Genomic DNA, 112,397 nt, shown 5'->3' with positions numbered 1-112,397 from the left:
GCTCCCGACTCGGGCACCGCGACGTCTTCGCCTGACTCGGGGTCGACGAGGCGTGCTTCCGTGTTCGGAACGAGGGGACCGATGCTCGAACGGTCGATGTCGGTGCGTGTCTCGGAGGTGAGGTTCACCGCGGGACTGGTCTCGGTCATGCCGTATCCCTGGGTGACGATGCAGCCCAGCCGGTCGGCCACCGCCGAGGCCAACGCTCCGTCCAGAGGGGCGGCACCGGAGAAGACGACCTTCACCGAGGAGAGGTCGTACTGGTCGATGATCGGGTGCTTCGCGAGGGCCACGGCGATCGGCGGCGCGACGAATACCCAGGTGGTGCGGTGCTCGGCGATGATGCGCAGGAACTCGGGAAGGTCGAACTTCGGCATCGTGACGAGTCCGGCGCGCTGTCGCAGTGCGAAGTTCAGCAGCACCGTCATGCCGTAGATGTGGAAGAAGGGCAGGACGGCGAGCACCCGGTCGCTCGCATCGACGCCGAGCACCGGGCCGCACTGCGACACGTTGGCGACCAGGTTGCGGTGCGTGAGCATCACGCCTTTCGGGCGTCCGGTCGTTCCCGAGGAGTAGGGGAGCACGGCGAGGTGGGTGGACGGGTCGAAGGACACGTCCGGTGCCGGGTGCCCTTCGCCGAGGAGCGCAGCGAGCGAGGGGTGTCCCTCCGCGCCGTCGAGCACGATCACATGATCGGCGTCGAAGCCGAGCTTCTCGGCAGCGGCCTGAGCTCCGGGGAGGAGCGGGGAGACGGTCACGAGCCAGGTCGCGCCGGCATCTGTGAGCTGATTCGCGATCTCCTCCGCGGTGTAGAGGGAGTTGATCGTGGTGGCCGTCGCCCCGGCGCGGAGGATGCCGTGGAACACGGTGGCGAACGCCGGGACGTTCGGGCAGAGGATCCCGACCGTCGTCCCCACACCCACTCCGCGAGCCGCGAGAGCGCCCGCGAACAGATCGATCTGCCCGACGAGTTGACGATAGGTGGTGGTCGCGCCGCTCATGCCGTCGACGAGAGCGACGGTGTCGAGTTCGGCGTTGGTGAGGTCGCCGAAGAGGAACTGGTGGATGGAGACCTCGGGGATCTCCACATCGGGATAGGTACTGCGAACCATGAGATCTCCTTCGATCCGGGCAGGCTGACGACGTCGTCGAATGCGATCCAGTGTCGCACACAATGGCACTGCGTCCCAGGGGAAGCGGTGCACCCGCGAGTCAGACGGCGGCGCGATACCGGGTGCTCGGGCGGCCCTTGGTCGAGTAGTCCAGGGAGCGCGTCGCGCTGCCGGACGCGGCGAGGTGCTCGAGGTAGCGGCGGGCGCTGACGCGCGAGATGTCGAGGTCTTCGCCGATCTCGGTCGCCGACGCATCGGGGCGGGCGACGAGGGCGGCGGAGACACGGTCGAGCGTCTCAGCGCTGAGGCCCTTGGGCAGGCCGAGCCGCTGCCGGAAGGCGATGATGGCATCCGCCGCCTCCACCCGGCGGACCACGTCGTGCAGTTCGGTGTGGTCGCGCAGCAGGAGCGTCGCACCGATCCCTCCGGTGTCCGCATCGCTTCCGGTGCTCCGGGCGACGAGCACGTGCGACCCCACGATCACCGGGCGTCCGGCGGACTCGCCCTCTCGGAGCACGGTCGTGAGCTCCTCGCCCAGCGCGTCGGCGGCGGGCTCGCCGTCGAGGTCAGCCGCATCTCGGCCCAGGAAACGGGCGGCGGCGTCGTTCACGAGCGTGATCCGTCCGCCGTCGTCCACCGTGATGACCCCTTCGCTCAGACCGTGCAGCGTCGTCTCCTGGTTCTTGACGAGGGCGGCGATCTGATGCGGCTCGAGACGGTAGATGCGCCGACGGATGATCGAAGTCACCCACGCCGATCCGAACACCCCGAGCACTGCGGCGGCCAGCATGGCGGAGATCAGCCACACGAGGTTGGACGAGAACTCCTCGCTGAGCTCCGACTCGAGGATGCCGACGGACGCGGTCCCGATCACATCGCCGTCGTCGTCGCGGATGGGCACCTTCACCCGCCAGGAGGTGCCCAGCGTGCCGGTCTGCGTGCCGACGTAGATCTCGCCCGAGAGCGGGATCGACGGGTCGGTGGAGACCTTCTCTCCGATGCGGTCGGGGTTCGGGTGGGAGTAGCGGATGCCGTCCTCATTGGCGACGACGACGTAGGCGAGATCGGACGCCTCGCGGATGACCTCGGCGATGGGCTGGATCGCGGCGGACGGCTCGACATCGTCGAAGGCCGCGTGCACCGTGGGGAGCGCGGCGATCGACTGCGCGACGGCCTGCATCCGATCCTTGTACGCCTCACGCAGCGCCTGCTCCTGGAATGCACCGGCCACGATGCCGGTCGCCAGGGTCACCAGGAACACGATCAGCGCTTGCAGCACGAGCAACTGCACGCGGAGCGTCATCTTCGAGGCCACGTGCTCATTCTGGCCTCTCCACGAGTGGGGCGCGAGCGGGGTCGGGAGCCGCTCGCGACCAATAGTTCCGAAACTCCGACCAATGGTTTCCGAAGCTGGAGCACGGGCACTCCGACCTTCATGGTGGATCCACAGCATCACGAACGCTCAAGGAGGAGCGCACATGAAGAACGCACGCATCGGAACGTGGACCGCGCTGGCCGCGGTGGCCGCACTCACACTCACCTCGTGCGCCGGAGGCAGCGCAGCGACCGACGACGGGGGAGGGGACGCCGAGGTCGCCGCGATCACCGACGTCTCGATCGTCGTGCCGGCGGACCCGGGCGGTGGATGGGATCAGACCGGACGTGCCCTGTCGCAGGTGCTCACCCAGGACGACCTCGTGACCTCCGCTCCCGTGACCAACGTCGGCGGCGCGGGCGGCACGGTCGGTCTCGCGCAACTCGCGAACGAGAAGGACCCGAACACGCTGATGGTGATGGGCCTGGTCATGGTCGGCGCGGTCGAGACCAACGCCTCGGCGGTGCGGATCGAGGACACCACCCCGATCGCCCGACTCACCGACGAACCGCTCGTCGTGGTGGTGCCGGCGGACTCGAAGTACGACACCCTGGAAGACCTCGTGGAGGACATCGTCGACAACGGCCAGTCCGTCACGATCACGGGCGGCTCCGCGGGCGGCGCCGACCACATCCTCGCCGGACTCATGCTCGAGGAGGCCGGGCTCGACGGCGCCGAGATCGCGGAGAAACTCAACTACACCCCGAATTCCGGCGGCGGGGAGGCTGTTCCGCTGCTCATCGGCGGCAAGGTCGCTGCGGGCATCTCGGGGGTGGGCGAGTTCGCCCAGCACGTAGAGAGCGGCGCGCTCAAGGCCTTGGCGGTGTCGAGCGACGAGCCGGTGTCGCAGCTTCCCGACGTGCCGACCATCACCGAAGAGGGCTATGACGTGGTGCTCACCAACTGGCGCGGGGTGATCGCCCCCGGCGGCATCTCCGACGGCGAGAAGGACGAGCTCGTGCGGGTGATCACCGAACTGCACGAGTCCGAAGCCTGGACGGAGCAGCTCGAGACCAAGGGGTGGACCGACGCGTTCCTGGTGGGCGAGGAGTTCGACGAGTTCCTCACGGGGAACATCGACGAGGTCACCGCGACGCTGAAGAACATCGGTCTGGTGCAGTGACATGACGGTCCCCGCATCGTCGGGGACCGGGGAGCAGGGGGTGCGGGTCGACCACGGCGGTCGGCCCGCACGCCGCTCTCCCTCCGTCCCCGTCGGCGAACTCGTGTTCGCCGGAATCATGGTCGCGCTCGGTGTCTTCGCCGTCGTCGGCATCTTCCTGATCCATGTCCCCGTCGGCATGAAGGCCGGCCCCACGGTCTTCCCGATCTTCGTCTCCGTGATCCTGCTCGCCTCAGCGGTCGCCGTGCTCGTCGGCGTGCTGCGCGGGGAGCGCGGCGGTGCCGAAGAGGCGGAAGACATCGATGAGAGTCTGCCCACCGACTGGGTCACCCTCGCCAAGCTGGCCGGGCTCGTCGTCGCGCACCTGCTGCTCATCGAACCCCTCGGATGGGCACCCGCCGCGGCCCTGCTGTTCGGCGGGGTGGCGTGGTCGCTCGCCGCCAAGCGGTGGTGGATGGCATTCCTCGTCGGCATCGTCGTGGCGCTCGTGATCCAGATCGTCTTCGGCGGTCTGCTCGGTCTGTCGCTGCCGTGGGGCCCGGCTCTCGGCTGGCTCGGAAGGATGTTCTGATGGACAGCTGGACTCTGCTCCTGGAGGGCTTCGCGACCGCGCTGCAGCCCGAGTACCTCGCCTTCGCCTTCCTCGGGGTCTTCGTCGGCACCGCGGTCGGCGTGCTCCCCGGTATCGGCCCCGCCATGACGGTGGCGCTGCTGCTGCCCCTCACCTACACGCTCGATCCTGCCGCCGCACTGATCACCTTCGCCGGCATCTACTACGGCGGCATGTACGGCGGCTCCACCACGAGCATCCTGCTGAACACCCCGGGGGAGTCGGCCTCGATCGTCACAGCCATCGAGGGCAACAAGATGGCCAGGATGGGACGCGGTGCTGCCGCCCTCGCCACCGCTGCCATCGGATCGTTCATCGCCGGCACGCTGGCGACCCTCGGGCTGACCCTCCTCGCGCCGCTGCTCGCGCAGTTCGCGGTGAATCTCGGACCCGCCGACTACGTCGCCCTCATCGTGATCGCCTTCATCACTGTCGGTGCGCTGATCGGCAGCTCGATCTCGCGCGGGATGCTCTCGCTCGGCGTCGGCCTGTTCCTCGGACTCGTCGGCACCGACTGGCTCTCCGGGCAGCAGCGCTACACGCTGGGTCTGCCCGCGCTGTCGGACGGCGTCGACATCGTGCTGGTCGCCGTCGGGCTGTTCGCGGTCGGGGAGACGTTCTACATCGCGGCCCGGCTGCGACACGGGGGCATCGACGTGATCCCGGTCACCCGCGGGTGGCGGTCCTGGATGACGAAGTCCGATTGGCGCAGGTCCTGGAGGCCCTGGCTGCGGGGCACCGCGATCGGGTTCCCGATCGGGACGATCCCCGCCGGTGGCGCGGACGTGGCCACGTTCCTGTCCTACGCGACAGAGCGGAAGCTGTCGAAGCACAAGGACGAGTTCGGGCGCGGCGCGATCGAGGGCGTCGCCGGGCCCGAGTCGGCCAACAACGCCGCCGCGGCCGGTGTGCTGGTGCCTCTGCTCACCCTGGGCCTGCCGACCACGGCGACCGCGGCGATCATCCTCACGGCGTTCCAGTCGTACGGCATCCAGCCGGGGCCGCTCCTGTTCGAGAGCCAGTCGAACCTGGTGTGGGCGCTCATCGCGAGCCTCTACATCGGCAATGTGATCCTGATCGTGCTCAACCTTCCGCTCGTGGGCATGTGGGTGAAGCTGCTGCAGATCCCGCGGCCGTACCTGTACGCGGGCATCTTGCTGTTCGCGGTTTTCGGTGCGTATGCGCTGCACAGCTCGCCGTCGGACATCGTGATCCTGCTGATCGTCGGCATCCTCGGCTACTTCATGCGCAGATACGGATACCCCGTGGCGCCGCTCGTGGTCGGGATGATCCTCGGACCGATGGCGGAGGAGCAGCTGCGCAAGGCACTGCAGCTGAGTCAGGGCGACCTGAGCACGCTGGTCATGCAGCCGTTCGCCGCCATCGCCTACGGGGTGCTCGCACTGCTGATCGTCGGAGGCCTGTGGCTGCGACGCCGTCAGCGCCGGTATGAGCAGGCGCTGACCGAGTCGATCGCCGTGCCGATCAAGGCGGACTCCGAGGTCTGATCCGGGAGTGGATTCGAGAGGACAGGAGGCCGCGAGTAGGCTGATCCGGTGAATGATGTCCAGGCCCCCGCACGAGGGCCTCGTGCCTACACGGCGTTCATCGGGATCGGCCTTCTCGCCGGCCTCCTCTCCGGTCTCTTCGGCGTGGGAGGCGGCACGGTCATCGTCCCGCTGCTGGTGCTCCTGCTGCACTTCGATCAGCGCCTTGCAGCGGGCACCTCGCTCGCCGCGATCGTGCCGACCGCCAGCGTGGGAGTGATCTCGTACGCGACGACCGGATCGGTGGCCTGGATCCCGGCGATCATCCTCGCCGCAGGTGCTGTGGTGGGCGCGCAGATCGGCACACGACTGCTGCCGCGCATCTCGCAGACCGCCCTGCGCTGGGGCTTCGTCGGCTTCCTGGTCGTCGTGATCGTCAGCCTCTTCCTCGTGATCCCGTCGCGCGATGCCGCCTTCGAACTCACCTGGATCACCGGAATCGCTCTCGTCGGAGTCGGCATCGGCACCGGTATCCTCGCCGGGCTGATCGGCGTCGGCGGTGGGGTGATCGTCGTCCCCGTGTTGATGCTGGCCTTCGGCACGAGCGACCTGGTCGCCAAGGGCACCTCGCTGCTCATGATGATCCCGACGGCGATCTCGGGCACCGTGGGGAACGTCCGCAACCGCAACGTCGATCTGCTGGCCGCGCTGCTCATCGGCGTCTCGGCCTGCACGACCACCGCTCTCGGCGCGTGGCTGGCCACCATCGTCGACCCCACGCTGGGCAACATGCTGTTCGCGGCATACCTGGTCGTGATCGCCGTGCAGATGGCGATCAAGGCGATCAAGGGTCGCAAGCGCGCCTGAGTCCGCGTGGATGAAAGGATCTTCATCCACGGCTCATCTGCGCATCATCATCGACGGGCATCATTGGGGACATGCCCACCCCACGACGCCTCCTCGCCACCGGCGTGCTGATCGCGATCCCGGTCGCCTTCGCGGTCGGAAGCGTCGTGCTTGCGCAGATGCCGCCGTCGCCGCAGATCCCCTCCGAGCCCGTCACGGTGCAGCTGGCACCGCCGGCGCCGAGCGAGGAACCGGCGCCCGCACCTGCTCCGGTCGTACCGGCTCCCGCTCCTGCCCCGCCGCCCGCTCCGGCTCCTGCTCCCGCGCCACCGGCACCGCCCGCAGATGACGACGATGACGACGACGGCGGCGACGATGACTGAGGCGCCAACGCTGCCCCTCGACCTCGAGGGGGCCGGCTCCGCGGCGCCGCGGAATGCGCGAACGATCCGTCGCGTCTCCGCATCGACCGGTGCCCCGCTGCGGACGCTGCGCCGCCGTACCCTGCCCGCACGCTGGCGGATCACCCTGTGGATCATCCTCAGCACCGCGATCACGCTGCTCGCGGTCGGCATGATCGGCCGGAGCATCTTCCTCGCGGGCGTCGAGCAGTCGGCCAACGCGGAGATCGAGCAGGAGGCCGCGGAGTTCGTCCGTTTCGCGGAGGACGCCGCGGTCAGCGGTCACACCACCCCGGAGGACCTTGTCAGCGAGTACGTCGCTCGTCAGTCCGTGCACGAGAACGAGGTCGTGGTCGCGTCCGTCGGCGGCGAGGTGATCGCTGTCGCGAACGGACGGGTGGAGGCGACGGATCCTGCCGCGCTCTCCGCCGTGCCAGGGGGAGAAGCGCTCGTGACCGGTCTGCTCGGCCAGTCGGCGACCTCCGGTGCGATGGAGGCACCGGAGGCGGGGCCCCTGCGCTGGGGTCGGCTGGAGTTCACCGCAGGCGACCGCACCGGTGCCGTCCTGATCGTGCAGTACACGCAGGAAGCGCGGTCTCAGGTCGATGCCGGGTTCACGACGATCGCGTGGGTCGCGTTGATCGGCATCGTGCTCAGCTCAGGCGTCGCCTGGCTCGTGGCTGGCCAGATCCTCGCACCCGTGCGTGAGGTGTACCGCGTCGCCCGCGACATCGGCGAGCACGATCTCTCCGCGCGGGTGCCTGTCGACGGGACGGACGACATCGCCGCCGTGGCCACCACCTTCAACCAGATGCTCGACCGCCTCGAAGCCGTGCACGCCACGCAGCAGCGGTTCGTCGACGACGCCGGGCACGAGCTGCGCACGCCGATCACGATCGTCCGCGGGCAGCTGGAGCTCTTGAGCGAGGAGCCGGAGGAGCGGGCGGCGACCCTGCGACTCGTGAGCGACGAGCTCGACCGGATGAGCCGCATCGTGACCGACCTGCTCGTCCTCGCCCGCGCCGAGCAGCCCGACTTCGTGCGGATCGCGGAGTGCGACGTCGCCGCCCTCACTCTCGACATCGAGGCCAAGGCGCAGAACCTCGGTGATCGCCGTTGGCAGCTCATGGAGGTGGCGGAAGGCGCAGCGTCTCTCGACCCGCAGCGGGTCACCCAGGCCGTGCTGCAGCTCGCGGCGAACGCGGTGCAGGTCACGGAACAGGGCGACCGCATCCTGATCGGCTCGCGCTTCGACGGCGACGGCGGGGAACGCCGACTGCGGCTGTGGGTGCGTGACAGCGGCCCCGGGGTCGCAGCGGCTGACGCCGAGCGCATCTTCGAGCGCTTCGCCCGAGGAGACAGTTCCGGCGCACGCCGCGGTTCGGGGCTCGGACTCGCGATCGTGCGCGCGATCACCGACGGTCACGACGGCTCGGCCTGGGTCGACAGCGTCTTCGGGGAGGGCGCCACTTTCGGCATCGACATCCCCGCCCCGACCACCGCGCGGCCCCGGTCCGCGTCAGAGAGGAGCGAGTGAGATGCGCAGCATCCTGATCGCCGAAGACGACCCGCACATCACCTCGTTCGTGCGGCGGGGTCTGCGCTCAGCGGGATATGAGACCGCGGAGGCGGCCGACGGGCACACCGCCCTGCTGATGGCGCGCAGTGGCACGTTCGACCTGGTGCTGCTCGACATCGGCCTCGGGGGCATGGACGGCTTCGACGTGCTCGCGAACCTGCGCGGTGAGGGCGTCGCGACGCCGGTGATCATCCTCACCGCCCGCGATTCGGTCATCGACACCGTGCGCGGCCTGGAGAGCGGGGCCAACGACTACGTCACCAAGCCTTTCCAGTTCGCCGAGCTGATCGCGCGTGTGCGGTTGCGCATCGGAGACGGCGAGGGGCGGACTGCCGGTTCGGTGCTCAGTCACGGCGATGTGCGGGTCGATGTGCGGGCCCGCACCGTCACGGTCGACGGCGACATGCGCGAACTCACGTCGCGTGAGTTCGCGCTGCTCGAGGTGTTCCTGCAGAACGCGGGCCAGGTGCTGTCGCGCGACCAGCTGATCGGTCACGTCTGGGGGATGGACTTCGATCCGGCCTCCAACGTGGTCGACGTGTACGTGCGGGCGCTGCGCGGCAAGATCGGCGTCGACCGCATCGAGACCGTGCGCGGGGCGGGATACCGATTCCGATGAACACTCGTTCCGAGAACACGTCTCCCGTGGAGGAGGCGGTGGTCGAGCGGGCACGCTTCGCGACGACGCCGCCCGAGCGTCGTCCGCTGCCCGTCGGACGCCGATCCGTGAGCCAGCGGCTCGGGCCCGCGGGTGCGCTCCGCGTCGCCGTGCTCGGACTCGTGCTGACGGCCGGGGGCGGGATGCTCCTGGCCGCGCTGACCCGATCGCCGGGGAGCAGCGCGCCCACCCTGCCGATCGCGGTGACGCTCGCGGTCTTCCTGCTTGCCGTATGGGCATGGACATCGACGCGTTTGGACGACACGCTCGTCGCCTTCCTCGCCGCGATCGCCCTGATCGTCACCGGGGTGCTGCCGGCACGCGACTTCTTCGCCTCGCTCGGCGACGAGACCATCTGGCTGCTCATCGGGGCGTTCGTGATCGCCTCCGCGGTGGCCACCTCTGGGCTCGCCCTGCGTGGCGCGGCCCACCTGCTGCGATTCGCGCGGGGTCCACGGAGCCTGTTCCACCTCGTGACGGTCGCGCTCACGCTCACCGCTTTCGCCGTACCGGCGACGTCAGGGCGGGCGGCGCTCGCCGTCCCCGTGCACACCGCGGTCGCCACAGCGCTTCCCGGACGCGACAGGGTGATCCGTGCGCTGGCGCTCCTGATGCCGACCGTGGTGCTGCTGTCGGCTGTCGGCTCGCTGCTCGGGGCCGGAGCGCACATCGTCACGGACCAGCTGCTGCGCGCCGCAGGGGAGGAGGGCTTCACCTTCTCGAGCTGGCTCTGGCTCGGACTGCCGCTCGCCGTGGTGTCGTCGCATCTGGCGTGCGAGATCATCCTCTGGCGCTTCACCAGGAGGGAGGACCGCACCACACGTCTTCGACTGAGCACTGCGGAGATCGGCCAGTCCGCGACGACGGCTGTGACCGGGCCGCTCAGCACCCTGGAGCGACGAGCCGCCCTGCTGCTGGGCGCGGTGATCCTGCTCTGGGCCACCGAGCCGCTGCACCACCTGTCGCCCGCCCTGGTCGCGCTCCTCGGGGCTGTCACCGCCGTGACGCCGGGGATCGGCTGCCTGGCGTTCCCCGCCGCGATCAAGCGCGTGCCGTGGTCGCTGCTGCTGTTCCTCGCGGCGACCCTCGCGTTGGCGTCCGCGCTCACCACCACGGGTGCTGCCGCATGGCTGAGCTCATCGGCCCTTGCGCCGCTGCGTGGACTCGGCGCTGCCGGGGCCGTGGCCTTCGTGCTCGTCGTCATCGCGATCTCGACGGCGGCGCATCTGCTGATCCCCTCGCGGTCGGCGCGCTCCGCGGCCATCATCCCCGTCGTTATCGCGCTCGCTCCCGCCGTCGGCGTCTCCCCGATGGCTGCAGCCTTCGCCTCGACCGCGGCTGCCGGTTTCTGCCACACGCTTCCCAGTTCGGCCAAGCCGGTCGCGATGTTCGCAGACCCCGACATCGTCAGCGGCGGTTTCAGCCCGTCGGATCTGCGTCGGCTCTCGGTGGTACTGGCTCCCGCGATGTTCGTGCTCGTCGCGGTGTTCGCCCTCTGGGTATGGCCGTCGATGGGGCTGCCTCTGCTGCTCTGACCCGCAGCGCCCCGTTCACCCACCCGCTTCACTCCGCGTGCGCCGCCGGTGCACCGGTGCTCGTCGTGCCCGCACACCGGGCGCTCGTCGCCCGTTCGGGCGCAGAAGGAGGAACCATGTCCATCCACATCCCGCAGCGCATCCTGGTCGCACCCAGCGGATTCAAGGAGAGCCTGAGCGCCGAGGCCGTCGCCCAGGCGATCGCCGCCGGTGTGCGTCGGGTCATCCCCGGTGTGCAGGTGGACGAGTATCCGGTGCCGGACGGCGGGGAGGGCACGGCAGCCGCGCTCGCCGCGGCGACGGGCGGCGAGCTCATCGCCGCCAGGGTGACGGGGCCCGTCGGTGACGCGGTCGATGCCCAGTGGGCGCGACTCGGAGGGCGCGGGTCGGGAACTGCCGTGGTCGAGATGGCATCCGCCGCGGGGTTGCGACTCGTGCCCCGCGATCGCCGCGACCCCGGCGCGACCACGACCCACGGTGTCGGCGAGCTGATCGCGGCCGCATTGGAGTCGGGGGCCGAGCGGATCGTGGTCGGCTGCGGCGACTCGGGTACGAGCGATGGCGGCGCGGGCGCGCTCGAAGCCCTCGGGGCGCGCATCCTCGACCGCGATGGCGCGCCTGTGGCCGCGGGCGGTCGGCACCTCAAGGAGGCGGTGCACCTCGATCTGGCGGGCCTGCATCCGCGCATCGGCGAAGTCGAGATCGTGCTGGCGTGCAACATCCACAACGTGCTGTGCGGTCCGCGCGGCGTCGCCAGGGTGTTCGGGCCGCAGAAGGGGGCGACACCGGAGCAGGTGGAGCAGCTGGCCGAGGCGCTCGACATCTGGGCCGCCCTCCTCGAGGAGCAGAGCCCGTTCGGTGCCGCGATGGATGTGCGCACCGGCGGAGGCACTGGCGCATCGGGCGGTCTCGGGGCCGGACTGGCCGCAGTGCTCGGCGCCCGTCTCGCTCCGCGCTTCGAGGTGCTGCTCGACAGCGACCTGCTGCCCGAGCCCATCGACGGTCTGATGGCCATGGCGGACCTGGTCATCACAGCGGAAGGCGCCATCGACTTCCAGACTCCGCGGGGCAAGGTGCCGGCCGAGATCGCCATGCGCGCCCGCGTCGCCGGCGTCCCCGTGCTCGGAATCGCCGGGTCTCTGGGCGTCGGTGCTCCGACCGTGCACGACATCGGCATCGACGCGATCGCCTCGATCCTCACGGTGCCGATGCCCCTCGAACAGGCGGTGGAGCAGGGCGAAGCGCTGCTGCGAGACGCCGCGGAGCGCAGCATGCGGATGGTGCTGCTCGGATCGGCGATGTCGGCGCGGGCCGCCTGAAGCGTGCCTGAGCGCCGGCTGCGGGCCTGACGCACGGCGCGGCCTCGGTAGGATCGAGGGGTGGCAGTGAACCAAGAACTGGTCGGCCGGGAGTTCCCGCCGACGGCCCCGTACCTCGTCGGTCGTGAGAAGGTGCGCGAGTTCGCTCGTGCGGTCTTCGCCGACGCTCCGCAGCACACCGACGTCGAGGCTGCCCGCGCTGCCGGCTTCTCCGACGTCGTGGCGCCACCGACGTTCGCGATGGTCATCCAAGACCTCACGCTTCAGCAGCTGCTGGGGCAGGAGGACTCGGGCATCGCGCTCGAGCGCACCATCCACGCAGAGCAGCGCTTCACCTACACGCGCCCGATCGTCGCGGGAGATGAGCTCACCGCGCAGCTGCGGGTCACCGGCATCCGCATGATGGGCGGGAACGCGATGATCACCAGCGAGGCCGAGATCACCGACCCGGCGGGAGCCCACGTCGTGACAGCCACCAGTGTGCTGCTCGTCGGCGCCGAGCCGAGCGCCGAGGAAGAGGGGGCCGCCTGATGGGCTACACGGTCGGAGACGTGGTCGCCGAGCGCACCGTGCACCTCACCCGCGAATCGCTCGTCCGCTATGCGGGAGCATCCGGGGACTTCAACCCCATCCACTACCGCGACGACGTGGCGGCCTCTGTCGGCCTCCCCGGCGTGCTCGCGCACGGCATGCTCACGATGGGCATCGCCTCGTCGGTGGTCGTCGCCGCGCTCGCACCGGAGACGCGCATCCTCGATTACGGCGTGCGCTTCACCAAGCCCGTCGTGGTCGACCCGGTCGATGGCGCCGACGTCACCGTCGTGGCCACCGTAGGCGCCGTCGACGACGAGGTCGCCCGCATCGACCTCAAGGTCACATTCGGCGACACGACCGTGCTCGTCAAGGCGCAGCTGCGCGTCGCCGTCTGATGAGGACGGTCTGATGCGGGAGATCGAGGCGGTCCGGCTCGCGGAGCTGACCACACTGCGCACGGGCGCGGCGCCGGAGCGGATGTTCGAGGCGACGACGACTGCCGGACTGGTCGAGGCTCTGCGCGAGACCTGGGCGCGAGGCGACGAGTGGTTCGTCCTCGGCGGCGGATCCAATCTCTTCGTGGGCGACGAGCCGTTCGAGGGCACGGTCATCCGCGTGCGCACCGAGGGCATCGAAGAGCTCCCGTCCCCGCACGCGGGTCGCATCCGACTGCGCGCGCAGGCCGGACACGGCTGGGATGACTTCGTCGGCTATGCGGTCGCGCACGGCTACGCGGGTCTCGAGGCCATGAGCGGGATTCCCGGCACCGTCGGCGCGGCCCCCGTGCAGAACATCGGCGCGTACGGCCAGGAGATCCAGGAGACGCTGGTCGAGGTCGAGCTGATCGACGAAGCGACCGGCGAGGTCTTGACCGTTCCCGCCGCGGAACTCGGGCTGGGCTTCCGCACCTCGGTGCTCAAGCATCACCACGGCAGCGTGCCGCTGCGCCGCGCCGTGATCCTCTCGGTGACGGTCGACCTGCTGGTCGCCGGTGAGCGCGTGGTGCGCGGCGAGCAGCTGCGTCGGGCGCTCGGCCTCACGGACGACACTCCGGTCCCGCTGGGCTGGGTGAGGGAGCGCATCCTGGCTACTCGGGCATCGAAGGGCATGCTGCTCGATGCGGAGGACCCGGACACCCACGGCGTCGGCTCGTTCTTCCAGAACGCGATCGTGACGGCGGCCGTGGCCGCAGCGTTGCCGCCGGAATGCCCGCGGTGGCCGGTCGCGCCCGACCTCGACGCCGTGACCGTCATCCCGCTCGCGTCCTACGACGGGCAGGTGCCGCTGTCGAAGCCGGCCACCGTCTCCGACGTCAAGGTGAGCGCGGCGTGGCTCATCGAGCAGGCAGGCATCCGCAAGGGGTTCAAGCTGCCGCACTCCCGCGCATCCGTGTCGACGAAGCACGCGCTCGCTCTGACCAACCGAGGTGGCGCGACCGCGGGCGAGGTCGCCGAGCTCGCCCGCTTCATCCAGAGCAGGGTGCATGCCGAGTTCGGTCTCGTGCTGCAGCCGGAGCCCGTACTCGTCGGCGTCGAGCTCTGAGGCGTCGATCCATGACCAAGGTCGAGCGGGTATCGCGGACGCAGGCCGTCGTCGACGGACTGCTGGACGACATCATCGCCGGCCGCCTCGAAGCAGGACAGCCATTGCCTCCCGAGGGGGAGCTCGCGGAGCAGTTCGGGGTCTCGCGGCTCACCATGCGCGAGGGGGTCCGACTGCTGCAGGCGCAGGGGGTCATCGTCGCGGTGCCCGGCACCCGGCACCGCATCGCCCCGACGGAGGAATGGACGGGACTCGACGCCGTCGTACGGCACGCGCAGAGTGCCGGGGCACGCGAGCGCTCTTCGCTCGAGATGCTCGAGATGCGCATGATGTTCGAGACCGGCGCGGCGGAATTCGCTGCGAGCCGACGCACCGAAGAGCAGCTGGACGAGATGCGGACGCTGCTCGAGGAGATGCACGCCGCTCACGAGCGCACGGACGTCGACGGCTTCGTCGCCGCCGATCTCGCCTTCCACGACGTGATCATCCGCGCAGCGGACAATCGCATCCTGGTCGCCTCGATGCGGCCTCTGACGACGATGCTGCAGGCGACCCGTAGTGAGACCAGCGCCGTCTCCGATATCCGTGAGCACGCCCTCGCCGAGCACGCGGCTGTGCTCGACGCGATGCGGACCGGATCTGGTGCTGCCGCGCGCAAGGCCATGCGCAGTCATATGCGCCAGACGCGCGATGATCTGCTGCGCTACGTGCACAAGAGCTGATCCCGGCCGGATCCCGGTGGCTGCACCCCTGGCGAGCTCGATTTTCACCACGGGCCTCATTCCGGTACGCTCGTCGTTATCTGATATCGGATAACGACGCAGATTCCCCTGGTCCGTGGCCCCCACCACGGGCCATCTCCCTGAACGAAGGAGTTCGTGTGCACATCGACGACCTGCTGGCCTCCCTGCCCGCACCCGTCGCCGTCACCGCGGCCGAGGTGCGCGCGGAGGTCGATTCCACGGACGTCCTGGTCGTCCTGGACGACGACCCCACCGGCACGCAGTCGGTCGCGAACCTCCCCGTCCTCACCCGGTGGGAGCGTGCCGACCTGGACCAGGCACTCGCCACCGGCGCCGCCGCGGTATACGTGCTCACGAACACCCGGTCGCTCGACGAGGACGCCGCGGAGGCCCGCAACCGCGAGATCGTCGACGTGGCTCTCGCCGCCGCCGAGGCCCAGGGGCGGCGTGTCACGTTCGTCTCGCGCGGCGACTCGACGCTGCGCGGGCATTTCCCGCTCGAGACCGACGTCCTCTCCGCGGAGATCGCATCCCGCACCGGCCGCGCCCCCGCGCTGACCCTGCTCGTGCCCGCATTCCCCGACGCCGGCCGCATCACGGTCGACTCCGTGCACTACTGGGTGACCGGGGGCGAGGCCACCCCGGTGGGCGAGACCCCCTTCGCGGCCGATGCGACCTTCGGCTACGGCTCCTCCGACCTGCGCGAATGGGTCGCCGAGAAGACGGGTGGACGCATCCCGGCGTCCGCGGTCGCGGGCCTCGACATCCGCACCATCCGCGCGGGCGTGGACGCCGTGGCCGGCTTCCTCGCAACCCTGACCGACGGCACGGTCGTCGCGGTCGACGTGGTCGAGGAGTCCGACATGCGTGTGGTCGCGCTCGCACTGCACCGTCTGCGGGACCGCGACGTGCTCCTCCGGGTCGGCCCGCCATACGTGCGCGCGCACATCGGGCAGGAGATCGCCGAGCCGGTGCGCGCGGACGACATCCCCTTCGCGCACGACCGCGGCGGTCTCGTGGTCGTCGGAAGCCACGTGCCGCTCACCACCGCCCAGCTCGAGGCCCTCACGGCAGCTCGACCGAACACCCGCACGATCGAGCTCGACGTGCGCGCCCTCATCGGGCCCGATCGCGAGACCCACCTCGAGACGCAGGCGCACGCCGTCGCCGACGCCCTCGCCACGGGTACCGTGATCGTGCACACCACCCGCGAGCTCGTCACGGGCGCCGACGGTGAGGAGAGCCTCGCGATCGCCCGCCGCATCTCCAGCGGAGTGGTCGACCTCGTGCGTCGAGTGCTCGCCATCGCGCCGCCCCGCTTCGTCATCGCGAAGGGCGGCATCACCTCGAGCGACGTCGCCAGTGAAGCGCTCGAGATCCGCCGGGCGACCGTGCTCGGCCCCATGCTGCCCGGCCTCGTCTCGCTGTGGCAGCCGGAGACCGGCCCCGCGGTCGGCATCCCGTACGTCGTGTTCGCCGGCAACGTCGGCGACGCGGACTCCCTCGTCACCGTCGTCGCCACTCTCGCAGGCGACGATGGAAACAACCCGGAAGGACACTCATGACATCCACCGTCGCTGTCATCGGACTCGGCGCCATGGGGCTGCCGATGGCCACCCGCCTCGCCGAGCGCTTCGCCGTGCGCGGCTTCGACATCGCCGCCGAACGCGTCGCTCTCGCGGCGGAGGCGGGTGTGACGCCGGCATCGTCCGCGGCCGACGCCGTCGACGCTGCGGACGCGGTGCTGGTCGCCGTGCGCACCGGTGCGCAGCTCGACGCCCTGCTGTTCGGTGAGGACGGGCTCGCCCCGCACCTCGCCGAGGGTGCGGTCGTGATCCTCACCAGCACGGTGGGCACTGACGGCATCGATGCGATCGCCGCACAGCTCGCCGCGCACGGTGCGCAGCTCGTGGACGCCCCGCTCTCCGGCGGACCGGTCCGGGCGGGGGAGGGCGAACTCCTCATCGTCGTCGGCGCCACGCCGAGCGCTCTGGAGACGGCACGCCCCGTGCTCGACCAGCTCGCCTCCACGCTGTCCATCGTCGGCGACAAGCCCGGCGACGGCCAGGCGCTGAAGACCGTCAACCAGCTCCTCTGCGGCGTGCACATCGCCGCGGCCGCGGAAGCGCTCGCGCTCGCCGACGCCCTCGGGCTGGACCGCGCCCGCACGCTGGACGCGCTCACAGCCGGTGCTGCGAATTCCTTCATGCTCGGCAACCGCGGCCCGCGTGCCCTGCAGGCGTACGACGAGGACGGCGCCGAGGTGCTCAGCCGCCTCGACATCTTCGTCAAGGACCTCGGCATCGTCGGCGACGCCGCCCGCCGTGCACACCTGTCCACGCCGGTCGCCGCCGCGGCCGAGCAGCTGTTCCTCCTCGGCGAAGCACAGGGCCTCGGCGCCCTGGACGACTCCGCCGTCATCCGCGTCGTCGCACCCGAACGACTGTCCTGAGCGCGACGTCGCGCCCTCACTGAAAGAAGAGATCCAGAGATGCTTCCTCTTCCGATCCTCATCCTGATCGGCCTGGCGGGCCTCGGCCTGCTGCTCCTGCTCATCATCCGGTTCAAGATGCAGGCGTTCTACGCCCTCATCCTCGTATCGATCATCGTCGGCATCGCGGCAGGTCTGCCGCTGACCACGATCCCCGCCGACGGGGACACCCCCGAGCAGCTCGGTGTCATCCAGGCGATCATCGCCGGTGTCGGCGGCACGCTCGGCTCGGTGGCGGTGCTCGTCGCCCTCGGGTCGATGCTCGGCAAGATCATCGAGCTGTCCGGTGGTGCCGAGTCGCTCGCCGGGCGCTTCACCGGCTGGCTCGGCCCGAAGCGCGTCGGCATCGCGCTCGTCATCGCTGCCGGCATCCTGGCGATCCCGGTGTTCTTCGACGCCGGTTTCATCATCCTCATCCCCATCGTGTTCGCCTTCTCGAAGGTGGCCGGTCTCAACCCGATCAAGTTCGGTCTCCCCGTCGCCGGCATCATGCTCGCCGTGCACGTCGCGGTGCCCCCGCACCCGGGCATCGTCGGCGGGTCCGCGATCCTCGGCGCCGACATCGGCTGGGTGACGATCTTCGCGCTCGCGATCTCCGTGCCGCTCGCGGTGCTGTCCTACCTCGTGGCGAAGTGGATCAACACCCGTGAGTTCGCGATGCTCGCGGCCACCAAGGAGATGTACGACAACTTCGGCACGGAGAAGTCGACGCTCGCCGGCGGGCTCGGCGAGGGCGAGAAGGCGCCGGGCGCCGGCACGGTCCTCGGCCTCATCCTTCTGCCGCTCGTGCTCATCATGCTCGGCACCGCCGTGGCACCGCTGTTCGAGGCGGGCACGTTCTGGAACGGGTTCCTCAGCATGGTCGGCCAGCCGATCTTCGCTCTCATGGTCGCGATCGCCGCCGCGATGTACCTGCTCGGCGTGCGCCGCGGCTGGTCGGCCTCTCACCTCGGCGAGGTCATGGAGTCGGCGCTGCCGGCCGCGGCGGTCATCATCCTGGTGACGGGTGCCGGTGGCGCCTTCGGTCGCGTGCTCACCGAGACCGGCATCGGCGGCGCGGTCGCCGATGTGCTCGCCTCGAGCGGGATGCCCCTGCTGCTCGCTGCCTTCCTCATCTCGCTCATCATGCGCGCTGCGCAGGGGTCCGCCACCGTCGCCATCGCCACGACCGCTGGGCTGCTGCTGCCGTCCGTCGCCGCGATGGGGCTCGACACCGTGCACACGGCGCTGCTCGCCGTCGCGATCGGATACGGCGCACTCGGCCTCAGTCACGTGAACGACTCGGGGTTCTGGGTGGTCACGCGGTACCTGGGGCTGCCGGTCAAGGATGGCCTCCGCACCTGGACACCGCTGACCACGGTGCTCGGCGTGTCCGGTTTCGCGCTCACCTGGGTGTTGTACGCGGCGATCCCCGTCGCCTGATCGCGTGCCGACGAACGGCCGTCGCCTCGGGGTGGCGGCCGTTCGCCATGCGTGGTCGCAGTGGCCGTCGTCCGATGGGGGAGCTACGCTCGCGGGATGAGCGGACTGATCCCGTACCTGTTGTTCCCCGGCAACGCCGCAGAGGCGCTCGGTCACTATCGATCGGTGTTCGGCGGCGAGCTCCAGCTGCTCGACTACGCCACGGCAGGACGCCACGACGGTCCCGGCGATGCGATCGCGCACGGGCAGCTGAGCGGGCCGGTAGAGATCGCCGGAGCCGATGCAGGCGCAGATGACGACGCGGTGCAGATGAGCGGCATGTTCCTCTCACTCCTCGGCGCAGCCGATGCCCTGACCCTCACCGACTGGTACGACAAGCTGGCGGCAGACGGACGAGTCGTCGACGCGCTGCAGAAGCGCCCGTGGGGAGACTTCGACGGCACGCTCGTCGACCGCTACGGCGTCCGCTGGCTGATCGGCTTCCACCCCGAGGACTGAGGTGTGCCCCTGCCGAAGTAGGGACGGGACGACGGCAGGAAGATCAACACGACTGCCGTGGTGGTGAGAGCGAGGGCCACGAGTCCGATCGGGAACTCCCAGGTCGTGCCCGTCGCCGCCGGCACGTAGAGCGCGAGCGGGAGCGGGAACAGCACGGTCGCGTATCGGGCCCACGACTTTCCTCGTGTGACGAGCACGGTGATCGTCGCGTAGACGACCACCGGCACGAAGGGGAGCACACTGAGCAACGCCCGCCACTCTCCTCCCCAGTACCAGAGGAAGGGAGCGACCACGAGGGAGGCGAAGAAGATCAGCACGGTCACCGTGATCAGGATGGCGAAGGCCACCCGCAGAGTCACCGGCATCCGCTCATCCCTCTGCTCCCCGTCCCCCATGCCTCCAGTATCCCTCACGTGCGTCGAGACCCATCGTCAACGCCGAGACCCACTCCCGCAAGCGACTGGGGGAGTGGGTCTCGGCGAGCGCGATGGGTCTCGGTGCCGCAGCTCAGGCGAACAGGCGCTGCAGGCGCTGCACACCCTCGAGCAGCTGGTCGTCGCCCAGAGCGTATGACATGCGGATGTAGCCGGAGGGGCCGAAGGCCTCACCGGGCACGACGGCGACCTCGGCCTGGTCGAGGATCAGGTCGGCGAGTTCGAGCGAGGTGGTCGGCGTCACACCGCCCCAGGTGCGACCGAGCAGGCCCTGCACGTCGGGGTACACGTAGAACGCACCCAGCGGGTTCGGCACGACGAGACCGTCGATCTTCGCCAGCTCTGAGACGATGAGCTGGCGGCGGCGGTCGAAGGCCTGTCGCATCTGCTCGGCCTCGTCCTGCGGACCGGTGAGGGCGGCGATCGCGGCCTTCTGAGCGACGTTGTTCACGTTGCTGGTGAGGTGCGACTGCAGGTTGCCCGCGACCTTGATGGCATCGGCGGGTCCGACCATCCAGCCCACGCGCCAGCCGGTCATGGCGTAGGTCTTCGCGACGCCGTTGACCAGGATCGTCTGGCCGGCGACCTCGGGGACGGCTTCGACGATCGAGGTGGCCTTGACGCCCTCGTAGGTGAGGTTCTGGTAGATCTCGTCGCTGATGATCCAGATGCCGTGCTCGAGCGCCCACTCGCCGATGGCCTTGGTCTCCTCGGCGGTGTAGACGGAGCCGGTGGGGTTCGACGGTGAGACGAACACGAGTGCGGTGGTGCGGGCGGTCCGAGCGGCCTCGAGCTGCTCGACCGTGACCTTGTACTCCTGGTCGGCGCCGGCGAAGACCTCGACGGGGGTGCCGTCGGCGAGGCGGATGGCCTCGGGGTACGTGGTCCAGTACGGCGCGGGCAGCAGCACCTCGTCGCCCGGGTTCACCACGGCCTGGAAGGCCTGGTAGACCGACTGCTTGCCGCCGTTGGTGACGATGACCTGGCTCGGAGATACCTCGAGGCCTGAGTCGCGCAGGGTCTTCGCGGCGATCGCCTCGCGCAGCGCCGGGAGGCCGGGAGCGGGCGTGTACCGGTAGCTCGCCGGGTCGGCGAGAGCCTCGGCCGCAGCATCGACGATGAACTGCGGCGTCGCGAAGTCGGGCTCGCCGGCAGCGTACGAGATGACGTCCTTGCCTTCGGCCTTGAGGGCCTTGGCCTTGGCGTCGACCTTCAGAGTCGCGGACTCGGCGATGGCGGACAGCTTGCGGGAGAGAGGAGCGCGTTCGGTCACGATTACGAGCGTACTCGGGTCGGTGTGCCCGGTGAGGTGTGGGATACCGCCAAGATCCGGAGTTCTTTCGGGTTCGGAAGGTCAGTCGGTCGTGAGTCCGTGGGCCTGGGCGACGGCCGGGAGCGTGATGCGTCCGCCCTGCACGTTCAGACCCTTCGCGAGCGCCGCGTCCTCAGCCGCCGCACGCTCCCAACCCTTGCCGGCGATCGCCGAGACGTAGGGAAGGGTCGCGTTGGTCAGCGCGCGGGTCGCCGTCTCCGGCACCGCGCCCGGCATGTTCGCGACGCAGTAGTAGATCGACTCGTGCACGGCGAACGTGGGGTCGTCGTGAGTGGTCGGGCGCGACCCCTCGAAGCATCCGCCCTGGTCGATCGCGATGTCGACGAGCACCGAGCCCGGCTTCATCGCGGCGACCATATCGTCGGTCACGAGCTTGGGAGCGGCGGCGCCGGGGATCAGCACGGACCCGATCACGAGGTCGGCGCTCTTCAACTCCTCGGCGATGTCGTAGCGGCTCGATGCGCGTGTCTCGAGAGCTCCTCCGTAGCGGTGCTCGAGCTCGCGCAGGCGCGGCAGGGAGACGTCGATCACGGTGACCTTCGAGCCGAGTCCGAGTGCGTTCGCCGCTGCGTGCTCGCCCGCCACTCCACCACCGATCACGACGGTCTTGGCACGCGGCGTGCCGGCGATGCCGCCGAGCAGCATTCCGCGTCCGCCCTGCGACCGCAGCAGTGAGTACGAGCCCATGGTGACCGAGAGACGTCCCGCGATCTCGCTCATCGGCACCAGAAGGGGCAGGCTGCGGTCGGGGAGCTGCACGGTCTCATAGGCCACGGCCGTGGTTCCCGCGTCGACGAGGGCGGTCGTCAGAGCGCGGTCGGCGGCGAGGTGGAGGTACGTGAAGAGGGTGAGGTCGTCGCGCAGGAAGCCGTACTCCTGAGCGATCGGCTCCTTCACCTTGATGACCAGATCGGCCTCGCCCCACGCGTCGGCTGCGGTGGCCACGATGTCGGCACCGGCCGCGCGGTAGTCGTCATCGGTGATGCGCGAGCCGAGCCCTGCGCCGGACTGCACGAGCACCTGGTGGCCCTCGCGCACCAGGCGGTCCGCGCCGGCGGGGGTGAGGGAGACGCGGTTCTCGTTGTTCTTGACCTCGGTGGGGACGCCGATCTTCATTGATCCTCCAGGGTTCGATGCGGTGCGGCACCCAGGATCGCAGAAACATCGACGGAACAACAGAATCCGTGAAGATGATTCGCTCTGTGCGCGGATCCTGAATAATGCTTCGTATGGAGACGACAACGGAGGCTCCCGAGCCGAATACCGTTCGGGCGCCGGCCCTCGATGCGATCGACGCGAAGATCGTGCAGCTGCTCACCGCCGACGGGCGCATGACCAACGCCGAGCTCGCCGGACGACTCGGAGTCGCACCGTCGACGGCGCACACCCGCCTGCGCACCCTGGTGGACCGCGGTGTGATCACGGGGTTCCACGCGAGTGTGGACGAGCGGATGCTGGGTGCCGGACTGCAGGCCGTGATCGGCGTGACCCTGCGGCCGAGCGGGCGGCGGGAGAGCATCGTAGAGTTCGCGGATCGCGTGCGCGTGCTGCCCCAGGTCATCCAGGTGTTCTTCCTCGGGGGAGACGACGACTTCCTGTTGCACATAGCCGTCGCGGACTCATCCGAGATGCGCGAGTTCGTGCTGGAGCACCTCTCGGCGCAGAGCAGTGTCGCCTCCACCCGCACGAGCATCGTGTTCGACTATCACCGCAACTCGGTGGCCGCGTCCTTCCGCTGAGGGGCGGAGCGTTCTCGATCAGGCGCCGTAGGAGGCGGGCAGGGCGCAGTAGTCCGCGAACCGCCGCTGCGGATGAGCCGGGTCGGAGACGTCGACGATCGAGCCGGCCACGGTGTGCGGTGGTTCGTCGCCCGCCAACTGCCACAGGGCGTAGTTCCACATCCCTCTGGTGCGCTCGCCGATGAGGGCGGCGGGACCGGAGAGGAGCAGGATGTCGTCGCTCTTCGGTCCCTCCCGGAACGCGGTGACCACGCTGCGAAGCTCGGTCTCGTCGCCCTCGGCGGAATGTTCGCGGACGATCTGCTGCCCCGACGCCGTCAGCGCGGTGGCGAGTTCGTCGGCTGCCTGTCGCGAGCGCTCGGCATCCGCCCCTGCCACCGCGAGCAGCCGCCGCCCGCGCGGGTAGAAGTGCAGGAACTCGGTGGCGATGTCCGCCCAGACGTCGGTCATGTCTCCAGGCTACGCCCGCGTGCCCGCCCCGGCTCCGGACACGGAGGAGTCCCGGGCCGCAGCCGCCGCCCGGGACTCTTCCGCTCGTGCTCAGCCCTCGTCGATCAGGTACCGGCTGTAGGCGCCCAGCGTGAGGAAGGTCGGGAACTCCTCCTGCAGGGCGACCTCGCGGAAGATCTCCGCCGCGTCGTCATAGCGGTCGCCGTGGCTGCGGGTCGCCTGTGCGAGCACCTGGGTGATCAGCCCCTCGATGTACTCCGCCGTGATGGGGGTGCCGTCCTGCGTCGTGCGGTCCTGGTGGAGCCACTGCCACACCTGCGAGCGGCTGATCTCCGCGGTCGCTGCATCCTCCATGAGGTTGTCGATCGCCACAGCGCCGAGCCCGCGCAGCCAGGCCTCGAGGTAGCGGATGGCGACCGACACGTTGTCCCGCACGCCCTGGGCGGTGATCGGGCGGCCGATGTGCAGGTCGAGCAGGTCACGCGCCTCCACGTGCACGTCGTCGCGCTGACGGTCGACCTGGTTCGGGCGGTCGCCCAGCACGGCGTCGAACTCGGCCTGCGCCGTCGGGATCAGGTCGGGGTGAGCGACCCAGGTGCCGTCGAAGCCGTCTCCGGCCTCGCGCTTCTTGTCGGCCGACACCTTCTCGACCGCGCGCGCTGTCACCTCGGGGTCGCGGCGGTTCGGGATGAACGCGCTCATGCCGCCGATCGCGAAAGCTCCGCGCTTGTGGCACGTCTGCACGAGCAGGTCGGTGTAGGCCCGCATGAACGGCACGGTCATGGTGACCTCGCTGCGGTCGGGGAGCACGAAGCGCGCTCCACGACCGCGGTAGTTCTTGATGATCGAGAAGATGTAGTCCCATCTCCCGGCGTTCAGGCCCGCGCAGTGGTCGCGCAGCTCGTACAGGATCTCGTCCATCTCGAACGCGGCAGGCAGCGTCTCGATCAGCACGGTCGCGCGGATGGTGCCGTGCGGGATGCCGATGTACTCCTCGCTGAACGAGAAGACGTCGTCCCACAGCTTCGCCTCTTCGCTCGACTCCAGCTTGGCGATGTAGAAGTACGGGCCTCGGCCGGCGTCGATCAGCGCCTGCGCGTTGTGCAGGAAGTAGAGGCCGAAGTCGACCAGCGACCCGGATGCCGAGGTGCGACGGCCGGCGCGGTCGATGAAGGCGATGTGCTTCTCGGGCAGGTGCCAGCCTCGGGGACGCATCACGATCGTGGGCGTGCGCTCCGCGGTGACGCGGTACTCCTTGCCGGGGCCGGATTCAGAGGCGGGTGAGGTGAACGAGAGTTCTCCGCGGATCGCGTCCCGGAGGGACAGCTGGCCCTCGACGACGTTCTTCCAGGTGGGGCTCGTGGCGTCCTCCTGGTCGGCGAGCCACACACGCGCACCGGAGTTGAGCGCGTTGATGGTCATCTTCGGGTCGGTGGGACCGGTGATCTCCACGCGGCGGTCCTCGAGGCCGGGGCCTGCGCCGGCGACCCGCCAGTCCCGGTCCTCTCGGATGTGGGCCGTGTCGTCGCGGAACTTCGGGTCGTGCCCGTTGCCGATCTCGAAGCGGCGGCGCATCCGGTCGGCGAGCCGGTCGTGACGGCGAGAGGCGAACCGGTGGTGCAGCTCGGTGAGGAAGGCGATGGCCTCGGGGGTGAGGATCTCGTCGTAGCGGTCGCGGATGGGACCGGTGACCTCGATCGCCGGACCCTGCTGGGTCGTCTGGATCGGAGCCGTGGTCGTGGGAGTGGTCATGATGAGTCCTTTGCGCGAGTGTCTTAGTGCGCCGAGACCCACGGTGGTCGTCGAGACCCAACGCTGCAGGCGATCGCGGCGGTGGGTCTCGACGAAGCCGATGGGTGTCGGCGAAACGAGGAGGAAAGTGGGATCAGTGGAACTGCGCGGCTTCTGTGGAGCCGGCGAGGGCGAGGGTCGCGCTGTCGGGGTTGAGCGCGGTGGAGATGACGTCGAAGTAGCCGGTGCCCGCTTCGCGCTGGTGCTTGGTGGCGGTGTAGCCGTCTGCCTCTGCGGCGAACTCGGCCTCCTGCAGCTCGACGTACGCGCTCATGGCGCGATCGGCGTAGCCGCGGGCGAGGTCGAACATGGAGTAGTTCAGGGCGTGGAATCCGGCCAGCGTGATGAACTGGAACTTGTAGCCCAGGTCTGCCAGCTCCTGCTGGAACGTCGCGATCTCGGCGTCCGACAGGTGCTTCTTCCAGTTGAAGCTCGGCGAGCAGTTGTATGCGAGGAGCTTGCCGGGGAACTGCGCATGGATCGCCGCGGCGAACGAGCGGGCGAGCTCGATGTCGGGTTCTCCCGTCTCGACCCACAGCAGGTCGGCGTAGGGGGCGAAGGCGAGGCCGCGGCTGATGACCGACTCCAGACCGGGGCGGATCCGGTAGAACCCCTCGGTGGTGCGCTCGCCGGTGGTGAATTGCTGGTCGCGCTCGTCGACGTCGCTGGTGAGCAGGTCGGCGGCGAGGGCGTCCGTCCGGGCGATGATGACGGTCGGTACGCCGGCGACGTCAGCGGCGAGACGTGCCGCGTTCAGGGTGCGGATGTGCTGCTGGGTGGGCACGAGCACCTTGCCGCCGAGGTGGCCGCACTTCTTCTCGCTGGCCAGCTGATCCTCCCAGTGGATACCGGCGGCACCGGACTGGATGAGCGACTGCGCGAGTTCGTAGGCGTTCAGCGGTCCGCCGAAGCCGGCCTCGGCGTCGGCGACGATCGGGGCGAGCCAGTCCTGCGTGGTCTCACCCTCGGCGTGCTCCAGCTGGTCCTGGCGGATGAGCGCGTTGTTGATGCGACGCACGACCGCCGGCACCGAGTTCGCGGGGTACAGCGACTGGTCGGGGTAGGTCTGGCCGGCGAGGTTGCCGTCGGCGGCGACCTGCCAGCCGGAGAGGTAGATGGCCTTGAGGCCGGCCCGCACCTGCTGCACGGCCTGGCCTCCGGTGTAGGCGCCGAGCGCCCTGACGTAGTCCTCGGTGTGCAGGAGGTTCCAGAGGTTGTCGGCCCCGCGGTGGGCGAGTGTGGCCTCTTCGCGGACCGATCCACGGATGCGGATCACATCCTCGGCCGTGTAGGTGCGCTCGACGCCGTCCCACCGGGGATCGGTGTCCCAGATCTCCTGGAGCTCGGCTGCCGTCTGAACCTGGTCGCCGGCTCGCAGACCGGCGGGGCGGGGCGTCGGGGTGTTGGCGGTGTTCGTCATGGTGTCTCCTCGGTGGATCCGGCTGCGGTGCCGGAGTGGCGTGGTTCCACTGTGAGTGAAGTTCGACACCGTGACAGGTCGATTTCGAAGAGAAGATCGGGCGAAATTCTGTTTCTGTGACAGAATCGGCCGCATGAGCACCATCGACGCTGCAGAAGAGACCGATGCCCTCACGATCGGCCGTCGCATCCGCCAGCTCCGCACAGCCAAGGGCATGACCCTCGACGACCTCGCCTCGGCGGTCGACCGCGCGCCGAGTCAGATGTCGATGATCGAGACGGGCAAGCGCGAACCGAAGCTGACGCAGCTGCAGGCGATCGCCCGCGCCCTCGGCGTCACGATCGATGCCCTGCTGGAGGGCGAGCCCCTCGACGAGCGCAGTGCCATCGAGATCGCCCTGGAGCGGGCGATGAGGGGGCAGACGTTCCAGGCCCTCGGCATCGAGCCCTTTCGCATCGCGAAGAGTCTGCCGACCGATGCACTGAAGGCGCTGCTGACGCTGCACGGCGAGATCGACCGTCTCAAGGACGAACGCGCCGCGACCCCGGAGGAGGCCCGTCGTGCCAACGTCGAGCTCCGGCATCTGATGCGTCGACAGGACAATCACTTCGCCGACCTCGAGGCGAAGGCCGCGGAGATCCTCGCCGCCGTCGGGCATCCTGGCGGGCCGCTGACCCAGCGCACCGCGTCCGAGATCGCGGCGTACCTGGGCTTCACCCTGCACTACGCGCCCGACCTGCCGCAGACCACCCGCAGCGTCGCCGACCTCGCCAACGGCCGGCTGTATCTGTCGAGCAGCGTGCCGGCGAAGGGTGATGCACGCACGGCGGTGCTGCAGGCGCTGTCGAGTCGCATCCTGGGGCACTCCGAGCCACGCAGCTACGCCGAGTTCCTGCGTCAGCGCGTGGAGACGAACTACCTCACCGGCGCCCTGCTCATCCCGGAGGCGCACGTCGTCCCCGCGTTGAAGGACGCCAAGCAGCGGAGGGCGATCTCGATCGAAGACCTGCGCGACGGATACTCGGTGTCGTACGAGACGGCAGCGCACCGCTTCACGAACCTCGCGACGCGGCACCTCGAGATCCCGGTGCATTTCCTCAAGGTGCACGAGTCGGGCACCATCACCAAGGCGTACGAGAACGACGACGTGAACTTCCCGACCGACAGGCTCGGGGCCATCGAGGGGCAGATGTGCTGCCGCCGGTGGACCTCGCGTGTGGTGTTCGACGAAGACGACCGCTTCAACCCCTACTACCAGTACACCGACACGGGCAACGGCACGTACTGGTGCACCGCGCGGGTGGAGTCGTCGAGCGAAGGGCTGCACTCGGTGAGCGTGGGCGTGCGCTTCGACGACACGAAGTGGTTCGTGGGCCGCGACACCTCGCACCGCGGCGTGTCGAAGCACTCGGTCGAGGTGTGCTGTCGTCGGGCCCCCGCGGACTTGGAGGACCGCTGGCGCGAGAATTCCTGGCCCAACGTGAAGACCCCTCGCACACTGCTGGCGACTCTGCCCACAGGAGCCTTCCCCGGCGTTGACACCACCGACGTCTACGAGTTCCTGGAGGCCCACGCACCCCGGTGAACCGGGATCCTCGTCCTTCCTGGCTCCGCCGTCGGGTCGGGGTTGAACCAACACTGAACGCATGTTAGGTTTTCGCGTGTCGGAGCGCCGTGATCCGCGGCGCCGTTCTCGATGAGGAGACGCGATGAAGCGATGGATGAGCACAGTGGCGACAGTCGGCCTGGTCGCCTCGGGGTTGGCGCTCGCCAGCCCGGCGAGCGCGGGCGGTGGACGACCCGGCGATGCGGAACTGGATCGCTGGGCCCGCGACACCTGGCGATCGCTGGTCGCCATGACCGACGAGGAGACCGGGCTCCCAGCCGACAACGTCACCGGCGACTTGCAGGCCTCCAGTGCCTACACCTCGCCGACGAACATCGGTGGATACCTGTGGTCCACCGTGACCGCGCGCGACCTCGGCATCATCGGCGCCGATGAGGCGCGCGACCGCATGTCGACGACGCTCGACACCCTCGCCGAGCTCGAGCGCAACGATGCGAGCGGCATGTACTACAACTGGTACTCGCCGACGACGGGCGAGAAGCTGACGACCTGGCCAGATTCCGGTGATCCCGTGAATCCCTTCCTCAGTACGGTCGACAACGGCTGGCTCGCCGCCGCCCTCCGCATCGTGCGCGAGGCCGAGCCCGAGCTCGCCGAGCAGGCGGACATGCTCTACGACTCGATGGACTTCGCCTCGTTCTTCGACCCGGCGGGCGCCGCCGGGCTCCCCGCCGGAACGAATCGCGGCGGCTTCTGGGAGCAGGCGCCGCCGGACTGCAGTGTCGCTGCTCCGATGTACAACGGATCCGGAGTGACCGCGTACTACACCTGCCACCATTACGACACGACCGTGAGCGAGAGCCGCATCGCGACCTATCTGGGCATCGCGAACGGTCAGATCCCGGCGACCGCGCTGTCCGGCACGCACCGCACCATGCCTCCCGGCTGTGACTGGGCCTGGCAGGAGCAGCTCCCGTCGGGGACAAACCGCACGTATGACGGCTTCGAGGTCTGGGAGGGCGCTTACAGCTACGACGGGATGTCGTTCGTCCCGAGTTGGGGCGGCAGCATGTTCGAGTCGCTGATGCCCGACCTTCTCGTTCCCGAGACCAAGTGGGGACCGAGGTCGTGGCGGCTGAACCACCCGATCACGGTCGCGGTGCAGAAGCAGCACGGCCTCGAGGAGGCAGGCTACGGGTACTGGGGCTTCTCCCCGGCGAGCAACCCGTTCGGCGGGTACGCGGAGTACGGCGTCGACATCGCCGGCATGCGGTCCGACGGTTACACCTCCGATGCGGAGAAGACCGACGTGGACATCGACCGGCCGGGATGCGCCGAGGGCACGAACCCCGATCCCGTGTTCGGAGACGGCGTGGTGACCCCGCACGCGGCGTTCCTCGCCTTGCCGTATGACCGCAAGGGGGCGCTGAGCAACCTCGAAGGCATCGAGAGCGAACTCGGTGCCTACGGGCCGGGCGGGTTCTACGATGCCGTCGCCGTGCGGAGCGGCACGATCGCGGAGCGCTATCTGTCGCTCGACCAGTCGATGATCATGGCGGCGATCGGCAACGAACTCACGAAGGATAAGCTCAAGGACTACTTCGTGGATCGAGAGATGGAGCAGCGCCTCCGGCCCGCGATGCGGCAGCAGGAGTTCAGTTCGTCGTGGGGCGCCGGCGGTGGTCACAAGGGGTGAGCTCCCGCGCTGCGCGCCGAACGACAGGAGCAGCAGTGGGCATGGATGATCGGCCGAGCGGGGGCCGCGGGTCCCGGGGTCCCTACGTCACGGGTCAGGCCCGACGGCAGGCGATCGTCGACGAGGCGCTCACGGTGTTCTCGCGGACGGGCTTCCACGGCGGATCGCTGCGCGAGATCGCGAAGCGCGTCGGCGTGACGCCCGCGGGACTCCTGCATCACTTCGCCGACAAGGAGGAGCTGTTCGCCGAGGTGCTGCGTCAGCGCGATGAGGCGGTGCGCGCGGCCGCGGGCGATCCCGCCGAGCACACCCTGATCGAGCAGGCCAAGCGGGTGGTGGCGCACAACCAGACCTCGCGCGGGTTGACCTCGCTGTACGCGATCGTCTCCGCCGAGGCGACGGACCCGGAGCATCCGTCGCATGCCGACTTCGCCGCGCGCTATCGGGTCAGGGCGGACGAGGCGGCCGAGATCCTCCGCCGCGGCCAGGAAGTCGCAGAGGTGCGGGCAGACATCGACCCGGAGCACGCCGCCCGGCTGATCAGCGCCGTCATGGACGGCATCCAGCTGCAGTGGCTCCTGGATGAGTCCGTCGACATGGTCCCCCTCTTCGAGGAGTTCGTCACCCGCTATCTCGACCCCGCTGCCCTTCCCCGGTCCTGAGGGCACCGGCCCGGTCTCGCCCCGGGCCGTCCAGTGCACGACTTCCTGCCGAGTGCACGGCTTCTCCGCGTCGACTGGGCAGCACTCGTCGAGTTCACGTGCACTCGACACCGACACCGACACCGAAACCGACGCCGACGTCGGTCACGGTCGTCAAAAGTTAGTGTGATCTTGCTTAGTCAAGATTGACTATGTTACTTTCATCGAGCCATCAATGACGAACGGCCGAGAAGGGACCCTCATGGCTACTTCCCCTGCGGAAACCCGATTCCGCATCACTGCCACCCTGACGTGCGTTCTCGCCGCCACGCTGACGCTCGGAGCATGCTCCGCGCAGACGCCAGGCGGCGATACCGCCCCCACGAGTGCGAACGACAGCGACGCCTGCAAGCGGAATCAGGATGCCGGCACCATCACCTACATCTCCGGTTACGGCTACTCCGCCAGCGCCGGTCAGCTCGATGTGTTCCTCGCCGAGGAGCTGGGCTACTTCGACGATCTGTGCCTCGATGTCGAGATCAACGCCTCAGGGGCGAACGGGCAGCAGCTCGTGGCTTCGGGTCAGGCGCAGTTCACCGCGCTCGGCTCCGCGTCCGATGTGATGCTGGCGGCCGCCAACAGCAAGAACCTCACGGCGGTCGCCACCTACGGCACCACCCCGCCGTTCTCCATCTTCGGCAACGAGAAGCTCGAGAGCCTCAAGGACCTCGAAGGCGGATCGCTCGGGTACTTCATCAACCTGACCCCGATCGCCTCGGCCATGCTCGATGAAGCCGGGGTCGACGTCTCGAAGGTCGAGATGGTGAAGATGACTAACTACGACCCGACCGTCGTGGTGCGCGAGCAGGTCGACGCGATCGTCGGCTACGCCTCGAACCAGCCCCAGTCGCTCAAAGCACAGGGCCTGCCGTTCAGCGAGTTCCTCCCCTCCGACCTGGGCGTCGAGGGCACGTACAACGTGATGGAGGTCAACTCCCGGTTCCTCGATGAGCACCGCGAGGTCGCCGCCGACTTCATGCGCGCGAGCCTCAAGGCGCTCCAGTACTGCCTCGACGAATCCGATGCGTGCATCGACAAGCTGGCGAAGCTGGCCGAGGACAGCGGGCAGGGAGCCGCGTTCCCGCGCGAGCAGCTCGCCCGCACGTGGGAGGTGGAGTCCGCCTGGGTGCGCGAGAGCGCCGGCGGCAACCCGGGTGTGCAGAACGAGTCCATGTGGGAACCCGAGTACGCCCTCGTGAAGGAGTACGGCGACGTCAAGGAGCTCCCCGCGATCGCCGACATGATGGACGCCGACCTGGTCGCCGACCTCTACGACGGCGACACCCTGATCTGGCAGGAGAAGTGATGACGGTCGCACACGGCGCCGGCGTCGAGGTCAGGAACGTCTCGAAGTCCTTCGGTGTCGACGGCGCGAAGGTCACGGTGCTCGACGACGTGAGTCTCACGATCGGGATGGGCGAGTTCGTCTCGGTGATCGGGCCCAGCGGTTGCGGCAAGTCCACGCTGCTCAAGGTGGTCGCCGGACTCCTCGACGCCGACTCCGGCACCGTCACGATCGACGGCGAGAGTGTCAGGGCGGCTTCGCGCGACAAGAAGATCGGACTCGTGCCGCAGTCGCCGGCGCTGCTGCCGTGGAAGACGGTGCGCGAGAACGTCGAGCTCCCCGTGCGGATCAACCGCGGGGCCAACGGCGACCGTGCGCTCCGCGACCCGGCCGAGCTGCTGACGACCTTCGGTCTCGGCCATGCGCTGAAGAAGTACCCTGGGCAGCTCTCCGGGGGTATGCAGCAGCGCGCCGCGATCGCCAGGGCGTTCGTCTTCGACCCGGCGATCATGCTGATGGACGAGCCGTTCTCCGCCCTCGACGAGATGAACCGCGACCTCCAGCGCATCGCTCTGCTGGACTTCTGGCAGTCGAACCGCAAGGCCGTGATGTTCGTCACGCACTCGGTGCCGGAGGCGATCATGCTCTCCGACCGCATCGTGGTCATGGCCGCGCACCCCGGACGCATCGCCCAGGTGATCGACGTGAACCTGCCGCGACCGCGCACCGAGCAGGCCTACGCGACGGACGAGTTCCGCGAACTGGAAGCAGTCGTGCGCGGTGCGCTGCGCGCGCAGACGGAGAAGGCCCATGTCTGAGCTGACGATGAGAGACACCACCGCGACGATCGCGACCGCCCGCTTGAAGGCCCAGCCCCGCCGCGGCGCTCCCGCCTGGCTGCGCTGGGGATCATGGGGACCCACTCTGATCACGTTCGTGATCGCCGCGCTGCTCTGGCAGATCGTGGCCTGGACCAACCCGTACGTGCTCCCGACGCTGGAGGCGATCGGCACCAGCCTCGTCGACGATGCCGGCATGTACTGGTCGAACTTCCTCGTGACGCTGCTCGAGGTCGTGGTCGGCGCGTCCGCCGGCATCCTCGCCGGGTTCCTCCTGGCTGTGGTGATGGCGGAGTTCCAGATCATCGAGCGGGCTGTCATGCCGCTCGTGATCATCGTGATGGTGACCCCCATCGTCGCGATCGCCCCCGCGCTGGTCGTGGCGTTCGGCTTCGGCATGGTGCCGAAGTTCATCGTGACCGGCCTCGTGGTGTTCTTCCCGATGCTCGTGAACTCCCTCGCAGGGCTCCGCGACGTCGACCAGAAGGCCATGGACGTGTTCAAGACGCTGCATGCCTCGCGGTGGGAGATCTTCCGCGAACTGCGCTTCCCCGGCAGCATGCCGTACGTGTTCGCCGGCCTCCGCATCGCCCTGCCGCTCGCCGTGGTCGGCGCCGCTGTCGCCGAGTTCGTCGCGGCGGGACAGCAGGCCGGTCTCGGCTCGCTCGTCACCACCTCGGCCGCCCAGGCGAACCTCCCCGTCACCTGGGCCAGCATCGCCCTGCTGTGCCTGCTCGGCGTGCTCCTCATCATCGTCCTCGCCCTGGTGCGCAAGCGTGTGCTCTGGTGGAGCGACGGCGAGGTCACGGCCAAGGGCTGACGAGGCATCCGCCTCCCGGGACGGGATCCCCCACCCGTCCCGGGGTTCCTCCGGCGCGCCCGGAGATCAGTCCAGATCCACCCGAACCACCCACAAGGAAGGCACCCGCACATGACCGATCAGAACACCGTCAAACCGCTGCGTCTCGGCCTCTTCGAGAACGCGCAGGCGAACGACTCCGGCACCGCGACCTGGCGGCACCCCGACAACGGGCGCTACCTGTTCGACAAGCTCGAGTACTGGCGCGACACCGCGCGCATGGTCGAGGACGCCGGGTTCGACTTCCTCTTCCTCGCGGATGCCTGGGGGTGGGCCGACGTCGCGGGTGAACGCCCCGACATCTGCTCCGTCGAAGGCCTCGATCTGCCCCGGCTCGACCCGGCGATCATCCTCGCCGCACTCATCCCCGAGACGACACGGTTGGGTCTCGTCGCCACCGGCTCGACCCTGCTCGAGCCGCCGTACTCCTTCGCCCGCCGCATGGCGACGCTCGACATCCTCTCGGGCGGGCGCATCGGCTGGAACGTGGTCACCACGGGCACGGCCGACACCGCCGTGCAGGGCTTCGGTGTGCCGATGGTCGGCCACGACGAGCGCTACCTCATGGCCGACGACTTCATGCAGGTCGTCTACAAGCTGTGGGAGCAGGCGTGGGACGAGGGCGCCCTGGAGCGCGACAAGTCCGGTCGTTTCGCCGACCCGTCCAAGGTGCACCGCATCGCCCACGACGGTCCCTACTTCCGCTCGCACGGGTACGGCAACACCTCGCGCTCGCCGCAGGGGACACCTGTGCTGTTCCAGGCCGGGGCATCTCCCGCCGGTCGGGAGTTCGGCGGCAAGCACGGCGAGGCGATCTTCGTGGGCAGCGGCTCGGTGGAGCAGCTCCGTGCGCACTCCTCGGCGATTCGCGAGGAGGCCGTCAAGAACGGTCGCGGGGCCGACGAGGTCAAGATCATGTCGGCGTTCGCAGCGGTCGTCGGCAGCACCGAGGAGGAGGCCCGCCGCAAGTACGCCGAGGTCGCCGACGCGCAGAACCCCGATGTCACGGTGGCCTCCTACGCGTGGTTCACCGGACTCGACCTCTCGGTGTACGCACCGGACACGCCGATGTCGGAGCTGAGCACCGAGCTCTCCCAGACGCAGGTCGCGCGCTTCGCCGACAAGACCGTCGGCGATGTGCTCGGCGACTGGCATGCACACGGTGTGGGCGCCCGTCCGATCGTGGGCACCCCTGAGCAGGTGGCGGACCGGATGATCGAGCTCGCCGACGGCGCCGACCTCGACGGGTTCCTGTTCGCCCCCGTCATCCCGCCGGCATCGACCGTCGACTTCATCGAGCACGTGCTGCCGATCCTCAAGGAGCGCGGCGCGGTCGACGAGCCTTCGTCGGAGCCGCAGTCGCTGCGCGAGCGCCTGATCGGCACGCCGACGCCGGCGCTCGCCGATTCGCACACCGGATCGCAGTACCGGCGGACGATGTCGCGTGTCTGACACCCTCGCAGGTGTCGCCGTCGTGGGGAGCGCGAACCTCGATCTCGTGGTCGAGGTTCCGCGCCCCCCGCTCGTCGGTGAGACGCTCCTGGGTCGTGCCGGCGGCCGCTTCTCCGGAGGCAAGGGCCTGAACCAAGCCGTCGCCTCCGCCCGCAGCGGGACTCCCACCCGGTTCTGCGGGGTCGTCGGGACGGACGAGGCCGGCGACGTGCTGCAGCAAACCCTGGCGGATGCCGGAGTGGAGGCGGCCGTGCGCCGCAGCGCCGCTGCTCCAACCGGGGTCGCGCACGTGCTGGCCTTCGACGACGGTGACAACAGCATCATCGTCGCGGCCGGCGCGAACGCGGAGCTCGACGCCGACGATGCGGTGGCCGGGGTGGCCGGTGCTGCGGTCGTGCTCGCGCAGTTGGAGATACCTCTCGCGAGCGTGGCGGCGGCACTGCGGGCTGGTCGAGCAGAGGGCGCGCTGACGATCCTGAACGCGGCCCCCGCGCACGACGCGACGATCGGGCTGCTCGGCGACGTCGATGTGCTGGTGGTGAACGAGACCGAGTGCGCCGAAATCGGCGGCATCGATCGGCTGCACGCAGCCGGGGGGCGGGTCGTGGTCCTCACCCGAGGTGCCGGGGGAGTGACGCTGTACCGCGCCGGAGGCGACCCTCTGCACATCGAGGCGTTCCGGATCGATCCTGTGGACACGACCGGCGCCGGTGATGCGTTCTGCGGGGCACTGGCCGCGGCGCTCGCTCAGGGGGCTGTCATCGAAGCTGCGTTGATCCGTGCCTGCGCGGCTGGTGCCGTCGTCGCCCAGCACCGCGGCGCGACGACGGCTGCGCTCTCGCCCGCGTCGATCGCGGCGCTCGTCGGCTCTCGCTGAGGTCAGTTCGAGGGTGCCGCGTCGGCCGGCGCCGCACCCTCCACCGTCTCGCCGGCGAACGTGTACTCCCCGCCACGCAGGCGCTCCAGCAGGTCGAGCAGCCACTGCTTCTCGGCGGTGAGGCGGGCGGTGGAGAGGTCGAAGATCTCCCGTACGTACTTCGGGGTGGTCTCGGAGCGCAGGGTGTCCTGCACGTCGAACCCGTTCTGCGTGATGATCGCGTCGCTCTTGATGAGGCGGTGCTCGAGACCGGCGATCACCTCCTGCCGGCTCAGCACGAACATGAACGAGGCCACGGTCATGATGGCCTGGGTGTCGAAGGCCGCGACGTTCCAGAGGTTCTCGCGCAGCATCCGCTGCAGCTCGACCTCGCCGGCCGGGGTGATGCGGTACGTCGTGCGCGCTGGCCGTTTCCCCTCGGCCTCGGTGCCGCTCTCGGCGATGTATCCGTCCACCTCGAGCGCCCGTAGGGCGTTGTAGATCGAGCCGGGCTGGATGTGTGCCCACTCGTCGACGTGCCACGTCATGAGTTCTCGGCGGAGGAAGTACCCGTGCACGGGCTGGAACTGCTTCACGGCGCCGAGGACGACGAGGCGGGTGGTCGACATGCCCCTCATGCTAACGGCTGACATCGCAGATTCCGGTTGTTTGCATGATCAAAGTTGCCTATTATCAGAACTAGTCAAAGTTGACTAACGAAAGGAAGCCGAAATGACGACTGCCGCGACCACCGCGCTGCCGACCACCGCGCTGCCGAGCGACGCACTGCCGCGCGATCTCGCCCTCCGCCGAGCCTTCTCGGTCTATCCGACGGGCGTCGTGGCGCTCGCCGCGCAGGTCGACGATCGCGCCGTCGGCATGGCCGTCAACTCCTTCACCTCGATCTCGCTGGAGCCCGCACTCGTCGCGATCAGCGCGGCACGGACGTCGAAGACCTGGCCGGTCCTGCGAGCGGTTCCCGAGCTGGGCATGAGCGTTCTCGCAGCGCATCACGAGCCTCTCAGCCGCTCGCTCTCGGCGCGTGAGGGCGACCGTTTCGGCGGGCACGAGTGGCAGCGCACCGAGGGGGGAGCCGTGCTGATCGCCGACGCGGCGCTGTGGCTCACCTGTCGCCTGCACAGCACCTTCGACGGCGGAGACCACGAGGTCGCGCTGTATGAGATCGCCGACGTCACGCTGTTCGACGACGTCGAGCCGCTCGTGTTCCATCAGAGCCGCTATCGCTCCATCGCCGCCCCCGAGAGCGCGTGAGCGTTCCGCCGCTCGGGACGATCGTCGGAACGGTCGTCCCGGGTGACGGCCGGGGGCGCGGACTCGGTTTCCCGACGGCGAACCTGGCTCTGGAGCACGGAGGCCTGCCCGGTGACGGGATCTACGCCGCCCGGGTGCGGATCGACGACGATCCGCAGCTCTGGGCGGCGAGCGTGAGCGTGGGGGCGAATCCGACTTTCGCAGGCGACCGTGAGCGACGCGTCGAGGTGCACGTGCATGACGCGGACCTCGACCTCTATGGCCGGCGACTGGCTGTGTTCCTCGTCGCCCGTCTGCGCCCGACCCTGCGGTTCGACGGCGTCGACGCCCTGATCGCGCAGACCGCGGACGACATCACACGCAGCCGCGCACTCCTGGCCGCCCCTGAATCCTGACCTCCGGTCTCCGCCGTGGGGCTCGTCTTCCGCTGGCCGGCGGGAGTGCGAGGTCGCGGCGCAGGGCGGGGTGAGTGCAGGCTAGGCGGCGTTCCAGCGCAGGCGCGGAGCCGCCCGGAAGTCCGTGAGGGCGATGGATGCGTCGGCGACGGGGAACATCGTGATCAGCAACGGCGCGGCACCGGCGTGGGGTGCGACGGCGTAGGCGAGAGCGCTCGGCCCGCGCGTCGCTCCCAGGGCCAGGCGGGTCTCGCGCCCATCGACCGCCTGGGTCGTGCCGGCCGCGGGGGAGGCGAGGAGCGCGGATGCCGCTGCCGTGGCCCGTGCGAGCAGTGTGGGTCCTTCGCGCCACGGGTGGAACGCGTCCGGGGGCAGGTGGCATGCGCGCTCGAGCGTGCTCTCGATCCAGCGCTCGCGCTTGAGTCCGTACGGCGTGGGTTCGAGCGAGAGTAGATAGCCGTAGCAGTGCAGCACTCCCGCGTTCCCGATCGGCCAGTCCGCGGCGACGCTCGCGCGGTCGTGCAGCTCCTCGAACAGCGCACGGGGGATGACTGCCGTACCGGTGTTCTCATCGATCGCCGTGGACCGACCCCAGGTGGCGAAGCGGTCGGCGTCGTGGTCGTCGCGGATCGCGGACACCAGCCACGGGAGCGCGTCGAGGGCCGCGCGCACACCGGCGGCGGTCCCGTCTGCGGCGAGGTGAGCCGCCCGAGTGAGTCGTGCGAGTTCGGACACGGCGCTCACCATACGCGAGTCGAGTGGACGGATTGTTCACACGGAGTTCACACGCTCGGGACCTTCTGTCCACAATCCTTCCCCATGCTGGACGGAGCGTCCCACAGAAAGAACTCCGTGAACTCCATCCTCCTCTTCGACTTCGACGGCACGATCGCACTCGGCGACGGCCCGGTCCTCGCCTACGCGCAGCAGGTCGCGAACCGCCTCGGCGACGACGGCTCCCTGCTCGACGATGTCCGCGCCCTCATCGCCACCGCCGATGAGGAGGCGCTCGACGGATACGACGCGGTGCGCCGGCTCGCCGAGATCAGGGGAGCGGATGGCCGCCTCCTCAGCGCCGCCTACCTCGCCAGTCGTGAACAGCTCGCCACCCCCGATGCCCCGATCGCCGTGCCGGACGGCCTCGTGGACTTCCTCGCATCGGTCGACGCCGAGCGGATCCTGGTCACGAACGCGCCGGCGATCCGCATCGTCGACGCGCTGGAGACGCTCGGGCTCGGCGGCCTGTTCGACCGGATCGTCACCGGTGCCGGCAAACCTGCGGGGCTCGAGACCCTGCTCGCCGCGCTCCCCGAAGACGCCCGGGTGCTGAGCATCGGCGACATCTGGCACAACGACCTGGCCCCGGCGCACGCCCGCGGCCATGCGACCGCCCTGATCGGCGGATTCTCCGACCCCGAAGCCACCCCGACCTTCCGTGCCGCCGAGTTCTCGACGCTGGTTCCCCAGCTCGAAGCCTGGCTGCGCGGCTGAGACCCGTCCCTCCCTCCACCCCCACCCCATCGAAGGATGAACATGCGTACCTCCCTCTTCCGCTCCTCCGCAGCGGGCGTCATCGCGGTCGGCGCCCTGCTGACCGTGGTGCTCGCCGGCTGCTCCAGCAGCACCGCTGCCCCCGAGGACTCCGCCGCCCCCGCGGCCGATCCCGAGTCGATCGTGCTCGCGCTCGTCCCCTCGCAGGACCAGGACGGGCTCGTCGACACCGCAGCGCCCCTCACCGACTACCTCACGGAAGAACTCGGCATCGAGGTCACCGGCGTCGTGTCGAAGGACTACCAGGCCGCCGTCGAGGCGATGGGTGCGGGCCAGGCGCAGATCGGGTTCCTGCCGTCGCTGCAGCTGTGGCAGGCGAACGACATGTACGACGCGAAGGTCGTGCTGCAGACCGAGCGCAACGGCAACATCACCTACCCCGCGCAGTTCATGACGAACAATCCGGACAGGTACTGCGACGACGAGCCGGTCGAACGCGACGGGATGCTGTTCTGCAACGGCGCCGACGCCCTGAAGGGCCCGGCCGGCCTCGACAGCATCGACAAGGCGAAGGGTGCGAAGGTCGCCGTGCTCGGCCCCGGCTCGCCCGCCGGCTACATCTACCCGATCCTGGCGCTGCAGGAGGCGGGGCTCGACACCGACGCCGACATCCAGCAGATCCCCGTCACCGCGAACGACGCCTCCGTGCTCGCAATCTACAACGGCGACGCCGAGGTCGGCTTCAGTTTCTGGGACGCCCGCACGATCGTCGCCAAGGACACCCCGGACGTCGGCCAGAAGGTCGTCGTGTTCGCGATGACCGAGGAGATCCCGAACGATGGCGTCGCGCTGTCCTCCGACCTGTCGCCCGAGCTGCAGGACCGGATCACGAAGGCGCTCGAGGACTTCTCGAACACGCCGGAGGGCTCCGAGATCCTCACCAGCATCTACTCGATCACCAAGCTCGCGCCGGCCGACCCCGACTCGCTCGACGTGGTCGCCCGTGCGGCGCAGGCTCTGGGGCTCCAGTAAATTGTCCGATCAGATCCAGCACGTGGACGCCGCAGCTCCGGCTGCGGCGTCCACGCCGTGGTCCATCCGCCTCGACGAGGTCACGGTGCGGTACCCGAACGGCACGATCGGCCTGAACCGGGTGTCACTCGACATCGACGCCGGCGAGATGGTCGTCGTCGTCGGGCTCTCCGGCTCGGGCAAGTCGACCCTCATCCGGACGATCAACGGTCTCGTGCCCGTCACGAGCGGCACGCTCGACGTGGGGGAGCACCGGGTGAGCGGCGCCTCGCCGCGCACGCTCCGTCGCCTCCGCGGCGACATCGGCATGGTCTTCCAGGGGTTCAACCTCGCCGGCCGCGCGAGCGTGCTGCAGAACGTGCTCGTCGGACGCCTCGCCCACACGCCGCTCTGGCGCACGCTGCTCGGTGTCTACCCCGAAGCGGACAAGCAGCTCGCCTACCAGGCGCTCGATCGCGTGGCCATCCTCCCGAAGCTGTACTCCCGTGCCTCCGAGCTCTCGGGCGGCCAGCAGCAGCGTGTTGCGATCGCCCGCGCCCTCGCCCAGGAGCCCCGCATCGTCCTCGCCGACGAGCCGGTGGCCAGCCTCGATCCGCCCACCGCGCACGGGGTGATGAACGATCTGCGCCGGATCAACCGCGACCTCGGGATCACCGTCGTCGTCAACCTGCATCTGCTCGACCTCGCCCGTGAGTACGGAGCGCGGATGATCGGCATGCGTGCCGGGGAGATCGTCTACGACGGACCGGCGGGCAGTGCGACGGATGCCGACTTCGAGAGCATCTACGGCCGCTCGCTCACCTCCGACGACCGGCTGGACGCATGAGCGGTACTCCGTCCCCGACCGTCCTCGACATCCCCGCCCGCCCGCGCGGGGCGTGGAGAGGCCCCACCATCCTGATCGCCGTCGTCGCGGTCACGGTCGTGATGTGCCTGCCGGTGATCGGCATCGGCGTCGACTTCTCGGCCATCGCGCGGAACTGGCAGAACGGCGCCGACAAGATCGTGAAGCTGCTCCTGCCCGATTGGAGCTTCTTCCCTCGCACCGTCGCACCCCTCATCGAGACGCTGCAGATGGCCGTCATCGCCACCGCCATCGGGGCAGCCGTCTCGCTGCCGCTCAGCTTCTGGGCCGCGCGCGCCACCAACCCCCACACCCCGGCGCGCATCGCCGTGCGCGGTATCCTCAACGTCATCCGCAGCGTGCCCGACCTGCTGTACGCGGCGATCCTGGTCGCGATGGTCGGGGTCGGCGCGCTTCCCGGAATCCTCGCGCTGCTGCTGTTCAACGTCGGCATCATCGTCAAGCTCGTCTCCGAGGCCATCGACACCAACGACCGCGGCCCCCTCGAGGCGGGACGCGCGGTCGGCGCCACGCAGACCAGGATCAACCGCACGCTCGCCCTGCCCGATGCATGGCCGGCGTTCGCCAACCAGACGCTCTACGTGTTCGAGCTGAACGTGCGCGCCTCGACCGTGCTCGGTCTCGTCGGGGCCGGCGGCATGGGACTGCTGATCGACGCGGTGCGCTCCTTCTACCGATACGACCAGCTCTCGCTCATCATCCTGGAGATCCTCATCGTCGTCATCGTGATCGATCTCGTCTCGGACGCCATCCGGCGGAGGCTCGTATGAGCGCGGCTCTCACGGGCATCCCCGCCAAGCCCCGCCGGCCCTGGCTGATCGCCGGATGGGCCCTCGTCACCGGCATCGTCGTGCTCGCGTTCTGGTCCATCGACATCGACTGGTCGCGTCTCGCCGACCTTCCGGCCGAGATCGTCCGATACACGTTCCTGATGTTCGCCGATCCGAACTGGGAGAAGCTGCCGGAAGCGCTGTGGCAGACGTGGCGGAGCATCGAGATGGCCTGGGTCGGCACGATCCTCGGCATCCTGCTCGCGACCCCGCTGAGCCTGCTCGCCGCACGCGGATTCGGGCCCGCCTGGCTGCGGGCGCTCCTGCGCGGGCTGTTCTCGCTGATCAGGGCAGTGCCGGAGATCATCATCGCGATCGTGATCCTCTCCGTCACCGGTCTGACCCCGTTCACGGGAGCGCTCGCCCTCGCGATCAACGGCATCGGCACCCTTGGCAAGTGGGGGTACGAAGCCGTCGAGGCTGTGCCGCGCGGACCGATCGAGGCGGCACGCGCGGCAGGCGGCGGTACCCTCCAGGTGCTGCGCTGGGGTGTGTGGCCGCAGGCGGAACCCGCGTTCTGGTCGTTCTGGCTGTACCGCTTCGAGATCAACGTGCGCTCGTCGGCCGTGCTCGGACTCATCGGCGTCGGCGGAATCGGCGACATGCTCACCTCGTACACCCAGTACCGTGAGTGGTCGACGGTGGGTGTCCTGCTCATCGTGGTCGTCGTGGTGACGATGCTGATCGACGCGGCATCCGGTGCGATCCGCCGCCGCATCATGGAGGGAGCCCGAGCCCGTGTTCTCGCCTAGCGCCCCGCCCACCGCACGCATCTCGGCCGTGCTCAACACCCTGCAGCCGGCCGAGCGCCGCGTCGCCGAGCTGATCGTCGGATCAGCCGACGACGTGGTGGAGTGGACGGCACAGGAACTCGCCGATCGGGCCGGCGTCGGACGGGCCACCGTGGTCCGCACCTGCCAGGGCGTCGGCTACCGGGGGTATCCGCAGCTGCGCGTGGCGCTCGCCGCGGAGCTCGGCAGCGCACCAGGAGAGGCGGCCGTCGACCACGGTCCCGGCGTGCTCGGCCGCATGCGGGGTGAGATCGATCGTCTGGCCGGCTCCCTGCCGACCCTCGCCAGCCTGCTCGACCCGGATGCGGTCGCCGAGGCCGTGCGTCTCTCGGCATCCGCCCGTCGCCTGCTCGTGCTCGCGAACGGGCTGTCGTCGCCGATCGCCAACGACCTCGCCATGAGACTGACCGCGGCCGGACGGTCGGCGGAGTTCATCGCCGACGCCATCGCCCAGCAGATCGCGGCCCGCCACCTCACCGACGACGACGTGTGCCTCGTGGTGAGCGGTTCGGGGGCGAACGAGGCGAGCCTGAGGGTCGCGACGGCGGCCGCGCGGGGTGGCGCGACGGTCATCGCCCTGACATCGTTCGCCTCGTCCGCCTTGACCGAGGTCGCGTCGCTGTCGCTCGTGATCGCGCCGACCGGCGCGAGCTTCCGCGACGAACTCGAACACACCTCCCGTGTGGCGTACCTCGTGTTCACCGAGGTGTTCGCCGCCGCCGTGACCGCCGAACGAGGCGCGGAGGCCGTGCAGGCGCGGGCCCATGCCCTCGAGGTCGTGTCCGCCAACCTCGGCGAGGGCCCCGGCGACTGAGCGGCATCAATCCCTGGCGGTCTGCAGGATGGTCCAGAGCTCGGCGCGGGCGGGGAAGGTCGACAGGTCGACGTCGAGCAGTGCGCCGGCTTGGGCGATGCGGGTGCGCAGGGTGTGTCGGTGCACCCCGAGAGCGTTCGCGGCGGATTCGGCCTTCGCGTCGTGCTCGAGCCAGGTGCGCAACGCGTGCTCGAGGTCGGCGCCGGTGCGGGCATCGTGCTCGCGTACCGGGGCGAGGCGGGACTCGGCTACCAGGCGCGCCTCGTCGGTCGCGAGGGCGGTGAGGATGCTCGACCCCACGGTGTCGGCGTATCGGGCGGTCCCGTGCGAGCCCTGCTGGCGCAGTGCGGTGAGTGCCTGCGCATGGGCACGGGCGAACGAATCGTAGCCCTCCGAATCGGAGACGCCGATGCGGATGCCGAACCGTCCTGCGACCTCGTCGAGCAGCCCCTCGTCGGCGACGGACACGCACATCGTGATGCCGTCCTCCGACTCGGCCAGGAAGAAGGAGGTGCCGTGTTCGGAGCGGTGCCGCTCCCACCAGTCGGCCAGAGGGCCCGCAGGGGCGTCGGCCGCGACCGCGACGAGCACGGGCGCGGGCGGCAGGCTTCCCAGCACTCGTCTGGCGAGCGAGGGGTCGTCGGCGAGAAGGGAGGCGAGGAGCTGGGTGTGCAGGCGGCGTCGGCTGCGGGCCAGCTGCTCGCTCTGCTCCATCGCGAGTCCCGCCATGGCGATGACCGAGGTCACGACCGAGCGCGCTTCGGGGTCGAGCGTCTCGATGGCCAGGGCGATGACACCGCGCAGGTGTCCGCCGCGGCCCACCGTGAACAGCATGAACGAGTGACCTTCGATGCTGAGCGACTGTCCGGCCTCGAGTCCCCGCGTGAGGATCTCCACCACGCGGGAGCCGAGCTCCTCGAGCACCCGCGCGTCCACGGCGTCACGCGGGTGGGCGAACGTGAGCGCTCCGGCGGCGTCGAACATACCCGACCAGACGTCGAGCCGACGCCCGAGCTCCGCGATCGTCGCGTCGAGGCCGTGCGGACGGAGGGCGGCGAGGGCCAGGGCGCGCTGCGTGTCGAGCGCCCAGGACCGTCGTGCATAGGCCTGAGCCGCGATGGCCTCGGAGTGCGCACGCGCGACGGCGATGAACGGGGTGCGATACGGCACGGCGAACAGGGGCATCCCGTGTACGGCGCAGGCCTCGACGAGCTCGTCGGGGATCCCTGAGCGATGCACCTCGGTACCGAACCCCAGGCCGATCACACCGCGGTCTGCGAGCCGCCCGACATACGTGTCGATGCTCGCAGCCTCGTCGAACTGCGTCCCGGTGGTCAGCAGCGCCAGGTCTTCGGAGAGGAACGGGGTCGGGTCGGCGAGGTCAGAGCTGTGCACCCAGCGCAGGGGCCTGTCGAGGGCGCCTTCCGGGATGTCGGCTTCGCGAGGCACCAGCGAGAGCCCGAGGTCACGACGCTGCAGCAGCGCGCGCAGGGTCGGCTGGGCGGTGGCGGCCATGGCATTCTCCGGATCTTGTACACGCAGGCGAACTGATCCTACAGATTGTACAGATCGGTGAATGCAGCCGTCTCGGTCACCGCCGTACGCTCGCGAACATGGCACTCCTCGACACCGCAGCTCCCGCAGTCCCTCTCGGCGGACCCGACCTCCCGCAGGAGCGTCGCCTGGTCACGGACCTCCCCGGCCCCCGTTCGGCCGAGATCCTCGCGCGCAAGGCGGACGCCGTCGCCGCCGGTGTCGGACACACGGTTCCGATCGCCGCCGTCGCCGCGGGTGGCGGAGTGGTCGTCGACGCCGACGGCAACTCGCTCATCGACCTCGGCTCCGGCATCGCCGTGACCACGGTGGGCAACGCGCACCCCAAGGTCGCCGCGGCCGTCGCCGCTCAGGCCGCGCAGTTCACGCACACCTGCTTCATGATCTCGCCGTACGAGTCCTACGTGGGCGTCGCCGAAGCACTCAACCGCGTCACTCCCGGCGACTTCGCCAAGAAGAGCGCCCTGTTCAACTCGGGCGCCGAAGCGGTAGAGAACGCGATCAAGATCGCCCGCAAGCACACCGGTCGCCAGGCGGTCGTCGCGTTCGACCACGGCTACCACGGCCGCACGAACCTCACCATGGCGCTCACCGCGAAGTCGATGCCGTACAAGAGCGGTTTCGGCCCGTTCGCCCCCGAGGTGTACCGCGCGCCGATGTCGTACCCCTTCCGCGACGGACTCGACGGGCGCGAGGCCGCGGCCCGCGTGATCCTGCAGCTCGAGAAGCAGATCGGTGCCGACAACCTGGCCGCGGTCATCATCGAGCCCATCCAGGGCGAGGGCGGCTTCATCGTCCCCGCCGACGGCTTCCTCCCCGCGATCGTCGACTGGTGCCGCGCGAACGGCGTCGTCTTCATCGCCGACGAGGTGCAGACCGGCTTCGCCCGCACCGGCCACATGTTCGCGAGCGAGATCTTCGGCATCGAGCCCGACCTGATCACCACGGCCAAGGGCATCGCCGGCGGCCTCCCGCTCGCCGCCGTCACCGGTCGCTCCGAGATCATGGACGCCTCGCACTCCGGCGGTCTCGGCGGCACCTACGGCGGCAACCCGATCGCCTGCGCTGCGGCCCTCGCCTCGATCGACGTGTTCGAGAACGACGGCGTGATCGAGCGGGCGCGCGAGATCGGCACGATCCTCATCGACCGCCTCACCACGATCCAGCAGAACGACCCCCGCGTCGGAGACGTCCGCGGCCACGGCGCCATGATCGCCGCCGAGTTCGTGGACCCCGAGACGAAGGCACCGAACGCCGCTCTCACGGCGGCCGTCGCGAAGGCGTGCATCGCGCAGGGCGTCATCGTCCTCACCTGCGGCACCTACGGCAACGTCATCCGCTTCCTTCCTCCGCTCTCGATCGGCGACGACCTGCTGAACGAAGGACTCGACATCGTGGCCGCTGCGCTGGCCGCAGCCGCCGAATAACATGCGGGCCGCGCTCCCGCGCGGCCTGGCCCCCTGTCCGGTCGCGACCCCAATCGGGGGATTTCGGGTCGCGACCGGCACTACTTCCCCCAACGAAGGAGTTGCAGATGTCTGAGATCACCCGCGACGTACTCATCATCGGTGCCGGAGCCGCAGGGCTCACGGCTGCGAACGACCTGCGCAAGGCCGGCCTTTCGGTCGCCGTGCTGGAGGCGCGCGACCGTGTGGGCGGGCGCCTGTGGACCGACGTGATCGACGGCGCCATGCTCGAGATCGGCGGCCAGTGGGTCTCGCCCGACCAGGACGCGCTCAAGGACGCGATCGAGGAGCTGGGCCTCGAGACCTACAGCCGCTACCGCGAGGGCGACAGCATCTACGTCGGCCCCGACGGGAAGACCCACCGCTTCACGGGTGAGATGTTCCCCGTCTCGCCGGAGACCGAGGCCGTGATCGCCCGCATCACCGGCATCCTCGACGCGCTGGTCGCGGAGATCGACCCCGATCAGCCATGGGCGCACCCCAAGGCCGAGGAATGGGACTCCATCACCTGGGATGCCTGGCTGCGTTCGCAGACCGACGACGACGAGGCCGTGCGCAACCTGGCCTTCGCCACGGGGTCCGCGATGCTCACCAAGCCCACGCACTCGTTCTCGCTGTTGCAGTCGCTCCTGATGGCCGCGTCCGCCGGTTCCTACTCGAACCTGGTCGACGCAGACTTCATCCTCGACAAGCGCGTCGTTGGCGGGCTCCAGCAGGTGCCGCTGCGCCTCGCCGAGCGTCTGGGCGACGACGTGCTGCTGAACCAGCCCGTCCGCCGCCTCGAGTGGTCGGATGCAGGCGTGGTCGCCACCACCGACGAGCTCACGGTGCGCGCCCGCCACGCGATCCTCGCGCACGCCCCGGTGCTCTACAGCCGCATCTCGTTCGACCCGCCGCTGCCGCGCCGCCAGCACCAGCTGCACCAGCACCTCTCGATGGGCTTCGTGATCAAGGTGCACGCCGTCTACGACCGGCCGTTCTGGCGTGAGCAGGGCCTCAGCGGCACCGCGTTCAGCCCGTACGAGCTCGCGCATGAGGCATACGACAACACGAACCACGGCGATGAGCGCGGCACTCTGGTGGGCTTCGTCTCCGACGCCAACGCCGACGGTGTCTTCGAGCTCTCTGCCGAGGAGCGCAAGGAGCGCATCCTCGAGTCGCTCTCGCACTACTACGGCCCCGAGGCCAAGAACCCGGTCGTCTACTACGAGAGCGACTGGGGCAGCGAGGAGTGGACGCGCGGCGCCTACGCCGCCAGCTTCGACATGGGCGGCCTGCACCGCTACGGTGCCGACCTGCGCACCGCGGTCGGACCGATCCACTTCGCGTGCAGCGACATGGCCGGCGCCGGGTACCAGCACGTCGACGGCGCGATCCGGATGGGACACCTCGTCGCCTCCAACATCGTCGATGCGAGTCGTGAGGCCGGCGCTGTCGAGAGCAGCAGCTGATGACCGGGTCGGTCGTCGTCGGATACACGGCGACGGACGCGGGCGCTGATGCCGCAGCGCTGGGTGCGCGCATCGCCCGCAGCCTGGGGGCGACCCTGCACCTGGTGATCGTGCTGCCGAACGAGGGCACGCGCAGTGCCGCCGTTCCGCCGGAGCGCGCATACGAGGAGCACATCCGCTCACAGGCCAAGAAGTGGCTCGGCGACGCGGTCGTCCGGTTGCCGCAGGAACTGATCCGCAGCGGACACGTCCGCTTCTCCGAGTCGTTCGCCGAGGGGCTCATCGCCGCCGGTGAGGAGTTCGGCGCACGTCTGATCGTGATCGGCGCGGCGGGCGGAGGCATCTTCGGGCGCCACCGTCTCGGCAGCGTGGCCTCCGAGCTGCTGCACTCGTCGACCATTCCGGTGGCCCTGGCGCCCGTCGGCACGGCGCAGCAGGACGACCACATCATCCCGCGCGTCACGGTCGCGGTCGGCTCGCGGCCTGGCGCGGACGCGCTGCTCGACGAAGCGGTGTCGCTCGCCGGAGACAGCGGTGTCGATCTGCGACTCGTCTCCCTCGTGCCGTTCGACGTGCCGCCCGGCCTCGACACGGGAGCCATCCGCACCGTGGGCGACACGCACGGTCAAGAGGTGCTCGCGATGGCGACCGAGCTGCTTCCGGACGGTCGCACCGCCGCGGTCGAGAAGGCCCCAGGCGACACGGTCGAGGACGCGGTCGCGAACCTCTCCTGGCTTCCCGGTGAGGTCATCCTGGTCGGATCGAGCCGTCTGGCACAGCCGCGCCGTCTGTTCCTGGGCTCCACGGCGGCGAAGATGCTGCACGTCCTGCCCGTCCCCATGATCGTCGTCCCGCGCACCCGCAACGAAGCAGGAGAACGCTGATGAGCAGCACCCACCGGGCGACGGAGCCCGAATCCGGCGTCACCACCGGGATCTCCACCAAGGGCCTGAGCGCCGGAACGGTCGGCCTGATCGGCGCGGTCGTGATCGGCATCTCGTGCATCGCGCCCGCCTATACGTTCACGGCGGCCGTCGGACCCGTGGCCTCCACCGTCGGGTCTCAGATCCCGGCGATCATCCTCGTCGGGTTCATCCCGATGCTCCTGGTCGCCTTCGGCTACCGCGAGCTCAACAACCGGATGCCCGACTCGGGCACCTCGTTCACCTGGGCGGCCCGGGCCTTCGGTCCGTGGGTCGGCTGGATGGCGGGCTGGGGCCTGGTGGTCGCCACGATCCTCGTGCTGTCCAACCTCGCCGGCATCGCGGTCGACTTCCTGTTCCTCCTGATCTCGCAGATCACGGGCAATCCCGACATCGCCTCCCTCGCGAGCGTCACCTGGATCAACATCGGCGTGTGCCTGCTGTTCATGCTCGGCGCGACGTGGATCTCGTACCGCGACATGCAGACGACGCAGAAGCTGCAGTACTGGCTCGTCAGCTTCCAGATCCTCGTGCTGCTGTTCTTCGCCGGCGCCGCGATCGTGCAGGCGGTGAACGGCAACGGCTTCGACTACCAGCCGTTCGACCTGGGATGGTTCAACCCGTTCGCGATCTCCTCGTTCAGCGCGGTGGCCGCCGGTCTCTCGCTCTCGATCTTCATCTTCTGGGGCTGGGACGTCACCCTCACCATGAACGAGGAGACCAAGGACCCGGAGAAGACCCCGGGGCGCGCCGCCACCGTCACGGTGCTCATGATCGTCTCCCTGTACCTGCTGCTGGCGGTCGCGATGATCATGTTCGCCGGCGTCGGCACGGGGGCGCTGGGCCTTGGCAACGAGGACATCCAGGAGAACGTGTTCTTCCACCTCTCCGGCCCGATCCTCGGTCCGCTCGCGTTCCTCGTGTCGCTCGCGGTGCTGACCAGTTCGGCGTCGTCGCTGCAGTCCACGTTCGTGGGTCCTGCGCGCACCCTGCTGGCGATGGGGCACTACGGCGCACTGCCCAAGTCGTTCGCGAAGGTCAGCCCGCGGTTCTTCACCCCGGGATACGCGACCATCGCCTCCGCCATCGTGGCATCGGCCTTCTACGCCGTGATGCGCATCGTCAGCGAGGACACGCTGTGGGACACCATCCTGACGCTCGGCATGATGATCTGCTTCTACTACGGGATCACCGCATTCGCCTGCGTCTGGTACTTCCGCAAGCAGTGGTTCGACTCGACGCGGAACTTCTTCTTCACGTTCCTGTTCCCGCTGGTCGGCGGCGCGATCCTCGCGGTGCTGTTCTTCACCACCCTGATCGACTCGATGGACCCGGCCTACGGCTCCGGCTCGCAGATCGGCGGGGTCGGCATCGTGTTCATCCTCGGCATGCTGATCATCGTCGTCGGCATCGTCGTCATGATCTGGAACGCGATCAGACGGCCCGCTTTCTTCCGCGGACAGACCCTGGGCATCGACGCACCGCCCAGCCGACGCAAGCGCTCCTAGCCCTCCTCACAGAAAGAGAATCATGAGCACTCAGACCGAACAGGCGCTCCTGGACAGCATCCCCACCGGACTCTTCATCGGGGGCCAGTGGATCGACGGCGAGACCGGAGGCACCTTCGACGTGAAGGACCCCGCGACCGGTGCCGTGATCCGCACCATCGCCGACGCGACGCCCGGCGACGGCATCCGCGCTCTCGACGCCGCCGTCGCCGCCCAGGACGCCTGGGCCGCGACGGCTCCGCGCGTGCGCAGCGAGATCCTCCGCAAGTCCTTCGACCTCGTGCAGGAGCACAAGGAGGATCTGGCCCTTCTCATGACGCTCGAGATGGGCAAGCCGCTCGCCGAAGCACGCGGCGAGGTCGGCTACGGCGGGGAGTTCCTGCGCTGGTTCAGCGAGGAGGCCGTGCGCATCAGCGGTCGCTACGGCATCAACCCCGAGGGCACCGGCCACATGGTCGTGTCACAGCGCCCGGTCGGACCGTCGTTCTTCGTGACGCCGTGGAACTTCCCGTTCGCCATGGCCACCCGGAAGATCGCCCCGGCACTCGCAGCGGGCTGCACCGTCGTGATCAAGCCCCCGGCACTCACGCCCCTGACGACCATGTACTTCGTGTCGCTGCTCGAGCAGGCAGGGCTCCCCGCCGGTGTCGTGAACGTCGTGCAGACGTCGAAGTCCAGTGCGCTGTCGGCACCCATCATCGCCGACCCGCGCCTGCGCAAGCTCTCCTTCACCGGGTCGACCGAGGTGGGCCGCAAGCTCATCGCCCAGGCGGCCGAAGGCGTGCTGCGCGTGTCGATGGAACTCGGCGGCAACGCCCCGTTCGTGGTGTTCGACGACGCTGACCTCGACAAGGCCGTCGACGGCGCGCTGGCCGCGAAGTTCCGCAACATCGGCCAGGCCTGCACGGCCGCCAACCGCTTCATCGTGCACAAGGACGTCGCCGGCGAATTCGCCAAGCGCGTGACCGAGCGTGTCAACGGCATGAAGATCGGCCGCGGCACGGAAGAGGGCGTGGCGATCGGCCCGCTCATCGACGAGGACGCCGTGGCCAAGGCCGGCGAGCTCGTGGACGATGCGGTCGAACGCGGTGCGACCCTGCTCGCCGGCGGCAAGGCCGTCGAGGGCACCGGCACGTTCTACGAGCCCACCGTGCTCACCGACGTGGTCGCCGGAAGCGCGATCCTCCGCGAGGAGATCTTCGGACCGGTGCTCGCGATCGCGACCTTCGAGACCGAGGAGGAGGCCGTGCGCCTGGCGAACGACACCGAGTACGGACTCGTGTCCTACGTCTTCACCGAGAACCTGCAGCGCGGGCAGCGGATGATCGACGGGCTCGAGACCGGCATGATGGGTCTCAACGTGGGAGTGGTCTCCAATGCGGCCGCGCCCTTCGGCGGCGTCAAGCAGTCCGGCGTCGGCCGCGAGGGCGGCTTCGAGGGCATCCACGAGTACCTGTCCACCAAGTACACGCTGATCCCGGTCTCCTGATTCCCGATGCGGGGCCTGCGCCGTCGGGCCCCGCATCACCCAACGAGAGGACATGTCATGACCGACTACGCCGTCATCAACCCCGCCACCGGAGAGACGCTGGCGTCCTTCGACACCTTCACCGACGCTCAGATCGAAGAGGCCGTGGCCGCGGCCGACGAAGCCCACCGCGGGTGGTCGCGTTCGTCGACGGTCGCCGAGCGAGCGGCCCTCGTCCGCCGTGCGGCCGAGCTGCACCGGGAGCGCCGCGAGGAGCTCGCCGACATCTTCGTGCGCGAGATGGGCAAGCCCCGCGAGGCCGCTCTCGGCGAGGTCGACTTCGCCGCGGACATCGCCGAGTACTACGCCGACCAGGCGGAATCGATCATGGCCGACCAGCCGATCGCGATCCTGGGGGAGGGGTCGGCCATCATCCGTCGCTCCTCGCTCGGCCCGCTCGTCGGCATCATGCCGTGGAACTTCCCGGCGTATCAGATCGTGCGCTTCGCGGCTCCCAACCTGATCGTGGGAAACACGATCCTGCTCAAGCCCGCACCGCAGTGCCCGGAGTCGTCGACGGCGATCGAGAAGATCTATCACGATGCCGGCTTCCCGAAGGGCGCGTACCAGAACGTGCTGGCCACGAACGAGCAGATCGCGACGATGATCGCCGACCCGCGCGTGCAGGGCGTCTCCCTCACCGGCTCCGAGCGCGCAGGGGCGGCCGTCGCCGAGATCGCCGGTCGCAACCTCAAGAAGGTCGCGCTGGAGCTGGGCGGCTCCGACCCCTTCATCGTGCTGTCGACCGACGACCTCGACGCCACCGTCCAGGCCGGCGTCGATGCTCGTCTGGACAACAACGGCCAGGCCTGCAACGGCGCCAAGCGCTTCATCGTCGTCGACGACCTCTACGACGCGTTCGTGGAGAAGTTCACGGCGGCGATGGCGGCTGTCGAGGCGACCGACCCCATGCGCGACGACACGGTGCTCGGTCCGGTGTCTTCCGAGACCGCGGCGGAGAACCTGCAGAAGCAGATCGACCAGGCCGTCGAACAGGGTGCCACACTGCTCACCGGCGGCACCCGCGACGGTGCGTTCTTCGCCCCGACCGTGCTGGCCGATGTGACGCCCGAGATGAACGTCTACCGCGAGGAGCTCTTCGGCCCCGCCGCCGTCGTCTACCGGGTGGCGGACGAGGATGCGGCGGTCGAGCTCGCGAACGACACGACCTTCGGTCTCGGCTCCTACGTCTTCACGACGGACGCCGAGCAGGCCGAGCGCGTGGCCGACAAGATCGAGGCCGGTATGGTGTACGTCAACCTCGTGCTGGCGGACAGCCCCGAGCTGCCGTTCGGCGGCGTCAAGCGCAGCGGCACCGCCCGTGAGCTGGGCCACCTGGCCGCGGACGAGTTCGTCAACAAGAAGCTCATCCGCATCGGCTGATCGTACGACGGACGGCCCCTCGCAGAGCGCGAGGGGCCGTCCGCATGCCCGCCTCGTGTTGCGGGACGGATGCCCTGTCGGCGGGGACACCGGGTGAGGGACAATGGCGGCATGAGCGCGCACACCGACCCCATCGAGACGCTGACCACCGAACAGAGCTGGGAGCGGCTCCGCACGCAGGAGCTCGGACGACTCGTCACCCATGTGGGCGAGACGATCGACATCTTCCCCGTGAACTTCGTGGTGGACGGCGACGGCATCCTGTTCCGCACCGCTCCGGGCAGCAAGCTGTTCGAGCTCACGGTGAACACGGATGTGCTGTTCGAGGTCGACGACCATACCGACACGGATGCCTGGAGCGTGATCGTGAGAGGCCACGCGAGCGCGTTGGAGTCGGACGCCGACGTGCACAGGGCGGACGCGGCCGGCCTTCGCCCGTGGATACCCACCCTCAAGCGGGTCTACGTGCGTGTCGCCCCGACCTCGGTCTCCGGGCGCGCGTTCCGCCGCAGCGCCGAGCCCGAGCGCGACGGCCCCCAGGAGTACTGAGCGGTCGTCTGCTCATCGCCCTGCTCCGCGCCTCGAACCCGCACCCGGGCGTAGGGTCGAAGCATGGCAAACGTCGCTGAGAACATCGTCAAGACTCTGCACGCCAACGGGATCGACCGTGTCTACGGCATTCCCGGGGACTCGTTGAACGGCTTCACGGATGCGCTGCGCAAGGACGGCACGATCCGCTGGGTGCATGTGCGGCACGAGGAGTCCGCCGCCTTCGCCGCCGCCGCCGACGCCGCCACCACGGGCGAGCTCGCCGTCGTCGCGGGCTCCTGCGGGCCGGGAAACCTGCATCTCATCAACGGCCTGTACGACGCGAACCGCTCCCGCGTCCCCGTGCTCGCGATCGCCGCGCACATCCCCACGACCGAGATCGGCACCGGGTACTTCCAGGAGACGCACCCGCAGGAGCTCTTCCGCGAGTGCAGCGTGTACGTGGAGTACGTCGCCGACCCGAAGCAGATGCCGCGCCTGATGGAGATCGCCATGCGCGCAGCGATCGAGGAGCGCGGTGTCGCTGTTCTCGTGATCCCCGGCGACGTCGCCCTCGCCGACATCGCCGACGACCGCGCCGTCGTGATCGAGCGGGCCCGACCCGTGGTGGTCCCCAACGGCGCAGAGCTCGAGAAGGCGGCGACGCTGCTGAACGCGGCGAAGAACGTCACGATCCTGGCCGGCGCAGGGGTCGAAGGCGCGCATGACGAGGTGATCGCGCTCGCCGACAAGCTGGGTGCTCCCATCGTCCATGCCCTTCGTGGCAAGGAGTTCATCGAATACGACAACCCCTTCGATGTCGGGATGACGGGACTGCTCGGATTCGCGTCGGGTTACCGAGCGATGGAGGCCGCCGACGCGCTGCTCGTGCTCGGCAGCGACTTCCCGTACGAGCAGTTCTACCCCGACGGTGCCACGACGATCCAGGTCGACATCCGCGGCGCACAACTCGGCAAACGGCATCCGCTCGATCTGGGACTGGTCGGCGACGTCCGGGCCACGGCCGAGGCGCTGCTGCCGCGGATCGCGCGCAAGGACGACCGCGGCCACCTCGACGACGCGATCGCGCACTACCGCAAGACCCGCAAGAAGCTCGACGAGCTGGCGGTGCCGGCGAAGGGGAAGCGCCCCATCCATCCGCAGTACCTCGCCAGGCTCCTGGACGAGTACGCCACCGATGACGCGATCTTCACCGCCGATGTCGGGTCGCCGACCGTGTGGGCGGCGCGCTACCTCTCGATGACCGTGAACCGGCGCCTGATCGGCTCCTTCACGCACGGCTCCATGGCGAACGCGCTCATGCACGGCATCGGGGCCCAGGTCGCCCACCCCGACCGTCAGGTCGTCGCACTCGCTGGCGATGGCGGACTGGCGATGATGCTCGGTGAGCTGCTCACGCTGACGCAGAACAAGCTGCCGGTGAAGACGATCGTGGTCAACAACTCGTCACTGAACTTCGTCGAGCTCGAGATGAAGGCCGCCGGTTTCGTCACCTACGGCACCGGGCTGGACAACCCCAGCTTCGCCGCGATCGCCGAGGCCATGGGCATCTTCGCCCGCCGTGTGGAGCGCAGCGAAGACCTCCCCGATGCCGTGCGCGAGGTGCTCGCTCACGACGGTCCTGCCCTGCTCGACGTGGTCACAGAGCGTCAGGAGCTGTCCATGCCGCCGGCGATCGAGGCCGCGCAGGTCAAGGGCTTCGCGCTCTACGCGATCCGCACCGTGATGTCCGGGCGTGGGGACGAACTTCTCGACCTCGCGAAGGCGAACTGGCGCCAGCTCTTCTGAGCCGGCACCACGCCGGGATCCGATGCTCAGCTCTCCAGGTGGGCGCGGATCTCGGCGGCCTCGCCGTGCCGACCGAGCGCCTCGAGCACGTTGCCGAGCTCGAGGGCCGCGACCTGCAGGAGAGGCGGGTGGCCGGCCGCGTGATCGATCGCACTGCGGTACACCGGCACGGCGTCGGCTGAGCGGTCGTTGCCGGCGAGCACCCGCGCGGCGAACAGCTCGGAGCCTCCGGCCGCGCCCAGGTCTCCCAGCGCAGCGAAGCCGTCGGCAGCGGTGAGCGCGGCCGACACGGCCTCGTCGATGCGTCCGAGCTCAGCCAGAGCGCGTGCCCGTGAATCGGTGACATCGGCGAGCAGCCACCCGGCTTCGTGCTGCTGCGCGACGGCGGCGACTTCGTCGAAGAGAGCGAACGCCCGCTCGTCGCCGCGCCCGCCGTAGGCCTGCCCGAGGCTGTGCAGCACCTCGGTGAGCGCTCCGACGGCGTCCGGCGCGCGTCGGACGGTCTCGGCTGCGGATTCGAGCAGGGCGATCGCATCGTCGTGCTCGTCGAAGCGCGCGAGGATCTTCGCCTGCTCCGTCATCGCCATCGCCTGGTCGGCGTGCTCCTCGGCCTGCCCGAACAGCTCGGAGGCGTAGCCGTGGGCTCCCACCGACTGGCCGAATTCCCCGGCCGCACTCAACGCGCGGGCGAGCATCGAAGCGGTCATCGCCCGAGAACCGGCGGGGACGTCGGCCTCCTCCTCGCGCTGCAGCACGTCTCCGAAGAGTTCAGCGGCCTCCTCCGCATCACCGACCCGCAGCATGGCGCGGGCGAGTCGGAAGTCCAGTCCGGTCGTGTCGCCTCCTGCGTCGCCGCCGAGACGAGCGGCGAGGCGGTAGCGCGAGACGGCCTTCTCGGGCTCGTCGGCGTCTTCCCAGAGCGCGCCGGCGAGCAGGTGGGCGTCGCCGAGCGCACGGGTCGCCCCCAGCTCGGCGAGCAGGCGGCAGGACTCGTCGGCGTCGACCGCCCCCTCGGCATAGGTGCTGGTGCCACCGCGCACGCGTGCGCGGGTCTGCAGTGCCTGTGCGCGGTGCCCCGTGCTCAGGTCGTCCTGGGCGAGGAAGCGGTCAAGCAATGTGCTGCCGGCTTCGAGATCGCCCTTGCTCAGCACGGCCGAGATGGCCAGCAGCGTCGTGGTGTTCGTCAGGCGGGTGTCGTCCGCTTCGGCGAAGGACCGGGCGGCCACCTCCGCGTGGTCCAGTGCGGCGTCCGGCTCGCCGGACTGCAGGTGCAGGGCCGCCCGGCTGATGGCGAGATCACCGCGCGTCCACGCAGGAAGTTCGTCCGATGCGCCGATCGCCTCCTCCAGAGCGGCGGTCGTCTCCGGCGTGTTCAGGCCGAATGTCGCGAGTCCGATGCGCTCCTCGAGGTCGGCCTGCGTCTCGTGCCCAGCGGCGCGCAGTGCCGCGATGCGCTCCGGCAGCAGCTGCAGGGCCTCGTCCGCGCGCTCCAGTGCGACCAGGATCCCCAGCCGCATGGACAGCAGCTGGGCGCGCTTGGCGGGATCTTCGACCTCGAGGGCACGGGGCAGGGCTTCGAGCGTCTCGTGCTCGGCGCCGAACTGCGCGAGCTGCATGGCGCGCTCGAACCAGCCTTCCGCGTCGACCGGGGCGGTGGTGGAAGCAGGGGCGATGAAGGCGTCGGACCGGATCGGCACGTCGTAGCTCTCCTTCGCGAGTCCACGCATCCGCTGCAGACTGCGGGCGTGGCCCTCGGTGCCGTCGCGTTCGTCGAAGCCTCGGCCGATCCGCTCTGCGGCGGTCCACGAGGCGGCAGCCAGGTCGGCCGCGCCCCAGGCGCCGTCGTGCTCGCCGAAGAACGGCACGAGCGCGGGGGAGTCGGCTCCGCGCACCGGGGTGTCGCCGTGCCCGGCTGCCGTGACGCGGTCGAGCGCCACGGCGAGGGCGGCGAGGGCGGCGAAGTGCGCGTCGACGTTCAGGCCGTCGTGCGCGAGCCAGGAGATGTGCTTCTCGACCAGGGCGAGAGCACGCGCCTCGTTCCCGGTGAGGGCTGCGAACACGATGTTGTTGGCGACGATGCGCAGGTTGTCGGGGTTGTCCTTGGCGAGGCGGTAGCTGCGCAGGTGCGCGGTCTTCGCCTCTTCGAGGCGTCCGGCGCGCAGATAGGGGAGCAGCACGCGGGACAGTGCGTGCTCCGGCTCCTCGCCGCAGGAGAAGCCTCCTTCGATCATCTCCTCGACCAGTACGATCGCCTCGGCGTCGCGATCGGTGTCGGCGAAGAATCCGGCGAACTGGCTGCGCCCGCACGCGTCGCAGTGGCTGTGGTCGTCGCGCGGCGTGGCTTCGAGTTGCACGCGGAGCGCCTCGGCCTCATCCATGCGTCCGGCATCCCAGGCGTCTTCGAAACGAGCCGTGAGCACCCCGCTGACGCCGAGACCTGCGGCACGGTAGTGCGACTCCATGTCGTCCAGGACGGCGGCGATCTGCTCCTGCGAGAAAGCCGGAGATGACCGCAGCGACGAGGCCATCCATTTGAACTGCCACATCAGATCGGCGCCGCCGTTGTCGAGGTCGGCGGGGAAGCGCTGCGGGTCCGCGTCGTGATGCGCGAGGCACCACGCGAACGAGTTGAGCATGACGTCGGTCGCACCGTTCATGTTCGCCGAGGCCGTCTGGCGCATCCTGGCCTCGTACTCGAGCCGCTCGTCGCCGATCTCCACCGCGAGGGCCACCGCCTCGGAGACCAGAGCCTGTTCTGCGGGACCCCAGGGAGTGCGATCGATCTCCTCGATCAGCTGCTGGAAGCGCTTCTTCGGACGTGCCATGGACAAAGCCTTTCGGGAGGGTCAGCGGGCGTCGCCGAAGGGAAGGGTGTCTCCCTCCAGACCGGCCGAGAGCGAGACGAGGTCGGAGAGGGCGCTGGTCATCAGCGCCCGGTCGGCGTCGGCGAGCGGGTGATGCCCGGCCAGGAGAGCCTGGATGTAGAGCAGCTGCACGGTACGGGCGAAGACCGCCTCGTCCTGCACCCTGACCAGGGCGCGCACCACCCTGTTCGACCAGTTCAGGCACAACCGGGCGCTCAGATCCTCCTCCCTGGCGGAGGACAGGGTCTGGTCGATGCGGTCGAGCACGCCGCCCCAGAGCGATCCGGTGATGCCCTTCGTGCGGCTGCGGTCGATCGCCCTGAGCACCTCGGGGTCCGCCACGTAGAGGGCGGCGAGGTCCGGGCGGTCGATGGACCGCACGACCACTGAGCAGTCGGATGCCGCGAGCACCGCACCGGCACGGGCCTCGAGGGCGACCGCGGCGTCCCGGTCGTCGAGAGGCGGCGGGTCGAGTCGGTCGAGTTCGCCCGTGACGTCCACCTGCTCCACGGTGACGTGGGGGTAGAGGTCCGGCAGCATCCGGATGAGGTCGGAATCGTAGAGGTAGCCGCCGTTGACGAGCACCTCGTCTGCGGGAGAGATGCCTGCCACCTGCCGGAACTCGTCCACTGTCTGCGCGTACCTGATGTGCGGGTATCGCTCGACGAGGTCGCCGATGCGCACGGCGCCGTGCGTGGTCTCGACGGTCAGCCAGCGCGAGATGAAGTGGGCGAGTTCTTCGTCGTGGCGCACCAGCGACTTCAGCCCGACCTCGTGCACGGCGACGAACTGGGCGAGACGATGCGGTTCGCGCAGCCCCAGCTCCAGCACCCACCGGCGGATCCCGGCTCCCAGCTGCTCGCGCACGCGCTCGAGGGCGGCGTCGTCGACGAGCGATTCCCTGCTCGCGGTCGGGGCGAGTCCGGTGGAGTCGACCACGGCCCGCACGAAGAAGGCCCAGTCGGGGAGCACGTCGTCGACGCGTTCGGAGAGCAGCATCCGGCCGAGATACATGCGGGTCGCCTGGCGTGCGCCGGGAGGCGGGGCGAACGGCAGCACGTAGGCGAGGCCCCGGGTGCCCGTCGCCGGCTCGCTCAGCTCGATGACGTCGAGCGGGCTCGCGCCGAGAAGGTCGCGGCCGAAGTCGACGGCGGCCTCGGGGTGCTGTGCGGCGTGCAGGAACGGGGCGTCCCTGGTGATGTCGACGTCGCCGGCCGCGGTGTCGATCGTGACGCGCACGGGGAGGAATTCGCCGAACGTCGTGGCCAGCTCGCGCACGGCTGCGGGACGCAGCAGCTCGTCGGCGTCGAACCGCGGAACGAGGTGCACGCTGGTGCCGATCGGCAGCTCCTCGTCGATCTCCGTCACCTGGAACGTGCCGTCCGCGCTCCCCGTCCACTCGACCGAAGCGCCGCCGCGGGCGCTGCGGGAGCGGATGACGATCGTGTCGGCCACCATGAAGCAGCTCAGCAGACCGATGCCGAACTGGCCGAGATAGTCGCTGCGCGGGAGGTCGAAGATGTCGCGTTTGGAGCTGCGTCCGACGGTCGCCAGCAGGTCGGCGACCTCGGCGGAGGTCAGCCCCACCCCGTCGTCGCGCAGCACGAACTCGCCGTTCTCCGCGGTCAGCGGAGTGATCCGGATGCGCCCGCCGCCGCCGTCGACCTCCTGGCGGGCGGTGATCGCGTCGCGGGCGTTCTGCAACAGCTCCCGCAGGTACACGCGAGGACTGGAGTAGATGTGCCGACTGAGCAGATCGACGACTCCGCGCAGGTCCACCTGGAACTGCTGCACTTCAGCGCTCACCGGCGCTCCCTCCTCCTGCATACGCTCGCCGAGCCTAACAAGAACACGCCAACGCGATCCCGGTTCGGCGCCGCCGCATCGATGCCGTATGCTTGTGGGGCAGTTGTTCTCTGCATTCTTTCGCCGTGCCTGGGGTCTCCGGGTCGCAGTCGCGGTGGCAGGGTGGGGAGAGCACCCCGAGACCTTCCGGTCTCTAGGGCGGTAGCTCAATTGGCAGAGCAGCGGTCTCCAAAACCGCAGGTTGCAGGTTCGATTCCTGTCCGCCCTGCGCGTCAGCGCAACGCTGACACACGAAAGGTACATTCAGGATGGATCAGGACGAACCGCGCGGCGAGGTCGTCGCGGCCGGCGCCCCCCGCGAGAAGAAGGGCAACCCCTTCTCCCGGTTCTTCGGGAGCATCGCCCTGTTCATCCGCCAGGTCATCGCCGAGCTCCGCAAGGTCGTCACCCCGACTCGCAAGGAGCTGTTCAAGTTCACCGGGGTGGTGCTCGTCTTCGTGATCATCGTCATGGGCATCGTCTACGGCTTGGACACGCTGTTCGCGTTCGTGACGCACTGGGTGTTCGGAATCCCTGGCTGATGACCCCCGCGGCTCACGCCGCAGCTATGGAGAAGAAGCAAAGTGTCTGAACGATATTCCGACGACGCCGACTGGGCGACCGCCGCTGAGCAGTCCAGCGAGGAGGACGAGGCCCAGGAGGGCAACGTGCTCGCGCAGGAGGAGCTCTCGGTCACCTCGGCTGAGCACGTCGCTGTCCACGTCGAAGACGAGGACGGCGAAGAGGATGACGTGGTTGACACCGACATCGACATCGACGACCCGGAGGCGGACGCCATCGTGAACGACGCTCTCAACCTGGACGAAGCGGCTGAGTCCGAGGCCGCCGCCGAGGTTCTCAACGAATCCGTGGCCGAAGAGGTCGCCGAGCAGGAGGCGGAGGCGGCCGACGAGGTCACCCCGTACGACGGGCCCGACGTGAACGGCGAAGACGACCGTCCAGCGGCCGAGGACGCCGAGTCCGAGGACGACGCGGAGGAGGACCCGTACGAGGCCTTCCGCATGGACCTCCGCATGCTCCCGGGCAAGTGGTACGTGATCCACTCCTACGCCGGTTTCGAGCGCAAGGTGAAGGCCAACATCGAGCAGCGCAAGTCGACGCTCGAGGTCGAGGACGAGATCTACCAGGTCGAGGTCCCGATGGAAGACGTGGTCGAGATCAAGAACGGCCAGCGCAAGATGGTCACCCGCGTGCGCATCCCCGGCTACGTGCTGGTGCGCATGGAGCTCACGGAAGACACCTGGTCGGTCGTGCGCCACACCCCGGGTGTCACCGGCTTCGTGGGCAACGCCCACAACCCGACGCCGCTGCGCTTCGAAGAGGCCTTCAACATGCTGAAGTCGCTCGTCGAGGTCAAGGACGTGCCGACCGCCAAGAACATCGCGTCGAAGGGCGGGGTCGCCGTCGCTCGTCCGCTGCCCGCAGAGGTCGACTTCGAGGTCGGCGAGACCATCACGATCAAGGAGGGCTCGTTCGCGGGTCTTCCCGGTTCGATCAGCGAGATCAAGCCCGAGAGTGGCAAGCTCACGGTCCTCGTCTCCCTCTTCGAGCGCGAGACCCCGGTCGAGCTGTCGTTCGATCAGGTCACCAAGATGATCTGACACATCCGTCACGAGAACGGCCGTCCCTTTCGGGGCGGCCGTTCTGCATTGGTGCATCCGTCTCTCTGCTCCGGTCGCGATATGACAGCCCAGAACGGCATTCTGGCTGTCATATCGCGACCGGAACAGGGTAGGTCCGGCGACGTTCGTAGCTGCGCGCCGGATCGGGTAGACTTGTGTGGTTTGTGCGATAGCCCGCATGGGTCCCTGAGCTTGTCGAAGGGCGTGCAGACGACCACGTTCCGGAAACGCCGGATCCGTGGGAGAAGCGGGTGCTCCGGCATCCGCCTCGATGAAAGGAAAGAGAATGGCACCGAAGAAGAAGGTGACCGGCCTGATCAAGCTTCAGATCAACGCCGGTGCAGCCAACCCGGCGCCGCCGATCGGCCCCGCGCTCGGTCAGCATGGCGTCAACATCATGGAGTTCTGCAAGGCGTACAACGCCGCGACCGAGTCGCAGCGCGGCAACGTCATCCCCGTGGAGATCACCGTCTACGAGGACCGCAGCTTCACGTTCATCCTGAAGACCCCGCCGGCTGCGGAGCTCATCAAGAAGGCCGCAGGCGTGCCGAAGGGGTCGTCGACCCCGCACACCGTCAAGGTCGCGAAGATCACCAAGGACCAGGTCCGTCAGATCGCCGAGCAGAAGCAGGCCGACCTGAACGCGAACGACATCGAGGCCGCCTCGAAGATCATCGCCGGCACCGCCCGTTCCATGGGCATCACGGTCGAGGGCTGAGGAGAATAATCATGGCTACCAAGTCCAAGGCTTACAAGGCTGCCGCCGAGAAGATCGAGGCAGACCGTTTCTACACCCCGACCGAGGCAGTCGCCCTCGCGAAGGAGACCGGCTCGTCGAAGTTCGACTCGACCGTCGAGGTCGCGCTGAAGCTCGCCGTCGACCCCCGCAAGGCAGACCAGATGGTGCGCGGCACCGTCATCCTGCCCCACGGCACCGGTAAGACCGCCCGCGTCATCGTCTTCGCCACCGGCCCCGCGGCCGAGGCAGCGATCGCCGCAGGTGCAGATGAGGTCGGCGGCGCCGAGCTCATCCAGAAGGTCGCCGACGGTTGGACCAACTTCGACGCCGCCGTCTCCACCCCGGAGCTCATGGGCCAGGTCGGTCGTCTCGGAAAGGTGCTCGGACCGCGCGGTCTGATGCCGAACCCGAAGACCGGCACCGTGACCCCGAACCCGGCCAAGGCCGTCGAGGAGATCAAGGGCGGAAAGATCGAGTTCCGCGTCGACAAGCACGCCAACGTGCACTTCGTCGTGGGCAAGGCGTCTTTCACCGCCGAGCAGCTGGACGAGAACATCGGCGCAGCGCTCGAGGAGATCGTCCGCCTCAAGCCGTCGAGCTCGAAGGGCCGTTACATCCAGAAGGGTGCGGTGTCGACCACGTTCGGCCCCGGCATCCCGCTGGACGTCAACGCCATCTGAGTCTGGCTCGCAGAACACGCCCCCGGGTCCGCCCGGGGGCGTTTCTGCGTCTTCGAGGACCCGCGAAACGAAACGTCATCGGATGCGGGGAACCGACATGCGCCACGTACTGTGGGGGAGTTCCCGTGACGGTCGCGTAAACTCGCACCGCGCTTCACACCCCAGGAGGGTTCATGTCCCGTCGTCTCATCGCCGTCACCGCACTCGTCGCCGCTGCCGCGGTCCTGACCGCCTGCAGCGGGTCCAGCACTCCCGCGAGCACCTCGAGCTCCGGTGAGAGCTCCGCGAGCTCGGAGTACGGCCTGGCGAAGGACGGCGTCCTCACCGTAGGCACGGAGGGCACCTATCGCCCCTTCAGCTTCCACGGTGACAACGGGGCGGGCGACCTGACCGGCTACGACGTGGAGATCATCGAAGCCGTCGCGGACAAGCTCGGCCTCGACGTGAAGTTCGAGGAGACCCAGTGGGATGCGATCTTCGCGGGTCTCGACGCCGGCCGCTTCGACGTGATCGCCAACCAGGTCACGATCAACGACGAGCGTGAGGCCAAGTACCTCTTCAGCGCTCCGTACACCGTGTCTCCCGGCGTCATCGTCGTCGCTGAGGACGATGACTCCATCTCGTCGTTCGCCGATCTCGAGGGCAAGACCACCGCGCAGTCCCTGACCAGCAACTGGAATGACCTCGCGACCGAGTCCGGCGCCAAGGTGGAGGGCGTCGAGGGGTGGGCGCAGGCGGTCGAGCTGCTTCGTCAGGGCCGAGTCGACGCGACCATCAACGACAAGCTCACCTTCCTCGACTACGAGACCACCAACAGCCCGACCGGACTGAAGATCGCGGCCGAGACCGATGAGGCCGGCAAGTCGGCGTTCGCGTTCACCAAGGACAAGGAAGCCCTCGTCGCCGCGGTGGACGGGGCACTCGACGAGCTTCGCGCCGACGGCACCCTGGCGGAGATCAGCGAGAAGTACTTCGGCGAAGACGTCTCCCAGTAGTCGATGGAGAGTCCCTGGCAGCTGTTCCTGGATTCGCTCGGGCCGATCGCCTGGGCGGGTCTGACAGCGACGGTGCCGCTCGCGCTGGCGTCGTTCTCCCTGGGGTTGATCATCGCCATCGGCATCGCGCTGATGAGGATCTCGGTGAACCCGGTGCTCTCCGGCATAGCGCGGTTCTACATCTCCGTGATCCGCGGCACACCCCTGCTGGTGCAGCTGTTCGTGATCTTCTACGGCATGCCGTCGATCGGCGTCACGATCGATCCCTGGCCGAGCGCCATCATCGCGCTCTCGCTCAACGTCGGCGGATACGGCGCAGAGGTGGTGCGCGCCGCAATCCTCTCGGTCCCGAAGGGGCAGTGGGAGGCGGCGTACACGGTGGGCATGAACCGCACGCGCACGCTCACCCGCATCATCCTGCCGCAGGCCGCGCGCGTGTCCGTCCCGCCGCTGTCGAACACCTTCATCTCGCTGGTGAAGGACACCTCGCTCGCGTCGCTGATCCTCGTCACCGAACTGTTCAAGGTGGCGCAGCAGATCGCCTCGACGACGTACGAGTTCATGGTGCTGTACCTCGCTGCGGCGCTGGTCTACTGGGTGCTCTGCCTGGTGCTTTCATTCGGCCAGAGTGCCCTCGAGAGGAGGCTCGACAGCCGTGTCGCGCACTGAAAACACTTCGGAGGCGCTCCTCACCGCCCGCGGCCTGCGCAAGAGCTTCGGCGACAACGAGGTGCTCCGGGGGATCGACCTGACCCTGCACCGCGGCGAGGTCGTCGTGCTCATCGGCCCCAGCGGCTCCGGCAAGACCACGGTGCTGCGGGCCCTCAACGGTCTCGAGACGCCTGACGCCGGCACGATCGTGGTCGATGGCGGGCCCGAGATCGACTTCGCCCCCGCGGTGAAACCCTCGCCGCGCGTGCAGAAGCAGAAGCGGCTCGCGCTGCGGGACCGGTCCGCGATGGTGTTCCAGCACCACAACCTGTTCCCGCACCTCACTGTCCTGGAGAACGTCATCGAGGGTCCCTGGCGCGTGCAGGGGCGGCCGAAGAGTGAGGTCGTCGCGGAGGCGCTCGCCCTCCTCGATCGGGTGGGTCTGGCCGACAAGGCGGACGCCCGGCCGCATCAGCTCTCCGGCGGACAGCAGCAGCGCGTCGGGATCGTGCGGGCGCTCGCGCTCAAGCCCGACCTGCTGCTGTTCGACGAGCCGACGAGCGCGCTGGATCCCGAGCTGGTGGGGGAGGTGCTGCTCGTCATCAAGGAACTGGCCGACGAGAACTGGACCATGGCCGTGGTCACGCACGAGCTCAGCTTCGCGCGGGAAGCCGCGGATCACGTGCTGTTCATGGACGGCGGCGTCGTGGTCGAACAGGGCCCGCCCGCCCAGCTCTTCAGCGCACCCACGCACGAGCGTACGCAGCGGTTCCTCACCCGCATCATGCGTCCTCTCGACGGTGCATGAGCAGGGACGGCGCCTGAGCAGGGACAGCGCCTGAGCAGGGACAGCGCCTGAGCAGGGGCGCTGAGTCCGCGAGAGCCTCGCCTCTGTCGCGGATCGGTGAGAGGATGCCCTCGTGGGCACCATCGACGACTATCTCGTGGACCTCGAACCGGCCGATCGGGCCGCTGTCGATCGTGTCTACGCGGTCGCGCGCACGGAGGCGCCGGATGCGGAGCAGGGCAAGGGCTATGGGATGCCGGCGCTCGTGCACCACGGCAAGCCGCTGCTCTCGGTGATGCGGGCCAAGAAGCACATCGGCGTCTACCCGTTCAGCCCCGAAGCGGTCGCAGCCGTCGCCGACGCGCTCGGGAGCCACCCCGGAGCCAGCGTCGACAAGGGCACCATCCGGTTCCAGCCAGAGCATCCGATCCCGACCGACGTGCTGGAGACTCTCGTCCGCGCGCGTCTCGCTCAGATCGACGCCTCCTGATCCGTCACGCCCCCCGCACGGGGAGGACGAGACTGATCGCGATCGAGATCATGACGACGGCGATCACGGCGTCGAGGATGCGCCACGACCGCGGGGTGCGCAGCCATCGTCCGAGATAGCGCGCCCCGAAGCCCAGCGCGGTGAACCAGAGCAGGCTCGCGGCCATCGCCCCGACGGCGAAGAGCCAGCGCTGATCACCGTGGGTGGCCGCGATCGAACCGAGCATCAGCACCGTGTCGAGATACACGTGCGGATTGAGCCAGGTGAGCGCGAGGGTGGTGAGGATAACCGGCGCCAGCCGTGTGCGGGTCATCGTGGGCGTCGAGCCTCCGGCCGTCGGAGTGCCGAGTGCCGTGGAGTCCGTCGCGTCGACGTCGAGCTCCTCGCCGCCCCGCCAGGCCCTCCGCGCGGCGAGTGCTCCGTAGGTGAGCAGGAACAGCGCGCCCGCCCATCGTGCGACCACGACCAGCCAGGGCGCTGCGGAGATCACGAAGCCGAGGCCGGCGACCCCCGCGGCGATCAGCGCTGCATCGGAGAGTGCGCAGATGATCACGACGGCCAGGACGTGCTCGCGACGGATCCCCTGACGCAGCACGAACACATTCTGTGCGCCGATGGCGACGATGAGGGAGAGGCCGAGTCCGAGGCCGGCGAGAATCGTGAGCATGTGTCCAGCGTAGGAACGGCCGTACATGAAGAGAAGCGAAGATTCCTACGGAACCATTAGCATGGCTTATGTGCGAATCGATCCCGAACTCGCGAACACCCTCGCCGCGATCGTCGATGAGGGAACGCTGGACGCGGCGTCGAGGCGTCTGCAGATCACGCCGTCCGCGGTGAGCCAGCGATTGAAGACCCTCGAGCAGCAGCTCGGCCGCATCCTGGTGGTGCGCACCAAGCCCGCGCGCCTGACCGAGGCGGGGGAGGCCGTCGTCCGCCTGGCCAGACAGATCTCCCTGCTGGAGCATGATGCGCTCGCGGGGGTGGGCATCGACGACGCGGACGGCTCTCCACGCATCACGGTCCCTCTCGCAGTGAACGCCGACTCGATGGCGACGTGGTTCCTGGCCCCGCTCGCGCGACTCTCCGCCCAGCACGACATCGACTTCGACCTGCATCGCGACGATCAGAACTTCACGGCCCGACTGCTCGAATCGGGCGCGGTGATGGCGGCCGTCACGAGCGAGGAGACCCCCGTCGCCGGCTGCTCCGTCTCGCCGCTCGGGGTGCTCGAGTATCGTGCGATGGCCGAGCGGGAGTTCGCCGCACGCTGGTTCCCCGACGGGGCGACATCGTCCGCGCTGGCCGGGGCCCCGTTCGTCGACTTCGACCGCAGGGACACCCTGCAGCATGAGTGGCTCAGGGCGATGTCGGTCGAGCAGGCGGGCGTCCCGCGGCATTACGTCCCGGCGTCACACGACTACGCGCTGGCGGTCGCTCTGGGGCTCGGGTGGGGCATGGTGCCGGTGCTGCAGGATTCGGGTGGACTCGTGCCCCTGGGCGGCCCCGTGCTTCGGGTGCAGCTCTACTGGCAGCAGTGGAACCTGCGATCGGAGCTGCTCGACACGATCGCCGCGGAGGTCGCGGTCGAGGCTCGACGGGTGCTCGGTGCTCCTTCGCTCAGTCGGCCGCGTTCGTCCGCGGCGTCACCCCGGCCCCGAGGGCGTGCAGCAGCCGGGTGAGGTTCCCGATGTCCGTGAGGCTCCACTCCTGGAGCGTGCGCAGCAGCATGCCCTCCTGCGGCAGTCGCGCTGCGGACAGCTTCTCCGTGCCGAGCGGCGTGAGCTCGAGCAGGGAGGAGCGTCCGTCGGCGGGGTCGGCCATGCGTTCGATGAGACCGAGGTCCTCCAGCTCGCGCACTGTACGGCTCACCTGCCCCTTGTCCATGAGCATCCGCTCGGACAGCGCGGACACGGTCACCCGTTCGCACCGCGCGATCGTGGTGAAGATCTTGTAGGCGCCGGGCAGCAACCCGGGACTCACACGGTTCGCGTTCTCGGTGATCACGCGGCGGAAGTGCGTGATGAGCTCACCGAACTCCGCCTCGAGGGCGCGGACCGCTTCGGCCCGCGCCTCCGGGGTGTCCGCGTTGTCTGCGGTATAGGCGGTGTCTGGGGTGTCGTCAGCGTCGGGCATCGGAAGAGGAATCTCCGTGGTCGTCGGCGCGATCGATGACGCTCACCGCACCGGTCGTCGGAGCCCCGGAGAGTGCCTCCGCGTCGGCGATCGCGACGTCGGATGCCTCTGCCGCACGGCCGTCGGCGTTCTTCGCCGCATCCGCGTGGGCGCGCTCGGTCGTCGTCATCGTCGTCAGCGGTCGGTTCGGCAGGAACAGGATCGCCACGAGGCTGATCACGGCGAGCGGGATGCCGATCAGGAAAGCGTGCGAGATCGCCTGCGCGTAGAAGTCCTCGATGATCGAGCGCACCGGTTCAGGGAGCAGGCGCACCTCCGGCAGCGTCCCGCTGGACAGCTGCGCCGCGACCTCGGCACCCTTCTCGCCCAGCTGAGCGATCGCTGCTCCGATGCGCTCCTTGCCGTCGCTGAACAGACCGGTGAGGCTGTTCGCGAGCACTGCACCCATGACCGAGACGCCGATCGTGCCACCGAGGCTGCGGAAGAAGGTCACACCCGAGCTCGCGACGCCCATCTCACTGGGCTTGGTGACGTTCTGCACGATGAGCACGAGGTTCTGCATCGTCATGCCGACGCCGGCGCCCATCACGAACATGTAGATCGAGACGAGGACGAAGTTCGTGTCGTAGTGCAGGGTCGACAGCATCACCGAGCCGGCGATCAGCAGCACGGAGCCCAGGATCAGGTAGCCCTTCCACTTGCCGAACCGTGTGACGAGCTGGCCGATGACCATCGAGGCGATCAGAAGCCCTGCCATCATCGGCAGGGTCATGAGCCCGGCCTCTGTCGGCGTGGCGCCGCGGGACAGCTGCATGTACTGCGCGAGGTACACCGAGGTGCCGAACATCGCGACGCCGATCGAGATCGACGCGAGCACCGAGAGGGTGAACGTGCGGCCCTTGAACAGGGTGAGCGGGATGAGAGGCTCGCGCACCCTGAGTTCCACGATGATGAAGGCGATGGCCGAGACGATCGCGCCGCCGACCATGAGCACGGTCTGCGTGCTCCACCAGTCGAAGGTCGATCCCGCGTTGGTGATCCAGATGAGGATCAGCGAGACGGCCGCGGAGAGCAGTACGATGCCGACGTAGTCGATCGAGACCTTGCGGGTGCGTTCGGTGCTGATGTGCAGCGTCTTCTGCAGGATGATGAGCGCGGCGACAGCGAACGGCAGGGCGACGAAGAAGTTCCATCGCCAGTTCGCGACGTCCGTGATCCATCCGCCCAGCAGCGGGCCGCCCACCGTCGCGACGGCCATCACGGCGCCGAACAGGCCCATGTACCGGCCGCGTTCGCGGGGGCTGATGATGTCGGCCATGATCACCTGGCTGAGGGCCGCGAGTCCGCCGGCGCCGATGCCCTGGATGGCTCGGAACATGATGAGCGTGTTGGTGTCCTGCGCGAAACCGGCGGCGGCCGTCGCTCCGACGAAGACGACGATGGCGATCTGGATCAGCAGCTTGCGGTTGAAGAGATCCGCGAGCTTGCCCCAGATGGGCGTCGAGATCGCGGTGGTGAGCAGCGTCGCGGTGATGACCCACGTGTAGGCGGCCTGATCGCCGCCGAGGTCGTGCACGATGACCGGCATGGAGGTCGAGACCACCGTGGTGGCGATCATCGAGACGAACATGCCGAGCAGGAGGCCGGTGAGGGCTTCGAGCACCTGGCGATGCGTCATCTTGACGGGAGAATCCGGGGTCATGCCTGACCTTTCGCAGAGAGAAGGAGGGGATGCTGCGACGGCTCTGGCGCGCGCAAGATGGTTGAACTGCGTCAACTATACGCTGGTCGTTGATATAGGTCAACGATTGTCGGAGGTTCCTCCACTCTGCGCGGGATGAGCGAATCTCCTGCGCGAAATCGCCTTGTTCTGCGGATGGGGCGGGGAGAGGATGGCGCAAACGCGCGGATGCGGGGTCGTTGAGGGGTGACCGGAACAGAGACATTCACGCGGTTCTCGAAGTTCCTGAGGGGGAAACGACATGGCAACCAAGGCAACCCAGCGCAAAGTCCTGGCGGTATTGGCCGGAGGGCTCGTGCTCGGCATCGGCACGGCGGTGACGCTCGCGGTGTGGAACGATTCCGAGTTCGCGAACGGTACGTTCACCGCCGGCGCGTTCAACCTCCAAGGATCGACGGACGGCACCACGTATGCCGACCACAACTCCGCAGGCAGTGCAGCCACGCTCGCGTTCACGCTCCCCGCCGGGCTGGTGGGGAACATGTCGCCGACGAGCTCGGTGTATGCCGGATTCTGGGTGCGTCTTGCCGGGGGGACGACGACCGCAGCCAACCTCGTCGCCGACGGGACGACCGCCGACCCCGCAGCGAGTTCCAACACGGGACACCTGTCCTATTCGATCTATCAGCTCGCACCCGGCGCGACCTGCAACGCGGCGAGTGCCACCGGCACGCCGATCGCGACCGGGGCGACGCTCGACGTGCAGACCGGCGCGACGCAGGTGCCGCTCGCCGTCGGCAGCCCGACGACCGCTCCCGGCACGGCCGTGCAGCTCTGCTTCAAGGTGACGGCGGATGCGTCGCTCACGCCGAGCCTGGTGACCAACGCCACCTGGAAGTTCACGGCCACGTCGACGAGCTGAGTACGTGATGGTCACCCGCAGAGATGTGCGGGAGGGGCGGAGACTTCGATCGCGTCGACTGCGAGCCGTTCTCGCGGGCGGGCTCGTGCTCGGCATCGGCGCCGCCGCCACACTCGCCGCCTGGAACGACTCCGAGTACGGAACCGCGAACTTCACCGCGGGCCGGTTCGACATCGTCGGAGCCGTCGATGGAGCCGCGTTCTCGAGCCACGCGACCACGGGCGCGGCCGCGACCCTGAACTTCCAGCTCGCTCCGACCGCCATGGCACCGGGCAACTCCACCTATGCGTTGTTCAGCGTCAAGACGGCGAACCCCTCCGTCGCAGGAACCCTGCAGCTGTCGGCGGGGACCCCGGGAGGAACGGGACTCGCCGCCTATCTCACCTACGGAGTGCGGACGATCGCCGGCACCACCTGCAACGCGACCACGTACGCGGCCGGCACGTCGGTCGTGGCTGACGGATCGGCCCTCACCGCTGGCGGATCCGCGACGCAGGTCGTCACCGCGAACGGCTCCGCGCAGGTGAACTACTGCTTCGCCGTCACGCTCCCGCTCACTGCTGCGAATGCGGCGCAGGGCCTGACGATGACGCAGACCTGGCAGTTCCTCGGGACGTCGTCGTAGCAGCGATGCCAGGGAGAGGACGAGCACATGACGACCCCCACACGGCGGAGCCTGAGGGAGGACAAGACGTCCCTCGCCGCGGTCGAACCCCACGCGACCGCGGCGAGGGTACATTCCCGGATGCGACCGGGGCGCGTGATCGGCGACGTGCTGCTCTGGGCGGCTGCGATCGCCGGCGCCGTCTGCATCCTGCTCGTCGTGCTCGCTTTCACGGCGCAGATCACGCTCATCATGTTCCGCACCGGCTCGATGTCGCCCACGATCCCCGCCGGTTCCGTCGCAGTGGTGCAGCGCGTGCCCGCGAGCGAGGTGGTGGTCGGTGATGTGGTCACGGTCGATCGCGAGGGGGAGCTCCCCGTCACCCACCGTGTCACCTCCGTCGTCGCGGGTGCGAGTGCGCAGGAGCGGGTGATCACGATGCGAGGGGATGCGAACGCGGCGGAGGATCCCTTCCCGTACACGGTCTCCTCGGTCAGGAAGGTGCTCTTTGCGGTTCCGGGGGTCGCGTCGATCATCGCCGGCATGGGCAATCCGATGGTGCTGGGAGTCCTGACCGTCGCGGCGACGTCGCTCGTCGTCTGGGCATTCTGGCCGCGCGAGCAGCGCCGAGCCGCTCGCGATCCCGACGGGAACGGCCCATGAGGCGCGCGCTCGCCGCGGTCCTGCTCGCGGTCGCCGTGATCGTGACGCCGGGCGCGGCCTGGGCGGCGCCCACGACGCAGGTCATCCAGGGGTCGGTTCTCCGTCTGGTCTCCGTCGCGGACTGGGCAGCGGCCGGCAGCCTGCTGCCGGGGGAGCCGGTGCAGTGGGACATCGAGGTGAGTGCTGACGCACCGGATCCGGGAGTGATCAGGATCGCCGTGAGCGCGACAGGTGAGGCACACCTGCTCCTGGACATCTCGACGTGCGCGGAGGCATGGACGGAGAGCGGATGCCCGGGTGGCGCGACGGCTCTGCGCACACGGTGGGACGTTCCGCGCGACGGCGCCGAGGTTCCGCTCCTGCAGGTCGCTGACACCGAGACGACACACCTCCGCCTCGCCATCGTCCTCGATCCCATGGGCGGTTCGGGTGCCGGCAGCACCGATGTCCGCGTGCACGCGCAGGGTGCGGGGGAGACGGTGGTCGCGGGGTCCGACGGTGATCTGGCGACGACGGGACCTCCCGCCGCGGCGCCGTGGATCGTCGGCGCCGGTGCTGGCCTCATCGGGTCGGGTGCCGTGCTGGTGCTCCACCGCCGACGCGCTGCTTCGGGGCAGGGGGGTGCGAGATGAGGCCTCGTGAGCGTGGACGGATCCTCGCCGGAGTCGTCGGGCTCGCGGTGCTCCTCGGCGTCGCATCGTCTCCGTCGGTGCAGATGACCGATGCCGCCTTCACCGACAGCGAGTACGCGACACGATCGTTCACGGCATCGACGCTGGCGACTCCCGTGGTGACCTCGTGCACGGTCACGAGTTTTCTCGGAACGTTCACCGGCTTCACGATCACCTGGACCTCGCCGTACCTGACGGCGCAGCAGCGGCTGTCGATCAACAACGTCGTCGTCGACAACAGCAACGTCACGCAGAGCGGTTCCGGCCCGTACACCTACTCGTCGACGATCAGCTCCGGGCTTCTGAACACGCTGCTCGGAAGCCTGCTGGGCTCGACGAACACCGTCAAGGTCGAGAGCATCTACGCAGGAACGTCGTGGGTGTCACCGGCGGCGACGCGCACACTGTCGGTCGGCGGTCTGCTCGGCCTCGGAGGCAACAACACCTGCACCTGAGGCCGGCGGACGCGGTGGTGGGAGTCAGCCGTGCCGGGTCGGTCGTGCCGGGTCGGTCGTGCCGGGTCGGTCGTGCCGGGTCGGTCGTGCCGGGTCAGTCAGTCGGCGAACTCGTCAGTCGGCGAGGGCGAGAGCGCGGAAGGCGTCGCGCTCTCGAAGCTGCTCTCGGCGGCTGGCGGCGGCGTCCACGATCCGGTTCGGAACCTGCTGTCCTGTGGTGCGGCGGTAGAGCTCGTCGATGAGGTCGGTGGCGAGCCCGACGAGCTTGGCGATCTCGCGGTCGTCGCGGTCGATCCACACGCAGCGCGGCTCGTCGTGGATCGGTGCGAAGTCGACGTGCTCCTCCCACACGAACAGCGTGCGTTCAGCGCCGAGGACGTGCTGTTGCCACCAGATCTGACGGAGGTAGGTGCGCGGGATGCCGCGGAAAGGCTTGTTCGTGGTCTTGATCTCGGCGAGCTTCACGCGCCCGTCCGCGTCGACCGCGATGCCGTCGGGTGTGGCGAGATGACGATGCTCGACCTCGGCGCGGAACAGCGCGGACGAGGGGAGGATGCCATGGGTGGCCGCCACCCAGGCTGCGATCTCGGGTTCGCGTCGGCGGCCATGATCCGTGTACGCGTTGCCGCCGAAGCGCGGTCCGCCACCGAGCTTCGAGTCCGCGGCCCTGGCGATCGACTTCTCGGAGGTGAGTCCGGCCACGTCGGTCGCCGTGATGCCCCGGGATCGAGCTCTCAACCACGCCACGCGGTCGCGGGAATCCGCGACGATGCGTGCAGAGAGTTCCGGGGTCACCCTTCGACCCTAACCCCGCCCGCGGACCCTCCCCGCCCTCACACGCCGCCCCCGCCCCCCTCGCCCCCGCCTCCCTCCGGCGTCGAGACCCAAGGTGGTCGCCGATACCCACGCTCGCAGTCGCGCGGGGGCGTGGGTCTCGACGATAGGCATGGGTCCGGGGCCGCCAGGTAGGCAGGTGCGCCGCCGACTGATGTTCTGCACAGCGTCGATGTGAAGCGAGTTGTCCGCACTTCCCGAAAGCTCTGGTCATCGCAGTGTGGATCGGCTGCGGGAAGGGTGAGGATCGAGTGCATGCGCAGGACCATCACCATCGAGGAAGCGCGCCGGCTCCTTCTCGCCAGAAGTGATGTGCTCGCTCGAGGGGTGACTGAGCGCGAGCTCCGGGCCATGGTCGACGACGGCTCGATCGTGCGAGTGCGTCGCGGCTGGTACGCGGATTCAGTGGAGTGGGAGCAGCTCTGGGACGAGAGTCGTCATCTCTTGAAGGTGCTCGCCGTGCACCGGGAATCCGTCGGTGGTGGTGCCACATTCTGCTTCGCTTCGGCGGCCGTCATCCACGGGCTTCCGCTCTACCGGACGTCGCCGACCCACGTTCACGCTGTTCTCGGCCCGACGAGTCGCAGCAGAGTGAAGTGGGGCGTCGCGAGGCACGATCTCACTCTCCGCGACAGCGACCTCGTGGAAGTCGAAGGCATCAGATGCACCTCCCTCGAGAGGACCGTGCTCGATCTGGCATGCCGGCTCACGCCCGAAGCGGCGATCGCCGTCGCCGACGCGGCGCTGCGGCGCATCGCGGTCCGGCGACACGACCAGGATCATGTGGCTGCCGCAGAGTGGCGGAGTGAACTCGGGAGCCGGGCGCAAACCCTCTCGACCCGTGGCATCCGTCAGGCCCGAGAGGTGATCGCGTTCTCGGATGGCCGCGCTCAGCTGCCCGGAGAGAGCGTGAGTCGTCTGCATCTTCACCGTCTCGGGTTCACCGATGTCGATCTGCAGTCGCGCGTCACCGGACCGCACGGCGAGGAGTATTCGCTCGACTTCGCCTTTCGGGGAGCACGGACGTTCGGTGAATTCGACGGGCGAGGAAAGTACCTCGATCCGACGTTGCGCACAGGGATGTCGGTGGAGGCCGTGGTGCTCGCGGAGAAGCGTCGGGAGGATGCGATCCGCGGAGTCACCGGGTGGCGGATCGTCCGCTGGGGATCCGAGGACATCGTCACGTCGGATGCTCTCGGCGCGCGGCTCCGTGCGTTCGGCCTCCGCCCCTGACGCACACTGCGCTCGTACTCGCCGAGCCCCCCGCGTGTCACCGAGACCCATGTCACTCGCCCAGACCCATGCTCGGACGCCCATCCAGGCGTGGGTCTCGATGCGGAACGTGGGTCTCGTCGGGAGTGCGCCCGTCCTCACGCCATCTCATCGCCGAGACCCACGCTCATCGCCGAGCCCCCGCTCTTCGCCCAGACCCATGTCTCTCGCCCAGACCCATGCTCGGACGCGCATCCGAGGGTGGGTCTCGATGCGGAACGTGGGTCTCGGAGGGAGGAGAGGGAGGGGAGGGAGGGAGAGGGAGGGAGAGGGAGAGGGAGAGGGAGAAGGGGAGGGGAGGGAGGGAGGGAGAGGGGGATTTGGGGGGCGAGGTGGGGGTGGGGTAGAGTTGTGGGGAACCGAAGACCGCTGGTCATCGTGTGCGCGTGAGTGCACAGGATCGAAGCTCTGCATCGCAGGGGCCCGCGCAGGACACGAACTTTCCAAAGCTCCGTGCGCTTGCGCCGGAGCTTTTCTCTTTGCAGGTGGTCCAGGTCGGCGCCTCACCACCGTGCGGCGCCTCGTACACACCAAGGAGTGACCATGGCGCAGAAGGATGCATCGGTCGCCGAGCTCACGAAGTCATTCGAGAACTCGACTGCCGTTCTGCTGACCGAGTACCGCGGTCTGACGGTTGCCCAGCTCAAGGAGCTGCGCAACAGCATCCGTCAGGACGCTGAGTACGCCGTGGTGAAGAACACGCTGACCAAGATCGCCGCCAACAAGGCTGGCATCTCCGCGCTGGACGACGACCTCAAGGGTCCGTCGGCTGTCGCGTTCGTGCACGGTGACTTCGTCGCCACCGCCAAGGCTCTGCGTGACTTCGCCAAGGCCAACCCGCTTCTCGTGATCAAGTCCGGCATCTTCGAGGGCAACGCCCTCACCGCGGACGAGGTCAACAAGTACGCCGCGCTGGAGAGCCGTGAGGTTCTGCTGGCGAAGGCTGCGGGCATGATGAAGGCGACGATGGGCAAGGCTGCGGCCACCATCGATGCTCTTCGCGAAAAGCTGGAGACCGCAGAGGCCGCGTAAGCGACCGGCGATCTCGTCTACAAACCCCATCTATCTAGGAGATACATCATGGCGAAGCTTTCCACCGAGGAACTGCTCGAGCAGTTCGCCGGCCTGACCCTCATCGAGCTCAACGAGTTCGTGAAGGCGTTCGAGGAGAAGTTCGAGGTCACCGCTGCTGCTCCCGTCGCCGTCGCCGGCGCTGCGGGTGGCGCAGGTGCCGCTGAGGCCGAGGAAGAGAAGGACTCCTTCGACGTCATCCTCGAGGCCGCTGGCGACAAGAAGATCCAGGTCATCAAGACCGTCCGCGAGCTCACCTCGCTGGGTCTCGGCGAGGCCAAGGCAGTCGTCGACGGTGCCCCGAAGGCCGTCCTCGAGGGCGCCAACAAGGAGACCGCCGAGAAGGCCAAGGCTGCTCTCGAAGAGGCAGGCGCAACGGTTACCCTCAAGTAATCGCGACGCTCACGCGTTTCTGATCGAAGGCCCCGGGTTCGCCCGGGGCCTTCGTGCGTGCCCGGGCCGTTCCCGGTGTTCCAGGCGATCCCGGACTGCTCCCGCCGACGGCGCCGAGGAGTGCCGGCACCAGCACCGCCGCCAGCATCCCAGAATGCTGCGAGCTCAGCGCGGGGGAGCCGTCGAGCTGCGAACCACGAGGGCGGATGCGGCGTCGACGCGCTCGAGCGGAGCTTCGGGGTCCTCCATCTGCTGGGTCAGCAGACGCACGGCCTCATGGCCCTGGTCGCGCGGCGACTGGCCGATCGTGGTCAACGCGAACATGTCCGCGTGTTCGTGATCGTCGACCCCGACGACGCTGAGTTCCGTCGGAACGGCGATGCCCAGACGTCTGGCCGCGATGATCGCGCCGATCGCGGCCTCGTCGCACACCCCGACGATCGCGGTCGGGCGTCGGCGTCTGTCGCCGAGCAGCCCGGCCGCGGCCGTATAGCCGCCGGGCATGGTCGGGGCCGCGCCGGCGATGCGGGCGTGCGCCGAGAGGCCAGCGGCCCGCAGGGCGCCCCGGTAGCCGTCGAGTCGCTGTGCATCGCCGAAGCTCAGCTCCGCGGCATCCGTCGATCCACCGACGAAGGCGATGTCGGTGTGTCCGAGCTCGATGAGGTGCTCGGTGGCGATGCGCGCGGCGGCGGTGTCGTCGATGGACACGGCGCTCGATCCCTCGCTGTAGGGCCCCACGCTGACAAGGGGGCGCCCCGCCTGCTGCAGTCGCTCGAGCTCACGGGCGCTGGGTTGGATGCCGACCGCGATGATGCCGTCGAAGCGGCGCCCGGGGAGGATGCTCTCGAACAGCCGCTCTCTGGTCTTCGAGCCCTCGGGCACGCCGTACAGCGACAGGTCGTAGTCGAGGGCGAAGAGCGACTCCTGCACTCCGGCGAGCAGCTCGGCGAAGAACCATCGGTCAACGGGTGGCATGACCACTCCCACGGTGCGGGTGCGCCCCGTCGCCAGGCTCGTCGCGGACGAGTGGGCGACGTAGGAGAGCTCTCGTGCAGCATCCGCGACGCGCTGCCTGGTCGCTGTCGACACGTATCCGCGGCCGCTCAGGGCGCGGCTCGCGGTGGCCTTCGACACGCCGGCACGTGACGCGACGTCCGCGATCGTGCTCATCGGTCCTCCTCGACCTGATCACGCGGCTGCGTGGACCCGGCGCAGGGTGCGCGCCGGGTCACAGCGTAGCCGCCGGCACGCGAAAAAGGAACCGGTTCCAGGCGTTACGCGAGGGAGCGCTCCCATGTGCGTCGAGCGAGCGCGGCGAATGGTTGCGAGCTTGTGACCATAGCGTGTTGTGCGGTGATGCTGATCGCCAGTAGGTTGGCCTGGAATCGGTTCCCTAACGATGCCCCGGGGTGGCGTCGCACCAGCCGGGAACCTGTACTCGAAGAGGAGAATTCACATGACTCTGTCACAGCGTTCCCGGCGTTACGCGCCGCTCGCCCTGCTGGGGGTCGCGGGCATCGCGCTCGCCGGATGCGGGGCTCCCGGTGGAGCACCGGGCACCGGCGGAGGAGACGGAGGCGACGCCACCGTCACGATCTACGGAACGATCGTCGACGACGAGGCGAAGCTCCTCCAGGAGTCCTGGAAGGACTGGGCCGACGAGAACGGCATCACGATCAAGTACGAGGGCAGCCAGGACTTCGAGACGCAGCTCGGCACCCGCGCACAGGGCGGCAACCCGCCGGACATCGCGATCTTCCCGCAGCCGGGCCTGTTCGCCGACTTCGCGAACCGCGACTACCTGAAGCCCGCTCCGGAAGCGGTCGAGAAGAACGCCAACGAGTACTGGACCGAGGACTGGGTCAACTACGGCACGGTCGACGGCACCTTCTACGGCGCTCCGCTCATGGCCAACGTCAAGGGGTGGATCTGGTACTCGCCCGCGAAGTTCAAGGAATGGGGCGTCGAGGTTCCGACCACGCTCGACGAGATGAGCGCTCTCACCGACAAGATCCAGGCCGCCACGGGCACGCCAGCCTGGTGTGCGGGCTTCGAGTCCGGCACCGCGACCGGATGGCCGGGAACGGACTGGGTCGAGGACTACGTGCTGCGTCAGTCCGGCCCGGAGGTCTACGACCAGTGGGTCACCAACGAGGTCAAGTTCACCGACCCGCAGATCAAGCAGGCGTTCGACTCGGTCGGCGAGGTCCTGCTGAACCCGGCCAACGTGAACGCCGGCTTCGGTGACGTCCGCTCGATCAACTCCACCGCGTTCGGTGACGTCGCTCCCAAGCTCGCCGCCGGCGAGTGCGCGCTGACCCACCAGGCCTCGTTCCTCTCGGGCTTCTTCCCCGACGGCACGACGGTCGCGGAGGACGGCGACGTCTGGGCGTTCATGCTCCCGGGTGAGTCCGCGGACGACAAGGCCGTGACCGGCGCAGGTGAGATCGTCGGGGCCTTCACCGACTCCGAGGCCACCCAGAAGGTGCTCGAGTACCTCTCCAGCCCCGAGTGGGCCAACAGCCGCGTCAGCCTCGGCGGCGTCACCTCGGCTAACAACGGGCTCGACCCGGCGAACGCGAAGGACCCGATCCTGCAGGAGACCATCAAGATCCTCCAGGACCCGGACACCACCTTCCGCTTCGACGCGTCCGACCTGATGCCGGGTGCCGTCGGCGCCGGCACGTTCTGGAAGGGCATCGTCGCCTGGGTCAACGGCACACCGACGGACGACGTCCTCACGCAGATCCAGACGGGCTGGCCCGCCAGCTGATAGACGAGGGGGGCTGCCCTCTGGGAGGCAGCCCTCCTCATCTCTCGACGCCGCACGCCGATGCGCGGTCGTCGCTACGCTCCGCGTGATGAAGGGGAATCCGTGAACGCGACTATTTTCTTCCAGTGGATCGGCTCGCTCCCGCCGATCCTGCAGGCGGTCGCCGTCGTCATCGCTTTCGCGGTGGTCGTGGCGCTCATCCTGTTCCTCGTGGACATCGCTCCACGCAGGGGAGCGCTCTACACCGGCATCCGGCTGGCGATGTGCCTGCTCATCCCGTTCGCCGTGATGTGGTTCTTCAACTCCTACTACTGGGCGATGGGAGTGGCGGTCGCGGTCGGGGCGCTGTTCTTCTGGCTCGACTATCGATCGCGCGACGGCGCCGGCTATCTGATCCAGCTCGTCGCCTTCATGGCACCAGCCATCCTGCTGCTGCTGGTCGGCCTGATCCTGCCGTCGATCCAGACGATGTACTCGTCGTTCCTGAATTCGTCCGGCAAGGACTTCGTCGGGTTCGCCAACTACCTGTGGATCTTCACGCAGTCCGACGGCATCACCTCGGTCGTCAACACGATCATCTGGGTGCTGCTCGTCCCGACTGTGTCGACCATCGTCGGTCTCGCCTACGCGGTGTTCATCGACCGTACTCGCGGCGAGAAGATCTACAAGGTCCTCGTGTTCATGCCCATGGCGATCTCCTTCGTCGGGGCTGGCATCATCTGGCGGTTCATGTACGAGTACCGCGGCCCCCAGTTCGAGCAGATCGGTCTGCTGAACCAGATCATGGTGTGGTTCGGCGGTGAGCCGCAGCAGTGGCTGCTGAACGAGCCGTGGAACACGCTGTTCCTGATCGTGGTGCTCATCTGGGTGCAGACCGGTTTCGCCATGGTGCTGCTGTCCGCGTCGATCAAGGGCGTGCCGCAGGAACTGCTCGAAGCCGCGGAGCTCGACGGTGCGAATGCCTGGGAGCGCTTCATCTCGGTGACGATCCCCTCCATCCGCCCCGCGCTGATCGTGGTGCTGACGACGATCTCGATCGCCTCGCTGAAGGTGTTCGACATCGTCAGGACGATGACCGCCGGCAACTACGGCACCTCGGTGCTCGCGAACGAGATGTACACACAGTTCTCGAAGTTCGAGGCCGGACGCAGTGCCGCGCTCTCCGTGATCCTGTTCATCCTGGTGCTGCCGATCGTCATCTACAACGCACGCCAGATCAAGAAGCAGCGGGAGATCCGATGACCGACACCGTGAAGTCCGAAACCGCTGTCAGCACGCGCGCCATCACGACCGGAGGCGGCATCGAAGGCTCCGCCGGACGCGCCCGCAAGAAGCTGTCGCGACCCTGGGCGTCCGTCGCCTCCATCGTGATCGCGGTGCTCTGGACGATCCCGACGCTCGGGCTGTTCATCTCCTCGTTCCGGCCGCGCGACCAGATCCAGTCGAGCGGATGGTGGACGTTCTTCGCCGATCCGCAGGTGACGCTCGAGAACTACGTCGACGTGCTGCAGTCCGGCACGACGCAGCTCACGATCCTGGAGTCGTTCGTCAACTCGATCGCGATCACGATCCCGGCCACGCTCGTGCCGCTGATGATCGCCTCGATGGCGGCGTACGCCTTCGCGTGGATCGACTTCAAGGGCCGCAACGCGCTGTTCATCTTCGTGTTCGCCCTGCAGATCGTGCCGATCCAGATGGCGCTGGTGCCGCTGCTGAGTTCGTTCTCGCGAGGGATCAACCTCTTCGGCCTCCAGGTCACGCAGCCGCTCGGCGCGTCGGACGGCTACGCACAGGTGTGGATCGCGCACACCATGTTCGCGCTGCCGCTGGCGATCTACCTGCTGCACAACTTCATGTCGGAGATCCCTGGCGAGATCATCGAGGCGGCCCGCGTCGACGGTGCGTCCCGCGGCCAGATCTTCTTCCGCGTGGTGCTGCCGCTGACGATGCCGGCGATCGCTTCCGTCGCGATCTTCCAGTTCCTGTGGGTGTGGAACGACCTGCTCGTGGGACTCGTGTTCGCCGATGGAGCTGCGGCGCCGATCACGAAGCTGCTGGCCGAGATCACCGGAACGCGAGGAAACGACTGGTATCTGCTCACGGCGGGCGCCTTCGTGTCGATCATCGTTCCGCTGATCGTGTTCTTCGCCCTGCAGCGCTACTTCGTGCGCGGTCTGCTGGCCGGATCGACGAAGGGCTGAACTTCGAGAGACACCGGGGGCCTTTCGAGAGGACGGATGCCGCGGTCGGGTGCAACACAGCCCCGGTCGCGGCATCCGCGCGTCTACCCTGAAGTCATGAAGTACGCAGACTCGATCGTCGACCTCGTCGGCGACACGCCCCTCGTGAAGCTGAATCACGTCACCGAGGGTGTCGCGTGCACGGTGCTCGTGAAGCTGGAGTACCTGAACCCCGGCGGTTCGTCGAAGGATCGCATCGCCGCACGGATCATCGACGCCGCGGAGGCGTCAGGCGACCTGAAGCCCGGGGGCACGATCGTCGAAGCGACCAGCGGCAACACCGGAGTGGGGCTGGCGCTCGTCGCTCAGCAGCGCGGCTACAAGTGCGTCTTCGTGCTGCCGGACAAGGTCGGCGAGGACAAGATCGACGTGTTGCGGGCCTACGGCGCCGAGATCGTCGTGACGCCGACCTCGGTGGCCCCCGACAGTCCGGAGTCGTACTACAGCGTGAGTGACCGTCTGGCTCGCGAGATCCCCGGGGCGTTCAAGCCGAATCAGTACGAGAACCCGAACGGCCCGCGCAGCCACTACGAGACGACGGGGCCGGAGATCTGGCGTGACACCGACGGCGAGGTCACGCACTTCGTCGCCGGCGTCGGTACCGGCGGCACGATCACGGGCACCGGCCGGTACCTGCGCGAAGTCTCGGACGGACGGGTGCGCATCGTGGGAGTCGACCCCGAGGGGAGCGTCTACAGCGGCGGGACCGGTCGCCCGTATCTGGTCGAGGGTGTGGGCGAGGACATCTGGCCCGGAGCGTACGATCCGACCGTGCCGCACGAGATCGTCGCGGTCGGAGACGCGGAGGCCTTCGCCATGACGCGGCGCCTGGCCCGCGAGGAGGGCATCCTCGTCGGCGGATCGAGCGGCATGGCCGTGGTCGGCGCGCTGCGCGTTGCGCGGGATCTGCCCGCGGATGCCGTGATGGTGGTGCTGCTCCCCGACGGCGGACGCGGCTACCTGGGCAAGATCTTCAACGACGGATGGATGCGCTCGTACGGCTTCAGCGAGCTCGAGGAGGGAGAGACCGTCGCCGACGTGCTCGCCGCTCGTCCGTCGCGACAGGGCGCGGGCATCCCCGACCTGGTTCACGCCCATCCCACCGACACCGTGCTCGAGGCCATCGGGATGATGACCGAGTACGACGTCTCGCAACTCGTCGTGCTCAGCGCCGAGCCGCCCGTGATGATGGGCGAGGTGGTCGGCACCGTCGACGAGAAGGGGCTGCTCGACCTGCTGTTCCGTGGTGAGGCGAACGCCACGGACGCCGTGGGGGCGCACGTGGGGGAGAGGCTGCCCCTTGTCGGCATCCACGCGCCCGTCGCTCAGGCCAAGGCGGCGCTCGCCGATGCCGACGCGCTGCTGGTGACAGAAGACGGCAAGCCGCACACCGTGCTGACGCGTCAGGATCTGCTCGCGTACCTGTCGCGCTGATGATGGCGGGATATCGGCCGACCCGGGGCGTAACCGGACGGCCGTCCGCGCGAGGGCGGACGTAGGCTGAGGAGCATGTCCGATCACGCCTTCGCCACCCGAGCCATCCACGCAGGACAAGCGCCAGACCCCGTCACGGGCGCGATCATCCCGCCGATCTATCAGTCCTCCACGCACGTGCAGGACAGCGTCGGGGGCCTGCGCTCCGGGTACGAGTACAACCGTGCGGGAAACCCCACGCGTTCCTCGCTCGAGACCCAGCTCGCTGCTCTCGAGGGGGGTGCGAGCGCGCTGTCGTTCGCCTCGGGGCTCGCGGCCGAGGACGCGCTGCTGCGCGGGATCCTGAAGCCGGGCGACCACGTCCTGCTCGGCAACGACGTCTACGGCGGAACCTACCGTCTCCTCACCCGGGTGCTGGCGCCCTGGGGTGTCGAGACCACGACGGTCGAGCTCGCCGACATCGACGCGCTCCGCGCCGCCATCCGTCCCGAGACGAAGATCGTCTGGCTGGAGACGCCGAGCAACCCGCTCCTGAAGATCGTCGACATCGCCCAGATCGCCGAGATCGCGCATGCGGCGGGTCTCACGGTCGTCGTCGACAACACCTTCGCCTCGCCGGCGCTGCAGCAGCCGCTCGCGCTCGGCGCCGATCTGGTCGTGCACTCCACGACCAAGTACCTCGGCGGCCACTCGGACGTGCTCGGCGGCGCGGTCGTGTTCGCCGACGATCGGTTCTTCGATCAGGTGAAGTTCCAGCAGTTCGCGGTCGGCGCGGTCTCCGCACCGCTGGACGCCTGGCTGACGACCCGCGGCATCAAGACGCTCGCGCTGCGGATGCGCCAGCACTCCGAGAATGCCCAGGCCATCGCCGAGTGGGCGCAGGCCCGCCCGGAGTTCGCTCAGGTGTACTTCCCCGGGATCGCTTCGCACCCCGGCCACGAGATCGCGGCGAAGCAGATGAGCGGCTTCGGTGGGATGCTGTCGTTCGGTCTCGCGGCCGGTGCCGACGCGGCACGCGCCTTCGTCGAGAGCACCTCGGTGTTCCAGCTCGCCGAGTCGCTCGGCGGCGTCGAGTCGCTCATCGGATATCCGCCGGACATGACCCACGCGTCCGTGCGGGGCACCGAACTCGCCGTCCCCGAGAACATCGTGCGGCTCTCGGTGGGCATCGAAGACGTGGGCGACCTGATCGCCGATCTGGAACAGGGACTCGACCGCATCTCGCGTCTATAGAGGCGTCTTCTGAGACGCACCTCCGCGATACTGCGGGGGTGCGTTCTCTGTTCTCCCGTGGGCGGATGAGGAAGGGACGGCGGTAGCATAGGGGCTTCCCCCGGCCGAAACGATTCGACCGATGCACCCCCTGAACTCTGGAAGGACGTCGTGTCCGACGCTCCCCGCACTGATTCCCTCCCCGTCGTGAAGGCGGAGGATTCCGCCGTCGATGAACCGCGGTCACCGAAGCCGGAACGCACCGCGACGGGAAGCATCCGCATCCCGACCGCGACCGGCGCCATCCGCACCCTCGGCGCGAACCCCGCGACCGCGCCGATCATGTTGCACCCCGGCGATGCCATCTCCCTCGGCCGGCGCACGCTGTACATCATCCTGCTCGGCGCGCTCACGGCCCTCGGCCCATTCACGATCGACCTGTATCTTCCCGCCTTCCCGGTTCTGGAGCAGGACTTCCAGACCACGGCAGCCGCCATCCAGCTGACCCTGACCGGGACGATGATCGGCTTCGCACTCGGTCAGCTCGTGGTCGGCCCGCTCAGCGACAAGGTCGGGCGTCGTGTGCCGCTTATCGCGGTCACCGCTCTGCACGTGCTGGCCAGCGTGGGCGCGGCCTTCGCCCCGGATCTCGCGCTGCTCAGCGTGGCACGCGTTCTCATGGGCATCGGTGCCGCGGCCGGAGGAGTCGTGGCCATGGCCATCGTGCGCGACCTCTTCGGCGGGCGTCGACTCGTCGTCATGCTCTCGCGCCTCGCCCTGGTCTCCGGTGTGGCTCCGGTCATCGCACCGCTCATCGGCTCCTGGCTCCTCACTCTCATGCCGTGGCGCGGCATCTTCGGGGTGCTCGCGGCCTACGGCATCGTGATGCTGCTGTCGACGATCCTGTTCATCCCGGAGACCCTGCCCGTCGCACGGCGTCAGGACCGTGGCGGCGCCACCATGCTGCAGCGGTACCGCTCGGTGCTGTCCGACCGGGTGTTCCTGGGCGTGCTCGTGATCGGCGGGATGACGTTCTCCGGTCTGTTCTCGTATCTGTCGGCATCGCCTTTCCTGTTCCAGGTGACGCACGGACTCGATGCGCAGCAGTACGGTCTGCTGTTTGCGGTGAACTCGCTCGGCGTCGTCGTCGGAGTCCAGACCGCGTCACGTCTGGCCGCGCGCTTCGGACCGCAGTGGGTCATGGCCTACTCCACCGCCGTGCTGCTCATCGCCGGAACGGCCATCATCGTCACCGACCAGCTCGGCCTCGGGCTGTGGGGTACGGTCATACCGCTGTTCGTGTTCATGACGGCCTGCGGATTCACGTTCCCCAATGTGCAGGTGCTGGCGCTCGACCGCCATGGGAAGGCCGCAGGAACCGCCGCGTCGATCATCGGTGCGACCAACTTCGGCGTCGCCGGGCTCATCTCGCCGGTCGTGGGCTGGCTCTCGCATGACGCGGGTATCACCGCGACCACCATGGCCTCCGTCATGGTCGGCTGTGCCGCGATCGGCATCCTGTCGCTCTGGTTCGTGGTGCGCCCGCGCACGGTCGGGATGCTCGCTCCCTGAGCGTTCAGACATCGTCCGACAGAATGGGACGATGAACAGGCGGATGCTGCTGTGGTGGGGAGTGGGCCTCCTCGCGCTCGCGACGGTTCTCGGTGCCGTGGTGGTGTTCGCCTATCCGCAGACGCCGGCGTTCGACAACTGGTGGAACGACACGATCGCCGGAGCACGGGCTGACTGGATGGTCGACTTCGCCCTCGCTCTGAACTGGGTCGGCGGCGGGTGGGTCGCGATCTTCGGGGTGCCGCTGCTGGCGATCCTCGCGCTCGTGCTGGCGCGTCGGTGGCGCAGTGCGCTGTTCGCCGCGCTGTGCTTCGCCGCGAGCGCCGCCGGCGTGCAGGTGCTCAAGCAGCTGTTCGGCCGCGCGCGACCCGACGACATGCTGGTGGTGAGCGACTACGGCTCCTTCCCGTCGGGGCACACCGCGAACGCCGCGACCATCGCCCTCGTGCTCTGGGTGCTGTTCCCGCGGGTCTGGGTGGCGATCGTCGGGGCGGCATGGGTGCTTGCGATGGCGCTCTCGCGCACCTTCCTGTCGGTGCACTGGGCGAGCGACACTCTCGGCGGCGCTCTGGTCGGTGCCGGGGTGGTGCTGGTGCTCGCAGCCTGGTTGCTTCCGTGGGTGCAGCAGAGGAGGAAGCCGGCGGTCGAGGCGCCGATAGGCTGAGAGGCCCCGTTCCCTCCAGAGGAGTCGTCGTGTCTCGCATCCGTCCGTACCGCCCCACCGATCGTGCCGCGCTGTACGAGATCTGCGTGAAGACGGCCGATGCCGGAGCGGATGCCACCGGCGTGCTCTCCGACGACTCCTTGTGGGGCGACCTGTTCGCCGTGCCATACGCCGAGCGCCATCCAGATCTCGCGTGGGTGGTCGAGAGTGATGACGAGCGGACGATCGGCTACATCGTGGCGACCGACGACACCGACGACTTCTACACGTGGTTCCGAGAGGAGTGGTGGCCCGCCCTCGAGGCCCGCTACCCGCGACCGGCCGAGATCGTCACCCGAGAGGACAGGATGATCGACTACGGCTACAGCCGCGCGGCGGGAATCGAGCCGAACGTCGTCGACCACCCCGCTCACCTGCACATCGACCTGCTTCCGGAGACCCAGGGACAGGGACTCGGGCGCCGACTCATCGAGACGCTGTTCGCCGAGCTGACCCGGCGCGGAGTGCGCGGCCTGCACCTCGGCATCGACCCGGACAACACGGGCGCGGCCGCCTTCTACGAGCGCCTCGGCATGACGCGACTGCCGGCGGAACCGGGCGGGCAGATCTACGGCGTGCGCTTCGACGGCTGAGCGGAAGACCGCGCCAGACTCGAACGAGAAGAGCCCCCGCTGGCGCGGGGGCTCTTCTCGTTCTCGGCGGTGACGGCGGGACTCCGGTGCTCGCTGCGCTCGCGCCTCCCCGAATCCCCAGCGCTCGAGGAAAACGAGAAAAGCCCCCGCTGGCGCGGAGGCTTTTCTCGTTTTCGGCGGTGACGGCGGGATTCGAACCCGCGGTTGCTTGCACAACACACGCTTTCCAAGCGTGCTCCTTCGGCCGCTCGGACACGTCACCAGGGAACAACCTGTCCATCCTATCCGATGCCGGGAGGGCTGCGTGACAGGGAGGGAGTTCGCGCCCGAACGTCCATCGATGTGAAATATTGCACGTCACTCGTCACGTGTATAGCCTCATATGAGGACGTATCGTCTTCGATCGCGATACGACGTTTCTCTGGGGGAAGCATGCAGGCGAGTTCGACGATGACGAGACACAGCCACCGCACCGTGACGGCTTTCGAGCAGTACGTGAGCGGACGGCGTGCTCTCGGCGAAGGGGCGGTGTTCTTCCTCGAGTCGGCGACGCATCTGGCCGACGTGCTCCGAGAGGCGGGGACGAGCGACATCGTGTTCACGCCGTCGGGTTCGACCTCCTCCGCGCAGGAGAACGTCATGGAGTACGGCGGGCGTTTCCGCGAGCCGGGTGACCGGCTGGTGCTCGACACTCGTCACGTGGTCGAGCTGCAGGAGTACGTCGCAGCGCCGTTCCTCTCGATCGTCTCGCCCACCGTCATCCGTCAGGGAAGCGCCGAGGGGCTTGCTGCCTTCCTCGGCGATGCCGACACGGCCAGAGACGTCGGGATCTTCGTCGGCCAGCTGCTGAGCCCCATGGCGACACTGGAGTCCCGCGCGTCGTTCCTCGCCAGCGCTCCGAGCGGTGCCGGCCTCGTCCGCGTGCACGTGACGGCTGACGGAGAGTATCGCGACGGCCCGGACGGGGCGCTGCTCGGCCACGCGGGCGACGCGAGAGCAGAAGTCGAGGCCGCAGCCGACGAAGTCTGGCGCGGAAGGTCGTTCGCCCGCATCTTGGATCCTCGCGTGCTCGATGCCGACCTCGACGACCGTCCGTGGTTCGGACGCTACCTGGCAGCGCTCGATGCGCTGCGGGACTGGGGCGGGAGCCGTGGCCGTCCGGCCATCTCCGGCTTCGGGGGACACCTCATCAGAGCCTTGGACGAGAGCGCCGCGTTTCCCGTCGTCGTGTCGGCCGATGCTCCTCTTCTCATGACGGACGACGGAGAGGAGTATGTCCTGGTCGATCCGCATCGCCGCCTACATCTCCGGCTCGGACTCGACGCTGCACGGGCTGCCGAGTGCCTGCTGGCCACCGGAGACGAGTCATCGGCGACAGGGTTGTTGGCGTTCGAACTCGGTCTGCGGCCGACGGGCATCGCGCCCCTGATGCACAGACTCGGCGAGCAGCTGCGCGATGCGGGGATCGATCTCGACGCGAGTCGGCGGGCTGCCTCCTGATGCCCGGGCAGAGCGCGACGGACCCGCACCTGCTCGGGGCGCGCGCGTTCCGGGAGTGGATCACCGGAGAGCGGGAGCAGTACTCACGGATCTTCTTCGTGGAGCGCGGTGCTGAGACGGATGCCGTCCGCCCCGTGGCTGGCAGCGACGACCTGGTCCTGCTGCCCGAGGGCACCCCGTCGTGGGAGGGCGTCGCCGGCGTCGGCAGGTACGACGGCGCCGTGAGTGAGCCCGGGGACGAGGTGTTCTTCGGTGAGCGCGGCGTCGAGCTCCAGGACTACGTCGCCGCGGCGTTCATCCAGATCATCGGGCCCACGGCGGTCCGGTTCTTCGATGCCTCCAGCTGGCAGGCCTTCATCGACGACGCGGAACTCGCTCGGGACACCGGGGTGTTCCCGACGGCGTTGATCGATCCACGCGTGCTGTTGGCCGATCGACACACGCTGTCGGCGCCCGACGGCTTCGATGTCCCGAGCGCGTTGCGGATCGGTGACGAGGGATCCGTCAGAGCCGGAGTGCAGGGCGAGGTGCTCGGAGAGGTCGGCGACCTGCCTGCGATCCTCGCCACCCCGCTGCCGCGCGCGGCCACCCTGTCCGGCATCGCGCCGAGGGAGCGGATCGCCGGCGACCTCGGAGCTCACGAGTGGATCGGGCGCTACCTCCGGGCCACCGACCTCATCAAGATGCTCAGGCTCGGGAATGGGACGGCGCGGATCTCGGGCTTCGGCTGGCTGCTCGTGGACGACGACCTCGCCGACGCCGAGCCCCGTTCATCCGACCCTTTTCTCATCGACACCCCCGAGGGCTTCGTGCTCGCGGACACGACGACTCTGCGTCGTCAGCTGCTCTCACCGCAGACGGCCCGCGTCGTGGCTCTCGTCCAGACCTCGAGCACCCCGGACTGCGCGACGGATCGCGTGGCCCGGACGCTCGGCATTCCGGACGACCACGCGAGAGTGCTGTGCCGCGAGGCGGTCATCGCCCTCGGGATCCACTGCGGCAGACCGCTCTCCGGCCGCCTTTCAGAGGAGGCGCCACGATGACCGCGCCGCACGCCCTGTGGACGTCGATGCTCCCCGCGGACACGACGTTCACGCCGGATCGGGTCGCCGTCGGCGCCACCGGACACCGGATCGCGTTCGCCGACGGCTCCACGCGCCTGTGCGCCACGAGCGGACTCTGGAATGTGCCGCTCGGTTTCGGGAACCCGGCCATCGGCGAGGCCGTCGCCAGGGCCACGCATGACGCGTCGTACCTGTCGCTGTTCCGAGCGCCGCATCGCTATGCCGAAGACGCGGCGGATGCCCTCATCGAGCTCGCCGGTCCTGGCCGGTACGACCGGGTCATCTTCTCCACCTCGGGTGGTGCGGCGAACGACGCGGCCATGAAGCTCGCACGGCAGTACTGGGCGCAGACCGGCTCGGCGTCTCGGTCGCTGGTCGTGGGGTTGAAGGGCAGCTATCACGGCACCATGTACGGCAGCCATGTCCTCAGCGGGGACGACCTGCTGCAATCCGTCTACGGCGTCGACCGTCGCGCGGTCCGCCACGTCTCGCACGCCGACGACGGCGAGGAGCTGGCTGCGCTGTTGCACCGGGAAGGCACCAGAGTCGCCTCGGTCGTCGTGGAGCCCGTGCTCGGCAGCGGGGCGTATGCGCTGTCCGGTGCGTTCGTCGAGCGCCTCCTCGCGCTGCGCGAGCAGTACGGATTCCTGATCGTCGCGGACGAGGTCGCGACGGGATTCGGTCGCACCGGGACGATGCTCGCCACCGACAGGTGGGCTGCGCCGCCCGACGTGCTCATCCTCTCGAAAGCGCTGACCAACGGCGTGATGGGTGCAGCCGCTCTCCTGATCGGTCCGCGCATCGCCACGGCCTTCACCCGAGGCGGGTGGACGTTCGTCCACGGCGAGACGCAGGCCGGAACCCCGGCGTGTGCCGCGGCGATCATCGCGGTGATCGGGGAACTGCGGCGCATCGACGTGGAGACCGTCACTCAGGCGCTCGCGACCGAGGTGCAGGACTTGGCCGCGCGGCTGAAAGCAGACGGTGTGGTGACCGAGATCACCGGGAGCGGATGCTTCGTCGGTCTGGGTCTGCGACACTCCGACGAGACGGGGCTGTCCGGCCCGGAGGTGCTGGAGGTCGTCTCGGCCATCGCCCGCTGCGGTGTGCTGGTGCAGCCGGGCCCGAGCTCCATCGAGCTGATTCCCGCGTATGGATTCGACGCGGCGGAGCTCCGCGAGACCGAGAACGCGGTGCGAGCGGGGCTCGCCCACATGCGGGGTGCGGCGGCATGATCACGGACCTCTCGGCACGTGTCCCCACCCTGTGGCACGGAGAGGGGAGCGCATCGCGCACGATCACGCGCCTCACCGCCGGACACGACACCCTCGTGATCGCGGACTCGGCCGTCCCGTCGTCGCACCTGGCCGGACGCGCGGCACAGAGGATCGACGTCGACGCACAGCGGGCGGACGTGGCGACCGTGCGGGAGATCGCGCGGCAGATCATCCGTCGTTCGCCGCGGAGGGTCGTGGCCGTCGGGGGCGGGAGCATCCTCGATGCGAGCAAGATCGCCACGCTCGTGCTCGTGTCTCGACGGATGTTCGACTACGCCATCGGCCACGCGTCGCGATCGGCCCTCACCGTACTGCCCGATGCGGCCCCGGCTGTCGACCTCCTGGCCGTGCCGACCACGCTCGGCACCTCGTCGGAGACGAACTGCGTGGCCGTTCTCGAGAACGACCAGGGCTACCGTCTCATCGTCGGCCGAGCTCTGCGACCGCGGCATGCCGTGCTCGATCCGCGCCAGCTGAGATCCCTCCCCTCCGCGGCGGTGACCGAGGGGGCGCTGGAGGCGTTTCTCCGTGTCGCCGGCGCCTCGACGAGCCCTCGGCGAACGGACAGAGCGCGCGGAGACGCCAGGGTCCTCGGCAGGGCCCTCCTCGCGGCGGCGTCGCACGACACCGTCTCGGCTGCGGGGCGATTGCGCCTGGCACGTCTCAGCGCCGCCACCCAGCGCACATCGGCGCTGCGCGGGGACGATCCCTTCAGCGCGCGCCACTGGTACCTCGCGAACGAGGTGGCGTTCCGCCTGGGCGTCCGCAAGATGGTCGCCACGGCTGCGGTCGTCGGCGCCGTCTGGCGCCGCATCGGCGCCGGGGACTCACGATGGGGCGATGCGCGCAGCCTGGAACGCTTCTGGGCCGAGGTGGCGGGCGTGGTCGACCTGCCCGTCGATCCCGCCGCCGGCATCGCGGCACTCGTCGAGCGATGGCGGATCCCGCTTTCGTCACGCCCCGCAGCCCATGAGATGCGCCACATCGCACTCGCCACGGAGCGGGCTTGGGGAAACCGACAGCCGATGCTCCCCGGCCTGGTCGAAGGCGACTTCCACGATGTGCTCCGCGAATCCCGCTGGAGCAGCCACGCGGTCGGTGCAGGTGACCGACCGTCGACGTTCGAGCCGAAGGAGGTGAAGTGAATGAAGGAGAACACGCAGAAGACGATCCAGTTCCAGGAGCTGGACGCGATGGAGGCGCCGAGCTGGGACAGCTTCTATCAGGGCGTGATCGGTGCTCTGGTCCTCATCGGGATCGGCGCGGCCGCTGCCACCTGACACGATCCCGACGAGGTGGTCGACATCGGAAAGGAGGAAACATGCAAGCCGCAATGCCGACGCTCGAGTTCACAGAGCTCGAAGCCATGGACGCGCTGAACGACACCGATGACTACATGCGGGGATTCGCCGTGGGCGTCATCATCGGAATTCTCGCTCTGACCTAGACAGCTGCCGAACGGACCAATCGAAGGAGGTGCACTGTGCAGACGACGTCGCTGGAGTTCTCGGAACTCGAACAGATCGACGCGCCCACCGAATGGTGGGAGCACGCGAGCTACATCATCGCCATCATCGGCGGGGCGGCAGCCATCGCGACCTGACCGGAGTGCGGGCGGGTCCGCTCGCCCGCACTTCCTCCTCCGACCCCAGAGAGGCCATGAACCGAATGCCAGACCTGATCACCGACACCGTGTCGGCACTGCTCGACGGCGCCGATGCCGTGGCGCAGCCGATCGACCTGTACACCGGGGCGGGGACGGACTTCTACGAGCGCCTCGTCGGCCCCGACCGCGTGGAGGTCCGCGAGGTGCTGGGGCTCGCGAGGGTCACCGCCGACCCTGTGCTCGACATCGCGGCGGGGAGCGGGCGACTGACGATCCCGCTGCTGAGATCCGGCAAGCAGGTGACCGCGATCGACACCTCGCGAGACATGCTCTCGCACCTCCGTCGAGCGATGCCCGACCACCCGAGGCTCGAATGCGTCGTCGCGGACATGCGGGAATTCCACCTCGGGCGCCGCTACGGGCTCATCGTGCTCGGAGCCACATCCGTGACCCTGCTCGACCGCGAGGATCGATCGCTGCTGTTCGCCCGCGTGCAGGAGCACCTCACCCCGGACGGGGTCTTCGCCCTGACCGTCGCGGGTGGTGCCGCGGCGGAGAGCCTGGGGTCGGCGAGAGACCAGGAGATCGCGGTCCCCGGACCCGCCGGAACGGACACCTACCTCTTCTCGCAGCAGATCGAGGAAGGGGGCGCCGTCCGCGTGGTCAACTGGGTTCGAGCGTCCGACATCGCCGCCGGGGCATCGGTGCCCGTGCTCACGAGCCGCTTGCACGTGCTCGGTCACGAGGTCCTGTCGAGCGAACTCGTCGAGGCGGGATTCGCCGTGCCCGATGTCACTCCCGTCCGTTCGCCGGGGGGAACGGACATCCTCCTGCTCACGACATCGCGAGGCCGCTCCCCGGGAGGCACGGGATGACGACGGGTCTTCGGAGGCTCTCGCGCAGGCGGGCATCCCCGGTGACGGTGCCGCTGGGAGCCGAGACCTGTCCGCTGCTGGCCCCCGGTGTCGTCTTCGAGAGCACGGGCGAGGACGCGGCGTGGATCGCCGTCGTCGACGGGGTGCCGTCGTCGAGGGTGTCGCCCGCGGTCATCGACCTGCTGACGGCGATGGACGGTGGGACCACGGTGCAGACCCTGCATCGACGGTTCGCCGCGTCGGACTCGCCGGAGAGCTTTCTGCGACTGGTAGGACGGTTCCGGGACAACGGACTGCTCGAGGGCGGTGCGAAGCGCGTACCTGGGCGCATCAGCTACCGGCCGCCGTTCACCCTGCAGTTCGCGACCCTTCGCGCGCCCACCCTCTTCGCACGACTCGACGGAGCAGTCTTCCGCCCGTCCTCTCGCGTGCTTCTGGCCTCTGTCGCCGTGCTCCTCTGCGCCGGGCTGGTGGCCGCGATCCTGCAGGCCGGCGACCTGCGAGACGTCCTCACTCGGCCGCTGCCGCTGGGCGCGGTGCTGACGCTGATCGCCCTGCTCTCGCTCATCACGCTGCTCCACGAGGGCGCCCACGGGCTCACCCTCACCAGGTTCGGCGGCAGTCCCCGACGAGCCGGGTTCATGATCTTCTATCTCACACCCGCGTTCTTCGTCGACGTCACGGACGGATGGCGTCTCGCCGATCGACGACACCGGGTGGCGGTCGCGCTCGCTGGTCCGGCGGTGCACGCGGTCGTGGCAGCGGTCGCGGTGCTGCTCGCGCTCGCCGCGCCACGGTCCACGGTCCGGGACGTGCTGCTGCTTCTGGCGACGTCGTGCGTCGTCATCGTGCTCGTGAACCTCATCCCGTTCGTGCGATTCGACGGCTACATCGCCCTGATGAACGCGCTCGACACGCCGAACCTCCGTGCCAGGACCATCAGCGACGGTGCGAACGCGCTGAGCCGCCGGCTGTTCGGTGGAGCGCGGGCGGAGCGGAGCGTGCAGACGTGGTGGAGCGTGCCGTTCGGTCTCGCGAGCCTCCTCACCCCGGTCGTGATGGTCGTGCTCGTGGTGACCAGGACGGTGCACGCGCTCGCCGACGGGGGACCGGTGCTCGGTCTGTTCGTGGTCGCACTCGAAGTCGTCGTCGTCCTTGTGGGGTGCGGCCTGCTGGTGCGCGCGCTCTCCCGCGTGCTGCTGTCCGGTGTCTCCCGAGTCCGCTTCGTCGGAGTGAGCGTCGCCCTGGCCGTGGCGGTCGTGATCAGCGGCGCGCTGCTGCCCGTCCCCGCCACGGCGACGTTCGGGTTCGTCGTCGACGACGGTCGGGTGAGCCTCGTCCAGGGAGGCGAAAGGACCGCGGTCGAGGTGCCCGACGGCACCCGCGTGCTGTTGAGCAGCCGCGGCATCCTCGTGAACGAACCGCTGGGACTGGGCAGCGTCCACCCCCAGCCGCCGCAACCGATCACGGTTCCCGCGGATGCTCTGTTCCCGGTCAGAGCCGAGGGTCTGACCGTTCCCGCCGTGATCGTCGGGACGGTCGACGTGGAGATGCCGGGGCGGAGACTCCCGTCGACGGGTCAGGCCCGTATCGACCTCGGAACGACCAATCTGTGGCAGATGCTCTGGACGAGGGGTGTGGTGGCACCGCTGTCGCCCCTGTGGGCAGAAGAGGAGGAGAGGCAATGAAGACGAACCAGCATGCGATCGAGGTGCGAGCGCTCACCAAGAGGTTCGGGCATCGGGCGGCGGTCGAGGACCTGTCCTTCGCCGTGCCGCGCGGTTCGATCGTCGGTCTGCTCGGGCCGAACGGCGCGGGCAAATCGACGACCCTGCGGGCCATCGTCGGTCTGCTCAGACCCACGAGCGGCGACTGCCTGATCGACGGGGAGCCGTTCGCGGCGCTGCGCGATCCGGCGTCGCGCGTCGGAGTGCATATGGACGGCTTCGGGTTCGAACCGGGCATCACCGCACGGCGGCATCTGGAGATCTCCCGACTCGCAGCCGGCGCGCCCCGTCGACGCGTGGACGAGGTGCTCGAAGAGGTCGGGCTCGCCGACGATGCCCGGCGTCGGGTGAAGGCCTTCTCGACGGGCATGACGCAACGACTCGGGCTGGCGGCCGCACTGATCGGCTCTCCACGCACCCTCATCCTCGACGAGCCGGCGAACGGCCTGGATCCCGACGGCATCCGCTGGCTCCGCCTCTTCCTCCGTGACTTCGTCGCGCGGGGAGGGACGGTCCTGGTATCCAGCCATCAGCTCCCGGAACTCGAACAGGTCGTCGACGAGGTCGTGGTCATCAAGCGTCGCGCGCTCTTCGCCGGCCCGCTCAGCGAGCTCGTGGCGGGAGACGTCGACTCGCTCGAGAGCAGGTACTTCGATCTCGTCGAGGGAGCGTCGGCATGAGGGGCGTCATCCGCGGGGAGGTGCTGCGGTCCGTGAGCGGTCCCTCGGTTCTCGCCGTCTATCTCGTCGCTGTGCTCATGCCGCTGTTCGTGCTCTTCTCCGACGGTTCGCGCTTCGACCTCGGGGGCGTCGCTGCCGGCGTGGCGACCGCCCGTCTCCTCGAGCCGCTGGCGTGGTCGGTGATCTCCGCCGCGTTCGTCAGCGCCTACGCGGTGACCCGCGAGTACTACTACGCGTCGATGGACAGGACGCTCACGGCGGTGGGGTTCCCGCGAACCTTCGGCGGAAAGCTCGTGGCAGGCGTGGTCGTGGCCGTCACCCTGTCGCTCGGTGTCTTCGCGCTGTGGACCGCGGGCGTCTTCGTCTTCCTGGTCCAGGACGGGGTGGCTCCGACGCTCACCCAGGAAGCGTGGCGCATCTACGCGGGGGCTCTGGTCGGCACGATTCTCGGTGCGCTCATCGGCGGCGCGATCGGCTGGATCACGCAGAACTACTACGCCACGGCGATCATCGTCCTCGTGTTCCCGATGGCGCTGGAGTTCGCCCTGCTGCGCACGGCGCCGGAGGTCGCGAAGTTCTCGCCCGGCCTGGCCATCGCCGCCATCGGTGTGCCCGGGTATCAGGGCAGGCTGCTGGAGCTCGCCCCCGCCGTCGCCATCGGGCTCGCGTGGACGTTCGGGCTGCTCGCGATCGCCTGGGTGCGAGGGCGCCGGAGCGCTGCGTGATCGGTCGGGCTCTGCGCGCTCAGACGCGCAGCCTCACGGGCGACGTCGTCCTCCTCGGGGTCGCGGTCGCGGCGTTCGCGATGTCGCTCACGCTGGCGGCGAGCATCCCGTCCGAGGTCGCGAACGCCTCCGTCGACGCCCGCGCGGAGCTCGCAGCCCCGCTCAGCACCGTCCTCGCGACCTACGCGGGGATCCTCGCCGCCGTCTACGGCTCGTTCCGGTACACGATCGACCGTCGGGACGGGGTGGTCGCGCAACGTCTGACGGTGCAGCGACGGTGGGTGATGCTCCTGGTCAGGACGATCACGTGCGCGGTGGGCGGTGCCGTGGTCGCGCTCGCGGCCGTGCTCGGCGGACACTCGGCGCTGACGATCGTCGTGGGCGGACTCCCGATGGAGTGGTCGGTGCTCCTCTCCACCCTCGTGCTCGGCGCGTTCGCCTCCCTCTGGGGGATGGGGATCGGGCTCATCGTGCAAGCGCACCTCGCGGCCCTTTTCGTCTCGGCTCTCTCGATGGGGGTGGCGGTCATCGTCGCGATGTTCTGGAGCACCGGCGCCGCGTATCTGCCGCTTCTCGCATTGCTCGAAGCCTTCCGGTTCGACGTGGGCGCAGTGGGGATCCCGCCGCAGCAGGAGCTGACCGGGCCTGTTGCTCTTCTGGTCTCCGCCGGATGGGTGCTCGCCGCACTGATCGCGGGAGGAGCCGCCTTCCTCTCCCGCGACGTGAGGTGATCGCGTGACGGGGAGTGTGAGGCGTCGGAGGCGAGCGACGTAAAATCCCTAGGTGGCAACACCCAAGATCGTCCTCTTCTACGCGTTCACCCCTCTCGCAGACCCGGATGCCGTCCGTGTCTGGCAGCGAGACATCGGCGAGGCACTGGGCCTGCGCGGACGCCTGCTCATCTCGAAGGACGGCATCAACGGCACGCTCGGCGGAGACATCACCGCGCTCAAGAAGTGGCTGCGTTCGTTCCGTTCGTACCGCCCGTTCGCCGGCGCCGACATCAAATGGAGCGAGGGGACCGGTCTGGACGCCGAGGGTCGCAGCCTCGACTTCCCGAAGCTCAGCGTCAAGGTGCGGGACGAGATCGTGTCGTTCGGCGCACCGGGCGAGCTTCGCGTCGACGAAGACGGTGTGGTCGGGGGTGGCACGCGGTTGACCCCGGAGGAACTGCACGGCTTGGTGGAGGAACGCGGCGACGACGTGGTGTTCTTCGACGGGAGGAACGCCCTGGAGGCGCAGATCGGGCGCTTCCGTGGGGCCATCGTGCCCGACACCGAGACCACCAGGGACTTCGTCGAGCTCCTCGACTCCGGCGTCTACGACGATCTGAAGGGCAAGCCCGTCGTCACGTACTGCACAGGTGGCATCCGCTGCGAGGTGCTGTCCAGCCTGATGACGGCCCGCGGGTTCGGTGAGGTGTACCAGCTCGAAGGCGGCATCGTCCGCTACGGCGAGAAGTTCGGCGACGACGGGCTCTGGGACGGATCGCTCTACGTGTTCGATGGTCGAGGGTCCGTAGACTTCTCCGACCACGCAGCCGTCATCGGGGAATGCGTCGGGTGCGGCGCGCCGACCAAGCGCACCGCGAACTGCCCCGATCTGTCGTGTCGATCGCAGTTCGTGGTCTGCGAAGACTGCGACGCCGTGCGCTGCACCGCTCACGCCGCCTGAGAGGGCGGCACCGCGTCGCCGCTCAGGCCGCCGTCACGCCCGGCTCGGCGGCTCGCGGAGCGTACAGGGAACGCGGCAGCAACGCCGCCTGCACCCTCGTCCTGCGATCGGTGCTCCGACGCAATCCGGTCAGCACCTCCGCCAGGGGCTCGGCGAGATCGTCGGTCCTCTCGTCGGCACGGGCGTAGTTCGAGCGCTCGACCGTGTCCGTGAGCTGCCGCATCGCCTCGGCCGGGACCTGGTGCTGCGCCACCAGGCCGGCTGCGCGCACTCGGGGGGTGTCGGCGTCGGACACGGGGATCTGCAGGTCGATCAGCGTATCCCGCAACTCGGCCCATGCGGCCGCGGAGTCCCCACGGCGCGCTCTGCTCAGGCGCATACGGCGTTCCACGAGGCGGATCAGCGCGGGAAGCAGGAGCACCACGGCGATGCCGAACGCGGTGAGGACGACCGGCATCGGGTCGAGGCGACGCAGCTCGTCGCTGCTGGCCGAGTCGCCCCCCGCGTCGTTGCGATCGATCTCCGGACCGGACGTCTGCTCGGTCTGCGGCGCCGTGGTCGGAGCGGGTGCCGACGGCGTTCCGGCGCTGCCGCCCTGCGTCGCCCCGGGACGGAACGCGGTGGGCACGCCCAGGGAGGCGGTGGGCTCGAAGGGGACCCATCCGATGCCGGGGAACAGCACCTCCGGCCAGGAGTGCAGCCGGTCGCTTGTCACGGAGAACACCGATTCGCTGCCGCGCTTCTCGTCGGTGAGGGAGCCGGGAAGATATCCCACGACGATGCGCACCTGCATGTCGAGGCTCTCCGCCATCAGAGCGAACGCCCCGGCGAAATGCACGCAGTATCCGGAGCGGACGTCGAGGAACTCCGCGACGGCGTCGGCTCCTGTCCCGTCGAAGCCCTCTTCCACCGGCGTCTCGAGCGAATAGGTGAACTGCGAGCGGAACCAGTTCTGCAGCGCGATGAGCCGGTCGTAGTCTGTGCTCGCGGCCGCGGTCACATCGTCGGCCAGCTCGCTGATGATGCCCGGCAGCTCGATCGGTTCGGCGTCGGGTTCGACCACGGGAGACGCAGCATCGACCGCCCTGATCTGTTCGAGGGTGGGGATGAGTCGCGTGGAGGTGACCGTGTAGTCGTTTCCGACGGCGTCGGCGCCGCGGGAGTAGAGCGTGCGGTTGTCCGGGGCGATCCTCCACGCGTCGCTGAGGCCCTGCACGGCGGTGGCGGGGTAGGGCACGGGAAGCCAGGAGCTCGACATCCGCAGCACCCTGATCGAGGTGTTCTGCTCCTCCGTCGCGATGTCCTCCGCCCATTCCGGGGGCCCGAAGCCGTCGTCCTGCGCCTGCAGATCGCTGTCGTCGGGCTGCCAGACGCGGCCGTCGAAGCGGGAGAGGGTGGTCAGGCGCAGGTAGGGCGCGGTCTCGCCCTCGGCGGCCACGGTGAGCACCTCGACCGGGTTCGGCTGTCGCAGATCGTCACCGAGGCGCAGTGAGGCGTCCACGGTCACCCCGGTTCCGTTGCCGGCGAGGCTCGCGGTGACGGGCAGCAACGGGACGATGGCCACGGTCGTCGCGAGCGCTGCAGCTCCCACCGCCACGGCCAGAGACGTCGAGGAACGGCGCGGGGACTCCGGATGCTTCCTCGCCGTGTAGCGGAGCAGCAGCAGTGCGACCAGGCCGAACAGCACGAACCACGCGACGTTGGTGTCGCCGAGCGTGACGATCATCGGCACCGCGCCGACGACTCCGGTCAGGAGCACCGCCAGCACGGCCGACCTGTGCGCCACGAGGTGGTCGAGCAGGATCGCGACCACCGCGAAGCCGACGCCCATCGCGGCCGCGAGGCCGGGGGAGGGGTCCAGGGGCGCGGACCCGAACACGACCTCTTCGACCGCGGAGGCGCCGAGCACGCCGAACAGCGTCACCGTCTCCGAGGTCGGGATCATGCCGAAGAGAGCCGTGTCACCGGCGATGAGCAGCGTCACCACGGCGACGGCGACCACGATCTGCACGGCGAGCGTGACGAGATCCTGCACCCAGGCGGCCCGGCGACGCAGCAGGTGCCGTGCGAGCAATCCCGATCCGGCTACGGCGACGATGACCGCGATCACGGTGAACGACCATGCCCCGGGAGCGATCACCGAGGTGAACGGCCACATGGCCACGAGTGCCGCCGTCGCCGCGAGCGCGCCGGGGCCGACGGCTCCGGGGGGATCATCGTGGTCGCGGTGCCAGAACGCCGGCTGGCGCTCGACGGCGGTGGGGCTCGGCGGAGCGTGCTCAGCGCGGAACATCGCCGACCCCGATCCGTGCGGAGACGGCGTCCTCCCACGCGGCGGAGATGTCGTCGCCGAGGGGCGCGACGGTCCACCCATGCCGCGCGGCCGCTTCGGTCGCCCCCGGGAGAGGCTCGGTGCTGAACAGCATCGGCGCGGCGGCGCCCGCCGAACGCAGCAGTGTGGCGTCCTCCTCATCGAGGCGGCCGGTGATGTAGACGAGCGGTCCGGGAGGGGTCCCTCCGATGAGTGCCATCAGGTCGCGGCTGTCCCCGCGAGGCGTGACCATCGCGAGCGCCGCGAGCAGGCTGTCGCGGTCGTCCTCGTGCCCGCGGAGGGTACCGAGCAGCGCACCCGCGCTGTCGATCACGTCGACGCTGTACCCCTCGGAGGCGAGATGCACGGCCGCGGACGCACACAGCGAGACGGCGGATTCGAAGGCGGGGTCGACGTCGATCCCCTGGGCGTCCCAGCGGCGGCCGCTCCGGTCCAGCACGACCACCGCGTCGGGGCTGGACTCCTCCTCTTCCTGGCGAACCATGAGCTGACCGCGGTGTGCCGTGGCACGCCAGTGGATGCGCCGCATCGAATCCCCCGGGATGTAGCCCCGCGGCGAGAGGTTGTCACTGCCCTGTCCGAGCCTGGTCGACGAGGTGTGCGCCGTCCCACCGGCCGCCCCGACCCGCACGGCGAGCGGGGCGAGGGCGAACACCTCGGGCACCACGGTGACGCTCCGCGTCTCGCCGAACGCCTGCTCGCGCTGGGCCAGCCCGAACGGATCGACGGTGCGCAGCATCAGCGGTCCCAACGGCCACACGCCTCTTCTGACACCGGTGATCAGATAGCTGAGCTGCCCGGTCTCCGGGGGATACTCGCCGCCGGAGTCTCCCGACACCGCGTCGGGGAGCACGTCGTGCCAGAGCCCGCGGGGGACGCGGATCGCGCGCAGCGAGAAGCGCACGGTCACGCGCGACGTCTCGGACACCGTCAGCAGATCGGTGGAGATCTGCCGCGTGACGGTGCCGGATCGTCGGGGCAGCCTGACGGCGAGGAGGGAGAAGAGCGTGACCGCCGCCAGCAGCACGCCGAGGTACAGCAGGATGCGGGTGCCCAGCAGGTTCGCGGCGATCATGCAGCAGAGCGCGGCGAGGAGGGCTCCGGCGCCGCGACCGGTGAGGGCTCGTCGTCGTCGCATGATCGATGTGTCAGGAACGGGTCGCGACGGGCACGCGCACCCGCTCGACGATCTGGGTGAGAGCGGCCTCGACGGGCTGGGCGCCCGCGCGATGCGCGCCGCGCGCCGGAAGCAGGCGGTGCGCGAGGACCGGGATGAGCAGGGCCGTGATGTCATCGGGGATCACGTAGTCGCGGCCGTCGAGCGCCGCCCACACCTTCGCCGCCCTGACCAGCTGCAGGGTGGCCCTGGGGCTGGCGCCGAGGTGGAGGTTCGGGTCGTTGCGCGTCGCCTGCGCGAGGGCGACCGTGTACTCCTCGAGCGCCGGCGCGACGTGCACGGACCGTGCCCATGCGATGAGCTGCGCGATCGAGGACGCATCGGCGACGGGCGAGACGGCGGCGAGCGGGCTGACCACATCCCGCTGGCGCAGCATGAGGGCCTCGGCCGCGGCGTCGGGGTATCCCATCGAGATGCGCATCATGAATCGGTCGCGCTGCGCTTCGGGGAGGGCGTACGTGCCCTCCATCTCCAGGGGGTTCTGGGTCGCGACGACCAGGAACGGCTGGGGAAGCTGGTGGGTGGAGCCGTCGACCGTGACCTGGCCCTCCTCCATCGCCTCCAGCAGGGCGGACTGCGTCTTGGGGGAGGAGCGGTTGATCTCGTCGGCGATCACGATGTGCGCGAACACGGCACCGCGCTTGAACTCGAACTCCCGGTCGACCGGGTTGTAGACCGAGACGCCCGTGACGTCGCCCGGCAGCAGATCCGGGGTGAACTGGATGCGTCGCACCGTCGCATCCACGCTGGCGGCGAGAGCCCTGGCGAGCATCGTCTTCCCCACGCCGGGAACGTCCTCGATGAGCAGGTGCCCTTCGGCGAGCAGGCACACGAGAGCACTGCGCACCGCATCCGGTTTCCCGTCGATGACCTGGCCGATCGAACCGAGGATGGCCGACGTCTGCGCGGCGAAGCGTTCGGCGTCGATCGTCACCGGCATCAGGGGGGCGTTCTCTGGCATGCGTTCCCTCTCACATCGCGGCGCTGCGGTGCGCGTCACTCGATCGTAACCCTGCGCACGATGTGCCGCTCTGGCAGGTTCCCCTGAGGATGCGTGCGCCGGATACGCGCACAGCGGCGCCCGGTTCGAAACGCGGCGCCGGTCGGGTTAGGATGGTTGACGGCTCTCCGCGTGGCGGCATCCAGGCCAATTCCCCCAGGGCGGAAACGCAGCAAGGGTAACCGGGCTCTGCTGGGTGCGCGGAGGGTCACTTTCATTTCCGGCGGGCGGGTCCGTCCGACGCTCAGTCGTCTCCTGGCTGCACCTGCGACAATCGTCCGGTGACCGTCACCCCGCCTCAGGCGCAGCACCCGCTCGGCCGATTCGCCTCACCGGTGCTGCTGCTCGTGGTCATGTGGGTCGTGCAGCTCGCCGACGCGATCCTCCCCGGCTCCTTCACCGGCTTCGGGTTGCGCTCCTGGGATGTCTCCGGACTCGGGGGCATCGTGCTCGGGCCTCTCCTGCATGCGAACTGGCAGCATCTCATCGCGAACTCGGTGCCGTTCCTCGTGCTCGGGTGCCTCGTCGCCGTGGAGGGCACCCGCCGGTTCTGGGCCGTCACGGCCGTCGTCGCCCTCGTCGGCGGCATCGGCACCTGGGTGTTCAACGCGCCGGGCACGCTCACGGTCGGCGCATCGGGGCTGGTCTTCGGCTACTTCGGCTATGTCGTGATGCGGGTGTTCGCACCCGGCCGCGTCGCGCACCGCATCCTGTACGCCGTGATCGCCGTCGTCGTGATCGGGCTGTACGGGGGGTCGATGTTCGCCGGCGTCTTCGGCGTCGCCGAGGGCATCTCGTGGCAGGGGCACCTGTTCGGCGCCATCGGCGGCGGCGCGGCCGCCTTCGTCGGTCGCCGCCCGAGAGCCGAGCGCGGAGCCCTGCCCGCATGAGTGCCGCACCGACGGCGCGGGCGAAGCGCAAGCCGGCGGCGAGGAAGACGACGCGGCGTGGAACCGCGAAGCGGCGGCGCAAGCCCGGTGCTCGACGGCAGGCGGCGAACCGTCTCCGGCGCCGGAAGATCGGCCAGCGCCTTCTGCTTTCCGCCGGTGCGCTCATCGTGGCGGTGAGCCTCTTCGTCCTGATCCCGCTCGGTCTCGCGCGCGATCCCGCGCCGATCTGCATCGACGATCCGCAGACGTTCCCCGCGGCGGGGATCGAGGGCTGGAGCGGCGAGCAGCTCGAGAACGCCGCCACGATCATCCGCACGGCGGGGGCGCTCGGTTTCGGACGGGACGGGCAGATCCTCGGTGTGATGACGGCGATGGGCGAGAGCAGCCTGCGCAACATCGACTACGGCGATTGGGAGACGCGCGGGTTCACGAATCCGGACGGTTCGCGCACCACCAGCATCGGACTGTTCCAGCAGCAAGAGTGGTGGGGCAGCGCCGAGCAGAGGATGGATCCCGCGACGGCGACGACGCTGTTCTTCGAGCGGCTCGGACGGCTCCCCGACTGGCAGACGATGGAGCCGTCGCACGCGATCCATCGGGTGCAGATCAACACCGACCGCGACTACTACTCCCGGTTCGGGGCCGACGCCACGGCTGTCGTCGACGCCCTGTCCGGTCCGTGCGAGTGAGGCCAGGCAATTGATCCGGTGCGACGCTCGGTGCGTTCATCGACAGCGCGCCTAAGCTGAAGCCGTGGCGCAGAGCATCTACATCACCTCGGCCGAAGGCCATACCGGTAAGTCGACGATCGCGCTCGGGGCTCTCGACGCCCTGATGCGGGTCTCGCCGCGGGTCGGCGTGTTCCGCCCCATCGCCCGGTCGGTCACGGAACGGGACGAGATCCTGGAGCTCCTGCTCGCCCACGACGGGGTGAACCTCGACTATGACGACTGCATCGGCGTCACCTACGACGATGTGCGAGCCGACCCCGAGGCCGCGCTGTCGACGGTCGTTGCACGGTTCAAGGCCGTCGAGGCGCAGTGCGATGCCGTGGTCGTGGTCGGCAGCGACTACACCGATGTGGCGAGTCCCGCCGAGCTCGGCTTCAACGCCAGGATCGCGGCGAACCTCGGTGCGCCGGTGCTGCTCGTGCTCAGCGGCCGCGACCAGCAGCGTCAGGCCGAGCAGCTGGGGACGACGACGGCTCGTCCGGCTGCGGCGATCGCGCAGATCGCCGCTCTCGCCCTGTCCGAGCTCGCGGAGGAGCGGGCGGAGCTGTTCGCCGTCGCCGTGAACCGGGCCGATCCCGCAGCGCTCGACGACATCGTCGCCGCCGTGCACGCCGCACTGCCGGCCGAGAGCACACCCGTGTGGGCGATTCCCGAGGACCGTGCACTGGTCGCGCCCTCGATCCGCGGCATCCTCGCCGCCGTCGACGGCACCCTGCTCAAAGGCGATGACGACCGGCTGACGAGAGAGGCGCTGACGATCGTCGTCGCCGGCATGTCGATGGTCAACGTGCTGCCGCGGCTCACCGAAGAGGCCGTGGTGGTGATCCCCGCCGACCGCACCGAGGTGCTGCTCGCCGCGCTGCTGGCCGATTCGTCCGGCACCTTCCCGCGCATCGCCGGCATCATCCTGAACGGACCGTTCCCGCTGCCGGAGCCCATCGTGCAGCTGCTCGACGGCTTCGCGTCCTCGGTGCCGATCATCACCACCGATCTGGGCACCTACGACACCGCGGTCCGGGTGATGAGCACTCGAGGACGCATCTCCGCCGACTCGCGAGCACGGTATGACCGCGCGCTCGCCCTCTTCCAGGCCCACGTCGACATCACGGAACTCACGGAGCAGCTCGGGCTCGCGGAAGCGCACGTGGTGACGCCGCTGATGTTCCAGTACGGACTCATCGAGCGCGCCCGCGCGGACCGTCGTCGCATCGTGCTGCCGGAAGGGGACGACGACCGCATCCTCCGCGCCGCGGCGACGCTGTTGGCGAGAGAGGTGGCCGATCTGACGATCCTCGGCGACGAGGCGGCCATCCGTGGTCGGGCGACCGAGCTGGGGATCGACATCGCTGCGGCGCAGGTGCTCAGTCCCAACGACCCCGGCCTCGTCGAGCGCTTCGCCGCGGAGTACGCACGGCTGCGGGCGCACAAGGGGATCACCCTCGCTCAGGCCGCCGACACCGTGACCGACGTGTCGTACTTCGGCACCATGATGGTGCATCTCGGACTCGCCGACGGCATGGTGTCCGGCGCCGCGCACACCACGGCGCACACGATCCGCCCGTCGTTCGAGATCATCAAGACCAAACCGGGGGTGAACGTGGTCTCCAGCGTGTTCCTGATGGCGCTCGCCGACCGGGTGCTCGTCTACGGCGACTGCGCCGTGATCCCCGACCCCACCAGCGAGCAGCTCGCCGACATCGCGGTCTCATCGGCGACGACCGCCCGGCAGTTCGGCATCGATCCGCGGGTGGCCATGCTCTCGTACTCGACGGGGGAGTCCGGCTCCGGCGCAGATGTCGACAAGGTGCGCGCGGCCACGGCTCTCGTGCGCGAGCGCGCCCCCGAGCTTCCCGTCGAGGGCCCGATCCAGTACGACGCGGCGGCGGACGCCGCCGTTGCCAAGGCCAAGCTCCCCGACTCTGCCGTGGCGGGCAGGGCGACCGTATTCGTGTTCCCCGACCTCAACACCGGCAACAACACGTACAAGGCCGTGCAGCGCTCGGCCGGCGCCGTCGCGATCGGACCGGTGCTGCAGGGACTCAACAAGCCCATCAACGATCTCTCCCGTGGTGCGCTCGTCGCCGACATCGTCAACACGGTGGCGATCACGGCCATCCAGGCGCAGGGAGCTGAGCGGACGACAGAGCAGACGGAGGACCCGGCATGAGCGCCATCCTGGTCATCAACAGCGGATCCTCCTCACTGAAGTACAGCCTGATCGACATCGAGCAGGAGAACCTGCTCGCGAACGGACTGATCGAGCGCATCGGTCAGCAGGCCAGCCCGGTCGCACACACCGTGCGCCCCGCCGTCGACGGCGATGCCGTGCCGACGATGCTCGATGCGACCTTCCGCAGCGAGCGGCCGATCGCCGACCACGCTGAGGCATTCGAGGTGATGCGAGAGCAGTTCGCCGCTCACGGCCCCTCGCTCGACGAGCACCGCCCCGTCGCGGTCGGGCATCGCGTCGTCCACGGTGGTGCGCGCTTCTACGCGCCGACTCTGATCGACGCCGACGTGGAACGTCAGATCGACGAGCTCGCGGTGCTCGCGCCGCTGCACAACCCCGCGAACCTCGCCGGTATCCATGCTGCGCGCGCCGTGTTCGACGAGGTGCCGCACGTCGCGGTGTTCGACACCGCCTTCCACCAGACGCTCCCGCCCGCCGCCTACACCTATGCGATCGACGCCGCGCTCGCCGCGGAGCATCGGGTGCGACGCTACGGCTTCCACGGCACGAGCCACCAGTACGTGAGCGAGTCTGCCGCCGCGTTCCTCGGCCGTGACATCTCCGAGCTCCGTCAGCTGGTGTTCCACCTCGGCAACGGCGCGTCGGTGACCGCGATCGACGGCGGCAGGTCGGTGGAGACCTCGATGGGACTCACGCCGCTCGAGGGCCTGGTCATGGGCACGCGCTCCGGAGACATCGACCCGGCGGCGCTCGTGCACCTGTCGCGCCGCGCCGGCCTGTCGATCGACGACCTCGACTCCCTGCTCAACACCCGCAGCGGGCTCGCCGGCCTCGCGGGGCGCAGTGACATGCGCGACATCCTCGCCGGTGTCGAGGCCGAGGACGACGCGGCGATCCTCGCCTTCGACGTCTACGTGCACCGCCTGCGTGCGTACGCAGGCGCCTACATCGCACAGCTCGGGGGAGTGGACGTCATCGCGTTCACGGCCGGTGTGGGCGAGAACGCGGCCCCGGTGCGCGCTGCGGCCATGGCGACGCTCGGGTTCGCCGGTGTGGAGATCGACGGGGCGAGGAACGAGGCGCGCGAGCGGGGCATCCGGCGCATCTCCACGGATGCGTCTCGCGTCACGGTGCTGGTGGTGCCCACCGACGAGGAACTGCAGATCGCCAGACAGACGGCCGAGCTGCTCTGATCCGCTCTCGGGGGTTACCCCGTGGCGCGTCACCGCATTACGCTTGCACAGTGGCACGGAGAGGTGCCGGCCCGACGATCGCCCTTCTCCTGGAGGCTCTGTGCCCGAAGCACTGCCCGACCTGTTCCACGCTGACGGCGTGCTGTTCGACCTCGACGGCGTGCTGACCCCCACGGCCGAGGTGCACATGCGCGCGTGGAAGGCCGTCTTCGACGACGTCTTCGCCCGATGGGGCATCACTCCGCCGTACACCGATGCCGATTACTACGACTACGTCGACGGCAAGAAGCGCTATGACGGCGTGGCGAGCCTGATGCGCAGTCGCAACGTCGAGCTGCCTTGGGGTGACGTCGACGACGACCCCTCAGCCGAGACCGTGTGCGGTATCGGCAACCGCAAGAATGCCGCATTCGCCGCATCGCTGCGCGGTCAGGGCATCGCCGCGTATCCCGGCTCGCTCGCCCTCGTCGAGGCTCTGCACCAGGCAGGCATACCGCTCGGGGTGGTCTCGAGCTCCAAGAACGCCGAAGAGGTCCTCGGCGCCGCCGGCATCCGCTCCTTCTTCCGCATCGTGGTCGACGGCGTCGTCGCCGAGCGCGATGGTCTGGCCTCCAAGCCCGCAGCCGACATGTTCGCCGCCGGCGCGACCGCCCTCGGCGTCGACCCGGCGCGCGCCGTTGCTGTCGAAGACGCCACGTCCGGCGCCGCTTCCGCCGCCGCAGCCGGCTTCGCGACCGTCGTCGGCGTCGACCGGGGCACGGGCGCAGATGCCCTCCGTGCCGCCGGCGCAACCGTCGTCGTCGACGACCTCGCCGTCTTCCTTCCCGCCTCCCGCACCGAGACCCCGGAGTCCGCATGATCGATCGCGACCGCTTCCCCGTCGACCCGTGGCGTCTGATCGACACGCACTACTCGGAGGAGGGCGTCGGCGAGACGCTGTTCTCCGTCGGCAACGGCTACCTGGGGCTGCGCGGCAACCACATCGAGGGTCGCGGCGCCCAGGAGCACGGCACCTTCATCAACGGGCTGCACGAGACGTGGCCGATCCGCCATGCCGAACAGGCCTACGGCTTCGCCGAGGTCGGGCAGACGATCGTCAACGCACCGGATGCCAAGGTCATGCGGGTGTACGTCGACGACGAGCCGATCTCGCTCGACGACGCCGACGTGCGCGAGTACCGTCGCACCCTCGACCTGCGCACCGGCGTGCTCGAGCGCTTCGTGGTGTGGGAGACGCCGTCGGGCAAGCGGGTGCGGATGCGCGACGAGCGGATCGTGAGCTTCGAGGAGCGTCACCTCGCGGTGCTGCGGCTCGAGGTCGTGGTGGAGAACGCGGATGCCCCTGTCACGATCAGCTGCCAGCTGCTGAACAGGCAGGACGGCGCCGGTGTCTACGCGGGCACCCCGATCGGTACCAAGGCCGCGGCGTTCGACCCCCGCAAGGCCGAGAAGATCGCCGATCGCGTGCTGGAGCCCGCCGAGCATTGGCAGGACGGGCTGCGCTCAGCACTGTCCTACCGTGTCGCCGATTCGGGGATGACGGTCGCGGTGGTCGCCGACCACGTGGTGGAGACCGAGAACGAGTTCAACGCCCGCACACTCGTCGAGCCCGACATCGCCAAGAACGTCTTCCGCGTGCAGGCGAAGGCCGGTGTACCGATCACCGTGACCAAGCTCGTCAGCTACCACACGTCGCGAGGCGTGCCCCCGAGGGAGCTCGTCGACCGGTGCCGGCGTACGCTCGATCGGGCTGCGGACGAGGGCGTCGAGACCGTGTTCCGTCGTCAGAGGGAGTGGCTGGACGCGTTCTGGGACCGCAGCGACGTGCAGATCGGCGGACGCGAGGACCTGCAGCAGGCCACCCGCTGGTGCCTCTTCCAGCTCGCTCAGGCATCGGCGCGCGCCGACGGCGCCGGGGTGCCAGCCAAGGGCGTCTCGGGTTCGGGATACAGCGGACACTACTTCTGGGACACCGAGATCTACGTGCTCCCCTTCCTCACCTACACGTCGCCGCGGTGGGCCTACAACGCCCTCCGCGCACGGGTGGGGATGCTGCCGGCCGCACGACGCAGGGCAGCGCAGCTCAACGAGGCGGGAGCCCTGTTCCCGTGGCGCACGATCAACGGCGAGGAGGCCTCCGCCTACTACGCCGCCGGCACCGCGCAGTACCACATCAACGCCGACATCAGCTTCGCGCTCGGCAAGTACGTGCGCGCCACCGGGGACGAGGAGTTCCTGCGCCGCGAGGGCGCCGACATCGCGATCGAGACCGCGCGGCTGTGGGCGACGCTCGGGTTCTGGCGCGCTTCGCGTCTGGTCGAGGAGACCGGGGCGGGCGACGGGATCGACACGTTCCACATCCATGGCGTCACCGGCCCGGACGAGTACACGACGGTCGTCAACGACAACCTGTACACGAACGTCATGGCGCGCTACAACCTCCGCTACGCGGCCAAGGTCGTGCGCGAGATCCGCGAGAGCTATCCCGAGGACTACGTGAAGCTCGTCGACCGCACGGGACTCGGACCCGGAGAGGCCGAGGCCTGGGACCGCGCGGCCGAGGCGATGTACATCCCCTACAGCGAGGGGCTCGGCATCCATCCGCAGGACTCGCTGTTCCTCGAGCGCGAGGTCTGGGACCTCGCCAACACCCCGGCAGAACAGCGTCCGCTCCTGCTGCACTTCCACCCTCTGGTGATCTACCGGTTCCAGGTGCTCAAGCAGGCGGATGTCGTGCTCGCGCTGTTCCTGCAGGGCAATCACTTCACGCCGGAGGAGAAGAAGGCCGACTTCGACTACTACGACCCGCTGACCACCGGCGACTCGACGCTGTCGGCCGTCGTGCAGTCGATCCTGGCGGCCGAGGTGGGGTACCAGGACCTCGCGCAGAAGTACTTCGAGCAGTCGCTGTTCGTCGACCTGCACGACCTGCACCATAACGCGGCTGACGGTGTGCATGTGGCGTCGGCCGGCGGGGTGTGGACCGCGCTGGTGTGCGGTTTCGGCGGTATGCGCGACTACGCCGGCGACCTCAGCTTCGACCCGAGGCTCCCTGCCGGATGGCCGTCGCTGTCGTTCCCGCTGCAGTGGCAGGGGTCGACGTTGAGGGTGACGGTGACGAAGGACGAGCTCCGTGTGGAAGTGCGCACCGGACCGCCCGTGCCCTTCAGCGTGCGGGACACGGCCTACATCGCGACGGTGGAGGATGAGGTCGTCGTGCCGCTCGCCGATCAGGGTCCGCTGATCCCCGGACGGCCGACCCTCCGGCAGTTCGCCGACGCCCGGCGCGAGGACGGGACGCGCATGTCGGCGTCCGTTCCCGTGATCACCACGGCGATCCCGGTGATCGAACCGATCGACTGACCGCTCGGCCCGCCGAAGGTCGGTGGCACGCCGTAGGCTGTTGTGGTGACCACAGCCCTCTACCGCCGCTACCGCCCCGAAGCATTCGGCGAGATGATCGGGCAGTCCCAGGTGACCGATCCGCTGATGACGGCCCTGCGAGGCGACCGGGTCGGCCACGCCTACCTGTTCTCCGGTCCCCGCGGGTGCGGGAAGACGACGTCTGCGCGCATCCTCGCGCGGTGCCTGAACTGCGCCGAGGGGCCGACCGACGTGCCCTGCGGAGTCTGCCCGAGCTGCGTCGAGCTGTCGCGTGCCGGCGGTGGATCGCTCGACGTCGTCGAGATCGACGCCGCGAGCCACAACGGCGTCGACGACGCGCGCGACCTGCGTGAGCGGGCAACCTTCGCCCCGAGCCGCGACCGCTACAAGATCTTCATCCTCGACGAGGCGCACATGGTGACGCCCCAGGGGTTCAACGCGCTGCTGAAGCTCGTCGAAGAGCCGCCGGAGCACGTCAAGTTCATCTTCGCGACCACAGAGCCAGAGAAGGTGCTCGGCACCATCCGCTCGCGCACCCACCACTATCCGTTCCGGCTCGTGCCGCCTGCCGCGATGCTCGAGTACGTCGCCAAGCTGTGCGCCGAGGAAGGTGTGATCGTCGAACAGGGTGTGCTCCCGCTCGTGGTCCGCGCGGGTGGCGGTTCGCCGCGTGACACCCTCTCGCTCCTCGACCAGCTGATCGCCGGGTCGGACGCGCCGGCCGGGTCCGAGACGGTCACGGTGGGCTACGCGCGCGCCGTCGCCCTGCTCGGGTACACGCACGCTGCACTGCTCGACGAGATCGTCGACGCGCTCGCGGCCGGCGACGCCGCATCCGCCTTCCCCGCGATCGACCGCGTGGTGCAGACCGGCCAGGACCCTCGCCGCTTCGTCGACGACCTGCTCGAGCGTCTGCGCGACCTGATCGTGATCGCGGCGGTCGGGCCCGGTGCCTCCGCCGTCCTGCGCGGGGTCGCGGAAGACGACCTGGAGCGCATGCGGGCTCAGGCCGGCGCATTCGGCTCCGCCCGGCTCTCGCGCACGGCCGATGTGGTCAGCGCCGCCCTCGACGACATGTCTGGTGCCACCTCGCCGCGGCTGCACCTCGAGC

At 69.1% G+C, this 112,397-nt stretch carries 108 protein-coding genes, 2 tRNA genes and 1 other RNA gene (2 of these 111 only partly in view); 89 read left to right on the top strand and 22 right to left on the bottom strand.

Translation table 11 applies throughout. The features are described from left to right. Both AB4070_RS08150 and AB4070_RS08145 read right to left on the bottom strand, forming a co-directional pair. A protein-coding gene (locus AB4070_RS08150; RefSeq protein WP_441979657.1) for an AMP-binding protein crosses the window boundary here: on the bottom strand, positions 1 to 1,112 show its 5' portion. Its footprint begins 463 nt before the window's first position; only the first 1,112 of its 1,575 coding nucleotides appear in the window; it begins with the start codon at positions 1,110 to 1,112; the stop codon falls past the left edge of the window. Positions 1,113 to 1,212: 100 nt separating this feature from the next. Then, complete coding sequence (locus AB4070_RS08145) at positions 1,213 to 2,427, bottom strand: PAS domain-containing protein (RefSeq protein ID WP_441979656.1); 1,215 nt, start codon at positions 2,425 to 2,427, stop codon at positions 1,213 to 1,215. Between the two features lie 163 nt (positions 2,428 to 2,590). Here AB4070_RS08145 and AB4070_RS08140 point away from each other — a divergent pair, with 163 nt between their 5' ends. From AB4070_RS08140 to AB4070_RS08060, 17 genes are all read left to right on the top strand, one after another. Next, on the top strand, positions 2,591 to 3,610 hold the full coding sequence (locus AB4070_RS08140) for a Bug family tripartite tricarboxylate transporter substrate binding protein (RefSeq protein WP_441979655.1): 1,020 nt from the start codon (positions 2,591 to 2,593) through the stop codon (positions 3,608 to 3,610). Between the two features lies 1 nt (position 3,611). After that, positions 3,612 to 4,181, top strand: coding sequence for a tripartite tricarboxylate transporter TctB family protein (locus AB4070_RS08135; RefSeq protein WP_441979654.1), 570 nt, complete (start codon positions 3,612 to 3,614; stop codon positions 4,179 to 4,181). Next, complete coding sequence (locus tag AB4070_RS08130; protein WP_113680412.1) at positions 4,181 to 5,728, top strand: tripartite tricarboxylate transporter permease; 1,548 nt, start codon at positions 4,181 to 4,183, stop codon at positions 5,726 to 5,728. Before AB4070_RS08135 ends, AB4070_RS08130 begins: the two co-directional genes overlap by 1 nt. Positions 5,729 to 5,776: 48 nt before the next feature. Further along, complete coding sequence (locus AB4070_RS08125) at positions 5,777 to 6,574, top strand: sulfite exporter TauE/SafE family protein (RefSeq protein WP_441979653.1); 798 nt, start codon at positions 5,777 to 5,779, stop codon at positions 6,572 to 6,574. A gap of 71 nt (positions 6,575 to 6,645) precedes the next feature. Then, on the top strand, positions 6,646 to 6,936 hold the full coding sequence (locus AB4070_RS08120) for a hypothetical protein (protein WP_441979652.1): 291 nt from the start codon (positions 6,646 to 6,648) through the stop codon (positions 6,934 to 6,936). Then, entirely contained in the window at positions 6,929 to 8,491 is a 1,563-nt protein-coding gene (locus AB4070_RS08115) for an ATP-binding protein (protein WP_441979651.1), read from the top strand. The genes AB4070_RS08120 and AB4070_RS08115 overlap by 8 nt, the downstream gene beginning before the upstream one ends. Position 8,492: 1 nt before the next feature. Then, positions 8,493 to 9,152, top strand: coding sequence for a response regulator transcription factor (locus AB4070_RS08110; RefSeq protein WP_441979650.1), 660 nt, complete (start codon positions 8,493 to 8,495; stop codon positions 9,150 to 9,152). After that, the gene (locus AB4070_RS08105; RefSeq protein WP_441979649.1) at positions 9,149 to 10,726 is read left to right on the top strand and encodes an SLC13 family permease; all 1,578 of its coding nucleotides are present in this window, start codon (positions 9,149 to 9,151) and stop codon (positions 10,724 to 10,726) included. The genes AB4070_RS08110 and AB4070_RS08105 overlap by 4 nt, the downstream gene beginning before the upstream one ends. 116 nt (positions 10,727 to 10,842) lie before the next feature. Further along, a complete protein-coding gene (locus tag AB4070_RS08100) occupies positions 10,843 to 12,045 on the top strand; it encodes a glycerate kinase family protein (RefSeq protein ID WP_441979648.1) in 1,203 nt (400 codons plus the stop codon). Between the two features lie 60 nt (positions 12,046 to 12,105). Beyond that, positions 12,106 to 12,576, top strand: a complete 471-nt coding sequence (locus tag AB4070_RS08095) for an FAS1-like dehydratase domain-containing protein (protein ID WP_045264659.1) — start codon at positions 12,106 to 12,108, stop codon at positions 12,574 to 12,576. Beyond that, the gene (locus AB4070_RS08090; RefSeq protein ID WP_441979647.1) at positions 12,576 to 12,974 is read left to right on the top strand and encodes a MaoC/PaaZ C-terminal domain-containing protein; all 399 of its coding nucleotides are present in this window, start codon (positions 12,576 to 12,578) and stop codon (positions 12,972 to 12,974) included. Before AB4070_RS08095 ends, AB4070_RS08090 begins: the two co-directional genes overlap by 1 nt. A gap of 13 nt (positions 12,975 to 12,987) precedes the next feature. Next, positions 12,988 to 14,121 (top strand): UDP-N-acetylmuramate dehydrogenase, encoded by a 1,134-nt coding sequence (locus AB4070_RS08085; protein ID WP_441979646.1) that lies wholly within the window; start codon positions 12,988 to 12,990, stop codon positions 14,119 to 14,121. A gap of 11 nt (positions 14,122 to 14,132) precedes the next feature. Beyond that, the gene (locus AB4070_RS08080; RefSeq protein WP_441979645.1) at positions 14,133 to 14,843 is read left to right on the top strand and encodes a FadR/GntR family transcriptional regulator; all 711 of its coding nucleotides are present in this window, start codon (positions 14,133 to 14,135) and stop codon (positions 14,841 to 14,843) included. Between the two features lie 158 nt (positions 14,844 to 15,001). Continuing rightward, a complete protein-coding gene (locus tag AB4070_RS08075) occupies positions 15,002 to 16,429 on the top strand; it encodes a four-carbon acid sugar kinase family protein (protein ID WP_441979644.1) in 1,428 nt (475 codons plus the stop codon). Then, entirely contained in the window at positions 16,426 to 17,316 is an 891-nt protein-coding gene (locus tag AB4070_RS08070) for an NAD(P)-dependent oxidoreductase (RefSeq protein WP_441979643.1), read from the top strand. Before AB4070_RS08075 ends, AB4070_RS08070 begins: the two co-directional genes overlap by 4 nt. A gap of 39 nt (positions 17,317 to 17,355) precedes the next feature. Next, positions 17,356 to 18,777, top strand: a complete 1,422-nt coding sequence (locus tag AB4070_RS08065; protein WP_441979642.1) for a GntP family transporter — start codon at positions 17,356 to 17,358, stop codon at positions 18,775 to 18,777. A 96-nt stretch (positions 18,778 to 18,873) separates the two neighbouring features. Further along, positions 18,874 to 19,275: a VOC family protein gene (locus tag AB4070_RS08060; protein WP_441979641.1), complete on the top strand. Its 402-nt coding sequence runs from the start codon at positions 18,874 to 18,876 to the stop codon at positions 19,273 to 19,275. On the opposite strand, the gene AB4070_RS08055 is transcribed toward AB4070_RS08060, so the two are convergent. The 3 genes from AB4070_RS08055 to ald all read right to left on the bottom strand — a co-directional run bounded on the left by AB4070_RS08055 (position 19,233) and on the right by ald (position 22,158). Further along, entirely contained in the window at positions 19,233 to 19,640 is a 408-nt protein-coding gene (locus AB4070_RS08055; protein ID WP_441979640.1) for a hypothetical protein, read from the bottom strand. The genes AB4070_RS08060 and AB4070_RS08055 overlap by 43 nt on opposite strands. Positions 19,641 to 19,782: 142 nt before the next feature. Next, a complete protein-coding gene (locus AB4070_RS08050) occupies positions 19,783 to 20,982 on the bottom strand; it encodes a pyridoxal phosphate-dependent aminotransferase (RefSeq protein WP_441979639.1) in 1,200 nt (399 codons plus the stop codon). Positions 20,983 to 21,063: 81 nt separating this feature from the next. Beyond that, positions 21,064 to 22,158 (bottom strand): alanine dehydrogenase, encoded by a 1,095-nt coding sequence (gene ald, locus AB4070_RS08045; protein WP_441979638.1) that lies wholly within the window; start codon positions 22,156 to 22,158, stop codon positions 21,064 to 21,066. Positions 22,159 to 22,262: 104 nt separating this feature from the next. Between ald and AB4070_RS08040 the strand changes: the two genes are divergently transcribed. Further along, entirely contained in the window at positions 22,263 to 22,781 is a 519-nt protein-coding gene (locus AB4070_RS08040; protein WP_441979637.1) for an Lrp/AsnC family transcriptional regulator, read from the top strand. Positions 22,782 to 22,799: 18 nt separating this feature from the next. Here the strand turns inward: AB4070_RS08040 and AB4070_RS08035 are convergent, their stop codons facing one another. The 3 genes from AB4070_RS08035 to aceA all read right to left on the bottom strand — a co-directional run bounded on the left by AB4070_RS08035 (position 22,800) and on the right by aceA (position 26,442). After that, positions 22,800 to 23,231, bottom strand: a complete 432-nt coding sequence (locus tag AB4070_RS08035; RefSeq protein ID WP_282848565.1) for a hypothetical protein — start codon at positions 23,229 to 23,231, stop codon at positions 22,800 to 22,802. A gap of 90 nt (positions 23,232 to 23,321) precedes the next feature. Then, entirely contained in the window at positions 23,322 to 24,983 is a 1,662-nt protein-coding gene (aceB, locus tag AB4070_RS08030) for a malate synthase A (RefSeq protein ID WP_441979636.1), read from the bottom strand. Positions 24,984 to 25,116: 133 nt separating this feature from the next. Continuing rightward, positions 25,117 to 26,442 carry an isocitrate lyase gene (gene aceA / locus AB4070_RS08025; protein ID WP_046747843.1) on the bottom strand — a complete coding sequence of 442 codons (1,326 nt, stop codon included), beginning with the start codon at positions 26,440 to 26,442 and terminating at the stop codon, positions 25,117 to 25,119. A 133-nt stretch (positions 26,443 to 26,575) separates the two neighbouring features. On the opposite strand from aceA, the gene AB4070_RS08020 reads away from it, so the two are divergent. The 8 genes from AB4070_RS08020 to AB4070_RS07985 all read left to right on the top strand — a co-directional run bounded on the left by AB4070_RS08020 (position 26,576) and on the right by AB4070_RS07985 (position 35,718). Then, complete coding sequence (locus AB4070_RS08020; RefSeq protein WP_441979635.1) at positions 26,576 to 28,027, top strand: helix-turn-helix domain-containing protein; 1,452 nt, start codon at positions 26,576 to 26,578, stop codon at positions 28,025 to 28,027. Between the two features lie 124 nt (positions 28,028 to 28,151). Further along, complete coding sequence (locus AB4070_RS08015; protein ID WP_441979634.1) at positions 28,152 to 29,705, top strand: glucoamylase family protein; 1,554 nt, start codon at positions 28,152 to 28,154, stop codon at positions 29,703 to 29,705. A gap of 41 nt (positions 29,706 to 29,746) precedes the next feature. Then, complete coding sequence (locus tag AB4070_RS08010; RefSeq protein ID WP_441979633.1) at positions 29,747 to 30,367, top strand: TetR/AcrR family transcriptional regulator; 621 nt, start codon at positions 29,747 to 29,749, stop codon at positions 30,365 to 30,367. Between the two features lie 241 nt (positions 30,368 to 30,608). Continuing rightward, positions 30,609 to 31,712, top strand: coding sequence for an ABC transporter substrate-binding protein (locus tag AB4070_RS08005; protein WP_441979632.1), 1,104 nt, complete (start codon positions 30,609 to 30,611; stop codon positions 31,710 to 31,712). Then, positions 31,712 to 32,509: an ABC transporter ATP-binding protein gene (locus AB4070_RS08000; RefSeq protein ID WP_441979631.1), complete on the top strand. Its 798-nt coding sequence runs from the start codon at positions 31,712 to 31,714 to the stop codon at positions 32,507 to 32,509. The genes AB4070_RS08005 and AB4070_RS08000 overlap by 1 nt, the downstream gene beginning before the upstream one ends. Continuing rightward, on the top strand, positions 32,502 to 33,350 hold the full coding sequence (locus AB4070_RS07995) for an ABC transporter permease (RefSeq protein ID WP_441979630.1): 849 nt from the start codon (positions 32,502 to 32,504) through the stop codon (positions 33,348 to 33,350). Before AB4070_RS08000 ends, AB4070_RS07995 begins: the two co-directional genes overlap by 8 nt. Before the next feature lie 111 nt (positions 33,351 to 33,461). Continuing rightward, a complete protein-coding gene (locus tag AB4070_RS07990; protein ID WP_441979629.1) occupies positions 33,462 to 34,841 on the top strand; it encodes an NtaA/DmoA family FMN-dependent monooxygenase in 1,380 nt (459 codons plus the stop codon). Continuing rightward, positions 34,834 to 35,718 (top strand): ribokinase, encoded by an 885-nt coding sequence (locus tag AB4070_RS07985; protein ID WP_441979628.1) that lies wholly within the window; start codon positions 34,834 to 34,836, stop codon positions 35,716 to 35,718. The genes AB4070_RS07990 and AB4070_RS07985 overlap by 8 nt, the downstream gene beginning before the upstream one ends. A 2-nt stretch (positions 35,719 to 35,720) precedes the next feature. Here AB4070_RS07985 and AB4070_RS07980 read toward each other — a convergent pair whose 3' ends face one another. Beyond that, a complete protein-coding gene (locus AB4070_RS07980) occupies positions 35,721 to 36,326 on the bottom strand; it encodes a PadR family transcriptional regulator (RefSeq protein WP_055865521.1) in 606 nt (201 codons plus the stop codon). 103 nt (positions 36,327 to 36,429) lie between these two features. Between AB4070_RS07980 and AB4070_RS07975 the strand changes: the two genes are divergently transcribed. Both AB4070_RS07975 and AB4070_RS07970 read left to right on the top strand, forming a co-directional pair. Continuing rightward, positions 36,430 to 36,969 (top strand): flavin reductase family protein, encoded by a 540-nt coding sequence (locus AB4070_RS07975; protein WP_441979627.1) that lies wholly within the window; start codon positions 36,430 to 36,432, stop codon positions 36,967 to 36,969. Next, a complete protein-coding gene (locus AB4070_RS07970) occupies positions 36,966 to 37,364 on the top strand; it encodes a riboflavin kinase (protein WP_441979626.1) in 399 nt (132 codons plus the stop codon). Before AB4070_RS07975 ends, AB4070_RS07970 begins: the two co-directional genes overlap by 4 nt. 81 nt (positions 37,365 to 37,445) lie before the next feature. On the opposite strand, the gene AB4070_RS07965 is transcribed toward AB4070_RS07970, so the two are convergent. Then, positions 37,446 to 38,099, bottom strand: a complete 654-nt coding sequence (locus AB4070_RS07965) for an amino acid deaminase (RefSeq protein ID WP_441979625.1) — start codon at positions 38,097 to 38,099, stop codon at positions 37,446 to 37,448. Positions 38,100 to 38,216: 117 nt separating this feature from the next. Between AB4070_RS07965 and AB4070_RS07960 the strand changes: the two genes are divergently transcribed. The 6 genes from AB4070_RS07960 to AB4070_RS07935 are packed head-to-tail and all read left to right on the top strand — an operon-like array spanning position 38,217 to position 43,187. After that, positions 38,217 to 38,855, top strand: coding sequence for an HAD family hydrolase (locus tag AB4070_RS07960; RefSeq protein ID WP_441979624.1), 639 nt, complete (start codon positions 38,217 to 38,219; stop codon positions 38,853 to 38,855). 42 nt (positions 38,856 to 38,897) lie between these two features. After that, positions 38,898 to 39,887 carry a phosphate/phosphite/phosphonate ABC transporter substrate-binding protein gene (gene phnD, locus AB4070_RS07955; protein WP_441979623.1) on the top strand — a complete coding sequence of 330 codons (990 nt, stop codon included), beginning with the start codon at positions 38,898 to 38,900 and terminating at the stop codon, positions 39,885 to 39,887. Between the two features lies 1 nt (position 39,888). Beyond that, positions 39,889 to 40,713, top strand: coding sequence for a phosphonate ABC transporter ATP-binding protein (phnC, locus tag AB4070_RS07950; RefSeq protein WP_441979622.1), 825 nt, complete (start codon positions 39,889 to 39,891; stop codon positions 40,711 to 40,713). Continuing rightward, positions 40,710 to 41,522: a phosphonate ABC transporter, permease protein PhnE gene (gene phnE, locus AB4070_RS07945; protein WP_441979621.1), complete on the top strand. Its 813-nt coding sequence runs from the start codon at positions 40,710 to 40,712 to the stop codon at positions 41,520 to 41,522. Before phnC ends, phnE (AB4070_RS07945) begins: the two co-directional genes overlap by 4 nt. Beyond that, positions 41,519 to 42,334, top strand: coding sequence for a phosphonate ABC transporter, permease protein PhnE (phnE, locus tag AB4070_RS07940; protein WP_151458798.1), 816 nt, complete (start codon positions 41,519 to 41,521; stop codon positions 42,332 to 42,334). The genes phnE (AB4070_RS07945) and phnE (AB4070_RS07940) overlap by 4 nt, the downstream gene beginning before the upstream one ends. After that, positions 42,321 to 43,187: a MurR/RpiR family transcriptional regulator gene (locus AB4070_RS07935; RefSeq protein ID WP_441979620.1), complete on the top strand. Its 867-nt coding sequence runs from the start codon at positions 42,321 to 42,323 to the stop codon at positions 43,185 to 43,187. Before phnE (AB4070_RS07940) ends, AB4070_RS07935 begins: the two co-directional genes overlap by 14 nt. 6 nt (positions 43,188 to 43,193) lie before the next feature. Here AB4070_RS07935 and AB4070_RS07930 read toward each other — a convergent pair whose 3' ends face one another. After that, a complete protein-coding gene (locus tag AB4070_RS07930; RefSeq protein WP_441979619.1) occupies positions 43,194 to 44,702 on the bottom strand; it encodes a PucR family transcriptional regulator in 1,509 nt (502 codons plus the stop codon). Between the two features lie 98 nt (positions 44,703 to 44,800). Here AB4070_RS07930 and gabT point away from each other — a divergent pair, with 98 nt between their 5' ends. The 8 genes from gabT to poxB all read left to right on the top strand — a co-directional run bounded on the left by gabT (position 44,801) and on the right by poxB (position 55,337). Then, the gene (gene gabT / locus AB4070_RS07925) at positions 44,801 to 46,168 is read left to right on the top strand and encodes a 4-aminobutyrate--2-oxoglutarate transaminase (protein WP_441979618.1); all 1,368 of its coding nucleotides are present in this window, start codon (positions 44,801 to 44,803) and stop codon (positions 46,166 to 46,168) included. Positions 46,169 to 46,275: 107 nt separating this feature from the next. Continuing rightward, on the top strand, positions 46,276 to 47,658 hold the full coding sequence (locus tag AB4070_RS07920) for a flavin monoamine oxidase family protein (protein ID WP_441979617.1): 1,383 nt from the start codon (positions 46,276 to 46,278) through the stop codon (positions 47,656 to 47,658). Beyond that, the gene (locus AB4070_RS07915; protein WP_441979616.1) at positions 47,658 to 48,542 is read left to right on the top strand and encodes a universal stress protein; all 885 of its coding nucleotides are present in this window, start codon (positions 47,658 to 47,660) and stop codon (positions 48,540 to 48,542) included. Before AB4070_RS07920 ends, AB4070_RS07915 begins: the two co-directional genes overlap by 1 nt. Then, positions 48,542 to 50,089, top strand: a complete 1,548-nt coding sequence (locus tag AB4070_RS07910; RefSeq protein WP_046747856.1) for an APC family permease — start codon at positions 48,542 to 48,544, stop codon at positions 50,087 to 50,089. The genes AB4070_RS07915 and AB4070_RS07910 overlap by 1 nt, the downstream gene beginning before the upstream one ends. Before the next feature lie 22 nt (positions 50,090 to 50,111). Further along, positions 50,112 to 51,578: an NAD-dependent succinate-semialdehyde dehydrogenase gene (locus AB4070_RS07905; protein WP_378874271.1), complete on the top strand. Its 1,467-nt coding sequence runs from the start codon at positions 50,112 to 50,114 to the stop codon at positions 51,576 to 51,578. A 57-nt stretch (positions 51,579 to 51,635) separates the two neighbouring features. After that, a complete protein-coding gene (locus AB4070_RS07900) occupies positions 51,636 to 53,000 on the top strand; it encodes an NAD-dependent succinate-semialdehyde dehydrogenase (RefSeq protein WP_441979615.1) in 1,365 nt (454 codons plus the stop codon). A gap of 111 nt (positions 53,001 to 53,111) precedes the next feature. Next, positions 53,112 to 53,549 carry a pyridoxamine 5'-phosphate oxidase family protein gene (locus AB4070_RS07895; protein ID WP_441979614.1) on the top strand — a complete coding sequence of 146 codons (438 nt, stop codon included), beginning with the start codon at positions 53,112 to 53,114 and terminating at the stop codon, positions 53,547 to 53,549. A gap of 63 nt (positions 53,550 to 53,612) precedes the next feature. Further along, positions 53,613 to 55,337 carry a ubiquinone-dependent pyruvate dehydrogenase gene (gene poxB / locus AB4070_RS07890; protein WP_441979613.1) on the top strand — a complete coding sequence of 575 codons (1,725 nt, stop codon included), beginning with the start codon at positions 53,613 to 53,615 and terminating at the stop codon, positions 55,335 to 55,337. A 26-nt stretch (positions 55,338 to 55,363) separates the two neighbouring features. On the opposite strand, the gene AB4070_RS07885 is transcribed toward poxB, so the two are convergent. Further along, positions 55,364 to 58,162: a hypothetical protein gene (locus AB4070_RS07885; protein ID WP_441979612.1), complete on the bottom strand. Its 2,799-nt coding sequence runs from the start codon at positions 58,160 to 58,162 to the stop codon at positions 55,364 to 55,366. A gap of 21 nt (positions 58,163 to 58,183) precedes the next feature. Continuing rightward, positions 58,184 to 60,007: an HSP90 family protein gene (locus tag AB4070_RS07880; protein WP_441979611.1), complete on the bottom strand. Its 1,824-nt coding sequence runs from the start codon at positions 60,005 to 60,007 to the stop codon at positions 58,184 to 58,186. Positions 60,008 to 60,202: 195 nt separating this feature from the next. Here AB4070_RS07880 and AB4070_RS07875 point away from each other — a divergent pair. The 9 genes from AB4070_RS07875 to AB4070_RS07835 all read left to right on the top strand — a co-directional run bounded on the left by AB4070_RS07875 (position 60,203) and on the right by AB4070_RS07835 (position 66,031). Beyond that, positions 60,203 to 60,275, top strand: a tRNA-Trp gene (locus tag AB4070_RS07875). A 40-nt stretch (positions 60,276 to 60,315) separates the two neighbouring features. Continuing rightward, a complete protein-coding gene (gene secE, locus AB4070_RS07870; RefSeq protein ID WP_441979610.1) occupies positions 60,316 to 60,588 on the top strand; it encodes a preprotein translocase subunit SecE in 273 nt (90 codons plus the stop codon). Positions 60,589 to 60,630: 42 nt separating this feature from the next. Continuing rightward, positions 60,631 to 61,668, top strand: coding sequence for a transcription termination/antitermination protein NusG (gene nusG, locus AB4070_RS07865; RefSeq protein ID WP_282848591.1), 1,038 nt, complete (start codon positions 60,631 to 60,633; stop codon positions 61,666 to 61,668). Positions 61,669 to 61,975: 307 nt separating this feature from the next. Continuing rightward, the gene (gene rplK / locus AB4070_RS07860) at positions 61,976 to 62,407 is read left to right on the top strand and encodes a 50S ribosomal protein L11 (RefSeq protein ID WP_050722550.1); all 432 of its coding nucleotides are present in this window, start codon (positions 61,976 to 61,978) and stop codon (positions 62,405 to 62,407) included. An 11-nt stretch (positions 62,408 to 62,418) separates the two neighbouring features. Beyond that, entirely contained in the window at positions 62,419 to 63,108 is a 690-nt protein-coding gene (gene rplA, locus AB4070_RS07855) for a 50S ribosomal protein L1 (protein ID WP_046747865.1), read from the top strand. Between the two features lie 173 nt (positions 63,109 to 63,281). Beyond that, positions 63,282 to 64,103 (top strand): amino acid ABC transporter substrate-binding protein, encoded by an 822-nt coding sequence (locus AB4070_RS07850; RefSeq protein ID WP_441979609.1) that lies wholly within the window; start codon positions 63,282 to 63,284, stop codon positions 64,101 to 64,103. Positions 64,104 to 64,106: 3 nt separating this feature from the next. Beyond that, the gene (locus AB4070_RS07845) at positions 64,107 to 64,772 is read left to right on the top strand and encodes an amino acid ABC transporter permease (RefSeq protein WP_441979608.1); all 666 of its coding nucleotides are present in this window, start codon (positions 64,107 to 64,109) and stop codon (positions 64,770 to 64,772) included. Continuing rightward, on the top strand, positions 64,759 to 65,562 hold the full coding sequence (locus AB4070_RS07840) for an amino acid ABC transporter ATP-binding protein (protein WP_441979607.1): 804 nt from the start codon (positions 64,759 to 64,761) through the stop codon (positions 65,560 to 65,562). Before AB4070_RS07845 ends, AB4070_RS07840 begins: the two co-directional genes overlap by 14 nt. Positions 65,563 to 65,674: 112 nt before the next feature. Continuing rightward, the gene (locus tag AB4070_RS07835) at positions 65,675 to 66,031 is read left to right on the top strand and encodes an iron chaperone (protein ID WP_441979606.1); all 357 of its coding nucleotides are present in this window, start codon (positions 65,675 to 65,677) and stop codon (positions 66,029 to 66,031) included. A 4-nt stretch (positions 66,032 to 66,035) separates the two neighbouring features. On the opposite strand, the gene lysE is transcribed toward AB4070_RS07835, so the two are convergent. Further along, entirely contained in the window at positions 66,036 to 66,698 is a 663-nt protein-coding gene (lysE, locus tag AB4070_RS07830) for an L-lysine exporter (protein WP_441979605.1), read from the bottom strand. Between the two features lie 70 nt (positions 66,699 to 66,768). Between lysE and AB4070_RS07825 the strand changes: the two genes are divergently transcribed. Further along, a complete protein-coding gene (locus tag AB4070_RS07825; protein WP_441979604.1) occupies positions 66,769 to 67,713 on the top strand; it encodes a LysR family transcriptional regulator ArgP in 945 nt (314 codons plus the stop codon). Here the strand turns inward: AB4070_RS07825 and AB4070_RS07820 are convergent. Then, a complete protein-coding gene (locus tag AB4070_RS07820) occupies positions 67,652 to 68,167 on the bottom strand; it encodes a MarR family winged helix-turn-helix transcriptional regulator (RefSeq protein WP_441979603.1) in 516 nt (171 codons plus the stop codon). The genes AB4070_RS07825 and AB4070_RS07820 overlap by 62 nt on opposite strands. Next, on the bottom strand, positions 68,154 to 69,869 hold the full coding sequence (locus AB4070_RS07815; protein ID WP_441979602.1) for an MDR family MFS transporter: 1,716 nt from the start codon (positions 69,867 to 69,869) through the stop codon (positions 68,154 to 68,156). Before AB4070_RS07815 ends, AB4070_RS07820 begins: the two co-directional genes overlap by 14 nt. A gap of 280 nt (positions 69,870 to 70,149) precedes the next feature. On the opposite strand from AB4070_RS07815, the gene AB4070_RS07810 reads away from it, so the two are divergent. Genes AB4070_RS07810 through AB4070_RS07790 form a run of 5 tightly spaced genes read left to right on the top strand, consistent with a single transcriptional unit; the run spans position 70,150 to position 73,163 of the window. Continuing rightward, the gene (locus AB4070_RS07810) at positions 70,150 to 70,770 is read left to right on the top strand and encodes a SipW-dependent-type signal peptide-containing protein (protein ID WP_046747874.1); all 621 of its coding nucleotides are present in this window, start codon (positions 70,150 to 70,152) and stop codon (positions 70,768 to 70,770) included. 7 nt (positions 70,771 to 70,777) lie between these two features. After that, entirely contained in the window at positions 70,778 to 71,395 is a 618-nt protein-coding gene (locus AB4070_RS07805; protein WP_441979601.1) for a SipW-dependent-type signal peptide-containing protein, read from the top strand. A 27-nt stretch (positions 71,396 to 71,422) separates the two neighbouring features. Then, positions 71,423 to 72,037, top strand: coding sequence for a signal peptidase I (locus AB4070_RS07800; protein WP_441979600.1), 615 nt, complete (start codon positions 71,423 to 71,425; stop codon positions 72,035 to 72,037). Beyond that, positions 72,034 to 72,669: a hypothetical protein gene (locus AB4070_RS07795; protein WP_441979599.1), complete on the top strand. Its 636-nt coding sequence runs from the start codon at positions 72,034 to 72,036 to the stop codon at positions 72,667 to 72,669. The genes AB4070_RS07800 and AB4070_RS07795 overlap by 4 nt, the downstream gene beginning before the upstream one ends. Continuing rightward, a complete protein-coding gene (locus AB4070_RS07790; protein ID WP_441979598.1) occupies positions 72,666 to 73,163 on the top strand; it encodes a hypothetical protein in 498 nt (165 codons plus the stop codon). Before AB4070_RS07795 ends, AB4070_RS07790 begins: the two co-directional genes overlap by 4 nt. Positions 73,164 to 73,277: 114 nt before the next feature. Here the strand turns inward: AB4070_RS07790 and AB4070_RS07785 are convergent, their stop codons facing one another. Then, a complete protein-coding gene (locus AB4070_RS07785; protein ID WP_046747878.1) occupies positions 73,278 to 73,958 on the bottom strand; it encodes a YqaJ viral recombinase family protein in 681 nt (226 codons plus the stop codon). Positions 73,959 to 74,252: 294 nt separating this feature from the next. Between AB4070_RS07785 and AB4070_RS07780 the strand changes: the two genes are divergently transcribed. The 3 genes from AB4070_RS07780 (at position 74,253) to rplL (ending at position 76,733) form a co-directional block, all read left to right on the top strand. Further along, positions 74,253 to 75,230 (top strand): hypothetical protein, encoded by a 978-nt coding sequence (locus AB4070_RS07780; RefSeq protein WP_441979597.1) that lies wholly within the window; start codon positions 74,253 to 74,255, stop codon positions 75,228 to 75,230. A 582-nt stretch (positions 75,231 to 75,812) separates the two neighbouring features. Beyond that, a complete protein-coding gene (rplJ, locus tag AB4070_RS07775; RefSeq protein ID WP_017829129.1) occupies positions 75,813 to 76,301 on the top strand; it encodes a 50S ribosomal protein L10 in 489 nt (162 codons plus the stop codon). Between the two features lie 48 nt (positions 76,302 to 76,349). Then, positions 76,350 to 76,733, top strand: a complete 384-nt coding sequence (rplL, locus tag AB4070_RS07770) for a 50S ribosomal protein L7/L12 (protein WP_017829128.1) — start codon at positions 76,350 to 76,352, stop codon at positions 76,731 to 76,733. A gap of 165 nt (positions 76,734 to 76,898) precedes the next feature. On the opposite strand, the gene AB4070_RS07765 is transcribed toward rplL, so the two are convergent. Then, on the bottom strand, positions 76,899 to 77,903 hold the full coding sequence (locus AB4070_RS07765; RefSeq protein ID WP_441979596.1) for a LacI family DNA-binding transcriptional regulator: 1,005 nt from the start codon (positions 77,901 to 77,903) through the stop codon (positions 76,899 to 76,901). Between the two features lie 286 nt (positions 77,904 to 78,189). On the opposite strand from AB4070_RS07765, the gene AB4070_RS07760 reads away from it, so the two are divergent. From AB4070_RS07760 to AB4070_RS07725, 8 genes are all read left to right on the top strand, one after another. Next, a complete protein-coding gene (locus AB4070_RS07760) occupies positions 78,190 to 79,506 on the top strand; it encodes an ABC transporter substrate-binding protein (protein ID WP_441979595.1) in 1,317 nt (438 codons plus the stop codon). 102 nt (positions 79,507 to 79,608) lie between these two features. After that, positions 79,609 to 80,748, top strand: a complete 1,140-nt coding sequence (locus AB4070_RS07755) for a carbohydrate ABC transporter permease (RefSeq protein ID WP_197073161.1) — start codon at positions 79,609 to 79,611, stop codon at positions 80,746 to 80,748. Beyond that, complete coding sequence (locus tag AB4070_RS07750) at positions 80,745 to 81,707, top strand: carbohydrate ABC transporter permease (protein WP_378874292.1); 963 nt, start codon at positions 80,745 to 80,747, stop codon at positions 81,705 to 81,707. The genes AB4070_RS07755 and AB4070_RS07750 overlap by 4 nt, the downstream gene beginning before the upstream one ends. A gap of 96 nt (positions 81,708 to 81,803) precedes the next feature. Next, positions 81,804 to 83,180 carry a cystathionine beta-synthase gene (locus AB4070_RS07745; RefSeq protein WP_441979594.1) on the top strand — a complete coding sequence of 459 codons (1,377 nt, stop codon included), beginning with the start codon at positions 81,804 to 81,806 and terminating at the stop codon, positions 83,178 to 83,180. A gap of 75 nt (positions 83,181 to 83,255) precedes the next feature. After that, positions 83,256 to 84,413, top strand: a complete 1,158-nt coding sequence (locus AB4070_RS07740; protein ID WP_441979593.1) for a cystathionine gamma-synthase — start codon at positions 83,256 to 83,258, stop codon at positions 84,411 to 84,413. A 150-nt stretch (positions 84,414 to 84,563) separates the two neighbouring features. Continuing rightward, entirely contained in the window at positions 84,564 to 85,964 is a 1,401-nt protein-coding gene (locus AB4070_RS07735) for a multidrug effflux MFS transporter (RefSeq protein ID WP_441979592.1), read from the top strand. A gap of 31 nt (positions 85,965 to 85,995) precedes the next feature. Further along, positions 85,996 to 86,628 carry a phosphatase PAP2 family protein gene (locus tag AB4070_RS07730; RefSeq protein WP_441979591.1) on the top strand — a complete coding sequence of 211 codons (633 nt, stop codon included), beginning with the start codon at positions 85,996 to 85,998 and terminating at the stop codon, positions 86,626 to 86,628. A gap of 29 nt (positions 86,629 to 86,657) precedes the next feature. Continuing rightward, complete coding sequence (locus AB4070_RS07725) at positions 86,658 to 87,260, top strand: GNAT family N-acetyltransferase (protein WP_441979590.1); 603 nt, start codon at positions 86,658 to 86,660, stop codon at positions 87,258 to 87,260. Between the two features lie 177 nt (positions 87,261 to 87,437). Here the strand turns inward: AB4070_RS07725 and AB4070_RS07720 are convergent. Then, positions 87,438 to 87,522: transfer RNA gene (locus AB4070_RS07720), tRNA-Ser, on the bottom strand. A gap of 188 nt (positions 87,523 to 87,710) precedes the next feature. Here AB4070_RS07720 and mpaB (AB4070_RS07715) point away from each other — a divergent pair. From mpaB (AB4070_RS07715) to trhO, 13 genes are read left to right on the top strand one after another with little or no spacing between them, the layout of a single operon-like run. Continuing rightward, a complete protein-coding gene (mpaB, locus tag AB4070_RS07715; RefSeq protein ID WP_441979589.1) occupies positions 87,711 to 88,760 on the top strand; it encodes a daptide biosynthesis RiPP recognition protein in 1,050 nt (349 codons plus the stop codon). Beyond that, positions 88,760 to 89,803, top strand: a complete 1,044-nt coding sequence (mpaB, locus tag AB4070_RS07710; protein ID WP_441979588.1) for a daptide biosynthesis RiPP recognition protein — start codon at positions 88,760 to 88,762, stop codon at positions 89,801 to 89,803. Before mpaB (AB4070_RS07715) ends, mpaB (AB4070_RS07710) begins: the two co-directional genes overlap by 1 nt. Then, on the top strand, positions 89,800 to 91,059 hold the full coding sequence (mpaD, locus tag AB4070_RS07705; RefSeq protein ID WP_441979587.1) for a daptide-type RiPP biosynthesis aminotransferase: 1,260 nt from the start codon (positions 89,800 to 89,802) through the stop codon (positions 91,057 to 91,059). Before mpaB (AB4070_RS07710) ends, mpaD begins: the two co-directional genes overlap by 4 nt. Then, a complete protein-coding gene (gene mpaC, locus AB4070_RS07700; RefSeq protein WP_441979586.1) occupies positions 91,056 to 92,246 on the top strand; it encodes a daptide-type RiPP biosynthesis dehydogenase in 1,191 nt (396 codons plus the stop codon). The genes mpaD and mpaC overlap by 4 nt, the downstream gene beginning before the upstream one ends. Continuing rightward, positions 92,247 to 92,381, top strand: a complete 135-nt coding sequence (gene mpaA1, locus AB4070_RS07695) for an MpaA1 family daptide-type RiPP (RefSeq protein ID WP_257021926.1) — start codon at positions 92,247 to 92,249, stop codon at positions 92,379 to 92,381. Between the two features lie 41 nt (positions 92,382 to 92,422). Beyond that, on the top strand, positions 92,423 to 92,548 hold the full coding sequence (gene mpaA2, locus AB4070_RS07690; protein WP_257021928.1) for an MpaA2 family daptide-type RiPP: 126 nt from the start codon (positions 92,423 to 92,425) through the stop codon (positions 92,546 to 92,548). A 36-nt stretch (positions 92,549 to 92,584) separates the two neighbouring features. After that, positions 92,585 to 92,704 (top strand): MpaA3 family daptide-type RiPP, encoded by a 120-nt coding sequence (mpaA3, locus tag AB4070_RS07685; protein ID WP_307723493.1) that lies wholly within the window; start codon positions 92,585 to 92,587, stop codon positions 92,702 to 92,704. 56 nt (positions 92,705 to 92,760) lie between these two features. Continuing rightward, complete coding sequence (mpaM, locus tag AB4070_RS07680) at positions 92,761 to 93,582, top strand: daptide-type RiPP biosynthesis methyltransferase (protein WP_441979585.1); 822 nt, start codon at positions 92,761 to 92,763, stop codon at positions 93,580 to 93,582. Continuing rightward, positions 93,579 to 95,270, top strand: a complete 1,692-nt coding sequence (gene mpaP / locus AB4070_RS07675) for a daptide biosynthesis intramembrane metalloprotease (protein WP_441979584.1) — start codon at positions 93,579 to 93,581, stop codon at positions 95,268 to 95,270. The genes mpaM and mpaP overlap by 4 nt, the downstream gene beginning before the upstream one ends. Beyond that, positions 95,267 to 95,989 (top strand): ATP-binding cassette domain-containing protein, encoded by a 723-nt coding sequence (locus AB4070_RS07670; RefSeq protein ID WP_441979583.1) that lies wholly within the window; start codon positions 95,267 to 95,269, stop codon positions 95,987 to 95,989. Before mpaP ends, AB4070_RS07670 begins: the two co-directional genes overlap by 4 nt. Further along, positions 95,986 to 96,714, top strand: a complete 729-nt coding sequence (locus AB4070_RS07665) for an ABC transporter permease (RefSeq protein ID WP_441979582.1) — start codon at positions 95,986 to 95,988, stop codon at positions 96,712 to 96,714. The genes AB4070_RS07670 and AB4070_RS07665 overlap by 4 nt, the downstream gene beginning before the upstream one ends. Beyond that, entirely contained in the window at positions 96,711 to 97,445 is a 735-nt protein-coding gene (locus AB4070_RS07660; RefSeq protein ID WP_441979581.1) for a hypothetical protein, read from the top strand. The genes AB4070_RS07665 and AB4070_RS07660 overlap by 4 nt, the downstream gene beginning before the upstream one ends. 52 nt (positions 97,446 to 97,497) lie before the next feature. Beyond that, positions 97,498 to 98,388 carry an oxygen-dependent tRNA uridine(34) hydroxylase TrhO gene (gene trhO, locus AB4070_RS07655; protein WP_441979580.1) on the top strand — a complete coding sequence of 297 codons (891 nt, stop codon included), beginning with the start codon at positions 97,498 to 97,500 and terminating at the stop codon, positions 98,386 to 98,388. Between the two features lie 22 nt (positions 98,389 to 98,410). Here trhO and AB4070_RS07650 read toward each other — a convergent pair whose 3' ends face one another. The 3 genes from AB4070_RS07650 to AB4070_RS07640 are packed head-to-tail and all read right to left on the bottom strand — an operon-like array spanning position 98,411 to position 102,858. Further along, entirely contained in the window at positions 98,411 to 100,681 is a 2,271-nt protein-coding gene (locus tag AB4070_RS07650; protein WP_441979579.1) for a transglutaminase family protein, read from the bottom strand. Continuing rightward, the gene (locus tag AB4070_RS07645; protein ID WP_441979578.1) at positions 100,668 to 101,858 is read right to left on the bottom strand and encodes a DUF58 domain-containing protein; all 1,191 of its coding nucleotides are present in this window, start codon (positions 101,856 to 101,858) and stop codon (positions 100,668 to 100,670) included. The genes AB4070_RS07650 and AB4070_RS07645 overlap by 14 nt, the downstream gene beginning before the upstream one ends. Positions 101,859 to 101,868: 10 nt before the next feature. Continuing rightward, positions 101,869 to 102,858, bottom strand: a complete 990-nt coding sequence (locus AB4070_RS07640; protein WP_441979577.1) for an AAA family ATPase — start codon at positions 102,856 to 102,858, stop codon at positions 101,869 to 101,871. Between the two features lie 158 nt (positions 102,859 to 103,016). On the opposite strand from AB4070_RS07640, the gene ffs reads away from it, so the two are divergent. The 8 genes from ffs to AB4070_RS07600 all read left to right on the top strand — a co-directional run. After that, positions 103,017 to 103,113: signal recognition particle sRNA small type (ffs, locus tag AB4070_RS07635), an RNA gene on the top strand. Positions 103,114 to 103,178: 65 nt separating this feature from the next. Continuing rightward, positions 103,179 to 103,787, top strand: coding sequence for a rhomboid family intramembrane serine protease (locus tag AB4070_RS07630; protein WP_441979576.1), 609 nt, complete (start codon positions 103,179 to 103,181; stop codon positions 103,785 to 103,787). Then, positions 103,784 to 104,476 carry a hypothetical protein gene (locus AB4070_RS07625; RefSeq protein ID WP_441979575.1) on the top strand — a complete coding sequence of 231 codons (693 nt, stop codon included), beginning with the start codon at positions 103,784 to 103,786 and terminating at the stop codon, positions 104,474 to 104,476. The genes AB4070_RS07630 and AB4070_RS07625 overlap by 4 nt, the downstream gene beginning before the upstream one ends. 64 nt (positions 104,477 to 104,540) lie before the next feature. Beyond that, on the top strand, positions 104,541 to 106,685 hold the full coding sequence (pta, locus tag AB4070_RS07620; protein WP_441979574.1) for a phosphate acetyltransferase: 2,145 nt from the start codon (positions 104,541 to 104,543) through the stop codon (positions 106,683 to 106,685). Next, positions 106,682 to 107,902 carry an acetate/propionate family kinase gene (locus AB4070_RS07615; protein ID WP_441979573.1) on the top strand — a complete coding sequence of 407 codons (1,221 nt, stop codon included), beginning with the start codon at positions 106,682 to 106,684 and terminating at the stop codon, positions 107,900 to 107,902. Before pta ends, AB4070_RS07615 begins: the two co-directional genes overlap by 4 nt. 100 nt (positions 107,903 to 108,002) lie before the next feature. Further along, positions 108,003 to 108,761 carry an HAD family hydrolase gene (locus tag AB4070_RS07610; RefSeq protein WP_441979572.1) on the top strand — a complete coding sequence of 253 codons (759 nt, stop codon included), beginning with the start codon at positions 108,003 to 108,005 and terminating at the stop codon, positions 108,759 to 108,761. Beyond that, on the top strand, positions 108,758 to 111,265 hold the full coding sequence (locus tag AB4070_RS07605) for a glycoside hydrolase family 65 protein (protein WP_441979571.1): 2,508 nt from the start codon (positions 108,758 to 108,760) through the stop codon (positions 111,263 to 111,265). Before AB4070_RS07610 ends, AB4070_RS07605 begins: the two co-directional genes overlap by 4 nt. A gap of 45 nt (positions 111,266 to 111,310) precedes the next feature. Further along, positions 111,311 to 112,397: the 5' portion of a DNA polymerase III subunit gamma and tau gene (locus AB4070_RS07600; protein WP_441979570.1), read on the top strand. The gene runs 1,187 nt beyond the window's last position; 1,087 of the gene's 2,274 nt are visible here — the first part of the coding sequence; its start codon is at positions 111,311 to 111,313; the stop codon falls past the right edge of the window.

This window comes from Microbacterium sp. 2RAF4 (assembly GCF_052115285.1).
Classification (GTDB): domain Bacteria; phylum Actinomycetota; class Actinomycetes; order Actinomycetales; family Microbacteriaceae; genus Microbacterium; species Microbacterium oxydans.
The sequence above is the reverse complement of the archived record's forward strand: the minus strand, read 5'-3'. Positions and strand labels throughout refer to the sequence as shown.

What these genes read in the sequence shown, in the direction of transcription:
- AB4070_RS08130 (WP_113680412.1), top strand. Translation starts at nt 4,181, where the DNA reads ATGGACAGCTGGACTCTGCTCCTGGAGGGCTTCGCGACCGCGCTGCAG.
- AB4070_RS08065 (WP_441979642.1), top strand. Translation starts at nt 17,356, where the DNA reads ATGCTTCCTCTTCCGATCCTCATCCTGATCGGCCTGGCGGGCCTCGGC.
- AB4070_RS08090 (WP_441979647.1), top strand. Translation starts at nt 12,576, where the DNA reads ATGGGCTACACGGTCGGAGACGTGGTCGCCGAGCGCACCGTGCACCTC.
- mpaC (WP_441979586.1), top strand. Translation starts at nt 91,056, where the DNA reads ATGATCACGGACCTCTCGGCACGTGTCCCCACCCTGTGGCACGGAGAG.
- AB4070_RS08135 (WP_441979654.1), top strand. Translation starts at nt 3,612, where the DNA reads ATGACGGTCCCCGCATCGTCGGGGACCGGGGAGCAGGGGGTGCGGGTC.
- mpaD (WP_441979587.1), top strand. Translation starts at nt 89,800, where the DNA reads ATGACCGCGCCGCACGCCCTGTGGACGTCGATGCTCCCCGCGGACACG.
- secE (WP_441979610.1), top strand. Translation starts at nt 60,316, where the DNA reads ATGGATCAGGACGAACCGCGCGGCGAGGTCGTCGCGGCCGGCGCCCCC.
- AB4070_RS08105 (WP_441979649.1), top strand. Translation starts at nt 9,149, where the DNA reads ATGAACACTCGTTCCGAGAACACGTCTCCCGTGGAGGAGGCGGTGGTC.
- AB4070_RS07820 (WP_441979603.1), bottom strand. Translation starts at nt 68,167, where the DNA reads ATGCCCGACGCTGACGACACCCCAGACACCGCCTATACCGCAGACAAC.
- AB4070_RS07760 (WP_441979595.1), top strand. Translation starts at nt 78,190, where the DNA reads ATGACTCTGTCACAGCGTTCCCGGCGTTACGCGCCGCTCGCCCTGCTG.
- AB4070_RS07920 (WP_441979617.1), top strand. Translation starts at nt 46,276, where the DNA reads ATGTCTGAGATCACCCGCGACGTACTCATCATCGGTGCCGGAGCCGCA.
- AB4070_RS07990 (WP_441979629.1), top strand. Translation starts at nt 33,462, where the DNA reads ATGACCGATCAGAACACCGTCAAACCGCTGCGTCTCGGCCTCTTCGAG.
- mpaA2 (WP_257021928.1), top strand. Translation starts at nt 92,423, where the DNA reads ATGCAAGCCGCAATGCCGACGCTCGAGTTCACAGAGCTCGAAGCCATG.
- AB4070_RS07910 (WP_046747856.1), top strand. Translation starts at nt 48,542, where the DNA reads ATGAGCAGCACCCACCGGGCGACGGAGCCCGAATCCGGCGTCACCACC.
- AB4070_RS07625 (WP_441979575.1), top strand. Translation starts at nt 103,784, where the DNA reads ATGAGTGCCGCACCGACGGCGCGGGCGAAGCGCAAGCCGGCGGCGAGG.
- AB4070_RS07780 (WP_441979597.1), top strand. Translation starts at nt 74,253, where the DNA reads ATGCGCAGGACCATCACCATCGAGGAAGCGCGCCGGCTCCTTCTCGCC.
- AB4070_RS07670 (WP_441979583.1), top strand. Translation starts at nt 95,267, where the DNA reads ATGAAGACGAACCAGCATGCGATCGAGGTGCGAGCGCTCACCAAGAGG.
- mpaB (WP_441979589.1), top strand. Translation starts at nt 87,711, where the DNA reads ATGACGAGACACAGCCACCGCACCGTGACGGCTTTCGAGCAGTACGTG.
- AB4070_RS07975 (WP_441979627.1), top strand. Translation starts at nt 36,430, where the DNA reads ATGACGACTGCCGCGACCACCGCGCTGCCGACCACCGCGCTGCCGAGC.
- AB4070_RS07790 (WP_441979598.1), top strand. Translation starts at nt 72,666, where the DNA reads ATGAGGCCTCGTGAGCGTGGACGGATCCTCGCCGGAGTCGTCGGGCTC.
- AB4070_RS07905 (WP_378874271.1), top strand. Translation starts at nt 50,112, where the DNA reads ATGAGCACTCAGACCGAACAGGCGCTCCTGGACAGCATCCCCACCGGA.
- AB4070_RS08035 (WP_282848565.1), bottom strand. Translation starts at nt 23,231, where the DNA reads ATGACCGACGTCTGGGCGGACATCGCCACCGAGTTCCTGCACTTCTAC.
- AB4070_RS07750 (WP_378874292.1), top strand. Translation starts at nt 80,745, where the DNA reads ATGACCGACACCGTGAAGTCCGAAACCGCTGTCAGCACGCGCGCCATC.
- AB4070_RS07745 (WP_441979594.1), top strand. Translation starts at nt 81,804, where the DNA reads ATGAAGTACGCAGACTCGATCGTCGACCTCGTCGGCGACACGCCCCTC.
- AB4070_RS08000 (WP_441979631.1), top strand. Translation starts at nt 31,712, where the DNA reads ATGACGGTCGCACACGGCGCCGGCGTCGAGGTCAGGAACGTCTCGAAG.
- AB4070_RS07995 (WP_441979630.1), top strand. Translation starts at nt 32,502, where the DNA reads ATGTCTGAGCTGACGATGAGAGACACCACCGCGACGATCGCGACCGCC.
- phnE (WP_441979621.1), top strand. Translation starts at nt 40,710, where the DNA reads ATGAGCGGTACTCCGTCCCCGACCGTCCTCGACATCCCCGCCCGCCCG.
- AB4070_RS08020 (WP_441979635.1), top strand. Translation starts at nt 26,576, where the DNA reads ATGAGCACCATCGACGCTGCAGAAGAGACCGATGCCCTCACGATCGGC.
- AB4070_RS07850 (WP_441979609.1), top strand. Translation starts at nt 63,282, where the DNA reads ATGTCCCGTCGTCTCATCGCCGTCACCGCACTCGTCGCCGCTGCCGCG.
- AB4070_RS07915 (WP_441979616.1), top strand. Translation starts at nt 47,658, where the DNA reads ATGACCGGGTCGGTCGTCGTCGGATACACGGCGACGGACGCGGGCGCT.
- mpaP (WP_441979584.1), top strand. Translation starts at nt 93,579, where the DNA reads ATGACGACGGGTCTTCGGAGGCTCTCGCGCAGGCGGGCATCCCCGGTG.
- ald (WP_441979638.1), bottom strand. Translation starts at nt 22,158, where the DNA reads ATGAAGATCGGCGTCCCCACCGAGGTCAAGAACAACGAGAACCGCGTC.
- AB4070_RS07810 (WP_046747874.1), top strand. Translation starts at nt 70,150, where the DNA reads ATGGCAACCAAGGCAACCCAGCGCAAAGTCCTGGCGGTATTGGCCGGA.
- AB4070_RS08115 (WP_441979651.1), top strand. Translation starts at nt 6,929, where the DNA reads ATGACTGAGGCGCCAACGCTGCCCCTCGACCTCGAGGGGGCCGGCTCC.
- AB4070_RS08010 (WP_441979633.1), top strand. Translation starts at nt 29,747, where the DNA reads ATGGATGATCGGCCGAGCGGGGGCCGCGGGTCCCGGGGTCCCTACGTC.
- AB4070_RS07740 (WP_441979593.1), top strand. Translation starts at nt 83,256, where the DNA reads ATGTCCGATCACGCCTTCGCCACCCGAGCCATCCACGCAGGACAAGCG.
- poxB (WP_441979613.1), top strand. Translation starts at nt 53,613, where the DNA reads ATGGCAAACGTCGCTGAGAACATCGTCAAGACTCTGCACGCCAACGGG.
- AB4070_RS07930 (WP_441979619.1), bottom strand. Translation starts at nt 44,702, where the DNA reads ATGGCCGCCACCGCCCAGCCGACCCTGCGCGCGCTGCTGCAGCGTCGT.
- AB4070_RS08005 (WP_441979632.1), top strand. Translation starts at nt 30,609, where the DNA reads ATGGCTACTTCCCCTGCGGAAACCCGATTCCGCATCACTGCCACCCTG.
- AB4070_RS08110 (WP_441979650.1), top strand. Translation starts at nt 8,493, where the DNA reads ATGCGCAGCATCCTGATCGCCGAAGACGACCCGCACATCACCTCGTTC.
- AB4070_RS07895 (WP_441979614.1), top strand. Translation starts at nt 53,112, where the DNA reads ATGAGCGCGCACACCGACCCCATCGAGACGCTGACCACCGAACAGAGC.
- AB4070_RS08040 (WP_441979637.1), top strand. Translation starts at nt 22,263, where the DNA reads ATGCTTCGTATGGAGACGACAACGGAGGCTCCCGAGCCGAATACCGTT.
- rplJ (WP_017829129.1), top strand. Translation starts at nt 75,813, where the DNA reads ATGGCGCAGAAGGATGCATCGGTCGCCGAGCTCACGAAGTCATTCGAG.
- phnD (WP_441979623.1), top strand. Translation starts at nt 38,898, where the DNA reads ATGCGTACCTCCCTCTTCCGCTCCTCCGCAGCGGGCGTCATCGCGGTC.
- mpaB (WP_441979588.1), top strand. Translation starts at nt 88,760, where the DNA reads ATGCCCGGGCAGAGCGCGACGGACCCGCACCTGCTCGGGGCGCGCGCG.
- AB4070_RS07800 (WP_441979600.1), top strand. Translation starts at nt 71,423, where the DNA reads ATGACGACCCCCACACGGCGGAGCCTGAGGGAGGACAAGACGTCCCTC.
- AB4070_RS07795 (WP_441979599.1), top strand. Translation starts at nt 72,034, where the DNA reads ATGAGGCGCGCGCTCGCCGCGGTCCTGCTCGCGGTCGCCGTGATCGTG.
- AB4070_RS08100 (WP_441979648.1), top strand. Translation starts at nt 10,843, where the DNA reads ATGTCCATCCACATCCCGCAGCGCATCCTGGTCGCACCCAGCGGATTC.
- AB4070_RS07885 (WP_441979612.1), bottom strand. Translation starts at nt 58,162, where the DNA reads ATGGCACGTCCGAAGAAGCGCTTCCAGCAGCTGATCGAGGAGATCGAT.
- lysE (WP_441979605.1), bottom strand. Translation starts at nt 66,698, where the DNA reads ATGCTCACGATTCTCGCCGGCCTCGGACTCGGCCTCTCCCTCATCGTC.
- AB4070_RS07815 (WP_441979602.1), bottom strand. Translation starts at nt 69,869, where the DNA reads ATGACCCCGGATTCTCCCGTCAAGATGACGCATCGCCAGGTGCTCGAA.
- AB4070_RS08080 (WP_441979645.1), top strand. Translation starts at nt 14,133, where the DNA reads ATGACCAAGGTCGAGCGGGTATCGCGGACGCAGGCCGTCGTCGACGGA.
- AB4070_RS07845 (WP_441979608.1), top strand. Translation starts at nt 64,107, where the DNA reads ATGGAGAGTCCCTGGCAGCTGTTCCTGGATTCGCTCGGGCCGATCGCC.
- AB4070_RS07640 (WP_441979577.1), bottom strand. Translation starts at nt 102,858, where the DNA reads ATGCCAGAGAACGCCCCCCTGATGCCGGTGACGATCGACGCCGAACGC.
- rplK (WP_050722550.1), top strand. Translation starts at nt 61,976, where the DNA reads ATGGCACCGAAGAAGAAGGTGACCGGCCTGATCAAGCTTCAGATCAAC.
- AB4070_RS08060 (WP_441979641.1), top strand. Translation starts at nt 18,874, where the DNA reads ATGAGCGGACTGATCCCGTACCTGTTGTTCCCCGGCAACGCCGCAGAG.
- AB4070_RS07605 (WP_441979571.1), top strand. Translation starts at nt 108,758, where the DNA reads ATGATCGATCGCGACCGCTTCCCCGTCGACCCGTGGCGTCTGATCGAC.
- phnE (WP_151458798.1), top strand. Translation starts at nt 41,519, where the DNA reads ATGAGCGCGGCTCTCACGGGCATCCCCGCCAAGCCCCGCCGGCCCTGG.
- rplL (WP_017829128.1), top strand. Translation starts at nt 76,350, where the DNA reads ATGGCGAAGCTTTCCACCGAGGAACTGCTCGAGCAGTTCGCCGGCCTG.
- AB4070_RS08120 (WP_441979652.1), top strand. Translation starts at nt 6,646, where the DNA reads ATGCCCACCCCACGACGCCTCCTCGCCACCGGCGTGCTGATCGCGATC.
- AB4070_RS07650 (WP_441979579.1), bottom strand. Translation starts at nt 100,681, where the DNA reads ATGTTCCGCGCTGAGCACGCTCCGCCGAGCCCCACCGCCGTCGAGCGC.
- AB4070_RS07615 (WP_441979573.1), top strand. Translation starts at nt 106,682, where the DNA reads ATGAGCGCCATCCTGGTCATCAACAGCGGATCCTCCTCACTGAAGTAC.
- AB4070_RS08085 (WP_441979646.1), top strand. Translation starts at nt 12,988, where the DNA reads ATGCGGGAGATCGAGGCGGTCCGGCTCGCGGAGCTGACCACACTGCGC.
- AB4070_RS08015 (WP_441979634.1), top strand. Translation starts at nt 28,152, where the DNA reads ATGAAGCGATGGATGAGCACAGTGGCGACAGTCGGCCTGGTCGCCTCG.
- AB4070_RS07665 (WP_441979582.1), top strand. Translation starts at nt 95,986, where the DNA reads ATGAGGGGCGTCATCCGCGGGGAGGTGCTGCGGTCCGTGAGCGGTCCC.
- AB4070_RS07765 (WP_441979596.1), bottom strand. Translation starts at nt 77,903, where the DNA reads ATGAGCACGATCGCGGACGTCGCGTCACGTGCCGGCGTGTCGAAGGCC.
- gabT (WP_441979618.1), top strand. Translation starts at nt 44,801, where the DNA reads ATGGCACTCCTCGACACCGCAGCTCCCGCAGTCCCTCTCGGCGGACCC.
- AB4070_RS08140 (WP_441979655.1), top strand. Translation starts at nt 2,591, where the DNA reads ATGAAGAACGCACGCATCGGAACGTGGACCGCGCTGGCCGCGGTGGCC.
- AB4070_RS07805 (WP_441979601.1), top strand. Translation starts at nt 70,778, where the DNA reads ATGGTCACCCGCAGAGATGTGCGGGAGGGGCGGAGACTTCGATCGCGT.
- aceA (WP_046747843.1), bottom strand. Translation starts at nt 26,442, where the DNA reads ATGACGAACACCGCCAACACCCCGACGCCCCGCCCCGCCGGTCTGCGA.
- AB4070_RS08070 (WP_441979643.1), top strand. Translation starts at nt 16,426, where the DNA reads ATGACATCCACCGTCGCTGTCATCGGACTCGGCGCCATGGGGCTGCCG.
- AB4070_RS08055 (WP_441979640.1), bottom strand. Translation starts at nt 19,640, where the DNA reads ATGCCGGTGACTCTGCGGGTGGCCTTCGCCATCCTGATCACGGTGACC.
- AB4070_RS07645 (WP_441979578.1), bottom strand. Translation starts at nt 101,858, where the DNA reads ATGCGACGACGACGAGCCCTCACCGGTCGCGGCGCCGGAGCCCTCCTC.
- AB4070_RS07730 (WP_441979591.1), top strand. Translation starts at nt 85,996, where the DNA reads ATGAACAGGCGGATGCTGCTGTGGTGGGGAGTGGGCCTCCTCGCGCTC.
- mpaA1 (WP_257021926.1), top strand. Translation starts at nt 92,247, where the DNA reads ATGAAGGAGAACACGCAGAAGACGATCCAGTTCCAGGAGCTGGACGCG.
- aceB (WP_441979636.1), bottom strand. Translation starts at nt 24,983, where the DNA reads ATGACCACTCCCACGACCACGGCTCCGATCCAGACGACCCAGCAGGGT.
- rplA (WP_046747865.1), top strand. Translation starts at nt 62,419, where the DNA reads ATGGCTACCAAGTCCAAGGCTTACAAGGCTGCCGCCGAGAAGATCGAG.
- mpaM (WP_441979585.1), top strand. Translation starts at nt 92,761, where the DNA reads ATGAACCGAATGCCAGACCTGATCACCGACACCGTGTCGGCACTGCTC.
- AB4070_RS07900 (WP_441979615.1), top strand. Translation starts at nt 51,636, where the DNA reads ATGACCGACTACGCCGTCATCAACCCCGCCACCGGAGAGACGCTGGCG.
- AB4070_RS07980 (WP_055865521.1), bottom strand. Translation starts at nt 36,326, where the DNA reads ATGTCGACCACCCGCCTCGTCGTCCTCGGCGCCGTGAAGCAGTTCCAG.